102 protein-coding genes and 1 tRNA gene (2 of these 103 running past the window's edge) are annotated in these 111,905 nt (G+C 63.7%); 57 read left to right on the forward strand and 46 right to left on the reverse strand.

Going from position 1 to position 111,905, the window contains the following annotated elements; translation table 11 throughout:
• The 3 genes in view from Azoinq_RS09140 to Azoinq_RS09150 are tightly spaced (at most 38 nt apart) and all read right to left on the reverse strand, a layout consistent with a single transcriptional unit that may run on beyond the window.
• Positions 1-1,699, reverse strand: the 5' portion of a protein-coding gene (locus Azoinq_RS09140) for a bifunctional diguanylate cyclase/phosphodiesterase (protein ID WP_216129805.1). The gene continues 563 nt to the left of window position 1, outside the view; 1,699 of the gene's 2,262 nt are visible here — the first part of the coding sequence; it begins with the start codon at positions 1,697-1,699; its stop codon lies beyond the left edge, outside the window.
• A 7-nt stretch (positions 1,700-1,706) separates the two neighbouring features.
• Positions 1,707-2,807 carry a quinolinate synthase NadA gene (gene nadA, locus Azoinq_RS09145; RefSeq protein WP_216129804.1) on the reverse strand — a complete coding sequence of 367 codons (1,101 nt, stop codon included), beginning with the start codon at positions 2,805-2,807 and terminating at the stop codon, positions 1,707-1,709.
• A 38-nt stretch (positions 2,808-2,845) separates the two neighbouring features.
• Positions 2,846-3,298, reverse strand: coding sequence for a rhodanese-like domain-containing protein (locus tag Azoinq_RS09150; protein ID WP_216129803.1), 453 nt, complete (start codon positions 3,296-3,298; stop codon positions 2,846-2,848).
• 558 nt (positions 3,299-3,856) lie between these two features.
• Here Azoinq_RS09150 and glnA point away from each other — a divergent pair.
• From glnA to zapD, 10 genes are all read left to right on the forward strand, one after another.
• Positions 3,857-5,269, forward strand: a complete 1,413-nt coding sequence (glnA, locus tag Azoinq_RS09155) for a type I glutamate--ammonia ligase (RefSeq protein ID WP_216129802.1) — start codon at positions 3,857-3,859, stop codon at positions 5,267-5,269.
• Between the two features lie 150 nt (positions 5,270-5,419).
• Positions 5,420-5,890 (forward strand): DUF4124 domain-containing protein, encoded by a 471-nt coding sequence (locus Azoinq_RS09160; RefSeq protein ID WP_216129801.1) that lies wholly within the window; start codon positions 5,420-5,422, stop codon positions 5,888-5,890.
• Between the two features lie 28 nt (positions 5,891-5,918).
• On the forward strand, positions 5,919-6,983 hold the full coding sequence (gene glnL / locus Azoinq_RS09165) for a nitrogen regulation protein NR(II) (protein WP_216129800.1): 1,065 nt from the start codon (positions 5,919-5,921) through the stop codon (positions 6,981-6,983).
• Positions 6,984-7,111: 128 nt separating this feature from the next.
• Positions 7,112-8,560 (forward strand): nitrogen regulation protein NR(I), encoded by a 1,449-nt coding sequence (gene ntrC, locus Azoinq_RS09170; RefSeq protein ID WP_216129799.1) that lies wholly within the window; start codon positions 7,112-7,114, stop codon positions 8,558-8,560.
• A gap of 147 nt (positions 8,561-8,707) precedes the next feature.
• Positions 8,708-9,520 (forward strand): biotin--[acetyl-CoA-carboxylase] ligase, encoded by an 813-nt coding sequence (locus tag Azoinq_RS09175; RefSeq protein ID WP_216129798.1) that lies wholly within the window; start codon positions 8,708-8,710, stop codon positions 9,518-9,520.
• Positions 9,517-10,245 carry a type III pantothenate kinase gene (locus Azoinq_RS09180; RefSeq protein ID WP_216129796.1) on the forward strand — a complete coding sequence of 243 codons (729 nt, stop codon included), beginning with the start codon at positions 9,517-9,519 and terminating at the stop codon, positions 10,243-10,245. The genes Azoinq_RS09175 and Azoinq_RS09180 overlap by 4 nt, the downstream gene beginning before the upstream one ends.
• A 153-nt stretch (positions 10,246-10,398) precedes the next feature.
• Positions 10,399-11,763, forward strand: a complete 1,365-nt coding sequence (locus Azoinq_RS09185) for a TrpB-like pyridoxal phosphate-dependent enzyme (RefSeq protein WP_216129794.1) — start codon at positions 10,399-10,401, stop codon at positions 11,761-11,763.
• Positions 11,764-11,773: 10 nt separating this feature from the next.
• Entirely contained in the window at positions 11,774-12,667 is an 894-nt protein-coding gene (locus tag Azoinq_RS09190) for a hypothetical protein (RefSeq protein WP_216129792.1), read from the forward strand.
• Positions 12,664-13,284 carry a dephospho-CoA kinase gene (gene coaE / locus Azoinq_RS09195; protein WP_216132081.1) on the forward strand — a complete coding sequence of 207 codons (621 nt, stop codon included), beginning with the start codon at positions 12,664-12,666 and terminating at the stop codon, positions 13,282-13,284. The genes Azoinq_RS09190 and coaE overlap by 4 nt, the downstream gene beginning before the upstream one ends.
• A gap of 112 nt (positions 13,285-13,396) precedes the next feature.
• Entirely contained in the window at positions 13,397-14,152 is a 756-nt protein-coding gene (gene zapD, locus Azoinq_RS09200) for a cell division protein ZapD (RefSeq protein WP_216129790.1), read from the forward strand.
• A 78-nt stretch (positions 14,153-14,230) separates the two neighbouring features.
• Here zapD and xerD read toward each other — a convergent pair whose 3' ends face one another.
• From xerD to Azoinq_RS09220, 4 genes are all read right to left on the reverse strand, one after another.
• Positions 14,231-15,106 carry a site-specific tyrosine recombinase XerD gene (gene xerD, locus Azoinq_RS09205; RefSeq protein ID WP_232368610.1) on the reverse strand — a complete coding sequence of 292 codons (876 nt, stop codon included), beginning with the start codon at positions 15,104-15,106 and terminating at the stop codon, positions 14,231-14,233.
• Between the two features lie 46 nt (positions 15,107-15,152).
• On the reverse strand, positions 15,153-15,698 hold the full coding sequence (locus Azoinq_RS09210) for a methylated-DNA--[protein]-cysteine S-methyltransferase (protein ID WP_216129786.1): 546 nt from the start codon (positions 15,696-15,698) through the stop codon (positions 15,153-15,155).
• 52 nt (positions 15,699-15,750) lie between these two features.
• Positions 15,751-16,335 (reverse strand): chalcone isomerase family protein, encoded by a 585-nt coding sequence (locus tag Azoinq_RS09215; RefSeq protein WP_216129784.1) that lies wholly within the window; start codon positions 16,333-16,335, stop codon positions 15,751-15,753.
• A gap of 218 nt (positions 16,336-16,553) precedes the next feature.
• Positions 16,554-17,810 carry a glutamate-5-semialdehyde dehydrogenase gene (locus Azoinq_RS09220; protein WP_216129782.1) on the reverse strand — a complete coding sequence of 419 codons (1,257 nt, stop codon included), beginning with the start codon at positions 17,808-17,810 and terminating at the stop codon, positions 16,554-16,556.
• A 152-nt stretch (positions 17,811-17,962) separates the two neighbouring features.
• Between Azoinq_RS09220 and Azoinq_RS09225 the strand changes: the two genes are divergently transcribed.
• Positions 17,963-18,238 carry a hypothetical protein gene (locus tag Azoinq_RS09225; protein WP_216129780.1) on the forward strand — a complete coding sequence of 92 codons (276 nt, stop codon included), beginning with the start codon at positions 17,963-17,965 and terminating at the stop codon, positions 18,236-18,238.
• Positions 18,239-18,425: 187 nt separating this feature from the next.
• Here Azoinq_RS09225 and holA read toward each other — a convergent pair whose 3' ends face one another.
• The 4 genes from holA to Azoinq_RS09245 all read right to left on the reverse strand — a co-directional run bounded on the left by holA (position 18,426) and on the right by Azoinq_RS09245 (position 23,225).
• Positions 18,426-19,430 (reverse strand): DNA polymerase III subunit delta, encoded by a 1,005-nt coding sequence (holA, locus tag Azoinq_RS09230; protein WP_216129778.1) that lies wholly within the window; start codon positions 19,428-19,430, stop codon positions 18,426-18,428.
• Positions 19,430-19,954 carry an LPS-assembly lipoprotein LptE gene (locus Azoinq_RS09235; protein ID WP_216129776.1) on the reverse strand — a complete coding sequence of 175 codons (525 nt, stop codon included), beginning with the start codon at positions 19,952-19,954 and terminating at the stop codon, positions 19,430-19,432. Before Azoinq_RS09235 ends, holA begins: the two co-directional genes overlap by 1 nt.
• 18 nt (positions 19,955-19,972) lie before the next feature.
• The gene (leuS, locus tag Azoinq_RS09240) at positions 19,973-22,612 is read right to left on the reverse strand and encodes a leucine--tRNA ligase (RefSeq protein ID WP_216129774.1); all 2,640 of its coding nucleotides are present in this window, start codon (positions 22,610-22,612) and stop codon (positions 19,973-19,975) included.
• Between the two features lie 196 nt (positions 22,613-22,808).
• Positions 22,809-23,225: a hypothetical protein gene (locus Azoinq_RS09245; protein ID WP_216129772.1), complete on the reverse strand. Its 417-nt coding sequence runs from the start codon at positions 23,223-23,225 to the stop codon at positions 22,809-22,811.
• Positions 23,226-23,745: 520 nt separating this feature from the next.
• Here Azoinq_RS09245 and Azoinq_RS09250 point away from each other — a divergent pair.
• The gene (locus Azoinq_RS09250; RefSeq protein WP_216129770.1) at positions 23,746-26,019 is read left to right on the forward strand and encodes a UvrD-helicase domain-containing protein; all 2,274 of its coding nucleotides are present in this window, start codon (positions 23,746-23,748) and stop codon (positions 26,017-26,019) included.
• A 181-nt stretch (positions 26,020-26,200) separates the two neighbouring features.
• Here Azoinq_RS09250 and Azoinq_RS09255 read toward each other — a convergent pair whose 3' ends face one another.
• Positions 26,201-27,610, reverse strand: a complete 1,410-nt coding sequence (locus Azoinq_RS09255; protein ID WP_216129768.1) for an HD-GYP domain-containing protein — start codon at positions 27,608-27,610, stop codon at positions 26,201-26,203.
• Between the two features lie 281 nt (positions 27,611-27,891).
• On the opposite strand from Azoinq_RS09255, the gene Azoinq_RS09260 reads away from it, so the two are divergent.
• The 3 genes from Azoinq_RS09260 to Azoinq_RS09270 are packed head-to-tail and all read left to right on the forward strand — an operon-like array spanning position 27,892 to position 30,884.
• Positions 27,892-28,866 (forward strand): quinone oxidoreductase family protein, encoded by a 975-nt coding sequence (locus Azoinq_RS09260; protein ID WP_216129766.1) that lies wholly within the window; start codon positions 27,892-27,894, stop codon positions 28,864-28,866.
• A gap of 18 nt (positions 28,867-28,884) precedes the next feature.
• Complete coding sequence (locus Azoinq_RS09265; RefSeq protein ID WP_216129764.1) at positions 28,885-30,258, forward strand: TAXI family TRAP transporter solute-binding subunit; 1,374 nt, start codon at positions 28,885-28,887, stop codon at positions 30,256-30,258.
• Positions 30,255-30,884: a ParA family protein gene (locus Azoinq_RS09270; protein ID WP_216129763.1), complete on the forward strand. Its 630-nt coding sequence runs from the start codon at positions 30,255-30,257 to the stop codon at positions 30,882-30,884. The genes Azoinq_RS09265 and Azoinq_RS09270 overlap by 4 nt, the downstream gene beginning before the upstream one ends.
• Before the next feature lie 25 nt (positions 30,885-30,909).
• Here Azoinq_RS09270 and Azoinq_RS09275 read toward each other — a convergent pair whose 3' ends face one another.
• A complete protein-coding gene (locus tag Azoinq_RS09275) occupies positions 30,910-32,325 on the reverse strand; it encodes an MFS transporter (RefSeq protein WP_216129761.1) in 1,416 nt (471 codons plus the stop codon).
• Between the two features lie 492 nt (positions 32,326-32,817).
• Here Azoinq_RS09275 and kdpF point away from each other — a divergent pair, with 492 nt between their 5' ends.
• The 6 genes from kdpF to kdpE all read left to right on the forward strand — a co-directional run bounded on the left by kdpF (position 32,818) and on the right by kdpE (position 41,215).
• Positions 32,818-32,910 carry a K(+)-transporting ATPase subunit F gene (kdpF, locus tag Azoinq_RS09280; RefSeq protein ID WP_216129759.1) on the forward strand — a complete coding sequence of 31 codons (93 nt, stop codon included), beginning with the start codon at positions 32,818-32,820 and terminating at the stop codon, positions 32,908-32,910.
• Complete coding sequence (kdpA, locus tag Azoinq_RS09285; protein ID WP_216129757.1) at positions 32,907-34,715, forward strand: potassium-transporting ATPase subunit KdpA; 1,809 nt, start codon at positions 32,907-32,909, stop codon at positions 34,713-34,715. Before kdpF ends, kdpA begins: the two co-directional genes overlap by 4 nt.
• Positions 34,716-34,730: 15 nt before the next feature.
• Positions 34,731-36,809 carry a potassium-transporting ATPase subunit KdpB gene (gene kdpB, locus Azoinq_RS09290; protein ID WP_216129755.1) on the forward strand — a complete coding sequence of 693 codons (2,079 nt, stop codon included), beginning with the start codon at positions 34,731-34,733 and terminating at the stop codon, positions 36,807-36,809.
• Positions 36,810-36,826: 17 nt separating this feature from the next.
• A complete protein-coding gene (gene kdpC, locus Azoinq_RS09295; RefSeq protein ID WP_216129753.1) occupies positions 36,827-37,408 on the forward strand; it encodes a potassium-transporting ATPase subunit KdpC in 582 nt (193 codons plus the stop codon).
• 421 nt (positions 37,409-37,829) lie between these two features.
• On the forward strand, positions 37,830-40,526 hold the full coding sequence (gene kdpD / locus Azoinq_RS09300) for a two-component system sensor histidine kinase KdpD (RefSeq protein ID WP_216129751.1): 2,697 nt from the start codon (positions 37,830-37,832) through the stop codon (positions 40,524-40,526).
• Positions 40,523-41,215 carry a two-component system response regulator KdpE gene (gene kdpE, locus Azoinq_RS09305; RefSeq protein ID WP_216129749.1) on the forward strand — a complete coding sequence of 231 codons (693 nt, stop codon included), beginning with the start codon at positions 40,523-40,525 and terminating at the stop codon, positions 41,213-41,215. Before kdpD ends, kdpE begins: the two co-directional genes overlap by 4 nt.
• A 50-nt stretch (positions 41,216-41,265) precedes the next feature.
• Here kdpE and Azoinq_RS09310 read toward each other — a convergent pair whose 3' ends face one another.
• On the reverse strand, positions 41,266-42,177 hold the full coding sequence (locus tag Azoinq_RS09310) for a LysR family transcriptional regulator (protein ID WP_216129747.1): 912 nt from the start codon (positions 42,175-42,177) through the stop codon (positions 41,266-41,268).
• A gap of 137 nt (positions 42,178-42,314) precedes the next feature.
• Here Azoinq_RS09310 and Azoinq_RS09315 point away from each other — a divergent pair, with 137 nt between their 5' ends.
• The 3 genes from Azoinq_RS09315 to Azoinq_RS09325 all read left to right on the forward strand — a co-directional run bounded on the left by Azoinq_RS09315 (position 42,315) and on the right by Azoinq_RS09325 (position 44,947).
• Entirely contained in the window at positions 42,315-43,073 is a 759-nt protein-coding gene (locus Azoinq_RS09315; RefSeq protein ID WP_216129745.1) for a pirin family protein, read from the forward strand.
• 71 nt (positions 43,074-43,144) lie between these two features.
• Positions 43,145-43,711: a flavodoxin family protein gene (locus Azoinq_RS09320; RefSeq protein ID WP_216129743.1), complete on the forward strand. Its 567-nt coding sequence runs from the start codon at positions 43,145-43,147 to the stop codon at positions 43,709-43,711.
• Between the two features lie 435 nt (positions 43,712-44,146).
• The gene (locus tag Azoinq_RS09325; protein WP_216129741.1) at positions 44,147-44,947 is read left to right on the forward strand and encodes a response regulator; all 801 of its coding nucleotides are present in this window, start codon (positions 44,147-44,149) and stop codon (positions 44,945-44,947) included.
• Between the two features lie 9 nt (positions 44,948-44,956).
• Here Azoinq_RS09325 and Azoinq_RS09330 read toward each other — a convergent pair whose 3' ends face one another.
• The 19 genes from Azoinq_RS09330 to rpsU form a co-directional block, all read right to left on the reverse strand.
• Entirely contained in the window at positions 44,957-45,907 is a 951-nt protein-coding gene (locus Azoinq_RS09330; protein WP_216129739.1) for a lysylphosphatidylglycerol synthase transmembrane domain-containing protein, read from the reverse strand.
• 17 nt (positions 45,908-45,924) lie between these two features.
• Complete coding sequence (locus Azoinq_RS09335; protein ID WP_216129737.1) at positions 45,925-46,905, reverse strand: glycosyltransferase family 2 protein; 981 nt, start codon at positions 46,903-46,905, stop codon at positions 45,925-45,927.
• Complete coding sequence (locus tag Azoinq_RS09340; protein ID WP_216129735.1) at positions 46,895-47,569, reverse strand: hypothetical protein; 675 nt, start codon at positions 47,567-47,569, stop codon at positions 46,895-46,897. Before Azoinq_RS09340 ends, Azoinq_RS09335 begins: the two co-directional genes overlap by 11 nt.
• On the reverse strand, positions 47,566-48,819 hold the full coding sequence (locus tag Azoinq_RS09345) for a sialidase family protein (RefSeq protein WP_216129733.1): 1,254 nt from the start codon (positions 48,817-48,819) through the stop codon (positions 47,566-47,568). Before Azoinq_RS09345 ends, Azoinq_RS09340 begins: the two co-directional genes overlap by 4 nt.
• Entirely contained in the window at positions 48,816-50,501 is a 1,686-nt protein-coding gene (locus Azoinq_RS09350; RefSeq protein ID WP_216129731.1) for a glycosyltransferase family 39 protein, read from the reverse strand. Before Azoinq_RS09350 ends, Azoinq_RS09345 begins: the two co-directional genes overlap by 4 nt.
• 141 nt (positions 50,502-50,642) lie before the next feature.
• The gene (locus tag Azoinq_RS09355) at positions 50,643-50,996 is read right to left on the reverse strand and encodes a FlxA-like family protein (RefSeq protein WP_216129729.1); all 354 of its coding nucleotides are present in this window, start codon (positions 50,994-50,996) and stop codon (positions 50,643-50,645) included.
• A 154-nt stretch (positions 50,997-51,150) separates the two neighbouring features.
• Entirely contained in the window at positions 51,151-52,629 is a 1,479-nt protein-coding gene (locus Azoinq_RS09360) for a class I SAM-dependent DNA methyltransferase (RefSeq protein ID WP_216129727.1), read from the reverse strand.
• Positions 52,630-52,992: 363 nt separating this feature from the next.
• Positions 52,993-54,543: a restriction endonuclease subunit S gene (locus tag Azoinq_RS09365; RefSeq protein ID WP_216129725.1), complete on the reverse strand. Its 1,551-nt coding sequence runs from the start codon at positions 54,541-54,543 to the stop codon at positions 52,993-52,995.
• A complete protein-coding gene (locus Azoinq_RS09370; RefSeq protein ID WP_216129723.1) occupies positions 54,540-56,798 on the reverse strand; it encodes a type I restriction endonuclease subunit R in 2,259 nt (752 codons plus the stop codon). The genes Azoinq_RS09365 and Azoinq_RS09370 overlap by 4 nt, the downstream gene beginning before the upstream one ends.
• Positions 56,799-57,444: 646 nt before the next feature.
• Positions 57,445-57,521, reverse strand: a tRNA-Ile gene (locus Azoinq_RS09375).
• 54 nt (positions 57,522-57,575) lie between these two features.
• A complete protein-coding gene (locus Azoinq_RS09380; protein WP_216129721.1) occupies positions 57,576-58,622 on the reverse strand; it encodes a hypothetical protein in 1,047 nt (348 codons plus the stop codon).
• Positions 58,615-59,106, reverse strand: a complete 492-nt coding sequence (locus Azoinq_RS09385) for a periplasmic heavy metal sensor (protein ID WP_216129719.1) — start codon at positions 59,104-59,106, stop codon at positions 58,615-58,617. Before Azoinq_RS09385 ends, Azoinq_RS09380 begins: the two co-directional genes overlap by 8 nt.
• Entirely contained in the window at positions 59,103-59,525 is a 423-nt protein-coding gene (locus Azoinq_RS09390) for a hypothetical protein (protein ID WP_216129717.1), read from the reverse strand. Before Azoinq_RS09390 ends, Azoinq_RS09385 begins: the two co-directional genes overlap by 4 nt.
• A 31-nt stretch (positions 59,526-59,556) precedes the next feature.
• Positions 59,557-60,117, reverse strand: coding sequence for a sigma-70 family RNA polymerase sigma factor (locus tag Azoinq_RS09395; protein WP_216129715.1), 561 nt, complete (start codon positions 60,115-60,117; stop codon positions 59,557-59,559).
• Positions 60,118-60,136: 19 nt separating this feature from the next.
• The gene (locus Azoinq_RS09400; RefSeq protein ID WP_216129713.1) at positions 60,137-60,772 is read right to left on the reverse strand and encodes a hypothetical protein; all 636 of its coding nucleotides are present in this window, start codon (positions 60,770-60,772) and stop codon (positions 60,137-60,139) included.
• A 373-nt stretch (positions 60,773-61,145) separates the two neighbouring features.
• Positions 61,146-63,110: an RNA polymerase sigma factor RpoD gene (gene rpoD / locus Azoinq_RS09405; protein WP_216129712.1), complete on the reverse strand. Its 1,965-nt coding sequence runs from the start codon at positions 63,108-63,110 to the stop codon at positions 61,146-61,148.
• 78 nt (positions 63,111-63,188) lie between these two features.
• Complete coding sequence (gene dnaG / locus Azoinq_RS09410) at positions 63,189-64,934, reverse strand: DNA primase (protein WP_216129710.1); 1,746 nt, start codon at positions 64,932-64,934, stop codon at positions 63,189-63,191.
• Positions 64,935-64,991: 57 nt separating this feature from the next.
• Positions 64,992-65,438 (reverse strand): GatB/YqeY domain-containing protein, encoded by a 447-nt coding sequence (locus Azoinq_RS09415; protein WP_216129708.1) that lies wholly within the window; start codon positions 65,436-65,438, stop codon positions 64,992-64,994.
• Between the two features lie 82 nt (positions 65,439-65,520).
• The gene (rpsU, locus tag Azoinq_RS09420) at positions 65,521-65,733 is read right to left on the reverse strand and encodes a 30S ribosomal protein S21 (RefSeq protein WP_216129706.1); all 213 of its coding nucleotides are present in this window, start codon (positions 65,731-65,733) and stop codon (positions 65,521-65,523) included.
• A gap of 114 nt (positions 65,734-65,847) precedes the next feature.
• Between rpsU and tsaD the strand changes: the two genes are divergently transcribed.
• The gene (gene tsaD, locus Azoinq_RS09425; RefSeq protein WP_216132080.1) at positions 65,848-66,891 is read left to right on the forward strand and encodes a tRNA (adenosine(37)-N6)-threonylcarbamoyltransferase complex transferase subunit TsaD; all 1,044 of its coding nucleotides are present in this window, start codon (positions 65,848-65,850) and stop codon (positions 66,889-66,891) included.
• A gap of 48 nt (positions 66,892-66,939) precedes the next feature.
• Here tsaD and plsY read toward each other — a convergent pair whose 3' ends face one another.
• Positions 66,940-67,551 (reverse strand): glycerol-3-phosphate 1-O-acyltransferase PlsY, encoded by a 612-nt coding sequence (gene plsY / locus Azoinq_RS09430; protein WP_216132077.1) that lies wholly within the window; start codon positions 67,549-67,551, stop codon positions 66,940-66,942.
• Between the two features lie 240 nt (positions 67,552-67,791).
• Here plsY and Azoinq_RS09435 point away from each other — a divergent pair, with 240 nt between their 5' ends.
• A complete protein-coding gene (locus Azoinq_RS09435) occupies positions 67,792-68,142 on the forward strand; it encodes a dihydroneopterin aldolase (protein WP_216129704.1) in 351 nt (116 codons plus the stop codon).
• A 76-nt stretch (positions 68,143-68,218) separates the two neighbouring features.
• On the opposite strand, the gene ybaK is transcribed toward Azoinq_RS09435, so the two are convergent.
• Positions 68,219-68,716, reverse strand: coding sequence for a Cys-tRNA(Pro) deacylase (gene ybaK, locus Azoinq_RS09440; RefSeq protein WP_216129702.1), 498 nt, complete (start codon positions 68,714-68,716; stop codon positions 68,219-68,221).
• 151 nt (positions 68,717-68,867) lie between these two features.
• Here ybaK and Azoinq_RS09445 point away from each other — a divergent pair, with 151 nt between their 5' ends.
• A complete protein-coding gene (locus tag Azoinq_RS09445; protein ID WP_216129699.1) occupies positions 68,868-69,077 on the forward strand; it encodes a DNA gyrase inhibitor YacG in 210 nt (69 codons plus the stop codon).
• A gap of 143 nt (positions 69,078-69,220) precedes the next feature.
• Here the strand turns inward: Azoinq_RS09445 and Azoinq_RS09450 are convergent, their stop codons facing one another.
• A complete protein-coding gene (locus Azoinq_RS09450; RefSeq protein ID WP_216129697.1) occupies positions 69,221-70,156 on the reverse strand; it encodes a Nudix family hydrolase in 936 nt (311 codons plus the stop codon).
• Positions 70,156-71,046: an ATP-binding protein gene (locus Azoinq_RS09455; protein WP_216129695.1), complete on the reverse strand. Its 891-nt coding sequence runs from the start codon at positions 71,044-71,046 to the stop codon at positions 70,156-70,158. The genes Azoinq_RS09450 and Azoinq_RS09455 overlap by 1 nt, the downstream gene beginning before the upstream one ends.
• 46 nt (positions 71,047-71,092) lie before the next feature.
• Here Azoinq_RS09455 and mltA point away from each other — a divergent pair, with 46 nt between their 5' ends.
• The 7 genes from mltA (at position 71,093) to rfbC (ending at position 79,751) form a co-directional block, all read left to right on the forward strand.
• A complete protein-coding gene (gene mltA / locus Azoinq_RS09460; protein WP_216129693.1) occupies positions 71,093-72,304 on the forward strand; it encodes a murein transglycosylase A in 1,212 nt (403 codons plus the stop codon).
• Positions 72,305-72,486: 182 nt separating this feature from the next.
• Positions 72,487-73,689, forward strand: a complete 1,203-nt coding sequence (locus Azoinq_RS09465; protein ID WP_216129691.1) for an ammonium transporter — start codon at positions 72,487-72,489, stop codon at positions 73,687-73,689.
• A gap of 353 nt (positions 73,690-74,042) precedes the next feature.
• The gene (locus Azoinq_RS09470) at positions 74,043-76,166 is read left to right on the forward strand and encodes a methyl-accepting chemotaxis protein (RefSeq protein WP_232368450.1); all 2,124 of its coding nucleotides are present in this window, start codon (positions 74,043-74,045) and stop codon (positions 76,164-76,166) included.
• 131 nt (positions 76,167-76,297) lie between these two features.
• The gene (gene rfbB / locus Azoinq_RS09475) at positions 76,298-77,371 is read left to right on the forward strand and encodes a dTDP-glucose 4,6-dehydratase (protein WP_216129687.1); all 1,074 of its coding nucleotides are present in this window, start codon (positions 76,298-76,300) and stop codon (positions 77,369-77,371) included.
• Positions 77,368-78,261, forward strand: coding sequence for a dTDP-4-dehydrorhamnose reductase (gene rfbD, locus Azoinq_RS09480; protein WP_216129685.1), 894 nt, complete (start codon positions 77,368-77,370; stop codon positions 78,259-78,261). Before rfbB ends, rfbD begins: the two co-directional genes overlap by 4 nt.
• A gap of 27 nt (positions 78,262-78,288) precedes the next feature.
• Positions 78,289-79,170 carry a glucose-1-phosphate thymidylyltransferase RfbA gene (gene rfbA / locus Azoinq_RS09485; RefSeq protein WP_216129683.1) on the forward strand — a complete coding sequence of 294 codons (882 nt, stop codon included), beginning with the start codon at positions 78,289-78,291 and terminating at the stop codon, positions 79,168-79,170.
• The gene (gene rfbC, locus Azoinq_RS09490) at positions 79,170-79,751 is read left to right on the forward strand and encodes a dTDP-4-dehydrorhamnose 3,5-epimerase (protein ID WP_216129682.1); all 582 of its coding nucleotides are present in this window, start codon (positions 79,170-79,172) and stop codon (positions 79,749-79,751) included. Before rfbA ends, rfbC begins: the two co-directional genes overlap by 1 nt.
• 105 nt (positions 79,752-79,856) lie before the next feature.
• Here rfbC and Azoinq_RS09495 read toward each other — a convergent pair whose 3' ends face one another.
• Both Azoinq_RS09495 and Azoinq_RS09500 read right to left on the reverse strand, forming a co-directional pair.
• A complete protein-coding gene (locus Azoinq_RS09495) occupies positions 79,857-80,573 on the reverse strand; it encodes a DsbC family protein (protein WP_216129680.1) in 717 nt (238 codons plus the stop codon).
• Positions 80,574-80,585: 12 nt separating this feature from the next.
• On the reverse strand, positions 80,586-81,743 hold the full coding sequence (locus tag Azoinq_RS09500) for a UbiH/UbiF family hydroxylase (RefSeq protein WP_216129678.1): 1,158 nt from the start codon (positions 81,741-81,743) through the stop codon (positions 80,586-80,588).
• 96 nt (positions 81,744-81,839) lie between these two features.
• On the opposite strand from Azoinq_RS09500, the gene Azoinq_RS09505 reads away from it, so the two are divergent.
• The 3 genes from Azoinq_RS09505 (at position 81,840) to Azoinq_RS09515 (ending at position 84,860) form a co-directional block, all read left to right on the forward strand.
• Positions 81,840-82,193 (forward strand): hypothetical protein, encoded by a 354-nt coding sequence (locus Azoinq_RS09505; RefSeq protein WP_216129676.1) that lies wholly within the window; start codon positions 81,840-81,842, stop codon positions 82,191-82,193.
• Between the two features lie 158 nt (positions 82,194-82,351).
• Positions 82,352-84,568: a bifunctional acyl-ACP--phospholipid O-acyltransferase/long-chain-fatty-acid--ACP ligase gene (gene aas, locus Azoinq_RS09510; RefSeq protein WP_216129674.1), complete on the forward strand. Its 2,217-nt coding sequence runs from the start codon at positions 82,352-82,354 to the stop codon at positions 84,566-84,568.
• Positions 84,569-84,620: 52 nt separating this feature from the next.
• Positions 84,621-84,860: a hypothetical protein gene (locus Azoinq_RS09515; RefSeq protein ID WP_216129672.1), complete on the forward strand. Its 240-nt coding sequence runs from the start codon at positions 84,621-84,623 to the stop codon at positions 84,858-84,860.
• Here the strand turns inward: Azoinq_RS09515 and Azoinq_RS09520 are convergent.
• A complete protein-coding gene (locus Azoinq_RS09520) occupies positions 84,857-86,113 on the reverse strand; it encodes a threonine/serine exporter family protein (RefSeq protein WP_216129670.1) in 1,257 nt (418 codons plus the stop codon). The genes Azoinq_RS09515 and Azoinq_RS09520 overlap by 4 nt on opposite strands.
• Positions 86,114-86,375: 262 nt before the next feature.
• On the opposite strand from Azoinq_RS09520, the gene ubiA reads away from it, so the two are divergent.
• The 8 genes from ubiA to Azoinq_RS15110 all read left to right on the forward strand — a co-directional run bounded on the left by ubiA (position 86,376) and on the right by Azoinq_RS15110 (position 95,376).
• On the forward strand, positions 86,376-87,236 hold the full coding sequence (gene ubiA, locus Azoinq_RS09525; protein WP_232368611.1) for a 4-hydroxybenzoate octaprenyltransferase: 861 nt from the start codon (positions 86,376-86,378) through the stop codon (positions 87,234-87,236).
• A 50-nt stretch (positions 87,237-87,286) separates the two neighbouring features.
• A complete protein-coding gene (ubiD, locus tag Azoinq_RS09530; RefSeq protein WP_216129666.1) occupies positions 87,287-88,750 on the forward strand; it encodes a 4-hydroxy-3-polyprenylbenzoate decarboxylase in 1,464 nt (487 codons plus the stop codon).
• A 154-nt stretch (positions 88,751-88,904) separates the two neighbouring features.
• The gene (locus Azoinq_RS09535) at positions 88,905-89,594 is read left to right on the forward strand and encodes a sensor histidine kinase (RefSeq protein ID WP_216129664.1); all 690 of its coding nucleotides are present in this window, start codon (positions 88,905-88,907) and stop codon (positions 89,592-89,594) included.
• Between the two features lie 15 nt (positions 89,595-89,609).
• On the forward strand, positions 89,610-91,277 hold the full coding sequence (locus tag Azoinq_RS09540; protein WP_232368451.1) for a tetratricopeptide repeat-containing response regulator: 1,668 nt from the start codon (positions 89,610-89,612) through the stop codon (positions 91,275-91,277).
• Between the two features lie 25 nt (positions 91,278-91,302).
• The gene (locus Azoinq_RS09545) at positions 91,303-92,220 is read left to right on the forward strand and encodes a LysR family transcriptional regulator (protein WP_216129662.1); all 918 of its coding nucleotides are present in this window, start codon (positions 91,303-91,305) and stop codon (positions 92,218-92,220) included.
• 252 nt (positions 92,221-92,472) lie between these two features.
• A complete protein-coding gene (locus Azoinq_RS09550) occupies positions 92,473-93,339 on the forward strand; it encodes an AraC family transcriptional regulator (protein WP_216129660.1) in 867 nt (288 codons plus the stop codon).
• A gap of 210 nt (positions 93,340-93,549) precedes the next feature.
• Entirely contained in the window at positions 93,550-94,317 is a 768-nt protein-coding gene (locus Azoinq_RS09555) for an alpha/beta fold hydrolase (RefSeq protein ID WP_216129658.1), read from the forward strand.
• Between the two features lie 78 nt (positions 94,318-94,395).
• Complete coding sequence (locus Azoinq_RS15110) at positions 94,396-95,376, forward strand: isopenicillin N synthase family dioxygenase (RefSeq protein WP_216129656.1); 981 nt, start codon at positions 94,396-94,398, stop codon at positions 95,374-95,376.
• 407 nt (positions 95,377-95,783) lie between these two features.
• Here the strand turns inward: Azoinq_RS15110 and Azoinq_RS15270 are convergent, their stop codons facing one another.
• Together Azoinq_RS15270 and Azoinq_RS09565 are read right to left on the reverse strand one after the other, a co-directional pair.
• A complete protein-coding gene (locus Azoinq_RS15270) occupies positions 95,784-95,930 on the reverse strand; it encodes a tyrosine-type recombinase/integrase (RefSeq protein ID WP_456298640.1) in 147 nt (48 codons plus the stop codon).
• Positions 95,927-96,343 (reverse strand): phage integrase N-terminal SAM-like domain-containing protein, encoded by a 417-nt coding sequence (locus Azoinq_RS09565; protein ID WP_216129654.1) that lies wholly within the window; start codon positions 96,341-96,343, stop codon positions 95,927-95,929. The genes Azoinq_RS15270 and Azoinq_RS09565 overlap by 4 nt, the downstream gene beginning before the upstream one ends.
• Before the next feature lie 160 nt (positions 96,344-96,503).
• Between Azoinq_RS09565 and Azoinq_RS09570 the strand changes: the two genes are divergently transcribed.
• The 5 genes from Azoinq_RS09570 to sfsA all read left to right on the forward strand — a co-directional run bounded on the left by Azoinq_RS09570 (position 96,504) and on the right by sfsA (position 99,942).
• Complete coding sequence (locus Azoinq_RS09570; RefSeq protein ID WP_216129653.1) at positions 96,504-96,803, forward strand: hypothetical protein; 300 nt, start codon at positions 96,504-96,506, stop codon at positions 96,801-96,803.
• Between the two features lie 113 nt (positions 96,804-96,916).
• Positions 96,917-97,666 (forward strand): nucleoside 2-deoxyribosyltransferase, encoded by a 750-nt coding sequence (locus Azoinq_RS09575; protein ID WP_216129651.1) that lies wholly within the window; start codon positions 96,917-96,919, stop codon positions 97,664-97,666.
• Between the two features lie 73 nt (positions 97,667-97,739).
• Entirely contained in the window at positions 97,740-98,300 is a 561-nt protein-coding gene (locus tag Azoinq_RS09580; RefSeq protein WP_216129649.1) for a PIN domain-containing protein, read from the forward strand.
• A gap of 189 nt (positions 98,301-98,489) precedes the next feature.
• A complete protein-coding gene (locus Azoinq_RS09585) occupies positions 98,490-98,873 on the forward strand; it encodes a hypothetical protein (protein ID WP_216129647.1) in 384 nt (127 codons plus the stop codon).
• Positions 98,874-99,219: 346 nt separating this feature from the next.
• Entirely contained in the window at positions 99,220-99,942 is a 723-nt protein-coding gene (sfsA, locus tag Azoinq_RS09590; protein WP_216129645.1) for a DNA/RNA nuclease SfsA, read from the forward strand.
• 199 nt (positions 99,943-100,141) lie between these two features.
• Here sfsA and dacB read toward each other — a convergent pair whose 3' ends face one another.
• The gene (gene dacB / locus Azoinq_RS09595) at positions 100,142-101,608 is read right to left on the reverse strand and encodes a D-alanyl-D-alanine carboxypeptidase/D-alanyl-D-alanine endopeptidase (protein ID WP_216129643.1); all 1,467 of its coding nucleotides are present in this window, start codon (positions 101,606-101,608) and stop codon (positions 100,142-100,144) included.
• 198 nt (positions 101,609-101,806) lie between these two features.
• Between dacB and Azoinq_RS09600 the strand changes: the two genes are divergently transcribed.
• Complete coding sequence (locus Azoinq_RS09600; protein WP_216129641.1) at positions 101,807-102,382, forward strand: PilZ domain-containing protein; 576 nt, start codon at positions 101,807-101,809, stop codon at positions 102,380-102,382.
• Between the two features lie 37 nt (positions 102,383-102,419).
• Complete coding sequence (locus Azoinq_RS09605) at positions 102,420-103,793, forward strand: EAL and HDOD domain-containing protein (RefSeq protein ID WP_216129639.1); 1,374 nt, start codon at positions 102,420-102,422, stop codon at positions 103,791-103,793.
• Positions 103,794-103,884: 91 nt separating this feature from the next.
• Here the strand turns inward: Azoinq_RS09605 and Azoinq_RS09610 are convergent, their stop codons facing one another.
• Positions 103,885-104,532, reverse strand: a complete 648-nt coding sequence (locus Azoinq_RS09610; protein ID WP_216129637.1) for a hypothetical protein — start codon at positions 104,530-104,532, stop codon at positions 103,885-103,887.
• A gap of 88 nt (positions 104,533-104,620) precedes the next feature.
• Between Azoinq_RS09610 and Azoinq_RS09615 the strand changes: the two genes are divergently transcribed.
• From Azoinq_RS09615 to Azoinq_RS09630, 4 genes are all read left to right on the forward strand, one after another.
• Complete coding sequence (locus Azoinq_RS09615; RefSeq protein WP_216129635.1) at positions 104,621-104,803, forward strand: hypothetical protein; 183 nt, start codon at positions 104,621-104,623, stop codon at positions 104,801-104,803.
• Positions 104,804-104,966: 163 nt separating this feature from the next.
• Positions 104,967-105,650, forward strand: a complete 684-nt coding sequence (locus Azoinq_RS09620) for a response regulator transcription factor (protein WP_216129633.1) — start codon at positions 104,967-104,969, stop codon at positions 105,648-105,650.
• A 3-nt stretch (positions 105,651-105,653) separates the two neighbouring features.
• Positions 105,654-106,838, forward strand: a complete 1,185-nt coding sequence (locus Azoinq_RS09625) for a HAMP domain-containing sensor histidine kinase (RefSeq protein WP_216129631.1) — start codon at positions 105,654-105,656, stop codon at positions 106,836-106,838.
• Positions 106,839-107,178: 340 nt separating this feature from the next.
• The gene (locus Azoinq_RS09630) at positions 107,179-108,471 is read left to right on the forward strand and encodes an MFS transporter (protein WP_216129629.1); all 1,293 of its coding nucleotides are present in this window, start codon (positions 107,179-107,181) and stop codon (positions 108,469-108,471) included.
• Positions 108,472-108,793: 322 nt separating this feature from the next.
• Here the strand turns inward: Azoinq_RS09630 and Azoinq_RS09635 are convergent, their stop codons facing one another.
• Both Azoinq_RS09635 and Azoinq_RS09640 read right to left on the reverse strand, forming a co-directional pair.
• Positions 108,794-110,410, reverse strand: a complete 1,617-nt coding sequence (locus tag Azoinq_RS09635) for a cation acetate symporter (RefSeq protein WP_232368613.1) — start codon at positions 110,408-110,410, stop codon at positions 108,794-108,796.
• A gap of 41 nt (positions 110,411-110,451) precedes the next feature.
• Positions 110,452-110,769 carry a DUF485 domain-containing protein gene (locus Azoinq_RS09640; protein ID WP_216129625.1) on the reverse strand — a complete coding sequence of 106 codons (318 nt, stop codon included), beginning with the start codon at positions 110,767-110,769 and terminating at the stop codon, positions 110,452-110,454.
• Between the two features lie 174 nt (positions 110,770-110,943).
• Here Azoinq_RS09640 and Azoinq_RS09645 point away from each other — a divergent pair, with 174 nt between their 5' ends.
• Positions 110,944-111,905 carry the 5' portion of an MFS transporter gene (locus tag Azoinq_RS09645; protein WP_216129623.1) on the forward strand. The gene runs 268 nt beyond the window's last position, so only the first 962 of its 1,230 coding nucleotides appear in the window; the start codon lies at positions 110,944-110,946; its stop codon lies beyond the right edge, outside the window.

Here is a 111,905-nt window from a genome sequence, read left to right on the forward strand (position 1 = left end):
ATACCCAGGCCCCCAGGGGCACGATAAAGCCCGTGTCTTCCGCCAGGCCGATGAAGCGTACCGGGGACAGCAGCCCCAGTTCCGGGTGCTGCCAGCGGACCAGGGCTTCCGCTCCCACCACGGCGCCGGTGCTGAGGCACACCTGGGGCTGGTAGTGGAGGACGAATTCCCCCCGCTCCAGGGCCCGCCCCAGCTCGTTGCGCAGGCGCAGATTGGCGGTGGCATTGGCGTTCATGCTGGGGTCGAAGAAGGAATAGGTGTTCCGTCCCGCTTCCTTGGCGTGGTACATGGCCGTATCGGCCCGCTGGATGAGCTTGCCCACCTCCGTCCCATCCCCCGGATAGCAGGCCACGCCGATGGAGGCGGAGGTGACCAGTTCCTGGGTGCCCAGGGGGAAGGGCCGGGAAATTTCCCCGAGAATTTTTTCCAGCTGACGGCTCAGGTCGGCGGCAGATGCGGCGGCCAGGAGCATGAGGAATTCGTCTCCCCCCTGGCGGCTCACCAGCTCGTCTTCTCCCAGGCAGTGGGCTAGGCGCTTGGCCACGGCCCGCAGCAGGGCATCGCCCACTGCATGGCCCAGGGAGTCATTAATGGTCTTGAAATGGTCCAGATCCAGGCAGAGCAGGGCGAAGCCCCGGCCGCTGCGCTGGGCCTTGGCGATGGCCTCCCGGGCTTTTTCCTGGAGCAGGAGCCGGTTAGGCAGTTCGGTGAGCAGGTCGTGGTGGGCGAGGAAATCGATCTGGGCCTGGGCGTCCTTGCGTTCCGTGATGTCGGAAAAGACGGCCAGGTAATTGGTGGCCTGACCGGAGCTGTCCCGAACCACGGAAATACTGGACCACTGGGGATAAATTTCCCCATTCTTGCGCCGGTTCCACAGTTCCCCCTGCCAGTGCCCGTGGTGGATCAGGGCTTCCCACATCTGCTGGTAAAAGGCCCGGTCATGCTTGCCCGAAGAAAGGAGCTTGGGGGTCTGGCCCAGGACTTCCTCCTGGGAATAGCCCGTGGTCTGGGTGAAGGCCCGGTTGACCGAAAGAATGCACCGGGAGGCATCAGTCACCATGATGCCTTCGCTGCTGCTTTCAAAAGCCTTGTGCAGGAGGCGCAGGGATTCGTCCTGCCGGTTCCGGTCCAGAACGATGCCGATAATGGAGGCGCCGATTTCCAGAAGCTTTTTGTGGAAAGGGCTGGGGTTACGATGCTCGAAGCTGGAGAGGGCGAAGGTGCCCACGACGCGCCCGCCCTGGCTACGGATGGGCATGGACCAGCAGGCCATGATCTTGAAGTCGATGGCCAGCTGGCGCAGGTCCTTCCAGCGATCGTCGGTCAGGGTGTCCGGCACATAGACCGGTTCCTGGCGATAGATCACATTGCCGCAAGAACCGGCGCAGGGGCCCGGCACCAGGCCGTTGAGCCGGGCCCGGCTTTCCGGGGTGAGGCTGGGTGCGGCGTATACATTCAGTCTGCAACCGGTGGGGTCGAGCAGCATGACCGAGGCCGCCGCATTGGGGAGCAGCTGTTCTTCCAGGCCACAGACGCTGTTGATGGTTTCCAGGTGGTCCTGTCCCCGGGCCACGGATTCCAGAATGGACTGTTGCAGGTTAAGCAGGGTTTCCTGCTCAGCGGGAGACAGCTGGCAGTAATCCACCCCGGATTCGGAGGCGAAGGGGGTGGGCAGGGGCGGGGGGGACAGGGTGGCCATGGGCGGCTCAGGAAACCGCCAACATGCGGTCCAGAGCGATGCGAGCCAGTTTGGCCTCATGCTCCGGCACCCGGATGGCGTTTACCACATTGCCGTCCGCCAGATTTTCCAGGGTCCAGGCCAGATGCTGGGGATCAATGCGCTGCATGGTGGAGCACATGCATACCGTGGGGGCCATGAACTGGACGATTTTGCCCTGGGGCTTCACTTCTTCCGCCAGCCGGTTTACCAGATTCAGTTCTGTGCCCACCAGCCAGCGGCTGCCCGCCGGAGCTTCCTTGATGGTTTTGACGATGGCTTCCGTGGAGCCTACCTGATCGGCCAGTTTACAAACGTCGAAATTGCACTCCGGGTGGGCGATGACCCGCCCATCCGGATGTTCCTTGCGGAAGCGCTCGATATGGCTGGCCTGGAACATCTGGTGCACCGAGCAATGGCCCTTCCACAGGAGAATCTTGGCCTGACGGATTTGTTCCGGGGTAAGGCCGCCGTTTTCCTGATCCGGGTCCCAGACCGCCATGTCCCCCAGGGGAATGCCCAGGTTGTAGCCGGTCCAGCGGCCCAGATGCTGATCCGGGAAAAACAGCACCTTTTCCCGCTGGGCGAAGGCCCATTGGGCAATGGTGCCGGCGTTGGAGGAGGTGCAGACGATACCCCCGTGGTCGCCGCAGAAGGCTTTCAGGTCGGCGGCGGAATTGATGTAGGTGACCGGGGTGACCTGGGCATCCACATCTCCCAGCACTTCCCCCAGTTCCCGCCAGCACCGTTCCACCTTGGCCAGATTGGCCATGTCCGCCATGGAACAGCCCGCCGCCAGGTCAGGCAGGATGGCCGTCTGTCCGGCCTTGGACATGATGTCCGCCACTTCCGCCATAAAATGGACGCCGCAGAAAACGATGTATTCCGCATCGGTCTGGGAGGCCAGACGGGACAGTTTCAGGGAATCGCCGGTGAGGTCCGCGTGGCGATAAACATCAGCCCGCTGATAGTGGTGACAGAGGAGGACGGCCTTTTTCCCCAGACGGGCGCGGGCGGCGAGAATGCGTTCCTGGCAATCCTCGTCCTGCATTTCATTGAAGCGGTCGAAAGCGATGGTGGCTGTTTGCATGGGATTCTCGAATTCTCCGGGGGCCTGGGGCAAAAGCCTCAGCTTTGGGTCCAGGGCAGGCCGGCATGACGCCAGCCGCCGATGTGATTGCGTTGGCCTTTGGCATCCCGGTCCCCTTCAAAGCCTTCCAGGATGTTGTAGCTGCTGCCGTAACCGGCCGCCGCCGCTGCCGTGGCCGCCATATTGGAGCGGCCGCCGCTGCGGCACAGGAACATGACCAGGGATTCCGTATCCACCCGGGCCTTCAGCTGTTGCAGAAAATGGGGGTTGGGGGTGCCCCCCGGATAGATGTTCCACTCGATTTCCACCGCCTCGGGCACCCGGCCCACCCAGTCCTGCTCGGCCCGGGTACGTACATCCACCAGCTTGGCCCCGGGGGCGCTTTGCCACACCATCAGGGCCTCGGCGGGCGTGAGGGCGCCAGCGTAGGGAAGATTGAGTTCCTTGGCGCGGTTCTGGGCCAAAGCCAGGAGGTCGGCGAGTTTTCCCATGGTGTGGTCCATCAGGCAAAAGGGGTTGGGGAATTTCCCGGCCCAGGGGTGGCCTGGAGGGCCACCGGCCCGGGAGTGGAAAAATAAGGGCAGCGAGGGGGGATTATAAAACAATGCCTACCCGGGCGCATTGAGCCCGGGGCAGGGCGGCGAGTTGGGTGAAAAACCCCGTTTGGGGCGAAAAGGCTTCAAAAAGGCGGTCTCGGGGCAAAATGCACCCACTTTGAGCAGTAATCACCATGGCATGGGGGTGGCGGGCGTTGCAATTATCTCTTTTGACGTGGATGGCGGGGAAAAGTGCGGACGGGAGGACGTTTTTACCGTGCCGGCCTGGGTGGCACAGGAAACGCTGAAAATCAGATGCTTGCACTTTATTGGTGCGACTCTGGGGTAATTTGCGCACTATTGGTGCATTAAAAAAGTAAAAGTCCGTATCTTTTCTTATGGCACAATGGCCTATGGACTGTGTGGCTTTGGCACGGATTTCGCTCACTGGTTCCGCACGGATTTATTTGAATGTCACCGGATCCCCGGTATCTGCTTAGGAGACTTTGCGCTATGGCAACCCCTCAAGACGTCATGAAGTTGGTCAAGGAAAACGACGTCAAATTCGTTGATTTCCGCTTCACCGACACCCGCGGTAAGGAACAGCACGTGGGCGTGCCCATCTCCGCTTTTGACGAAGACAAGTTCGAAAGCGGTCATGCCTTTGACGGTTCCTCCATCGCCGGTTGGAAGGGGATTCAAGCCTCCGACATGCTGCTGATGCCGGATGCCGAAACCGCCTACATCGACCCCTTCTTCGACGAAACCACCCTGGTGCTGACCTGTGACGTGGTGGAACCTGCCGACGGCAAGGGCTACGACCGGGATCCCCGCTCCATCGCCAAGCGCGCCGAAGCTTACCTGAAGTCCTCCGGTATCGGTGACACCTGCTTCTTCGGCCCCGAACCCGAATTCTTCGTCTTCGATTCCGTGGAATGGAATGCGGACATGTCCGGCTCCTTCTGCAAGGTCTATTCCGAAGAAGCCGCCTGGGCTTCCGGCGAAAAGATCGAAGGCGGCAACATCGGTCACCGTCCCTCCGTCAAGGGCGGCTATTTCCCCGTTCCCCCCGTTGATTCCCTGAACGACGTGCGGGCCGCCATGTGTCTGGCCCTGGAACAATGCGGCGTGGAAGTGGAAGTGCACCACCACGAAGTGGCCACCGCCGGTCAGTGCGAAATCGGCACCAAGTTCAACTCCCTGGTGCGCCGCGCCGACTGGACCCAAGTGCTGAAGTACGTGGTTCACAATGTGGCCCACCAATACGGCAAGACCGCCACCTTCATGCCCAAGCCCATCGTTGGTGACAACGGTTCCGGCATGCACTGCCACCAATCCATCTGGAAGGACGGGCAAAACCTGTTCGCTGGCAACGGTTACGCCGGTCTGTCCGAATTCGCCCTGTACTACATTGGCGGCATCATCAAGCACGCTCGTGCCCTGAACGCCCTCACCAACCCGGGCACCAACTCCTACAAGCGTCTGGTCCCCGGCTTCGAAGCTCCGGTGAAACTGGCTTACTCCGCCAAGAACCGTTCCGCTTCCATCCGCGTGCCCTACGTGGCTTCCTCCAAGGCCCGCCGGATCGAAGTGCGCTTCCCCGATCCCATCGCCAATCCCTACCTGGCCTTCTCCGCCATGATGATGGCCGGTCTGGACGGCGTGCAAAACAAGCTGCACCCCGGGGATGCCGCCGACAAGAACCTGTACGATCTGCCGCCGGAAGAAGATGCCAAGATCCCGACCGTGTGCTCCAGCCTGGAACAGGCCCTGGATTACCTGGACAAGGATCGGGAATTCCTGACCCGTGGCGGTGTGTTCTCCAACGACTGGATCGATGCCTACATCGGCCTGAAGATGGAAGAAGTCACCAAGTTCCGCATGACCACCCACCCGGTGGAATTCGACATGTACTACAGCTGCTAATCGGCGGCTTTAGGTCGGAAAAGGACGGGGTTTCCCGTCCTTTTTTTTCGTCCCTCGCCTGGAGAAATTCGGCCGGACGGGGCTTCCCCCCGATTTGCCTAAGCCGTGGGCATCCCCTACACTTAGCCCCCGTTCTTGGATGGAGCGAAAATGAAAGCGCCTTTCCTGCTCGTGGTTTTGGGTTTGTTTGCCGTTTCGGCCCAGGCCGACATCTACAAATGTGTGGATGGGGCCGGGCATATCACCTTCTCCAATTTGCAACGGGGCGGTAGCGGCTGTAAGCGCCTCTATCTGGAACCGGCTGGTTCCTCCGGGGCGCCCCGCAGCAGTTCTTCTGCCTCCAGCTCCAGCCGCGCCGCGGCCCGGGCCAATCCTTCTCCTGCCGGTTTCCCCCGGGTGGAAGCGGATACCCAGAAGGCCCGGGATAATGACCGCCGGACCATCCTGGAACAGGAACTGGCGGGTGAGCAGAAGGGCCTGGATGATGCCCGTCATGAGCTTTCCGCCCAGGAAGGCCAGGGCGCCAAGAACCCGGAACGTTTGCAGTCCGCCCGGGACCGGGTGCAGCAGCATGAGCGCAATATCGAAGCGCTGCGCAAGGAACTCAGCAAACTCAAATAAGGGCCTCTGGCTCCTCCCTCTTCCCCCCATGCACCCCATTGTTCCCACGGCCTTTCGGGGCCTCGATTTATTGTCTTCTGCCACCATTGTCCTGGATGCGGATCAGGTCGTCTGCTACGTCAATCCGGCGGCGGAAAACCTGCTTTCCGCCAACGCCAAGGACCTGGTCTTTCACCCCCTGCAACAGCTCATCACCTATTCGGGGGGGCTGCAAAAAGCCCTGGATAACGCGGTTTCCAATGACTGGAGCTACACCGGTTACAACATTGAGGTGCGTCGCCCGGACCAGGAGGTGTTGCAGCTGAACTGCACCGTGACTCCCCTGGAGGTGCCTGGAGCCAAGCTGCTCCTGGAACTGCGCCCCATCGACCAGCAAATCCGGGCGACCCGGGAAGAGCAGCTGATTCAGCAACAGCAGGCCAGCCGGGAACTGATCCGCAATCTGGCCCATGAAATCAAAAATCCCCTGGGAGGCATTCGGGGCGCGGCCCAGCTCCTGGAACACGAACTCAACAACCCCAGCCTGCGGGAATACACCCAGGTGATCATTAAGGAGGCGGACCGGCTCCAGGATCTGATGCAGCGCCTCCTCTCTCCCCATCGCAGCATGCAGCCCGGCTCCGTCAATATCCACGAAATCCTGGAGCGGGTACGCAGCCTGCTGGTGGCCGAATTCCCCGGTCAGCTCAAGGTGCGGCGGGACTACGACACCAGCTTGCCCGAGCTGGTGGGGGACCGGGAACAACTCATCCAGGCGATTCTCAACATTGCCCGCAATGCGGCCCAGGCCATGGCGGGCAAGGGGGAAATCGTGCTGCGCACCCGGGCTATCCGTCAGGTCACCCTGGTGAAAAAGCGCTTCCGCCTGGCCCTGGAATTGAAGGTCATCGACAACGGTCCGGGTATCCCGGAGGAAATCCGGGAACGCATGTTCTACCCCCTGGTTTCCGGCCGGGAAGGGGGCTCGGGTCTGGGGCTCACCCTGGCCCAGAGTTTCATTCAGCAGCATCAGGGGACGGTGGAATGTGAAAGCCGTCCCGGTCGCACCTGTTTCATCATTCGCATGCCCCTGGACCACGGCCCGGCCAAGTAATTTGCAGGGTGTTTGGCGCAAAGGCATAGGGGGCGGGCTTTCCCGGGTCGGGGGCAGACTGACCGTCGGCTGACTCATGGCAGGTAAATTGCTTAAGTAAAGGCCAAAGCATCATGTCTGAGGAAAAGATGAAACCTGTATGGATTGTGGATGACGACCGCTCCATCCGCTGGGTCCTGGAAAAGGCCCTGGCCCGGGAGCAGATCCCCTTCAAAAGTTTTGCCTCCGCCACCGAGGCCCTAAGCTGCCTGGATGAGGCCGGAGAAGTGCCCCAGGTCCTGCTTTCCGATATCCGCATGCCCGGCCAGTCCGGCCTGGACTTGCTGCAACGCATCAAGGAAGCCCATCCGGCCCTGCCGGTCATTATCATGACCGCCTACTCGGACCTGGAAAGTGCCGTGGCGGCCTTTCAGGGCGGCGCCTTCGAATACCTGCCCAAGCCCTTTGACGTGGATCAGGCCCTGGAATTGATACGCCGGGCCCTGGATGAATCAATGCACCAGGATGGTGCGGTTGAGGAAGCGGGGATTACCCCCGAAATCCTGGGTCAGGCACCTGCCATGCAGGAGGTATTCCGGGCCATCGGCCGGCTGGCCATGAGCCACGCCACCGTGCTCATTACCGGGGAATCCGGTTCCGGCAAGGAACTGGTGGCCCGGGCCCTGCACCGGCATAGCCCCCGGTCGGATAAGCCCTTCATCGCCATCAACACGGCGGCCATCCCCAAAGACCTGCTGGAATCCGAACTCTTCGGTCATGAGCGGGGCGCCTTCACCGGGGCCGCCGCCCAGCGTCGCGGCCGTTTCGAGCAGGCGGAAGGGGGCACCCTGTTCCTGGACGAAATCGGTGACATGCCCTCCGAATTGCAGACCCGCCTTCTGCGGGTGCTGTCCGACGGCCATTACTACCGGGTGGGGGGCCATCAGCCCCTGAAGGCCAATGTGCGGGTGATTGCCGCCACCCACCAGAATCTGGAAACCCGGGTCAAGGAAGGCCTGTTTCGGGAGGATTTGTTCCACCGCCTCAACGTCATCCGTATCCGCCTGCCTGCCCTGCGGGAACGGCGGGAAGACATTCCCCTGCTGGCCCGCCACTTCCTCGCCAAGAGCGCCCAGGAACTGGGGGGCGAACCCAAGCGCCTCTCCGACGGGGCGGTGAAATTCCTCATGTCCCTGGATTTTCCGGGCAACGTGCGGCAATTGGAAAACCTTTGCCACTGGCTCACGGTCATGGCTCCCGGCCAGCAGGTGGAAGTGAGTGACCTGCCCCAGGAACTGCGGGAAAGCGTCAGCGAAGGGGAGGGGCCGGTGACCGGGGGCTGGGAACAGGCCCTGGCGGCGGAGGTGGATCGGCAACTGGCCCGGGGTGTCCCTGCGGTGCACGGCAAACTCTCCGACGATTTTGAGCGCATCCTCATTTCCCGAGCCCTGGCCCACACCGGCGGCCGCCGTATCGAGGCGGCCCAGGCCCTGGGCATTGGCCGCAATACCATCACCCGGAAAATTCAGGAGCTGGGTCTGGAAGGCGGTCGCCACGGGGAAGAGGGGGACACCCCGAACGAGGGCGGGGCGGCCTGATTCGGCCTGCCCGGGGCAGGCTTCCCTGGGGAAGCGGCCCGGTCCGGGACCTGAAATGGGGGCCCCTTCCTTTCCCCAAGGTGGCTGCGCCGGGCCCCGCCATGGCGCGGTGCTTTATGGCCGCCCCAGGCTTTGGGATAATGGGCCATGGCTCATCAACCTTCTGCCCTACTTGATCCGGCTCGCCTGGGAACGCTCCTGACCCGGGGCGCCGGGCGTTTTGACGTGGACGCCCTGGATTGCTGCGATTCCACCAGTTCTGAACTATCCCGCCGGGCCCAGGCCGGGGCTCCCGCTGGCACCGTGGTGGTGGCGGATGCCCAGACCGCGGGCCGGGGGCGCCGGGGTCGGGCCTGGCTGGCCGGGCCCGAGGAAGGGCTGACTTTCTCCCTGTTATGGCGTTTTCCCCGGGATTTCCGTCATTTCTCCGGCCTTTCCTTGGCCGTGGGGGTGGCGGTGGCCCGGGCCTGCGCCCGCCTGGGGGCGGACGGGGTGGGGCTCAAATGGCCCAATGACGTGCTGGCCGCCGTGGCCGGTGGCTGGGGCAAGCTGGCGGGCATTCTGGTGGAACTCCAGGCCCAGGGAGACGGCATGTTGGCGGTGATCGGTATTGGCCTCAATCTCCAGGCTCCCCGCCTGCCCCCCGGTGCGGGCCTGCCCGTGGCGTCCCTGGCTGAGCGCCTGGGGGCCGTGCCGGAGCGCCACGCCGTCATGGCCGCTCTCCTGGATGCCCTAGCCGAGGTGCTGGAGGTTTTCTGTCACCAAGGCTTTGCCGCCTGTCGGGAAGAATGGCAGGGCTACCACGTCTGGCAAGACCAGACCGTGGTGCTCATGCAGGACGGCCAGTTGCAGGGCCGGGGCCTGTGCCGGGGGGCGGATGAGGACGGGGCCCTGCTGCTGGAGCGGGATGGCCGGGTGGTGCGCTATCTGGCCGGTGACCTGTCCCTGAGGCCCGCATGATTTTTCTTCTGGATGCGGGCAATACCCGGATCAAATGGGCCCTGCGGGACGGGGACCAATGGCGGGACCGGGGCGCCCTGGCCCTGGCGGAAGTCGGGGAATTACGCCATGTGGCGGCCCAATGGCCGGGGGTGACGCGGGCCCTACTTGCCAATGTGGCCGGATCGGCCCTGGGGGCCGCCATTACGGAGGCCCTCTCCCTCTGGCAAGGCCGCTGCCACTGGTTCCAGTCTGCCCCTGCCTGCGCCGGTCTGCGCAATGATTACGAGGATTACCGGACCCTGGGTTGTGACCGCTGGGCGGCCATGATCGGCGCCTGGCACCGGGTGGGAGGAGCCTGTCTGGTGGTCAATGCGGGTACCGCCATGACCGGAGACTTAATCTTCCCGGAAGGGGCGGGGGCCGTGTTCCGGGGCGGCATTATCCTGCCCGGCTATGACCTGATGCGCCAATCCCTGTATCGCAATGCGGCCCAGCTGCCCTTGGCGGAAGGTCATTGGCAGGCCCAGCCCCGTAACACCCACGACGCTATTGTGAGCGGCTGCCTCCAGGCCATGGCCGGGGCGGTGGAGCGCCTGCACCGCCAGCTGCCCCCGGAGGCACCCTGCGTCCTTTCCGGCGGTACGGCGGATTTGCTGGCACCCCTGTTGGAAATGCCCGTGCTGCGCCTGGACAATCTGGTGCTGGAAGGCCTGGCCCGGGTGGCGGAGCAGGACGCCCCCTGAGTCCCTTTCCTCCCCCTGCCGGACGGGGCGCTCGGGCCCGGTCGGCGCTATACTTTCGCCCTTGGCCGGGCCCTGGTGTGCCCGGTTTGTTTTGAATGCCCTTTGGCCACGCTCCGCGCCCCGCCGAATGGCCCAGTCCGTATCGGGAGAACCATGGAAAACACGCGCATCCAACTAGAACAAAACGACATTCCCACCCACTGGTACAACGTGGCCGCCGACTTGACCAATCCTCCCGCCCCGCCCCTGGGGCCGGACGGCAAGCCGGTGACGCCGGAGGGCATGAGCGCCATTTTCCCCGGGGCCATTCTGGAACAGGAAATGTCCACCCAGCGCTGGATTCCCATTCCCGAAGAAGTGCGGGAAATCTACCGCCTCTGGCGGCCCGCCCCCCTGTGCCGGGCGGTGCGCCTGGAACAGGCCCTGGGCACCCCGGCGAAAATCTATTTCAAGTACGAAGGGGTTTCCCCCGCCGGTTCCCACAAGCCCAATTCCGCCGTGCCCCAGGCCTATTACAACAAGCAGGCCGGCATCAAGCGCCTCACCACGGAAACCGGCGCCGGCCAATGGGGTTCCTCCATTGCTCTGGCGGGCCAGATGTTCGGCCTGCCGGTGCGGGTGTACATGGTCAAGGTGAGCTACGAGCAAAAGCCCTACCGGCGCCTGATGATGCAGACCTGGGGCGCGGAGGTGTTCGCCAGCCCCACGGACATGACCAATGCGGGCCGTGCTGCCCTGGCCGCCGATCCCCATAACCAGGGCTCCCTGGGCCTGGCCATTTCCGAAGCGGTGGAAGAAGCCGCTTCCCGGCCTGATACCAATTACACCCTGGGTTCCGTGCTCAACCACGTGCTCCTGCACCAGACCGTGATCGGCCTGGAAGCCAAGAAACAGTTCGACAAAATCGGCGAATATCCGGACGTGGTGGTGGGGCCCTGTGGGGGCGGTTCTTCCTTCGGTGGCATTGCCTTCCCCTTCCTGGCGGACAAGGCGGCGGGGGACAAGCGGGCGGAAAAGCTGCGCTGCGTGGCGGTGGAACCCACCTCCTGCCCGACCCTGACCAAGGGGGCCTACGCCTACGATTACGGGGATGCCTCCGGCTATACCCCGATCATGAAAATGTACACCCTGGGCCACGACTTCATGCCCCCGGGCATCCACGCCGGCGGTTTGCGCTATCACGGCGCCAGCCCCCTGGTGTCCCAGCTTCACCACGAAGGTCTGGTGGAAGCGGTGGCCGTGCCCCAGCTGGCCACCTTTGATGCGGGGGTCCAGTTCGCCCGGGCGGAAGGTATCATCCCCGCCCCCGAATCCTGTCACGCCATCCGGGTGGCCATTGATGAAGCCCTCAAGGCCAAGGCCACCGGGGAACCCAAGGTCATTCTCTTCAACCTCACCGGCCACGGCCACTTCGACATGTCTTCCTACGAACGCTATTTCAGCGGCAAGCTGGAAGACTACGACTATCCGGAAGAAGCGGTGAGCGCTTCCCTGGAACACCTGCCCAAGGTGGGTTAAGGGAGGTCCCATGCGCGCCCTGGTCTTTATCCTGGTTCTAGCCAATCTCCTATTCCTGGCCTACGCCCAGGGCTTTTTCGGCATCGGCGACAATCCGGACCGGGACCGCATCCGGCAACAGCTGGCCCCGGAAAAGGTGCGCATTCTGGCCCGGGGCCAGGCCCCGGCGGATGAAGCTGCCACCCCGTCCGCCAGCACGGCAGATGGGGCCGCCGGGCCGGAAGCCCAGGCGGATGCCGGGGATAAATCCGGGGACGCCGCCAAAGAGGCCAAGGACGGGGGCAAGGATGGCAAGGCCTCGGACAAGGGCGACAAGAACGATAAGGGGGAAAAAGCCGATAAAGCCGCCCCCAAGGGCGCGGATAAAACCGCTGATAAAAACGACAAGTCCGCCGACAAGGGCAACGATAAAAAAGCCGCCGATCCCAAGGGGGACCGGTGCCTGGTGTGGAACGGCCTAGCCGGGGCCCAGGCGGATAAGCTGGCTGCCCTGGGCGGCAGCAAATACGCCGCCCTCAAGGCCGGGCGCAGCCTCCAGGGCGAGGCTTCCGCCTACTGGGTCTATATCCCCCCCCTGGCCAGCCGTCAGGAGGCGGAGCATAAGGCGGAGCAGTTGAAGGCCTTGCAGGTGCCTGAATACTTCATTGTCCAGGACGGGGCCAGCCGTAACGCCATTTCCCTGGGCATTTTCTCCAGCGAACAGGCAGCTAAGGATCGGCTGGAAGACCTGAAAAAGCGGGGCGTCCGCTCCGCCAAGACCGGCCCCAAGACCCAGAAGGGGGATACGGTGCGCCTGGAAATGCGGGGCCCGGCCGCCCAGCTGGAAGCTTTCCGGACCGCCGCCGCGGCCCAGGTGGGCGAGATCAAGGCGGTCAGCTGCGATCCTTCTCCCAAGGGGCACTGAGGGTGTTTCTGGTGGGCCTCACCGGGGGCATCGGCAGCGGTAAAAGCACCGTGGCCGCCCTCTTTGAGGCCCGGGGCGCGGTGCAGGTGGATACGGACGCCATTGCCCATGAACTGACCGTCCCCGGGGGCGCCGCCATGGTCCCCATCCGGGCGGCCTTCGGCGACGGGGTGGTGGCCCCGGATGGGGCCCTGGATCGGGCCGCCATGCGCCAGCGGGTCTTTTCTGACGGGGATGCCCGGCGGCGCCTGGAAGCCATTCTCCATCCCCTGATCCGAGCCGAAGCGGACCGGCGATGCGGCGCCGCCCAGGCTCCCTATGTGATCTTGGCCGTGCCTTTGCTGGTGGAATCGGGCCAGTACCGGGACCGGGCGGACCGCATTCTGGTGGTGGATTGTGACCCGGCCCGCCAGATTGCCCGGGTGGTGGCCCGCAATGGCCTGACGGAAGCTCAGGTACGGGCCATTCTGGCCGTCCAGGCGAGTCGGGAAGCCCGGCTGGCGGCGGCCGACGATGTGGTGCGTAACGATGATGGTCCGGATGCCTTAGAACCCCAGGTGGCCCGGCTTCACGAACACTATCTGTCCCTGGCTCGGCAAAAAGCCATAGAAAGTTGAGCTGTTTTGTGTGGTTTGGCTTGCAAAGGCCTACGCCGGTTGAGGTTTTTCGGTTTCTGGTTCAGAATCCTGGCATCTTAGGCGGCGAGTCTCCATTGGTACGGTCCCGGGCGTGATTACCTACGAATACCCTTTTAACGAACGCATCCGCACCCTGCTGCGGCTGGAGGATCTGTTCGACAAGACCGGCCATTTTTTGCAGGAGGACGGGGTCCTGGAACACCATGTGGCCCTTCTGACCCTGTTTGAAATTATGGAAGTGGCCTCCCGGGCGGATCTGAAAATGGATCTGATCCAGGAACTGGAACGCCAGCGTCAAGCCCTCCTGGCCTACCGGAACAATCCGGATATTTCCGAAGAAGCCCTCTCCGGCGCCCTTTACGAAATTGAGCAGGCCTCCGCCGCCCTCCTCGCCATGACCGGGAAAATCGGCCAATACCTGCGGGAAAACGACTGGCTCATGAGCATCAAGAGCCGTGCCGCCATTCCCGGGGGCGTCTGCGAATTCGATCTGCCGTCCTACCACTACTGGCGTCACCATCCCACGGAAACCCGGCGGGACGCCATTTCCGGCTGGCTGCGCCCCCTCCTGCCCCTGCGGGACGGGCTGGCCATCGTGCTGCGCCTGCTGCGGGCCAGCGGTCGGCCCAAGGCCTATGTGGCCAAGCATGGTTCCTATCAGCTCATGCTGGGGGGCAGTTCGGCCCAGATGGTGCGGGTCACGGTGAAAACCGAGGGGCCGGCCATTCCGGAAATCAGCGCCAATAAATACGCCTTCAATATCCGCTTCACCTGCCCGGATGGGGATCTTCGTCCCCGCACCGTGGATAAGGACGTGTCCTTCGACATGACCTTCTGCAATCTCTGAGCCCCGGGCTCCGCCTCTTTTTCCCTTTCTTTCTCTTCCGGTCGCCACCCTAGGCCGCCCGGGATGGTGCCGTGGACTTCAGCCCCGGGGGTGGTGAATGGCGTGGAGTTCCTTGAGCCGTTCCCGGGCCACGTGGGTGTAAATCTGGGTGGTGGAAATGTCCGAGTGGCCCAGGAGCAGTTGCACCACCCGCAGATCGGCGCCGTGGTTGAGCAGGTGGGTGGCGAAGGCGTGACGCAGCACGTGGGGGGAGAGCTTGGCCGGGTCGATGTGGGCCACCAGGGCATAGCGCTTGATCAGGGTCCAGAACATCTGGCGGGTCATGGGGCCGCCCCGGCCGGTGACAAACACCGCGTCGCTCTGGCGCCCGTCCAGCAGGGTGAGGCGGCCCTGCTTAATAAAGACACCCAGCCAGTCCAGGGCCACCTGGCCCAGGGGCACCAGCCGTTCCTTAGACCCTTTGCCGAAAACCCGCACCACTCCCATGTCGAAGCTCACCTCGTGGAGCTTCAGATTCACCAGTTCGGAGACCCGCAGGCCGGTGGCGTAGAGGGTTTCCAGCATGGCCCGGTCCCGCTGGCCCAGGGGGGTGGTGCAGTCCGGGGCGGCCAGCAGGTTTTCCACCTGGGCTTCGGAAAGCACCTTGGGCAGGCGGGAAGGCTTGACCGGCATGGAGAGGCGCAGGGTGGGATCGGCGCCGATGCGGCCCTGGGCCAGCTGCCAGCGGTAAAAACGGCGCAGGGTGGATAGGCAGCGGGCCTGGGAACTGGCCCGATGCGCCTGGGCGATGTGGGCCAGGTAGGCGCTCAGGGCGGCTTCATCCGCTCCGGCCAAGCCCGGGCAGCCCTGTTCCATGAGCCACAGGGTCAGGCCCAGAAGGTCGCTCCGATAGCTGTCCAGGGAGGCTTTGGCCAGGCCGTCTTCCAGCCACAGGGCGTCGCAGAAGGCGTCCATTTCCCCCTGGTCGGCCGGGTCCGGGCGGTGGGGTTTTTCCTCCCCGTCAGGGGCGGAGGGTGTAACGCTCCGGGATTTCATGGGCCAGTAGCCAGCGTTTGATGTTCAGATAAAAGCCGTTCCCCTGGCCTTCCTTTTCATGGGCGAAGCCGTTGAGGCGGCCGCTTTGGGCAATCACCCGGTGGCAGGGCACCACCAGGGGTAGGGGATTGGCCCCGCAGGCGCCCCCCACGGCTCGGGGGGAGGAGGTCAAGGCCCGGGCCAGCTCCCCGTAGCTTTGGGTCTGTCCCAGGGGAATGGCGGCAATGGCCAGCCAGACCCGGTGCTGAAACGGGGTCCCCCGGGGCGCCAAGGGCAGGTCAAAGGCAAAGCGGGCATCCTGGAGATAGGCCGCCAGTTGGCGGGCCGCCTCCCGGGCCAGGGGCGTGGTCCCAGCTCGGGCCGGGCCCGGGGGCAGGAAGTGGATGCCGGTTAAGCTTTCCCCTTCGCAGCGCAGCCCCAGGGCAAAGCCGGGAGCGGCCACTACGGCCTGAAAAGGCCCGGGGGAGGGGGAGATCTCCGGAGCAGAGGAAGGGGCAAGGGGCGTGGTCATGGTCGCGGCGAGGCCTGAGGGGCCCGGAGGCTGGGCCCCCGATGTGTATGGATCAGGAGGCCTTGCCCAGCAGGTTGTCCTTCAGGTCGCCCTGGGTGGGCTTGTCCCCTAGCCAGATGCGCAGCAGGGCCCGGTAAAAGTCTTCCCCGGGGATGGGATTGCCCTTGGCCTGGCCACCCACCACCAGCCGGGTACCCTTGCCCGGCACCCAGTCCAAAGCGATGGGGGTGCCTTTGCTGGCCTTGCCCAGGGCCAATAGGGTGTTGTCGAAGGTCTGGAGCCGGTCCTTGAGGGGGGCGATTTCCGTGTCGCTGAGATTTTTTTCAATGCCGCCGGAAAGGGCTTCCACAAACTGCTGGGCGCTCAGTTCCATGAGGGGCACGATGGTAATGCGCTTGGGGCCTTTGCTATTGAGCACTCCGGCCGCATCGGTCTTTTTTTCCGGCAGGTAAAGGCCCATGGCGTAGACCTTGATGAAAAACTTGGAGCGCAGACCCGCCCCGTTCAGCACCAGCTCCTGCTGTTCCAGGTGCTGCCGGTCGTCGAAGCGTACACCGGCCACTTCCGTAGCCCGGGCGTTGAGGCCGGCGACCAGTAGGGTGGCGGCCAGCAGGGTGGTGAGCAAGGGGTGCTTCATGGGGCTGTCTCCTGATTTTGGACGGACCGTCTGGATAAGGCGGGGCAGGGTCCGCTTGCTGCCCTTAAACTCAAGCTCCCCGGCTGAATGGGGCAGGACCGGGGGCAAGCATGACGGTTGGAAACCGGTAACATGGGGGAGTTCCCCCGGGCCCGCCCTCTGGGGCCCCATCCCCGCTCGGCACCGGGGCGGCATGGGCTGCCCGCCCCCCTGGGGCCTTAGCTACGCACCTGGCCGTTCCCCAGTACCACCCATTTCTGGCTGGTGAGGCCTTCCAGGCCCACCGGGCCCCGGGCGTGGATTTTGTCCGTGGAAATGCCGATTTCCGCCCCCAGGCCGTATTCAAAGCCGTCGGCAAAGCGGGTGGAGGCATTGACCATCACGGAACTGGAATCCACCTCCCGGAGGAAGCGCATGGCGTGGCTGTAATCCTCGGTGACAATGGCTTCCGTGTGGCCGGAGGAATAGCGGTTGATGTGCTCAATGGCTTCGTCCAGCCCGGCCACCACCTTTACGGCGATGATGGGGGCTAGGTATTCCTCGCCCCAGTCCGCTTCCGTGGCAGCCTTGGCCGTGGGCACTAGGGCCTGGGTTTCCGGGCAGCCCCGGATTTCCACCCCTTTAGCGGTCAGCATGGCGGCCAGGCCGGGGAGCTGGGCGGCGGCTTCGGAGCGGGCCACCAGCAGGGTTTCCGCCGTATTGCAGGTGCCGTAGCGCTGGGTCTTGGCGTTTTCCACGATTTTCAGGGCCTTGGCCGGATCGGCCCCCTCATCCACATAAACGTGGCAGTTGCCGTCCAGATGCTGAATCATGGGCACCCGGGATTCGGCCAGGAGCCGGGCGATGAGGCCCTTGCCCCCCCGGGGCACGATGACGTCCACGAATTCCCGCATGGTGATGAGTTCCCCCACGGCGGCCCGATCCGTGGTTTCCACCACCTGGACCGCCTCGGCGGGCAGACCGGCGGCTTCCAACCCTTCCTGGACCAGGGCCGCCAGGGCCCGGTTGCTGCGAATGGCTTCCGAGCCGCCCCGGAGGATAGAAGCGTTGCCGGACTTGATGCACAGCCCCGCCGCATCCACGGTCACATTGGGCCGGGCTTCGTAAATGATGCCGATGACTCCCAGGGGCACCCGCATGTGGCCCACCTGGATGCCCGAGGGGCGGAAACGCAGATCGGTCATTTCCCCAATGGGGTCGGGCAGGGCGGCGATCTGTTCCAGACCAGCGGCCATGGTGGCCACGGTTTTCGGGGTCAGGGTGAGCCGGTCCAGCATGGCGCTGGCCAGTCCGGCAGCCCGGGCGGCAGCCAGGTCTTCCCCGTTGGCGGCCAGGAGGGCGGCTTCTTCCCGCCGAATAGCGCTGGCGATAGCTTTCAGGGCCTGGTTTTTGGCGTTGGTGTCGGCCTTGGCCATGAGCCGGGAAGCGGCGCGGGCCTGGCGGCCCAGGGAGTGCATGTAGTCCTTGATATCCATGATGTTTCGGCGTCCAGGGGAAGGGCCCATTATAGCGGTCCCCGAGGCCCCAACCCCCCATGTCCTTACTGAAAGTGCGGATATAGACTAAACTTTCGCCCCAAGCTGCTGTCAGAGTCCCTCACAGAGACCGCACTTCGTAGGAGTTCCCGATGAGTCGCAAGTTAATTCTCCCCAATGAAATCCAGGTATGCGCCACATGCAGCTACTGGGACGGGGACCGGAAGGTGGATGCCGAGGTGGGCGTGGTGGTGGTGGACGACAACTGCAAAGGCGAGTGTCTGGTCCGGGAAACCCCCTTGCCCGCCCTGCGTCCCAAGGGCCATGATGTGGATTGCGCCTGGGAACACCTGGAGGGGGAAGAGGCCGATGGGGAGGCACCGGCAGCGGACGATGTTCCCCCTGCCGGTGGGGAAAAAGCCGCCTGAGTTGTCTTGATAACGGGAACGGTGGTGGCCGGGGGAGCCCGGCAAACAGGTGGGCGGCAACGGTTTCCGCCCCGGATGGCCGGCGGGAGCCCCAGGGTCTGACCCTTAGCATTCTCCCTGGCCCCAGCCAGAAGCTAAGAAAAAAGCCCGGTTGCCCGGGCTTTTGCCGTTTACCGAGCCCCTGGGCTTAGACGCTCAGGGATAGGCCCAGGCGCAGGAAGGCTTCCCACACATTGCCCGGCTCCAGACCCTTGATGCAGCGGTCGATACGGGCGGCCTGGGCCAGTCCCCGCACCAGCCGGTGCAGATCCAGGCGTTGCAGGGCCCGCTTCATGGCCGCCTGGCGGGGGCCCCAGACCCGCTGTTCCTTGCACAGCAAATCCAAAGGGCGCCCAGCCACTAGACCGGTCTTGATGGCGGCGAGGGCCCGCAGTTCCTCGGTGAGGGCCCACAGCACCAGGGGCGGGGCTTCCCCCTCCTGGCGCAGGCCGTCCAGGGTGCGGCACAGACGGCCCATGTCCCCGGCCAGGAGGGCGGCGCGTAAATCGTCGATGTCGTAGCGGGCCACGTTGAGCACCGCTTCTCGCACCTGTTCCAGGCTCAAGGGGCCGGGGGGATAGAGCAGGCCAATTTTCTGGATTTCCTGGTGGGCGGCCAGGAGATTGCCTTCCACCCGTTCGGCGATGAACTGGAGGGCGTCCCGGTCCCCGCTCTGGCCCTGGCGTTGCAGGCGCCCGGCGATCCAGGCGGGCAGCTCGGCCAGGGGCGGGGCATTGAGTTTGACCAGGGTGCCGGCCTGGGTCAGGGCGGTGAACCAGGCGGATTTTTCTTCCTGCCAGGAAAGCTCGGGCAGGGTAATGAGTACCAGGATGTCCGGGCTTAGGCGCTGGGCGAATTCCTGGAGGGCCTGGCCTCCTTCCCGCCCGGGCTTGCCCGTGGGAATGCGCAGGTCGATGAGTTTCCGTTCCCCGAACAGGGAAAGGTTGCCGCAGGCTTGGGCCAGCTGATTCCAGTTAAAGCCCGGGCCGGCTACCAGCACCTCCCGTTCGCTGAACCCCTGGTGCCGGGCAGCGGCCCGGATGGCGTCCCCGGCCTCGATGACCAGCAGGGGCTCGTCCCCGTACAGGGTGTAGAGGGGGGCCAGGCCCCGCTCCAGCTGGGCCGTCAGTTGCTCAGCCTTGAGCTGGGCCACTACTCGTCCTCGTCGTCCGGATTGAGGGGCTTGATGGCGGCCAGACGGCGCATGATCTGCTGGGCCGCATCCTGCTGCATGTCCTTCCAGAGCATGGTTTCTTCCTGCTCCTTGGAGAGAATTTCGCTATCCCCGTAGGTCATGTCCCGGTGCAGGGTGAGGTTCACCGGCGGGGTTAGGTCCCGACCCTTGGGGTCGGTGATGCGATAGGCGATGAGAATCCGCAGCTGGTATTCCTGAATCTTGCCGCCGCCGCTATAGGACAGCACATCCCGCTGTTGCAGGTAGCTGGTCTGGACGAAGATGGCTTCCGCGTCCTCCGCCTTATCTACCAGCTGGGTGGTGCTGCTGGTGCGGATGGCCCGGCGCAGGTAGATACCCACGTCCGAGTTTTCCGGCAGATCGATTTTCATGGTGTGGAAGGGCAGGGCCGGGGGCGCCTTGAGCTGGAAGCCGCAACCGGCGGCGAAGAGCATCAGGACGCCGGCCAGCAGGGCCAGACAGGGCAGGATCAGGCGGCGCACGGACGCTCTCCTCGGGGCTTAAACAACGATATTGACCAGACGGCCGGGCACCACCACCACCTTCTTGGGGGCCTTGCCTTCCATGTACTTCTGGGCGCTTTCCGAGGCCAGAGCAGCCGCTTCCACGGCCCCCTTGTCGGCGGTGGCGGCCACGGTAATGCGGCCCCGCAGCTTGCCGTTCACCTGCACCATCAGTTCCACCTCGTCCTGCACCAGGGCGGCGGGATCGGCTTTGGGGAAGGCCTGACGGCCCGCGTCGGCGCCGGGACGGAGTTCCCCGTAAAGGGCCTGGCCGATGTGGGGCACGATGGGGTAGAGCATGAGCACGGCGGCTTCCAGGGCTTCCTGTTTCACCGCCCGGGCGGCGTCCGAGTCGCTGTCCAGCTTGGCGTAGGCGTTGAGCAGTTCCATCACGGCGGCGATGGCGGTGTTGAACTGCTTGCGGCGGCCGAAGTCGTCCGTCACCTTGGCAATGGTTTGGTGCAGGTGGCGGCGGAAATCCTTCAATGGCGTGGCCAGGTCTTCCGCCGGCTGTTCCCCGTTCCAAGCTTCCACCGGGCCTTCCAGAGTGTGTTCATAGACCAGCTTCCAGAGCCGTTTGAGGAAGCGGTGGGCCCCTTCCACCCCGGCGTCGGACCATTCCAGGGACTGGTCGGGGGGGGCGGCGAACATGATGAACAGCCGGGCGGTGTCCGCCCCGAACTGGTCGATCAGGGCCTGGGGATCCACCCCGTTGTTCTTGGACTTGGACATCTTTTCCGTGCCGCCGATCACCACCGGCTGGCCGTCGGCCTTGAGGGTGGCGCCCACGGGGCGGCCCCGGTCGTCCGTGGTCACATCCACTTCCGTGGGGTTGAACCACTGTTTCTTGCCGCTGGCGTCTTCCCGGAAGAAGGAGGGGGCCACCACCATGCCCTGGGTGAGCAGGTTGGCGAAGGGCTCGTCCAGCTTCAGCTGGGTGTCGCCGAAGTCGAAGACCCCCACGTCCCGCATCAGCTTGGTGAAAAAGCGGGAGTAGAGCAGGTGCAGGATGGCGTGTTCAATGCCGCCGATGTACTGATCGATACCGCCCTTGCACCAGTAGGCCGCTTCCTTGCCCAGCATGGCCTGGTCGCTGTCCGGGCTGGCGTAGCGGAGGAAGTACCAGGAAGACTCCACGAAGGTGTCCATGGTGTCCGTTTCCCGCTTGGCCGGTTTGCCGCACTTGGGACAGGTGGTTTCATAGAATTCGGGCATTTTCGCCAGGGGGGAACCGGCCCCGGTGACCTGCACCTGTTCCGGCAGCACCACGGGCAGCTGGTCGTCGGGCACGGGCACGTCGCCGCAGCTGTCGCAATGGATCACCGGAATGGGGCAGCCCCAGTAGCGCTGCCGGGAAATACCCCAGTCCCGCAGGCGGAACTGAACCTTCTTTTCCCCCAGGCCCTTGGCGGCCAGATCGGCGGCAATGGCGTCCACGGCGGCTTCATAGGCTAGGCCATCGTATTTGCCGGAATTGACGCAGACGGCCCGGGTCTTGTCCCCGTACCATTCCTGCCAGCCGTCCAGACTGAAGCTTTCCCCTGCTGCGGCGATGACCTGCTTGATGGTCAGGCCGTATTTCTGGGCAAAGGCGAAATCCCGTTCATCGTGGGCCGGGACGGCCATGACGGCCCCTTCCCCGTAGCTCATGAGCACGTAGTTGCCCACCCACACTTCCACCTTTTCGCCGGTGAGGGGGTGCTGGACGAAGATGCCCGTGGGCATGCCCTTCTTTTCCATGGTGGCGATATCCGCCTCGGCCACGCCCCCTTTTTTGCATTCCTCAATGAAGGCGGCCAGTTCCGGATTGTTCTGGGCGGCCCGGGTGGCCAGGGGGTGTTCGGCGGCCACGGCCACGAAGGTGACCCCCATCAAGGTGTCGGCCCGGGTGGTGAAAACCCACAGCTTGTCGGCTTTACCGTCCAGCTCGTAGGGGAAGGCTAGGCGCACGCCGGTGCTCTTGCCGATCCAGTTTTTCTGCATCAGGCGTACCTGCTCGGGCCAGCCTTCCAGCTGATCCAGGTCTGCCAGCAGTTCTTCGGCGTAGGCGGTGATCTTCATGTAATACATGGGGATTTCCCGCTTTTCCACCAGGGCGCCGGAACGCCAGCCCCGGCCATCGATGACCTGTTCGTTGGCCAGCACGGTCTGGTCCACCGGGTCCCAGTTCACCGTGCCCAGGCGCTTGTAGATCAGGCCCTTTTCAAAGAGCCGAGTGAACAGCCATTGTTCCCAGCGGTAGTAGTCCGGCTTGCAGGTGGCGATTTCCCGTTCCCAGTCGATGGCGAAGCCCAGGCGTTGGAGCTGACTGCGCATGTAATCGATATTGGCGTAGGTCCATTGGGCGGGAGGCACCTGGTGCTGGATGGCGGCGTTTTCCGCCGGCATGCCGAAGGCGTCCCAGCCCATGGGCTGGAGCACGTTGAAGCCCTGCATCTGGTGAAAGCGGGAAAGCACGTCGCCGATGGTGTAGTTGCGCACGTGGCCCATGTGCAGCTTCCCGGAGGGATAGGGGAACATGGACAGGCAGTAGTACTTGGGCTGGGAGAGGTTTGCCACGGCCCGGGCGGCCTGGGTTTGAACCCAGTGCTGTTGGGCGGCGGTTTCCACGGCGGCGGCTTGATATTTTTCCTGCATGGGGTCGGGCCAGAATGAAGTGTTTCAAAGGACGAAATTATAACCGCTCGCCCCTCGGGCCTGGGACCGAATCACGGTGGGCCGGGCCGGGCGGGGCCGATGGCCATAAAAAAACGGCGTCAGGAGTGATCCCGACGCCGTCAAACAAGCTACAGACTACAGAGGAGGAGTTACTGCAATTCTTGCGGGGCGCCCTTTAGCTGCCGAAGCGCACATAGGGCTTGAACAGGCCGTTCCAGGTGTCCTGCCAGAACTTGGCCGCATTGACGGCGGCGGTCAGGCCGAACTGGGCCATGCGCCCCTGGTGACCCCAGATCCAGCTCATGTTGGGGGCGGCCTCCGCATAGGCGGCGGGCAGGGCCACACCGGTGAAGCAAGGGGGGCAGGGGGCTTGATCCGTGGTGCCCGTCTTCCCTTCCCGGGGAATGGCATCGTGGTCAATCTTGGCCAGGGTCAGGAGCCGTTCCAGGGCCTGACTGGCGAAATCGTTGCCGTCCCGCTGCTGGCAGAGGGTGGCGGCTTCTTCCTGGGCCCGTTGCCAGAGCGCGCGGGCTTCCGCTTCGCTCAGGCCCGCTTTGTGGGCGACCCAGGGCAGGATCATGGGTGTTTTCATGGTTTGCTTCCTTTCTGGTTATGTCCAGAACCGGCTCCCGGCCAGGCCGCGTTGGGAACGGTGAGTGGTCAGGAAGGGACGCCGGAGGAGGCGGGAAAGACGCTTATCTGCGCCCTCCGGTAGCCGTTTCTGTTGCATTGCAATACGTATTATAACCCACTGGATTTATAGGGTTACTGCGGATATTACGTAGGTAAGCCACGCCGTTTTGATCTTTGTTGCTGCGGCGCAACAAAAACTTCCCAGGGCCAAGTAGGGCGGGCCTGGGCGCCGGATGGACATTTTTCCCTCTGTCATGGAAACCGGGGAAGGCGGGGGAGCGGAGGGCGGTTACGGGGCAAAAAAGCCATGCCAGAGCTCATGGATGCTGTGGGGCGCGGGGAAAAACGGGGGAGGTTGGGGGGACTTCCTGGGGCCTCCCCGGAAAGTTCCGTCTTGCCGACCCCGTCGCTGACCACCGGCGACCGGGGGCAAGGCGCCTGGGGCGGCTATAATTCCCCGTCCTTCCGAAAGCCTTGCCATGTCCGACCTGCTTGCCCACCTCAATCCTCCCCAACTCCAAGCCGTAACCCTGCCGCCCCAGCACGCCCTGATTCTGGCGGGGGCCGGGTCGGGCAAGACCCGGGTGCTCACCACCCGCATCGCCTGGCTCATCTCCACCTCCCAGGTGAGTCCCCATGGCCTGCTGGCGGTGACTTTCACCAACAAGGCGGCCAAGGAAATGCAGGCCCGGCTGGCGGCCATGCTGCCCATCAACACCCGGGGCATGTGGATCGGCACCTTCCACGGTCTCTGCAACCGGCTGCTTCGGGCCCACCACAAGGAAGCCGGGTTGCCCGCCCTGTTCCAGATCCTGGACAGCGCGGATCAGCTGGCGGCTATCAAGCGCCTCCTGAAAAACCTCAATGTGGACGATGAAAAATTCCCCCCCCGGGAATTGATGAATTTCATCAACGCCCACAAGGAGCAGGGCATTCGTCCGGCCCAGGCCGAGGCTTGGGACGATTACACCCGGCGCCGGGTGGATTTGTGGAGCGAATACGAGGTCCAGTGCCAGCGGGAAGGGGTGGTGGATTTCGCCGAACTGCTGCTGCGCTGCTTTGAACTGCTGAGCCGCAACGAGCCCCTGCGCCGCCACTATCAGGAACGTTTCCGCCACATCCTGGTGGATGAATTCCAAGATACCAACCGGCTCCAGTACGCCTGGCTGAAGCTCCTGGCGGGCATGGAAGGGAGCGTCACCGGTGCCCCGGGGGCGGCGGTGTTCGCCGTGGGGGATGACGACCAGTCCATCTACGCCTTTCGCGGCGCGGAAGTGGGCAATATGCGGGACTTCGAGCGGGAATTCGCCGGGGACAACGTGATCCGCCTGGAACAGAACTACCGTTCCCACGGCAATATCCTGGATGCGGCCAACGCCCTCATCAAACACAACGAGGGGCGCCTGGGGAAAAACCTGTGGACCGACCAGGGGGCCGGGGAGCCTATCCGGGTCTATGAGGCCGTCTCCGACCTGGACGAAGCCCGCTGGATGGTGGAAGAGGTGCGGGAACTGGTGCGGGACGGGGTGCCCCGCAACCAGATCGCCCTGCTCTACCGCTCCAACGCCCAGTCCCGGGTGCTGGAACACGAACTCTTCACCCGGGCCGTGCCCTACAAGGTGTACGGGGGCCTGCGCTTTTTTGAACGCCAGGAAGTGAAACACGCCCTGGCCTATCTGCGCCTCATCGCCAATCCGGATGACGACACCGCTTTTCTGCGGGTGGTGAATTTCCCTGCCCGGGGCATCGGCGCCCGGACCCTGGAACATCTCCAGGAGGCCGCCCACCGGGGCAATTCCAGCCTCTACAACGCCGCCGCCGGACTGCCCGGCAAGCCCGGAGCCAGTGTGGGGGCCTTCATCCGCCTGGTGGAGGAACTGCGCCAGGAAACCCGCAGCCTGCCCCTGCCGGAAATGGTGGAACACGTGGTGGAACGGAGCAGTCTGGCCCCCCACTACCGCACGGAAAAAGACGGCCAGGAACGGCTGGAAAACTTGAACGAACTGATCAACGCCGCCGCCGCCTTCGTGGGGGACGACGCCAATCTGGTGGCCCTGGACCCGGTCTTTGTCCCCGGGGAAGCGGATCCCCTGGCCGTGGCGGAAGCGGGGGGCACGGAAGCGGCGCCCCTGGACCCGGCCTCGGAAACCATGCTGGGCCGTTTCCTCGCCCACGCTTCCCTGGAGGCGGGGGAACACCAAGCCGGGGAAGGCCAGGAGGCGGTCCAGCTCATGACCGTCCATGCGGCCAAGGGCCTGGAATTTGACGTGGTTTTCATCTCCGGCCTGGAACAGGGTCTCTTTCCCCACGAAAACGCCTTGCTGGACGCGGGGGGGCTGGAAGAAGAGCGGCGCCTCATGTACGTGGCCATTACCCGGGCCCGGGACCGGCTCTACCTCTCCCACGCCCAGACCCGCATGCTCCACGGCCAGACCCGCTATTGCCTGGTGTCCTCCTTCCTGGAGGAAATTCCCCCGGCCCTGCTGCTGCGCCTCAACCGGGCGGCGGAAACGGGCTATGGGGCAGGGGAATCCTCCCCCAGCTACGGAGGCTGGGACAGCGCCCCCACGGGCCCGGCCACGGTGCCGGGCAGCGGCCTGCGGGTGGGCCAGGGGGTGGCCCATGCCAAATTCGGTCAAGGGGTGATCGTGGCCTGTGAAGGCCGGGGGGCGGACGCCCGGGTCCAGGTCAATTTCGGCGGCGCCGGGATGAAGTGGCTGGCCCTGGAATACGCCAAGCTCACCCCTCTTTAAAGGCTGGCCCCAAAAACTGGCCGGGAATGGCCGTGGTTGGCTGATCTTCCTCGGCGGCCCCGGGAAAGGGGCGTCCGTATTGCTTGTACCCGGTGGGCGGGCCAGCAGGCTTGTCCATTAGCCTTTACCCCGGGGTGGCCCTTGTCACCCCCGTCTGCCAAGGCTTTCCGGGCGAGGGGCCCTAGCCCAGGCGCCCCGTCTGGTGTTCCGGCCGGTCCCCCACCTCCGCCGGGCGTAGGCCCAGGCGGTGCCGCGCATTGGCCACAAAGCTTTTGCGCGCCACCGGGTCCAGCAGGCCCCGGAAAAAGTAGTGGCGTATCCGCCCCGCCAGCAAATCCACCAGCCCGGCTTCGTCCAGGGCCTGAACCCGGGCGTAGAGCAGGGGGGCCTTGGCCAGAAAGGTTTGCAGAATGGCCGGGTCGAAATGGCTGCCCGATTCCCGGGCCATCATGTCCAGCACGATTTGCAGGCCCAGGGGATCTTTGTAGGGACGTCGGCTGGTGAGGGCGTCGAAGACGTCGGCCACGGCGAAAATACGGGCGTTGCGGGGAATGGCTTCCCCCTTCAGACCTTGCAGATAGCCGCTGCCGTCGTAACGCTCGTGGTGGAATTCCACCACCTCCCGGGCCGTCCCCAGCCACTCGGAGGGGGCCAGGATTTCCACCCCCAGGCGCACATGGCTGCGCATGATGGCGAATTCCTCCGGGGTGAGGGGGCCGGGCTTGAGCAGAATGGCGTCGCTGATGCCGATTTTGCCTACGTCGTGGAGAAAGGCGCCGATGATCAGGGAGCGCATGGCCTTGCCCTTCAGGCCCAGGGCTTCCCCCAGACAGCAGGCGTAATAGGTGACCCGGAAATTGTGGCTGTTGGTGTCCGAATCCCGCTTGGCGATGGCCGCCCCCAGCACCGTGGCCATTTCCAGGTTGCCCTGGAGCACTTCCCGGGAAGCCTTCACCATGTCCCGGTGCAGGGCCAGGATTACCGGATAGAGGGCCAGGGTAGTGATGAGCACCGCCCCCAGGGCAAAGAGAATGGTGCGCAGCAGATTGTCGTTGAAGCGGGCCACTTCCGCCGGGTCGGCCAGGAACACGGCCTCAAAATAGCCCGCCGCTTCCCCGTTGCGGCCGGGCAGGGGAATGAGGGCCTGGATCAGCAGGCGGCCGTCGGCGCTCAGCTTGGCGAAATGGCGGCGCCCGTCCCGGGGCAAATCCCGGCGCTGGGCGGCGATCTGGCGGCTCAGCTGGGCCTGATCCGGGTTGAAGGAGCGGGCCAGAACCCGGCCCTGGCGGTCACTGATGGCGGTGAACAGGCACTGGTGCCGGGCGAATTCCTCCGCCCGGCGGGTCAGCTCCGCCTGGCGGGCCGGAGCCAGGGTGGTCTGCTCCAGATCTTCCGGGAAGGCCGAGGCCCCGCTGGTTGCCCCTTCCCGGAGTTCCGGGCCGAAGGCCGCTGCCTCCCGGGTGGCCAGGGCGATGGCATAGTCGTCCAGGCGGGTGCTTTCCAGGTAAAACACCGCCCCCCCGGCCATGGCGGAAAGCAGCAGCCAGGCCAGCAACAGGCGGCGCAGAATGATCCAGTGCAGATTGGGCATGGCCCCATGGTACCCAGGCCCAGGCTCCCTGGCGATACCTATCGGGGATGGGCCGGCAAGGGGGATCGGCGGTATAGTTCTGCTCCGCCGGAGCGGCGGGGCCGGCCCCTTGGGCTTGGCCGCCCCGGGCCCCGGATTCCCCCGGCGAGCCGGGGTTTTACCCCGCTCCCCCGGGAACGGCGTTGCACCCGGATTGGCCCGCCGGCCTTTGTCCCTGGCCCGGGACCAGGGCGGCGATCCGTTTCCCCCTGTTTTGCCACCCCTTTCTTCCAGGAGTTGCCATGACCCATGCCATTCGTTTTCACCGCACCGGCGGACCGGAGGTCCTGCAATGGGAGACGGTTTCCGTGGGGGAACCGGGACCGGGGGAAGTGCGCCTGGGCCAGGTGGCCTGCGGCCTGAATTTCATCGACATCTACTACCGCACCGGCCTCTATCCCACGCCCCTGCCCGCCGGGCTGGGCCTGGAAGGGGCGGGCACGGTGGAAGCGGTGGGGCCGGGGGTGACCGGGCTAGCCCCGGGGGACCGGGTGGCCTATGCGGGGGGCCCCATCGGTGCCTATGCGGAAGCGCGGCTCCTGCCCGCCCACCGGCTGGTGAAGCTGCCCGATACCATTGATTTCCAGACCGGGGCGGCCATGATGCTGCAAGGCCTGACCGCCGCCTACCTGCTCCATCGCACCTATCCGGTCCAGGCCGGGGATACGGTGCTGATCCACGCCGCCGCCGGGGGCGTGGGCCTGATTGCCTGCCAGTGGGCGAAAGCCCTGGGGGCCCGGGTGATCGGCACCGTGTCCAGCGAGGCCAAGGCGGAACTGGCCCGGGCCCATGGCTGCGACCATCCCATTCTCTACACCCGGGAAAATTTCCCCGCCCGGGTGCGGGAAATCACCGACGGGGAAGGGGTGGCCGTGGTTTATGACTCCGTGGGCAAGGACACCTATGCCGGTTCCCTGGACAGCCTACGGCCCCTGGGCACCCTGGTGTGCTTCGGCAACGCCTCCGGTCCGGTGCCCCCCCTGGACCCCCTGGCCCTGTGCGGCAAGGGCTCCCTCTTTTTCACCCGCCCCAAGCTGGCGGATTACACCGCCAAGCGGGAAGACCTGGAGGCCCTGGCGGCCAAGCTCTTTGCCGTGGTCCAGTCCGGCCAGGTGAAAATCGAAGTGCGCCAGACCTTCCCCCTGAAGGAAGCCGCCGCCGCCCAGGAAGCCCTGGCCGCCCGGCTCACCACCGGCTCCACGGTGCTCCTGGTCTAAGGCGGAAAGGCAAAACCCATGGTGGAACAAGTCCGCGCCCGGCTCATTTCCCTCCGGGATCTTCTGGCTACCGCCTGGCCCATTGTGCTGGTGGTGACCCTAGGTTTTCTGGTGGCCCTCCATTTCGTCAAACCGGCGCCCCCGAGCCGGGTGGTGATGGCCGCCGGCCCGGAGGACGGGGCCTATTACGCCTTTGCTAAGCAATACGCCAAAATCCTGGCCAAGCAGGGCATCACCCTGGATATCCGCACCACGGCGGGCTCGGAGGAAAATCTCCAGCATCTCCTCAATGACGACGATCCCACGGAAGTGGCCCTGATCCAGGGGGGCGTCACCCCTCCGGCCGGGGTGGAGGACACGCCCCTGGAAACCCTGGGCAGCGTTTATTACGAGCCCCTCTGGGTCTTTTACCGGGGCCGCCGCCCCCTGACCCAGCTCCACGAGCTGGCGGGTAAGCGCATTGCCGTAGGGGGGGAAGGGAGCGGGGTGCGGCCCCTGGCCACCACCCTGCTCAAGGCCAATGAAGTGCCCCTGGATCGGCATATTTCCGCCCTGGGGGGCCTCAAGGCGGCGGAAGAATTGCAGCAGGGCCGTATTGACGCGGCCTTCATCATCGCCGCCACGGAAGCTCCCGTGGTCCAGGTGCTGCTCCGTTCCCCGGGCATCCGCCTCATGCACTTTTCCCAGGCCGAGGCCTACAGCCGCCAGTTTCCCTATTTAAGCCGTATCACCCTGCCGGAAGGGGGCGTGGATCTGGCTCGCAATTTCCCCAAGCGGGATACGGAAATGCTGGCCGCCACCGCCAATCTGGTGATCCACGAAGACCTCCACCCGGCGGTCCAGACCCTGTTGCTGGAAGCGGCCAAGCAGGTCCACGGAGGTCCGGGCTTTTTCCGCAAGCCCGGGGAATTCCCCGCCTACCGGGACCGCTCCTATCCCCTGGCGGACATGGCCAAGCGCTATTACCAGTCCGGCCCTTCCCTGTTGCAGCGCTATCTGCCCTTCTGGGCGGCGGTGCTGGTGGAGCGCCTGATCATTCTCCTGGTGCCCCTCTTCGCCCTCTTGCTGCCCCTCATGAAACTGGCTCCCAGCCTGTATTCCTGGCGGGTGCGCTCAAAAATTTTCCGCTGCTACGGGGATCTGAAATTCCTGGAAAACGAACTGAAGGAGCACTACGACCCGGGGAGCAAGCTGGAATACCTGGACCGGCTGGACCGCATCGAGGAAGAGGCTAACCGGCGCAACATTCCCCTGGCCTATTCGGACCTGCTCTATACCCTGCGGGAACACATTGAACTGGTGCGCCACACCCTGGACCGGCTGGACCATCCCCGGACCGAGGCGCTGGCCGCCTCCGCCCAGCCCACCGAGAAAGGGACAAGCCACCCATGAAAGCCGTGCTCATCGCCAATCCCAAGGGAGGCTCGGGCAAGAGCACCCTGGCCACCAATCTGGCGGGCTACTTCGCCCAGCAGGGCCACGGGGTCATGCTGGGGGATCTGGATCGCCAGCAGTCGGCCCGGGAATGGCTGGCCCTGCGCCCCGCCCACCTGCCCCCCATCCGGGGCTGGGACATCAAGGAAGGGGCCCCGGCCCGGCCCCCCAAGGGCACCACCCACGCGGTGCTGGATTCCCCCGCCGGGCTCCACGGCAAGGGCCTGGATAAGGCCATGAAGGCGGTGAGCCGCATTCTGGTGCCGGTTCAGCCCTCCTTTTTCGACATCCTGGCCACCCGCAGCTTCCTGGAAGAACTCCAGGCGGAAAAGGCGGTGCGCAAGGGTAATCTCCAGGTGGCGGTGGTGGGCATGCGGGTGGATCCCCGCACCCGTTCGGCGGCGGAACTGGAGCGCTTTTTTGCCGCCTACGAACTGCCCGTGCTGGGCTATCTGCGCAATACCCAGCTCTACGTCCAGACCATCGCCCAGGGGCTCACCCTGTTCGACCTCAATCCGGCCCGGATGGGCCGGGACCTGGAACAGTGGCAGCCGATTCTGGAGTGGGTGGAGCGGGAAGACTGAGGGGAAAAGTTCGGAGGTCCGGACCCTAGTCTGGTGCGTCCTGGTAGCCGGTCATGTCGGACCCCGCATTTTTGGGAATGCGGGCGCAGACCGGGGCGGCCAGGAGGGAAATGGCGGTGACCGTCAGAAAGGCCACGGAAAAATCCCCCACCAGGGCGTGCTGGCGCCCGGAAAGCACCACGGAAGCGTGGAGGGCGGCGGCGGAAAGGCAGATGCCCATGGACAGCATGAGCTGCTGGAAGGTGGTGTAAAAGCTGGTGGCGGCGCTCATCCGGGAGGGGGGCAGGTCCGCGTAGGCCACGCTGTTATAGGCGGTGAAAATCAGAGATTGGAAAAAGCCGCCGCAGAAGAGCAGGGCATAGAGGCTCCATTCGGGCCAGGAAGGCCGCAGGGTGGCGTAGAGGGCGATGCAAGCCGAAGACACCACGCTGTTCCAGATCAGGGTGTTGCGAAAGCCGAAGCGGCGCAGGATGGGGGTGGCGGAGGCCTTCATGGCCATGGCCCCGGCGGCTCCGGCAAAGGTGATGAGGCCGCTCTTGGCCGCCGACAGGCCAAAGCCCACCTGCATCAGCATGGGCAGCAGAAAGGGGGTGGCCCCGGCGGTAACCCGGGCCAGGGAGCCCCCCAGCACGGAGAGGCGGAAGGTGGGCACGGCCATCAGGCTGAAATCCAGGATGGGGGCCGGGGTGCGCCGGGCGTGGCGAAAATAGAGGGCAGCGCAGGTGAGGCCCAGGCCGAACACCATCACCATGGCGGTCAGGGACAACACCCCCCGGCTGGCCAGTTCCAGGCCGAACATGAGGCAGGCCAGGGCGATGCCGGAGAGGACAAAACCCACCCCGTCGAAGGGCCCGGGATTTTCCTCCCGCACTTCCCCGATGTAGCGGGTGGCCAGATAGAGGCCCAGGAGGCCGATGGGCACATTGATGTAAAAAATCCAGCGCCAGGACCAGTAGGTGACGATAAAGCCCCCCAGGGGCGGCCCCAGCACGGGCCCCACCAGGCCGGGCACCATGAGCCAGGCCATGGCGGAAACGAAGTCTTCCCGGGCCGTGGTGCGCAGCAGCACCAGCCGCCCCACGGGCATCATCATGGCGCCCCCCATGCCCTGGAGAAAGCGGGCACCCACCAGGAAGGGCAGGCTGTCCGCCCGGCCGCAAAGAATGGACCCCAGCACGAAGATCACGATGGCTACCCGGAACACATTGCGGGCCCCGAATCGGTCCGCCACCTTGCCGCTGGCGGGGATGAACACGGCCAGGCTGATCAGGTAGGCGGTGAGGGCCACGCTCATATGCAGGGGAGAAACGCCGAAGGTGGCGGCCATGGTGGGCAGGGCGGTGGCCAGCACGGTGGCGTCCATCTGCTCCATGAACAGGGCGGAGGCCACGATCAGGGCGGTAATGCGGTAATTGGCGCGGGGGGCGGAAACGGCGGACAAGGGCAACAACCTGAAACGGAGACAAAAGAGGGGGGAGTTTAAACCGCCGGGCGGGGGCGGCAAAACCGGCGGTGAGGGTAAGTCCCCGGGGCGGGGCAAAAGGTTCCCGGGGGAGGCGGCAAGGGGCGGCGCTTTTGGGCCTTTTTTTCTACCCCAGGAGTGGAGGGCGATCTGGCCGGAGAAAGCGGCGGAGGGGAAAGGTGGCCCAGGGGCTGAAGCGGGGGCTTTCCCACCGGAGGGGTGGAGACCAAGGTCAGGAGGAACGGGGCCGCTAGCCCAGGGGAGGGTCTTATTCCTGGTCTTTACAAAATCTTGATACCGGCGGGCTAAGTCTTTGGATTTTTTTAAGGCGGCATTTCCTAGTATTCGAACCAGGATAACCAGGAAGTGGAGATGGATCAGCATGGATCTTATCTACCTGGCCGCTATCGGCCTGTTATTGGGGATAGCCATGGCGATGGCTGTCGGATGTTTTCGTTTGAGGGGAAAAGAATGAGTGCGCTGACGGTTGTGGGCGGGCTCCTGGCCCTGGGGCTGCTGGCTTATCTGGTGGCCGCCCTGTTGTTTCCGGAGGATTTTTCATGACCAATCATGGCTGGCTCCTGTTAGGCGTGTATTTTGTCCTGCTGCTCCTGTTGGCGCGGCCATTGGGAATCTACATCGCCAATGTGATGGAAGGGCGGGGCGGCTGGGCAACCCGCCTGGGGGGCGGGATGGAAAGGCTGATCTATCGCCTTTGCGGCATCCAGCGTGACCAGGAAATGGGCTGGTTGAGCTATGCCTTGGCCCTGCTGTTGTTTAACGGCATGGGGGTGGTGGCGGTCTATGGCTTGCAGCGCTTACAGGTCTGGCTGCCTCTCAATCCTCAGCAGTTCCCCAATGTGGCCCCGGATTCCGCCTTTAATACGGCCATCAGCTTTGTCACCAATACCAACTGGCAGGGCTATAGCGGCGAATCCACCATGAGCTATCTGGTCCAGATGCTGGCGCTGACGGTCCAGAATTTTCTCTCCGCCGCCACCGGGATCGGGGTGGTGATTGCCCTGATCCGAGGCTTCTGCCGCCATTCCGCCAAGACGATTGGGAATGCCTGGGTCGATTTGACCCGCTCAACGCTCTACATCCTCCTGCCCTTGTCCGTGGTGCTGGCCCTAGCCCTGGTGAGTCAGGGCGTCATCCAGAATTTTGACGCTTACCAGACGGCCACTACCCTGGAAGTGACCCACTATGACGCCCCCAAACTGGACGGGGACGGGCAAGCCCTTAAGGACGCCCAGGGGAATGGGCTGACAGAACCAGCGGCCACCCGGCAACAAACACTGGCCATGGGCCCGGTGGCTTCCCAGGAAGCTATCAAAATGTTGGGGACCAACGGAGGTGGCTTTTTTAACGCCAACTCTGCCCATCCCTACGAAAACCCCACCCCCCTGAGCAATTTCCTGGAAATGCTGGCCATTTTCCTGATTCCCGGGGCTCTCTGCTTCACCTTTGGTCGCATGGTGGGGGATGGACGCCAGGGCTGGAGCCTCTATGTCGCCATGGCTGTGCTGTTTCTGGTGGCGGCGGTGGGGGCCATGAGCTTTGAGCAGCAGGGCAATCCCCGTTTGTCCGACCTGGGCATTGACCAGAGCGCCAGCGCCACCCAGGCCGGCGGCAACATGGAAGGCAAGGAAAGCCGCTTTGGCATCGGGGATTCCGGGCTTTTCGCCGCCATTACCACCGCCGCATCCTGTGGCGCGGTAAATGGGATGCACGATTCCTTTACTCCCCTGGGGGGGCTGGTGCCCCTGGTGCTGATGCAGCTCGGGGAAGTGGTCTTCGGCGGGGTGGGCAGCGGCCTCTACGGCATGTTGGTGTTTGCCATCCTGGGGGTGTTCATCGCGGGGCTGATGATCGGCCGGACACCGGAATACCTGGGCAAGAAAATCGAAGCCTACGAAATGAAGATGACCTCCATTGCCATCCTAATTACCCCGCTGACGGTCTTGGCTGGGGCTGGGGTGGCGGTGATGGTGGCGGCCGGGCAGGCCGGGGTAGCTAATCCCGGTGCCCACGGCTTTTCGGAAATTCTCTATGCCCTGACCTCCGCCGCCAATAACAACGGTAGTGCCTTTGCCGGTCTTTCAGCCAATACCCCCTTCTACAACCTGCTCTTGGGAATTGCCATGTGGGTGGGGCGCTTCGGCATGATCGTCCCTGTTCTGGCCATGGCTGGCTCCCTGGCCGGGAAAAAGCGGCTGTCTGTCACCGTAGGCACCATGCCTACCCACGGTCCCCTGTTCATCACCCTGTTGATTGGCACAGTCCTGCTGGTCGGTTTGCTCAATTACGTTCCGGCTTTGGCTCTGGGGCCGGTGGTAGAGCATCTGATGCTCTGGGCCGGTCGCTAGAGCAAGGAGAACACCATGTCTCGTAAAACCTTTTCTTTGTTTGATGCCAGCCTGATTCGGCCTGCCATTGGGGATGCTTTTAAGAAGCTCAGCCCCAGGGTGCAATGGCGCAATCCCGTGATGTTCGTGGTTTATGTGGGCAGCCTTCTAACCACCCTCTTGTGGCTGCAAGCCCTACGAGGGCAGGGCGAAGCATCGTCCGGATTCATCCTGGCGGTGGCCCTGTGGCTGTGGTTTACCGTGTTGTTTGCCAACTTTGCCGAAGCCTTGGCGGAAGGGCGGAGCAAGGCCCAGGCCGGAGCCTTACGCAATCTGAAAAAGGAAACCTGGGCGAAAAAAATGCACGAACCCCGCATGGGGGCAGCTTGGTACACCGTTCCCGCTTCTGATTTGCGCAAAGGGGATGTGATCCTGGCCCAAGCGGGGGATTTCATCCCGGCCGATGGGGAAGTGATCGAAGGGGTGGCCTCCGTGGATGAATCCGCCATCACCGGGGAATCCGCCCCGGTGATTCGGGAGTCCGGTGGGGATTTCTCTGCCGTTACCGGCGGCACCCGGGTGCTATCGGATTGGGTGTTGGTGCGGGTCACGGTCAATCCGGGGGAAACCTTCGTGGATCGGATGATCGCCATGGTGGAAAACGCCAAGCGGCAAAAAACCCCCAATGAAATCGCCCTGACCATTTTGCTGGTGGCCCTGACCATCGTTTTCCTCGGGGTCACCGTCACCTTGCTGCCCTACTCCATGTTCAGCGTTCAGGTGGCCGGTAGCGGCCATCCGGTCAGCATCACCGTTCTGGTGGCCCTCCTGGTCTGCCTGATTCCCACCACCATTGCCGGACTGCTTTCGGCCATCGGGGTAGCCGGCATGAGCCGGATGATGCAGGCCAACGTGATTGCCACCTCCGGGCGGGCCGTGGAAGCGGCCGGGGACGTGGATGTGTTGCTGATGGACAAAACCGGAACGATTACCCTGGGTAACCGCCAGGCTGCTGCGTTCATTCCTGCGGCGGGGGTTGCGGAAGGAGAATTGGCGGATGTGGCCCAATTGTCTTCCCTGGCGGACGAAACCCCAGAAGGCCGCAGTGTGGTGGTATTGGCCAAGCAGAAATTTAATTTGCGGGAACGGGATATTCACGCCCTGGGCGCCAGTTTCGTCCATTTTTCCGCCCAGACTCGGATGAGTGGGGTGGATTTCCCCGATCGGCAGATTCGCAAAGGGGCGGCGGAGGCCATCAAGCAATACGTGCTGGCCCTGGGGGGTGCCTTTCCTGCCGAGGTGAGCAGTGCGGTGGAAGAGGTGGCCCGGCGGGGCAGTACGCCCCTGGTGGTGGCGGAGCAGGCGGGGGGCAAGGCCCGGGTGCTGGGCGTCATCGAACTTAAAGACATCGTCAAAGGCGGGATCAAGGAGCGCTTTGCCGAGTTGCGCCGCATGGGCATCAAGACCGTCATGGTGACCGGGGACAACCGGTTGACCGCCGCCGCCATCGCCGCTGAGGCGGGGGTGGATGATTTCCTCTCCGATGCCACTCCCGAAACCAAGCTGGCCCTGATTCGCCAGCATCAGGGGGAAGGCCGTCTGGTGGCCATGACCGGGGATGGGACCAATGACGCTCCGGCCCTGGCGCAGGCCGATGTGGCCGTGGCCATGAATACCGGCACCCAGGCCGCCAAGGAGGCGGGCAACATGGTGGATCTGGATTCCAACCCCACCAAGCTGATTGAGATTGTGGAAACCGGGAAGCAAATGCTGATGACCCGGGGGGCCCTGACCACCTTTTCCATCGCCAACGATATCGCCAAGTACTTCGCCATCATCCCGGCGGCTTTTGTCACCACCTATCCCTCCCTGTCTGCCCTCAATGTCATGGGACTGGCCAGCCCCAGCTCGGCCATTCTCTCCGCTGTGATTTTTAACGCCCTGATCATCATTTTCCTGATCCCCCTGGCGTTAAAGGGCGTGGGTTACCGCCCCCTGGGGGCCGCCATGCTGCTGCGCCGCAATCTCCTTATTTACGGCCTGGGGGGCGTGGTGGTGCCGTTTGTCGGTATCAAGTTGATCGATCTGACCATTGCCGCCGCTGGCTTGGCCTGAACCCGAAGGAGATCACCATGAAAACCTTGTTGCGTCCTGCTTTGCTGTTGTTTGTCCTGCTTTCCCTGGTGACCGGTCTGGCTTATCCCTTATTGGTCACCGGGGTGGCTAAAGTGGCTTTTCCCCAACAGTCTGCCGGTAGCTTGGTGTATGAAAAAGGCCAGTTGCTGGGGTCCCGCCTGATTGGTCAAAATTTTACGGACCCGGCCCATTTCTGGGGCCGGCCTTCTGCCACGGCGCCCCAGCCTTATAACGGGGTTGCTTCCGGTGGCTCCAATTTGGGGCCGTTGAATCCGGCGTTGGTGGAGGGGGTTAAGGCGCGCAAGCAAGCCTTATTGGCGGCAGACCCGACCAATCCCCTAGCGATTCCCGTGGAACTGGTGACCGCGTCGGGAAGCGGATTAGACCCTCACCTGAGTGTGGCGGCGGCAACCTACCAGATTGACCGGGTCGCCCGCGCCCGCCATCTGTCTTCCGGGACGGTGGCCGCTTTGGTGAAAGACCATACGGAGGGGCGCCAGTGGGGATTCCTGGGGGAACCCAGGGTCAATGTATTGGCGCTAAACCTGGCCTTGGATCAGCTCACGGCTACTCCCTAAAGGGCTCGCCATGCTCCTTTGCCTGGCCTTTTTGGCCATCTTCCTGCCCCTGGGGCTGGTGTGGGCCATCCTCTCCTGGCAATCCCGGCGCCCCCCTTCCTGAGTTTTCCTTCTTTTCGTTTTTGCTGACTCCCAAGGCTCTCGACGAGCTTCTTATGGCTCCGCCCCGGAGGGGGCGGGCCACTTTTTCCTCTACGAGAGATGTGCCATGGTTGTTGGGGATTGGGGAGTGGTGCCCGATAGCACCCCGGGGCGGGGTTTATCCTGCCTGGGATGCGCCAAAGGGCTGCATATTTCCTATGATGGCGGGTGTCCCCTGGTGCCGGTCCCGGGTGAAATAGACGGGTGGGGGCATTGGCCCTGTTGGCAAGGTGGCCTGTTTCCGTATTCCTGGCTTACCAAGGACTAGATTGGATACTCCATGACAGAAGTTCGTCCCGACCCCGACCAGTTGCTGAGCCAGATTCAGCATGAAGCAGCCAAGGCCCAGCGGGGAAAACTGAAAATCTTTTTTGGCGCCAGCGCCGGGGTGGGTAAAACCTACGCCATGCTGGCGGCGGCCCGACAGCAGCAGTCCCAAGGTCTGGATGTGCTGATTGGGGTGGTGGAAACCCATGGCCGCAAGGACACGGAGGCCATGGCGGCGGGGCTGGAGCGCCTTCCCCTTCAGGAAATTCCCTATCGGGATCAGGTGTTGTACGAATTCAATCTGGATGAAGCCCTACGCCGAAAACCGGCCCTGATTCTCATGGACGAGCTGGCCCACTCCAACGTGAGCGGGGCCCGGCACCCCAAGCGCTGGCAGGATGTGGAGGAGTTGCTGGCGGCGGGGATCGACGTTTACGGCACCATTAACGTGCAGCATCTGGATTCCCTCAACGATGTGGTCAGCGGTATTACGGGCATTCGGGTGTGGGAAACGGTGCCGGATCGGTTTTTTGACAGCGCGGACGAGGTCATTCTGGTGGACCTCCCCCCGGATGAACTGTTGCAGCGCCTCAAGGAAGGCAAGGTCTATTTGCCCCAGCAGGCGGAACGGGCGATTCGCAACTTTTTCCGCAAAGGTAACCTGATTGCCTTGCGGGAACTGGCCCTACGCCGCACGGCGGACCGGGTGGATGAGGACATGCTGGCCTACCGGCGCAAACAGGCGGTACCCGCCCTCTGGCCCACCCGGGAATCCCTGCTGGTCTGCGTGGGGCCGGACGCCGGGGGAGAGCGGGTGGTGCGTAGCGGCGCCCGCCTAGCTAATCAGTGGAATATCCCCTGGCATGCCATTTATGTGGAAACCCCAGCCTTACAGCGCTTGCCCGGGGCGGCTCGGGAACGGATATTCAAGACCCTGAGCCTGGCGGAGGAATTGGGGGCAGAAACCGCGACCCTGGCAGGGAACGACGGGGCTGCCGTGGCGGTGAAATATCTACAAGACCATAATTTATCCAAAGTGGTGGTGGGCCGCGGCCGTCGCGTTCAATGGTCCTTCTGGCACGTGGGCTTTGTGTCCCGGTTGTGTCGCCTGGCACCGGACCTGGATGTCATTCTGATCGCCAGAAATGCCGCCGTGTCTCCAGCGGAGGAGGCCCGGGAAGTCCCTCGCTCCGGACGGGGGCCTGCCTGGCCTTCCTATCTGCTCAGTGCCCTGGTTTGTGCTGCCATGACCCTGTTGGCCACGCCGCTACATGCCTATTTTGATCTGGCCAATATCGTCATGTTGTTTTTGGTGGCGGTCGTGGTGGTGGCGTTGTGGCTGGGGCGAGGGCCTGCGGTGCTGGCCTCCTTGTTGAGTGTGGCGGCTTTCGACTTTTTCTTTGTGCCGCCTCGCCTGTCCTTTGCGGTCAGCGATGTGCAGTATTTGATGACCTTTTTCATCATGTTGCTGGTGGGCCTATTGGTCGGCCAGTTAACCGCCGGCTTGAAATACCAGGCCCGGGTGGCGACCCGGCGGGAGGATCGGGTGCGGGCCCTCTACGAATTTTCCCGGGACTTGTCCGGGGCCTTGCAGGTGGAGCAGATCAGCGATATTTGCACCCGTTTCCTGGAGGGGGAATTTCAGGCCCGGGGGACCCTGCTTTTATCCGATGCCCAGGATCATCTTCAGGCGCCAGCCAATACGGCCATTGATGTGGGCATTGCCCAATGGGCCTTCGATCACGAGGAAGGGGCTGGCCGGGGCACCAATACCCTGCCCGGCAGCCCCATTCTGTATCTGCCCCTGAAAGCGCCCATGCGGGTCCGGGGGGTACTGGCCATTGAATCGTCCCATCCGGGCCGGGCTCTGAGCCCGGAACAGCGCCGGTCTCTGGATACCATGGCCCGCTTGATATCCATTGCCCTGGAGCGGGTTCATTATGTGGAAGTAGCCCAGGTCACGACCGTGGAAATGGAGTCTGAGCGCATGAGAAATTCCCTGCTGTCGGCCATTTCCCATGATTTGCGTACGCCCTTAAGCGCCCTGGTCGGGCTGGCGGAATCCATGTCCATGACCAAGCCGCCCCTGAGCCCAGCCCAGCAGGAAGTGGCTGGGGCCATGCGGGAAGAGTCCTTGCGCATGAATGCCCTGGTGAATAATTTGCTCGACATGGCCCGCCTCCAGGCAGGCAAGATACAGCTCAATCGCCAGTGGCAGCCCCTGGAGGAAATTGTCGGTAGCGCTCTCCATGACATGGACGGAGTATTGGGACAACGTCCCGTGGTGATTGCCCTGGGCGATGATTTACCTCTGCTGCATCTGGATGGGGTGTTGCTGGGCCGGGTATTCTGCAATTTGCTGGAAAATGCGGTGAAATACACTCCCGCCCATACGCCCATTGAGATTGGGGCAACGGTCCTGTCGGATCAGGTGGAAGTGTGGGTGGCGGATGAGGGCCCGGGCCTGCCCCCGGGTAAGGAAGAGGCTATTTTCAACAAGTTTGAACGTGGTCAAAAGGAAGGGACGATGCCCGGAGTGGGGTTGGGGCTGGCGATTTGCCGGGCCATTGTGCAGGCCCATGGGGGAACGATCCGGGGCGAAAACCGGCACCCACGAGGTGCCCGCTTTGTCATGACCTTTCCCCGGGGGACGCCCCCCGAAGTGGGAGAGGAAATGGAATCCGAGGGGGAAGGAGAATCCCAGCCATGAGTACGTCCGTACCTAACATCGTGGTGGTGGAGGATGAACCCCAGATCCGCCGCTTCATCCGGCTGACCCTGGAGGAAGAAGGCTGTCACGTGTTTGAGGCCGACACCTGCCGGCGCGGTCTGATTGAAGTGGGCACCCGCAAAGCCGACATGGTGGTGTTGGATTTGGGCTTGCCGGATGGGGATGGGCTGGACTTTATCCGGGATATGCGAACCTGGAGCAACGCCCCCATTCTGGTGTTGTCGGCCAGAACCACGGAAGAAGACAAGGTGGGGGCCCTGGATGTGGGGGCCGACGATTATCTGACCAAACCCTTCGGAGCCGCCGAGTTATCCGCCCGGGTGCGGGCCCAGCTGCGTCGGCGTTCCCTGGGGAGCGGCGACGGTTCCCCCCTGGTGGTTTTTGGCAATCTCAAAGTGGATTTGGCGAAACGCCTGGTAGAAAAGGCCGGGGAGCCGCTCCATCTCACCCCCATTGAATTTCGGCTATTGGCTTATCTGTTGGCCAATCCGTCCTGCGTGCTGACTCATCGGCAGCTGCTCCACGCGGCCTGGGGCCCCAGCCACAGCGAGGACAGCCATTATGTGCGGGTCTATATGGGGGCCTTGCGCAAGAAAATCGAGGATCAGCCTTCCCGGCCCAAGCACCTGCTGACCGAGGCAGGGGTCGGCTATCGCTTTGTGCTTTAGGTTCAGCACTCCGGTGGTGGGCCGCACAACGGGATTTTTCCGGTGCTGGCTCAGGTCAATCTCTCCGTCAGGGCCGCCCGCACCTCCGGCTTTTCCAGTTCGGCCAGGAACCAGGCCAGGGCCTTGCCTTCCTGCCTGGTGCGCCAGGCGATATAGCAGGCCAGGGGCGGGGTGTCGTCCGCCAGCCGCTTGATGACCAGACGCCCGGCGGCCACGGCCGGAAGCACCTGCCAGGGGGGCAGATGACCCACCCCCAGGCCCGCTTCCTGGGCCGCCAGCTTGGCCGCCATGTCCGGCACCCGCAGGGTGTCCTGGCCTTCCAGAATGCCCGTGCTGCGGGCCAGCAATTCCTGGGAGGTGTCCGGCACCACCACGGCCCGGTGGCGAATCAGCTCCTCCCGGGAGAGGGGATCGGGCAGGGCGGCCAGGGGGTGATGGGGGGCCACGGCAAAGAGCAGTTGGATGGTTCCCAGGGAGCGGGAGGAAATGCCGCTCCGGCTCGGCAGGTCCCCGGGGGCGCCGATGACCAGATCGGCCCGGTCCGTGGCCAGGGCGTCCCAGGCCCCCCCCAGCACCTCATAGCTGAGGCGGATGCGGGTGCCCCGGCCCTGGGCGTAAAAGCGCTCCAGCAGGGGCCAGAGGCGCTGGGCCGGGATGAGCATGTCCACCCCGATGGTGAGCTCCGTTTCCCAGCCCGTGGCCACCCGCTTTACCCGGCATTCCAGCTCCGCCGCCGCCCGCAGCAGATGGCGTCCGTCCCCCAGCAGGGTGCGGCCCGCTGGGGTGAGGGTGGCCCGGCGGCCGGATTTTTCAAAGAGGGCCACCCCCAATTCCGACTCCAGCTTTTGCATGGCGTGGGTCAGGGCCGAAGGCACCCGGTGTAAATCCTGGGCCGCCGCCGCATAGGAACCCCGGGCGTCAATGGCGTCCAGAATTTGCAGGGCATCGAGGGAAAGTTTCATTGGTGAAAAATACTGAAAGGTTTGGTGAAAAGTATTCGCTGGTATTTAGGAACATTGTTTCCTAGCATAAGGTCTGAGCCAATGAAATCAACAATTTTTTTCAAGCGAACCCGCCAGATTCCTTTCCGAACCCTGCCATGATCCAGCTGCGCGCCGCCTCCGACCGGGGCCATGCCGATTACGGCTGGCTGGTCACCCACTACAGTTTTTCCTTCGGGGATTATTACGATCCGGGGGAAATGGGCTGGGGCGCCCTGCGGGTCATCAACGACGATTTCATCGCCCCCGGCTCGGGCTTCGGCCCCCATGGCCACAAGGACATGGAAATCCTCACCTACGTGCTCTCCGGCACCCTGGAACACCGGGACAGCCTGGGCCACGGCGGCCGCCTGGGGCCCGGAGAGGTGCAGCGCATGAGCGCGGGCCGGGGCATTCGCCACAGCGAGGTCAATCCTTCCCCGGATACCCCCCTGCGCCTGCTGCAAATCTGGATCGAACCCGGCCAGCCGGGTCGGGAACCGGGCTACGAACAGCGACCCGCCCCGGATGAAGCCAAGCGGGGCCGCCTGCTGCCCATCGCCTCCCCGGATGGCCGGGAGGGCAGTACCACCCTGGGCCAGGATGCCCTGGTCTATGCCAGCCTGCTGGCTCCCGGGGAAGGCCTGGATTACACCCTGGCCCCGGAACGGCTGGCCTACGTGCACCTGATCCGGGGGGAACTGGAAATCAACGGGGTGCCCCTGTCCCCCGGGGACGGGGCCAAGATCGCCCCGGAACCCCACCGGGACCACCTGGCCTTTCGCCTCCCCAGCCGTCCCGAAACGGTCATGTCCTCCGGGCAGACTGGAACGCCGGACCTTACCGAATTCCTGCTCTTCGACCTGCCGCCGCTATGAGTGGCGGGCGGGGGGCGTGGATTACCCCAACCCCAACAGGGAAACTTCTTACAACATCAGGAGAATCAACAATGGCAAAAATCGTCGTGGTTTATCACAGTGGCTACGGCCACACCGCCAAACAGGCCGAAGCCGTGGCCGCCGGGGCCAAGGAAGTGGCCGAGGTGCAGCTGGTGGCCCTGAGCGACATCGCCGCCGTGCCCTGGGCCGATCTGGCTGCCGCCGACGGCATCATTTTCGGCGCCCCCACCTACATGGGCGGCCCCTCCGCCAAGTTCAAGGAATTCGCCGACGCTTCCTCCAAGGCCTGGTTCAACCGGGACTGGCAGGACAAGGTGGCCGGGGGCTTCACCAACTCCGCCTCCTGGCTGGGCGACAAGTCCGGCACCATGAGCGCCCTCACCACCCTGGCCATGCAGCACGGCATGATCTGGGTGAGCCTGGGCCTGCTGCCCGCCAACAGCTCCAAGGCCCAGCGCAATGACGTGAACCGGGTGGGGGCCGCCTACGGCGCCATGGCCCAGTCCGACTCCGACCTGCCCGCCGATCAGGTGCCCCCCGCCGGTGACCTGGAAACCGCCCGGCTCTACGGCAAGCGGGTGGCGGAAGCCACCGTCCGCTTCGTCAAGGGCCGCTAAGGTTCGGCCTTCGGGCCCTTTGCCCAGGGCTCAAGGCCGGAAGGCTTTCGCGCCATCGGCCTTGAGCCCCGGCCTATCGGTCCCGAGGAACCGAGGAGCCAAGGAGCCAAGGAGCCAAGGAGCCAAGGAACCGAGGAACCGAGGAACCGAGGAACCAAGGGCCTCCCCGGCGCGGTACGCTGGGGAGGCCCGGTTTATAACGGCCTTCGGTGAGGCCTCGGGCTGCGGCTTGTTAATCGTCGCGCCCCAGCCCTTCCCCTGGCTTCCCCTTTTCCCCCATTACCCCGGGGGCTCCCGCTTCCCCGTGGCGGGCCCCCTCTCCCGCCCCGGCCTGGTCCGGGGCTTTTTTTTGCCCCTGACTCCGGACCAGGGGCGGCGGGCGGGGCCGGAACCATGGCTTTTTGCTATAGTCTCCCGGATTGAGGAGCCTATGCCATGAACCTATTTTCATCCATCGCCGATCCCTCCGTGGTGTTGGTGGAGCCGTCCACCACCCAGGCCCATCTGGTCCAGCATTTCCTGAAAAACTGCGGGGTGCATCGCATCCATACCGTGGGCACGGGCAACGACGCCCTGGCGGTCATGCTCCAGGAGCCGCCCACGGTGGCCATCAGCGCCATGTATCTGCCGGATATGACGGGCACGGAACTGGTCTACGCCATGCGGGCCGAGCCGGATCTGGAAGCCCTGCCCTTTGTCCTCATTTCCAGCGAAACCCGGCCCCAGGTGCTGGACCCCATTCGCCAGTCCGGGGCCTGCTCCATCCTGCCCAAGCCCTTTTCCGAGGCCCAGCTGCACCAAGCCCTGCGGGCCGTGCTGGACCTGCTCATCGACGGGGAACAGCTGGATACGGATCGGGAACTGGAAAGCCTCAAGGTGCTGCTGGTGGATGACAGCGCCACCTCCCGCAAATTTCTGCGTCACATCCTGGAACGCCTGGGCATCGAGCACTTTCTCGAAGCCAACAACGGCAAGGAGGCGGTGGCCATCCTGGCGGAAACCCTGGTGGATCTGGTGCTGACCGATTACCACATGCCGGAAATGGACGGCAAAGCCCTGGTGGAATACATCCGCACCCAGAGCTGGCAGACCACCGTGCCCATTCTCATGGTGACCAGCGACGACAATGAAAGCCGTCTGGCGGCGGTGGAAAAGGCCGGGGTGTCCGCTATCTGCGACAAGCCCTTCGACATCCAGACCGTGCGTCAGCTGGTGGAAAAGGCCCTGGCCCAGTAGGGGCGGGGCTCAGGGGCGGGCGGGGGCGGGGCTCCGTCCCCAGAGGCCCAGAAGGGCCTGGAGGGCGGCGTAGAGACCGTAGAGCACGGACATGGCCACGGCCCCTTCCGTCGGGGCGCCCACGGCGGCAAAGCAGATGGCGGCGGCGGTTTCCCGGGTGCCCCAGCCGCCGAAACTCACGGGCAGGGCGGCCATGACAAAAATGGGGGCAGCGGCCACGGCAAACACCCAGAGGGGATAGTGGAGCCCGGCGGCCAGGCCGCCGCAGGCCAGGGCGGTAATGGAAAAAACCTGGACCAGCCCGGAAAGCCAGAGCTGATTGGCAAAGAGGGGCCCGAAGCCGGGCCGGGCTAAAAGCCGTCCCCCTTCCTGGCGCCACCGTTCGGGCAGCAGGGGCAGAAGGCCGTGGCGGCCCCCCAGATAAAGCAGGGCGGGGGCCAGGAGCAGGGCCAGGGTGGCCACCAGCACCAGGGCGGCCGTGGGCCCGGCGGGGAGCTGGGGGCCGCGCCAGAAGGCGGGCCAGCCATCCAGGAGCATGAGTCCCCCCACCAGCCCGGAAAAACTGCAGAGTATCCAGAGGCCGCTGAACCGGTCCAGGGCCACGGACAGGCCCCCTTCCAGGAGGGGATTGCCCAGCTTCACCAGCCGGGCGGCCCGCAGCAGGTCACCGCTCATGGTGCCCCCCGGCAGCAGGGTGTTGGCGGCAATGCCCTGGAAATAGGCTTGGACCATGGGGGGCAAGGGGGCCTTCAGGCCCAGCCAGAGAGCCAGCCGCTGCCAGCGCAGGGCGGAAAAAAGATTGGATACCAGGGAGGCGAAAAAGCCCAGGCCCACCCAGAACAGGTTGAGGTGGCGGAAGGTGGCCACCAGCCGTTCCGGATGGACGGCCCACACCACGGCCCCCAGAAGCAGGGGGGCGGCGATGAGCTTGAGCCAGGTTTTGGGGCGCAGGGCGGCCATGAACGGGGCGAGAGGCCTCAGACTTCCTCATCCACCGGGGGCTGGCGCAGCCGGTATTGGGCCCGGCCTTCCGGTTCGTGGTAGACCCGGATGAGGATTTCCCCCAAGAGCCCCATACCGATGAGCTGCACCCCCATGAGGCAGAGCATGACCCCGGTGATGAGCAGGGGCCGCCCGCCGATGGATTCGCCGCACAGCTTGAGAATCAGCAGCCAGGCCAGGGACAGGGTGCCGGGCAGCAGCAGCCAGAGGCCCACCCCGCCGAAGGCGTGGAGGGGCCGGTGCAGGTAGCGCAGCATGAACTTCATCAGCAGCAGGTCCAGCACCACCCGGAAGGTCCGGTCGATGCCGTACTTGGAGACGCCCCGGGTGCGGGCGTGGTGGCGCACCGGCACTTCCGTGATGCGGGCTCCCGCTTCGGCGGCGAGAACCGGGATAAAGCGGTGCAGCTCCCCGTAGAGGCGGATGCGGTGGATGATTTCTCCCCGGTAAACCTTGAGGGCGCAGCCGTAGTCGTGGAGGCGCACCCCGGTGGCCCAGGAAATGAGCCGGTTGGCCAGCATGGAGGGGAGTTTGCGGGAGAGGGCCTTGTCCTGCCGGTCCTTACGCCAGCCCGAAATCATGTCCACGCTGTCGTCCATTTTCAGCTGATCCACCAGGGCCGGGATGTCCGCCGGATCGTTTTGCAAGTCCCCGTCCAGGGTCACTACAAAGCGCCCGGTGGCGGCGTCGAAACCGGCTTGCAGGGCGGCGGTCTGGCCGTAGTTGCGCATCAGGTAGCGGGGCTTGAGCCAGGGGGTCTGGCGGGCCAGATCCCGCATGATCAGGGCGGTGTCGTCCCGGGAGCCATCGTCCACGCAGATGAGTTCAAAGGTCCAGCCCGTGGGCAGCAGGGCTTCCCCCACTTTGGCCACCAGGTCGGGCAGATTTTCCGCCTCGTTATAAACCGGAATGACGATGGAAACTTCGGGGCTGGCTTCGGGAGTATCAGGGCGCATGGGGTGACTCGTGAGGGAGGGGGGCCGGGGCGGCGGGGCGGCGCCGGGCCGCCAGGGCCGGGCCCAGGGTGAAGAGGGCGTAGGTTACCAGCATCGGGTCCAGGAGGTAATCCCAGAGGTTATCCCCGTCCAGCAGACCGGCGCCGAAGGCAAACAGATCCAGGCCCAGGATCACCGCCAGCGCGGGGGCGCCCCGCAGGGCCAGGAGGCCTAGGAGCACCAGGGCGCCGAGGAAAATCGGGGCCTGGGCGGCAAAGCCCCAGCGATAGGCGTCCAGGGGCAGATTGGAGAGGGCCGTGGGGTAGAGCAGGGCGGCACCCAGGAGGGTGGTCACCAGGAGGCCGAGGCGCTGACGGGGCGGCCATTGCCAGCCCGCCAGGCTCAGGAGGCAGAGCTGGAGGGTGGTGGGGCTCACGTCGTTCCAAAAGCCGCGCAGATACTGGCAGAGGGACGTGCCCCCCAGGGGAATCAGGCTCAGAGCGCCGATCCCCAGGGCCAGGGCCCAGGACGCCCAGGGACGGGCGATCCAGGGGAGTGAAAATGGAGAATGAGGCGGGACGCCCTTCTCCTGGCATTTTTTTGACCAGCGGCGCACCAGCCAGACCCCCACCGTGCCCACCATCACCGCCTGGGAGATCAGGCCGAAAATCAAGGGAGCGTTCATGGGCGGGCTCCCGGGGCGCTGGGGGGCGTGGATGCGGTGGAAGTCTGGGACGGCGCAGCCAGGGGCAGGGCCGGGGCGGCGCCCCGGGGCAGCAGGGCGCCCTTGGGGGCCGGGCCCAGCCGGGCCGGGGTCAGGACCACCTGTTTAATAGTCTGGCGGCGCCAGGTGTAGAGCACGTGGATGCGGCCTTGCCGGTCCTGGAGCAGGGCCGGGTAGGAAAATTCGTCGTCCCCGTTGGGGCTGTTTTCCAGGCTCAGGGCCGGCTGCCAGGTGGCTCCCTGATCCGTGGAGAGCCACAGGGCCAGCTGATTCCGGTCCTGGGCCTGGGGATTGGCGGCCAGCAGCAGGCGCCCATCCTGGAGGCGGAGCAGGGCTACGGAGGCATTGGGATTGGGGATGGGCAGGGGCGCCAGGGCGTGCCAGTGGGCGCCCCCGTCCCCGGAGCGGGCGGCCAGCACCCGGCCCGGGCCCGGCCCCGCGTCCCGCAGCAGGGCCAGCAGGCCCTGGTCCGTGGGGGCCACGGCGGGTTGGAGGGCGGGCCGGTCCCGCCCCTCCGCCCCCCGGCCCGGCAGCCGGGCCAGATCGGTGAGGCGGCCATCCGGGCCGATCTCCAGCCATTCCCCGTGCTTTTTCAGAAATTCATGGTAGGCGGGCAGGGCAAAAGCCCCCTGTTCCCGGGCCAGGGGCGGGGTACGTACCAGGGTGCTGATATTGAGGAAGGGGCCGGAGACTAGACGCCGGGCCGGGCTCCAATGCTGGCCCCCATCCGTGGAGATCTGGTGATTCAGGCTGGCCCCGGCCCAGCCCCCGTAGGCCACGGACACAAACCACAGATGGAGCCGTCCGGCCCCATCCACCCCCAGCACCGGATTGCCCAGCTTGCGCACATAGCGGCCCGTGGCGGCCTGGACCCCGGCCCGGTCGGCGATGGGGTGGGGAGCGGTCCATTCCCCGCTCCGGCTATGGTAGCGGGACAGGTAGAGGGCCACGTCCGGCGCCCCTTCCTTGCTGCCGGCAAACCAGGCGGCGGCTAGGTCCCCGTCCGGCAATTCGGCCAGGGTGGCGGCGTGGGCCGTGGGGGCGGCCCGGGGCAACAGGGTGGCGGAAAGCCGGGGGGCCAGGGGCGTGGCCGGGGGCGTTACCGGGCGGAAAGCCGGGGTGGGGGGGGTGTGCAGCAGGCGCCCGGCGGCGGCCCCCAGGCCCAGAATCAGGGCCAGGGCGCCCAGGCGCCGGGTGCGGGAGGCGCTCACTGTTCCGTCCCCCGGGGGGCGGCGGGGCTCAGGGGCACCAGTTCAAAATAGCGCACGGTGGAATAGAGGGGGTCCAGGCTGTGCCGGGCCAGGGCTTCTTTCCATTCCCGGCTGCCAGCCCCTTCCCGGGCGAAGCGGATGCCCGAGCCCCGGGAAGACAGCACCCGGTATTGGCCCAGGGGCCGCAGGGCCTTGCCCAGGGGCGCCAGTTGGGCGGCGAGCCGGTCCACGTCTTCACTGCGGGCGAAGACCAGGAGCCCGGGGGGAGCGACCAGGGCCGGGTCTTCCAGCTTGCTGCTCTGGCTCAAGGAGCGGTGCAGGAGCATGGGCAGGAGGGCGGGCTGGGGACCGTCGAACATGAGCACCGGGCGCTGGGCGGTGAGGGCCAGCACTTCCGGCGGCACCCGGTTCACCCCCAGGGCGGGGAAGGTAACGGCAAACAGGGTGAGCCAGGTGAGCAGGGCGGCGCCCGCCAGCTGGGCCGGGCGGGGACGGAAACCAGCCCAGGCCAGCCAAGCCAGGGGGAGCACCAGCCACAGCCAGCCTGCCAGATGGAACCAGGCGGCAAAGGCGGCAAAGCCCCCGGCCAGCAATAGGGCGATGAGGGTGCCAGCCCGCAGTCCCCAGGCCCCCAGGGCCGGGCGGGAAGCCTCCGGGCGGCTCAAGGCATGGGCGCCTAACAGGGCCAGGGGTACCAGGGAGCCCACCAGATAGCGGTCAAAGGTTTTGATGAAAAAGAAGGGAACGAAGGTGAGCAGGAACCACAGCACCAGCATCCGGGCCGGGCCCGGCTCCCGGCGTACCCGCCAGGCGTAGCCCAGGAGGGCGAAGCTCCAGGGCAGGGCGATCTGGATCAGGCCCAGCAGGGATTCGGGGGAAAAGATGAAAAACTGCCGGGCTTCCAGTTCTTCCTGCAATTCGGCAGCGGAGGCTTCGGGAAAGCGCAGCCGCACCCAGACGAACCAGGGCAGGGCCAGGGCCAGAAACAGCAGGGCGGCCAGACTCAGGGGCGTGCGCTTGGCCCAGGCCTGGCGCCAGTCCCATTGCCGGGCCAGGAGCAGGGCCAGAATGCCGCCACCGCATACCAGGGCCACGATGGGGCCTTTGATGAGGAAACCGGCGGCCAGAAAGACCGCTCCCAGGATCAGATTGAGCCCACCCCGGCCCGCCTGCTGCCAGCGCAGGAAAAAGAGGAACGCCAGGGTGGAAAAGGCCGCCGTGGGAATATCCAGCATGAAGCGCCGGGATTCGCTGGCCAGTCCGAGCATGGAGAGCAGCAGGGCGGCGCTCCACAGCCCCGCTTTCGGAGTGCCCACCAGGCGCCGCCCTAGGGCGGCTCCCGCCGTCACCATAAGGGCGGCCAGGAGCACCACCACACCCCGTCCGGCGGGCAGGCTGGGGCCAAAGGTCTCATAGCTGGCCCGGCCCAGCCAGTACAGCATGGGGGGCTTTTTCAACCGGGGATGACCGTTTAGCACCGGCACCACCCAGGCATCCTTTTCCATCATTTCCAGGGGGGTGCGCAGGCTGAGGAAATACTCATCCTTGCCCGTAATGCCCGTGGGGGACTGGATACCCGGGGCCAGCACGGCCAGGGCCAGGAGAAAAATACCCACCAGGGTCAGCCGCCAGGAACGGGCGCTTTGCCCGAGGGCGGGGAGGGAAAGGGAGGAGGTAGTCATGAACGGACCAGGAGTTGGTCCGGGATTATAACAAGGGGCGGCCCGCCCCCGGGCTGGCGCGGTGCGGAGGCCTGGGTGGGGCGGGCAAACGGGATGGGGCAGGCGGGCGGCAAGGCCCGTGGAACGGGACGGCCGGGGAGTTTAGGCGAAGGTATCCAGCAGATTCTGCACGTCCCCACTGGAGGCCGTGGTGCTCGTGGTTCCCTCCGTCTTGGTGGGCGCTTGGGACTGGTCCTTCTTGTTCGCTTCCTTGGCCTGTTGGGCTTCCAGCTGGGCGATTTGGGTCTGGATCATCTGGATTTGCAACTGGATAGCCTTGGCCTGGGTCTCCGCAGCCTTGGAATCCTGAGAATCCACCGCCTCCTGGGCCAGTTTCACCAACTGCTTTTCCAGATTCCCCAACTGCTTCCGCAGGGCCGCCAGCTGAGCGGCAATACTGGTATCCCCCGAAGCGGCGGCGGTGCCCGTGCTGGCACTCGAAATAGCAATACTCATGATCGTCTCCCAAAAAAGAATCGCCCGGGAAGGGCGTGGCAGGTTTATGACGGTTATCGGCTGGGAAGCGGAAATCTTTAGGGAGAAACGGGGGCCCCATTCGTGCGAATGCCTGATTTTTGCTGCTGTTGTGAGGTATGACGCTGGCGCTTATTTAGCCTTTGACTTGAGCCGTTGAACAGGGCAAGGCGGCGCTTACCTCCCGGAATGCTGCCAACGCGGTCTCAAGGTGCTCAATGATCTTTTGTTGCAAAACGTCGGGAGGCGGTAAGTCGTCCAGGTTGTCGAGACTTTCGTCCTTCAGCCAAAAGATATCTAGACTCGCCTTGTCACGAACTATCAGTTCCTCGTAGCTAAAGAACTTAAAGCGCTCGGAGGCGATACGATCATGACGGTTCTCTGGGTGGTAGCAGGAGATGAACTCTTGTAAGTCGTCCAACTTGAGCTGACGCGTCTTCAAGGTGAAGTGTTTGTTGGTGCGCAGATCATAGAACCAGATACCCTTGGTGTGGATCTGACCATCCTTGGGCTTGGCATCAAAAAACACCACGTTGGCCTTTACCCCCTGGGCGTAGAAAATACCCGTGGGCAGTCGCAGGATAGTGTGTACATCACAGGTTTCCAGCAGCTTGCGGCGAATTTTCTCACCGGCGCCCCCTTCGAACAGCACGTTGTCCGGCAGCACTACGGCGGCCTTGCCGTCCACCTTCAGCATGCTGACGATGTGTTGCAGGAAGTTGAGCTGCTTGTTGGAGGTGGTTTCCCAGAAATCCTGCCGCTCGTAGGTCAACGCCTCCTTGTCTTCCTCTCCTTCTTCATTGGTGATGGTCATGCTGCTCTTCTTGCCGAAGGGCGGGTTGGCCAGCACGTAATCCACCCTGTGCTTGGGTTCAGAGATAAGGGCATCAGAACGCTCGACCGAAGGCTCCCCATCCAGTTCGCCGATGTTGTGCAGGAAAAGATTCATCAGGCACATGCGGCGGGTATTAGGCACGATCTCGTTGCCGTGGAAGGTGCTGTCGCGGAGAAACTCTTTTTGACGTTTGTCCAGATGGGTGCCCGGGCGGGTCAGCCAGTTGTACACCCCGAGGAAGAAGCCGCCTGTACCACAGGCCGGGTCGGCAATGGTCTTCAGGGGTTCGGGCCTTACGCAGGCCACCATCGCCTCAATCAGTGCTCGTGGCGTGAAGTACTGGCCGGCGCCGCTTTTAGTATCCTCTGCGTTTTTTTGCAGCAGTCCTTCGTACAAGTCACCTTTGGTATCGGCATCCAGGCTGATCCAGTCCTCTGTGTCAATCATCTGAACCAGGCGTGAAAGCTTGGCTGGGTCCTGGATCTTGTTCTGAGCCTTGAAGAAAATGGCGCCAAGCATGCCCGGCTCTTGCCCCAACTGGTGCAGCGTGGCCAAGTAATGGGTTTCCAGCGGCTCACCGGTCTTGGCCTTCAAGCTGCTCCAGTCATAGCCCTTGGGGATGCGGCTGTCCCGGTTGTAGGGTTCCTGGGCGTATTCGTGGGCCAGTTTGAGAAACAGCAGGTAAGTCAGCTGTTCCAAGTAGTCGCCGTAACTTACGCCGTCATCACGCAGGGTATGGCAAAAATTCCAGACTTTCTGGACCAGGGTGGAGGAGTTCATTGCATTCATTCCATTGCTGCCGCAATCAAGTACCCATCAAGTATCAGATGGATTGCAACCGATTGTTTTAAATAAAGTTTGTTTTTCTACTGCGACGGCAACTGCTGCTGCCATCAAATACCCATCAAGCAAATCATGCCCAGCTAGGCACATAACGCCGGAGCTTGGGTGGGGCATCCGGGTCGTGCAGGCGGACAGCGCCAGCGCTCAGTGCTTCCTTGATCAGACGAGAGGCGGTCGCGCTGCTTTTCCGGGGCAATACCAAACTCCTGGGGCTCGGCATTGTTGTGCTTGAACTCCAGCCAGCCCGCTTCCTGGAGCGACACCCGAAATTTATGGACACGGCTGGCCCAATACGGTTCGTCACGCATGGGAGGCTTCCTTTACCTTGCGTCCGCGAGGCTTCTTCGGCGCGACCTGCGCCGCCCGTTCGGCACGGATGCGCTCCAGCAGCACGCTGGCGGGTTCGTCCGCGGGGTCCTGGGGCACCAGTTGGCCGGAGAAGGCGACACGCAGGATGTTTTGGCGCTGGGCAGTGGATTGTTTGAAGGAGAGTTCGATTGCCTGTCCTTGTTCCTCAATCGCTGCAAACTGCACGGCTAGCGCTCTGACGATTTCGACCTGCTCGTCAGTCGATGGTAGAGCCACTGGTAGTCTCGAAAATTTCCCAGCACTCAGATGGTTGATGCCGACACCGCCTGACAATCTGCGAAACACTCCTAGCTTTTGCATGGCCAAGAAGGAGTAAAAAGCAAATTCGGAGCCGACTCCTTGGGGCTGAAAGCGCAGCACGGTGTTCTGAAAGCAATACAGCCCGTCAACATTTGGCCAAATCGCAGGGCGACCAACATGCTCAGCGCTGCCAGATGCCTCGGTCAATAGGACATCCCCTACATGCAATTCGAAGGTATTTCGCTCCTGTTCGGAGAAGTCCATTTTCAGTACATCGGAAAAATCGATTCCCGCCTCAGTAATGTTGGCCGCGCGTATGTATCTAGTCGGCGAAATTCCTTTGAGCTTGTCAGGGGACCGTTGACGACCCAACTGAACATCGCCTAGCTGTTCAACGCTTGCCCACACCCACCCCTCCGGTAGTTCCGGTAAATCGGTGGTGTCGGGTTGAACTGGCTCGGGGTATTTCTTCAGCCAGTCGCGGGGTGCAGGTTTGCCTTGTGCCTGGAACTTGGCGAGTTGCCTGGTTTCCCAGCGGGCGCGGCGTTCGGTGAGGATGCGTTGCAGCAGTTGGGCGCCGGTTTCGCCGGGTGGGTTTTGCTGACACCATTCGGCCGTCAGCGCCCCTTCCACGGCGGCCTTTAGCAGGGACTGGCGGTACTGGACCAGCTTCTGCTGCGCGGCCTTGAGCTCGGCCACCCCGGCATCGAGGTCGGAGAGCAGTTCTTCGAGTTTGGCGACGATGCGGGTTTGTTCGGCGGCGGGGGGCAATGGAAACCGTTGGGCAGCCAAATCACCCGTCTTTAGGTTATTGATGTTTGACCCCGCGGACAACTCTGATACTGATTTCCGATAAGACGGTGTTTGAAAGAAGTACTGAAAGTAGGTTGGCGACAAAAGGGCTGAGGGACGGATGCCCGTGCAAAAAGCACCGAATGAGCCTTTGAAACTACCGCCAAGAAACGAGCCTGCCTTCCCCACAATCTCTTTGCTTCCACTAGACGAAGCAACTACTACATCACCTTGGAGCAAGAGCTGTTCGGTGGAAATACTTCCGGACGGCACATAGACCAACTCGTCAAATGTAAGAGCTACACCAGAGATATTTGTAGCCCGAAGTACGGGCAGGAGCCCTTCCTTTGGCTCACTGGCTGATTGTTCGCGCTTATAGGTCACGCCACGAATAATCTGTGCGACCTCGCTCAGCTCTATATCTATCCAACTCTTTGGGACGCTACTCACGCCACCAGCTCCACATTCATTTCATCCATCAGCGTATCCAGTTCCTTGCCGAACAGGCCCCAGGCCTTCTGCAGTCCGCCTTTGCCCGCCAGTTCGGCGTAATCGAAATCCTCCCGACCGATGCAGCAGCTACTGGCGATGTGGTCTTTCATCAGGCGCAGCCAGTCGGTCTGCTCGGGGGTGAAGGCGGTTCCCCGTTGGGCGTTGTGGCGGAAGATCCAGGCCTGGAAGCGTTTGTCCACTTCGTCGGCAAAGGGTTTGAGTTCGCCCTCCAGCCCTAGGGCGAAACGCAGCAGGGAGACCAGGTCGGTGAGCTGGCGCTTGCGGTCGGTCCCTTTCACCTGGCCGGCCTGGACCCGGGCGTAAGCGCTCCACAGGCGCTCGGTGGTGAGCATCAGGGGCGGCTGGCTGAGGCGTTGGTGCAGGTCTTCGATCATGGCGAAGGTGAGGGCCCGGCGCTGGTAGGGTTGCTGGTAGAAAAAGCCGAGGGCGGCGATTTCATCCCGGTGCTGCCGCAGGTAATCGGCAAAGCCTTGAATGACTGCTTTGGCCTTAGCCTCGGCCTGCTCGCTGAAACCGGCAAATGTGAGTTCATCCACATTGATATGGTCGATGATCTGCTCCCGCTCGCGACGGGCGTTTTCAATCTCATCCCGCAGCGCCGGCTGGTCGAAGGGGGCGCAGGCGGCGGCTACCCGGGCGGCCCGGGCGGCGTCGATTTCCTCAGGCAGCAGGGTGTCTTCGCTGCGGGTGATGCCTTGGGCCTGAGCGGTGGCCAGGGCCGTTTGCACGATGGCATCCGGGTCCAGAGCGGCGATCAGCGCCTTGCCCAGCTCGGCCAAAGGGATGCCGCCGCTGGCTTTTTCGATGCGAGCCAGGGCCTTGGCGTCCAGCTGCTTGGCCAGGCGCACCAGACGGTTGGCGAGGGAGAGCACAGTATCGTCGTCCCGGCTGCCCAGGGCCACGCCTTGCAGCAGGTCCTTGAGGGGAACGCCGGGCTTCTTTTCCAGGGGGCGGCTTTCGGTCTTGAGGGATTTTTCCACCCCCACGGCATCGATCAGGACAAAGCGGGTCTTGGCCCCGTCGGCGCTTTTGCTGACGCGCTTGAGGCTGTCTCCATCCAGGCTGCGGACGCCGCGGCCCTTCATCTGTTCGTAGTAACCGCGGGAACGCACGTCGCGCATGAAGAGCAGCACTTCCAGTGGCTTCACGTCGGTGCCGGTGGCGATCATGTCCACAGTGACGGCGATGCGCGGGTTGTAGTCGTTGCGGAAGCTGCTGAGGATGCTGTCGGCGTCTTCTTCGGCCCGGTAGGTGACCTTCTTGCAGAAGGCGTTGCCTTGCCCATACACCTCCCGCACGATGTTGATGATGTCGTCGGCGTGGCTGTCGGTCTTGGCGAAGATGAGGGTCTTGGGCACTTCCTGGCGGGTGGGGAATATTTCCTGTTCCACGGCCCGCTTCATCTCGGTGATGACCTTGCGGATCTGGCTGACGTTAACCACCGACTTGTCCAGGTCCTTGCCGCTGTACACGGTGTCTTCTTCGGTTTCGCTCCAACGCTTTTTGCGGGTCTGGCGGTCCCGGTGGTCCACCCATTCCTTGGCCTTGATCTCAGCGCCTTTCCGGGTGATCTCCGTTTCGATCTCGTATACGTCGTAGCCGACGTTAACGCCGTCGGCCACCGATTGCTCGTAGGTGTATTCGGCAACGATGTTTTCGTTGAAAAAGCCGAAGGTGCGCTTGTCAGGCGTGGCGGTGAGGCCGATCAGGTAGGCGTCGAAGTAATCGAGCACCTGTTTCCACAGGTTGTAGATGCTGCGGTGGCATTCGTCGATGACGATGAAGTCGAAGGTTTCCACCGGCACGGCCGGGTTGTAGCGCACCAGCTTTTCCTGTTTGGCTGTTTGCTGCACCTCGTTGAGGGAAATATCCTCAGCCGATTCATCAATCGGCTCCCCGGAGAGGATGGAGTACATGCGCTGGATGGTGCTTATGCATACCTGCGAATGGGGATCGATGTTAGGTGAGGCCAGTCGCTGTACGTTGTAGAGCTCGGTGAACTTGCGGCCATCATCCGGTGGTGTGTAGGCCATGAATTCTTGATGGGCCTGTTTGCCGAGGTTTCGGGTATCGACCAGGAACAGGATGCGCTTGGCGCCGCCGAATTTGAGTAGGCGGTAGATCGAGGTGATAGCGGTGAAGGTTTTGCCCGCGCCCGTGGCCATGTGTACCAAAGCGCGTGGTTTGTTCATCGCCAGGGATTTTTCCAGCCCGGTAACGGCGCTGACTTGGCAGTCGCGCAGATTCTCCACTGGCAGCACAGGCATTTTTTCAGCTAGGCGACGGCGTAGGGTTTCTGGCTGCGCTCCCCAAACTGCCAGTGCTTCCGGCTTGAAAAAATGGAAGACTTCACGGGAGCGCGGTGCGGGATCGTCGTTATCGGTGAAGCGGATGATCTGGCCCGTGGCCTCGAATAGGAAGCGTAGCGGCGTGTTATTTGTGAGCCACTTGAGATGGGCTGTGGCGTAGCGCTCAGTTTGGCTTTCGACGGCGGTAATGTTTGCGCCTGCGCTATCTTTTTTTGCCTCTATGACACCCACAGCCCTGCGGTTGACGAACAGAACGTAGTCGGCTGGCCCCGTGTCGGTGGGATATTCGCGGACGGCGATACCCAGTCCTGCAGACAAATTCAGTTTTGTAAAATCTTGTAGGACCCAACCAGCGGCTTCTAACCGATTGTCGATCACTATCCGAGCTTGGGTTTCTGGGGACATATAGATGAATGGCGGATATAAGCACGCTCATTTTAGTTTGCTTCTGAGCTTTGGGCGTGGGTGCTTATTGCCAGCGGCTAAAGAAAAAACCCGACCGGGGAAACCGATCGGGTTTTTTACTCGTTGGTGGGCCCGCAGGGACTTGAACCCTGGACCAAAGGATTATGAGTCCTCTGCTCTAACCAACTGAGCTACAGGCCCGAAGGCGGCGATTCTATCGCGAAAGGGGGCTTGCGGGCCACTCATGCCGGGTGATTAGTTGGGGGCGGCGGGGGCGCGCTCCCGGCGTTCCCGCAGGCGGTCCAGCAGGGGGTGTTTGCCCCGGCCACCGTTTTCCGGGCCGGAGACGTCCATGGGGGCTGGGGTGGGGGTGTGGAATAGGGCGGCCCGCATGGCGATGCCGCAGTTGGCGCTGACGACGCCGGATTTGGGCTGGATGGCCAGACGGGCGAAGATGCCGTAGTAGCGTTTGTCCCCGCTGATCCAGGGGTAAAAGCCGAAGGCGCCGGCGGAGCTGAAGGCCCCGTCCCCCTGGGGATCGTCTTCCACCCAGTGGTTGAGGGAGTAGTGCCAGGCCCGGGGCACCGGGCTGTGGGCGGCCTTGCCCGGGCAGCTGGCGGCATCGGTGCAGACGGGCTGGTAGCCCAGATAGCGAGAGAGCTGGAGCTTGCCCGCCAGGAGGCGGCGGAGAAAGTCCCCGTAGGCGGCGGGGCTCATGGAGAGCCCGCCGGCGGGTTCGGGGGAGAGAAAGTGGATGTCGCTGCCCGAGTTGAGGGTGGCGTTCCAGGTTAGGGCCAGGGACTGGAGGTCCAGTTGCCCCAGGCCCAGGTCCATGGCCAGCTTGGCGTCGTGGCCCTCGTTGTAATTGAAGACGCCTACCTTGGCCGGGTCCTGGTGGCCGTTGGCGCGCCGTCCCAGGCATTCCTCGATGTTCTTGGCACCCCGGCAGAAAAAGGGATTGAAGCTGTCAAAGCCGCTGCCCATTTCCAGGGCTTGAATCTGGGCCGGGCTCAGGTGGCCCTTGGTGGTTTCCACCACGAAGGCCCCGAAAATCCATTTGGAGGCGGAGGCGATGGGCAGGGGATTCCGGGCTTGCACCCGGGTGCCCTTGCTGCCGCTGGCGATCACCCCCTTAGCATCGCCGATTTCCCAGTAGTAGTCCCCCAGATTTTGGCAGACCGGGGCGCTATCCAGTACCCGCTTGGCGGCCTGGATATCCGGGGCGGCTAGGGCAGGCAGGGTCGCGGCCAGGAGTAGGGCGGTGGCCCAGGCCCGGGGGGCGGAGGGGCGGAGCTTAATCATGGGTGGAATCTCCATTGAGAGTTTGGGCGCTCAGGCGCCGGGCCATGGCCTGGGCCAGCCGGGCCCGCTGGTCCGGGGGCAGTTGAGCCAGGGCGTGGAGCAGATGGGTCTGGAGAATGGCCTGGGCCTGGTTGGTTTGCTGGCGCAGACGGGTGAAATCTGCGGCCAGGGCCGCCTGATCCAGATGGGGGGCGGCGGCCCGGGCGGCGGCGTCCTGTCGGGTCTGGCCCAGGGCGCGGAGCACTGGGGCCATTTCCACCAGGGCCTGGCCCATTTCCCGGCGCAGCACCTGCCGTTCCGGGGCGGGGAGGTCGGCAGCCAGCCCCTGAAATTGCTGGGCCCAGGCCGGGCCGCCCCTGAGGTGCTGACCCCAGTGGCCCCCCAGGATGCCCAGGAGAAAGCCGTTGAGGACCAGGGAGAGGACCAGCAGGCCGGGCAGAAAACGGCGCCAGCCGCGCCGGAGGGGCAGGGCGGGGGCGTTCATAGGGTCAGCTCCCATACCCAGGGGCCGCTCCCCAGCAGGTCCGGGCCTTGGGGGAGGGGGGCGGTATGGCGGAAGCCGGTGACAAAGCCCAGTACCAGACTGAGGCCCAGGGCGGCTCCCAGCCACCAGCCAGAGCGGAGGGGGCGCCCGGAAGGTGCGCGGTGCCCGAGGTGTTCAAGGTGTCCGGGGCTCCCCGGGTGGCGCCGAGGCAGGGTCAAGGCGGCTGGCCGGGCCGGGGCTGCCTCTTCCAGTCGGTAGCCATCCAGCCATTGATCCAGATCCCGGGCCTGGGCCAGCAGCAGTTGTAACTCTGGCTGGCGGGAAAAGGCGGGGAAGAGGGGCCGATCCGCCTCGGGCCAGCGGGCCGGATCGGCCCCGTAGGCTTCCAGGCATTGGATGAAGCGTTGGCGTGGGTCCATGGGCACATTCTCCTTCATCTGGACGGGGGCGTCAGGGGGCGTTTTCCCGTAAGGGGGCCAGGCTTCGGCGCAGGGCGGTACGGGCCCGCACCAGCAGGGATTCCAGGGCGCTTTCGCTGACTTCCAGCAGGGCCGCTGCTTCCCCCTGGGACAGCTCCTGGTAATAGCAGAGCACCAGGGCGGCCCGCTGGCGGGGCGGCAGCTGGGCCAGGGCCTGTTGTACTAGGCGGGCCTGCTGGGCCTGGCTGGCCCTCGCTTCCCCGTCTGGTGCCGGGTCCGGCCAGTCTTCCGCCACTTCCCCCGCCCAGCGGGCATTGCGGCCCAGCTGATCCAGGCAGAGGCGGTAGGCGATCTGGTACAGCCAGGTGCTGAGGCGGGCCCGGGGTTCCCAGCCGGGGGCGGCTTCCCAGGCCTGGAGCCAGGTCTGCTGCACCGTTTCCTCTGCCGCCGCCCGGTTGCCCAGGAGCCGTTGGGTAAAGCCCAGGAGCCAGCCCTGGTGGCGCTGGCTGAGGCGGCCAAAGGCCTGCCGGTCCCCCAGGGCGGCGGCCGCCATATCGGCGGCGTCCGCTGCGGTGGTATCCGGTAGGGCCATGGCGGGGGGGCCGGGGTGCCTAGTTGGCGCCGCCCGGGGTCAGGGTGATGCCCCGGGTACGGCCCCCGGGGCCAGTGACCTGGTGGTTGAGGCTGTGGTCAGCGCTGTCGTAGCTGTTGCTGCCGCTGCGGGTATAGGTCTGGCCGTTGGCCCCGGTCATGGTGGTGTCGGCGCCGTGGTTTGCCTTGTCATAGCCGGTGGCGGTGGTCACCGTTTGGCCCTGGGGACCGGTGTAGCTGGTGTCCACCTGATGGGTGGCGCTGTTGTACTGGCTGGTGGCGGCCACGCTCTGGCCGTTGGCGCCCGTAATGGTGCGGGAATAGGTTTTGTCCGTGCTGTCGTAGCTGCCGCTACTGCTGCGGGTGTTGCCGCCGGGGCCCGTGACCGTGCGTTGCCCGGTACCCGTGGCCTTATCGTAGCTAGCGTTGCTACTGCGCTGCCACAGGCGCCCCTGGCTGCCGGTGACGCTGGTGTCCCGGCTCACCTGGTCCGGCGCCCGGTCGATCTGGCGGCTGTAGGCGCCGCTGCCGCCCCGCTGGCCGGTAAAAGTACCCTGGCTTAAACGTCCGGCCTGGGCTGGCAGGGCCAGACTCAGGCCCCAGAGCAGAAGGAGGGCCGGGGCGGCCAGGGAGCGGGGGCTAGGGCGGGATGACATGGGCGAACTCCTGAAAATTGGGGAGGGCGGTGGGGCGGCTTGGCGCCCCTGCCTGTCCATGAAACGGAGCGAGGACCAATTTCCTGCGGTCAATTTTGCAACGAATTGTATCTGGTGCTGGAGCCGGGCTAAGAATGCAATGGGTAGAGCGGGGAGCAAGGGAAACGCCGCAAGGGGCGAGGCGAGTGGGGTGTGAAGCGAGACAGGCGAATGGCGCGAAAAGGCGGGGAGCGATACAGGAGGGAATGCGGGGAGGTGGGGTAAGGCGGGGAAAGGTGCTCCCGCCGAGCGGGGGAAGCGGTGGTGCGGAAAGGCTGGGGGAAAACCGGGGAAAAACGCTCCGGCAGCCGGGAGGCCGCCGGAGCATGGGGACTTAGCTGTTGTTATTGTCCAGGAAGCTACGCAGCTTGTCGGAGCGGGAGGGATGGCGCAGTTTGCGCAAAGCCTTGGCTTCGATCTGGCGAATCCGTTCCCGGGTAACGTCGAACTGCTTGCCCACTTCTTCCAGGGTGTGGTCCGTGTTCATTTCGATACCGAAACGCATCCGCAGCACCTTGGCTTCCCTCGGGGTGAGGGTATCCAGGATTTCCTTGGTCACTTCCCGCAGGCCGGAGTAGAGGGCCGCATCCACCGGGGCGGTGGTGGCCGTATCCTCGATGAAGTCCCCCAGGTGGGAGTCGTCATCGTCCCCGATGGGGGTTTCCATGGAGATGGGCTCCTTGGAAATCTTCAGGATCTTGCGGATCTTTTCTTCCGGCATCTCCATCTTTTCGGCCAGGGTGGCGGGATCGGGCTCGGCCCCGGTTTCCTGGAGAATCTGCCGGGAGATCCGGTTCATCTTGTTAATGGTTTCGATCATGTGCACCGGAATCCGGATGGTCCGGGCCTGGTCGGCGATGGAACGGGTGATGGCCTGGCGAATCCACCAGGTGGCGTAGGTGGAGAACTTGTAGCCACGCCGGTATTCGAACTTATCCACGGCCTTCATCAGACCGATGTTGCCTTCCTGGATCAGATCCAGGAATTGCAGGCCCCGGTTGGTGTACTTCTTGGCGATGGAGATCACCAGCCGCAGGTTGGCCTCGGTCATTTCCCGCTTGGCCCGGCGGGCCTTGGCTTCGCCGGTGGACATCTGCTTGTTGATGTCCTTCAGGTCCTTCAGGGGAATGCCGATGTGTTCTTGCAGGGCCAGGAGCTTGCGCTGTTCTTCCTGGATATTGGGCGCGTTGCGGCCCAGTATCGTGGCGTAACCCTTGGCTCCGGCCGCCAGTTCCGCTTCCACCCAGGCCAGATTGGTTTCGTTACCGGGGAAGGCCTTGATGAAATGGGGCCGGGGCATGCCCGCCTTTCTTACGCACAGTTCCTGAATCTTGCGCTCGTGGGTGCGGATGCTTTCCACCATGTGGCGGACCGCGTCACAGAGCCGTTCGATGACCCGGGAGGTGAAGCGGATGTTCATCAGCTCGGCGGAAACCTGGGCCTGGAGCTTGAGATAGGTCTTGTCCTGGGAGCCCTTGGAGACCAGGGCCTTGTGCATCTTGGCGTAGAGGGCCTTGATGGTGGCGAAGCGTTCCAGGGCGTCGGCCTTGAGCTGAAGCATGGAGGCGGATACGGCGCCGCCGTCCCCGTCATCCCCGTCTTCCTCTTCGTCCAGGTCTGCGTCATCGGCCATGTCGGCGGCGGATTCTTCCCCTTCCGGTGCATTGGGGTCGATGAGGCCGTCCACCAGCTCGTCGATGCGCATTTCCTCCTTTTCCACCTTGTCCGCCATTTCCAGAATTTCGGTAATGGTGGAGGGGCAGGCGGAAATGGCCAGAATCATGTGGCGCAGACCGTCTTCGATGCGCTTGGCGATTTCAATTTCGCCTTCCCGGGTGAGCAGCTCTACGGAGCCCATTTCCCGCATGTACATACGCACCGGATCGGTGGTCCGGCCAAATTCGGAATCCACGGTGGAGAGGGCGGCTTCCGCTTCCTCTTCCACTTCCTCGTCGTCGGAGACGGCGGGGGCGTTGTCGGACATGAGCAGGTCTTCCGCCGCGGGGGCTTCGTCGAAGACCTGGATCCCCATGTCGTTGAAGGTGGAGATGATGGATTCAATCTGCTCCGCGTCCACCACATCGTCAGGCAGGTGGTCGTTGATTTCCGCGTAGGTGAGGAAGCCCCGTTCTTTACCTAGCTTGATCAGATTTTTGAGACGCATCCGGCGCGTCTCCGCATCCACCGGGGCTGCGGCTTCCTGTGCGCCAGCCGCTTCCAGCAGCGCCCGCTCCTTGGCCTTGGATGCTTTGGCCTTGAGAATTTCCTTGGCCGCTTCTTTTGCCTTTTCCTTTGCCATGACCTAGTCCCGATAATCCTGCAAAAACCGCATATTATACCATAGGTTAGCAACTTCCTTTTGTCGAAGGAAAGTCACTTACCGCCTCCGGCGAACCCTGCCCAGCCGGCCGATTTCCACGGCCAGCCGACCGAATTCCCGTTTTTCGTCATCCCCCAGACCGGTGGTCCGGAGTTTTTCCTTGAGCCGTTCCTGGGCTTCCACCAGCCGGTCCAGCTCCAATTGTTCCAGGGCCCCCTGCATGTCCGCTTCCGCTTCCTCGTCGGAGAGGGGCTTGAGTTCCAGTTCCCGTAAGGCGGCCAGTAACATTCCTTCGTCCGGCGAGCCCCGGAAGAGTTCCACGAAGCGGGCCACATTGCCCATGTGCTGACCGTTTTGCAGTTTTTCCACCAGATGGCGCAGGGTGGTGGTGGCCGGGTCCGAGCCTTCCAGGGCCATGAGGGGCAGCTGGCTGGCCAGGGCGGGGCACTGGAGCAGGGGGGGCAGAAGGCGCTTGGTGAGGGACAGGGCGCTGCGGGGCGCCCGGGCGGGGGCGGGGGGCGCAATGGTCTTTAATTCGCAAAGCCGTTCCACCTCGGCCTGGGAAAAGCCACTGGCCTCCGCCAGCCGCTTGACCAGTTGTAGGCGCAGGAAGGGGGTGGTGAGCCGGGTAATCAGGGGCTTGGCGTTATAGACCAGCTGGGCCTTGCCTTCCGCCGTGGTGAGGTCGCTGCGGGTGGCCAGTTCTTTGAGGAGAAAGTCGGAGAGGGGCAGGGCCTGGGCCACTTTGGTCTGGAACGCCTCCTTGCCCTGTTCCCGGACGAAGGTGTCCGGATCGTGTTCCGGAGGCAGGAAAACAAAACCGATCTGCTTGTTGTCCGCCAGGGCTTCCAAGCTGTTTTCCAGGCCTCGCCAGGCCGCCTTGCGTCCTGCTGCGTCCCCGTCGAAGCAATAGACGATGCGGTCCACCTGGCGTAGCAGCTTCTGCACGTGGCTGGCAGTGGTGGCCGTGCCCAGGGTGGCCACCACATTGCCGATGCCGTGCTGGGACAGGGCGACCACGTCCATATAGCCTTCCACCACAATGGCCGTGTCCGTTTCCCGCAGGGCCTGGCGGGCCTGGGGCAGGCCGAAGAGTTCGTGGCCTTTTTCAAACAGGGGGGTTTCCGGGGAATTCAGGTACTTGGGTTCCCCTTGGTCCAGAATGCGGCCACCGAAGGCGATGACTTCCCCTTTCTGGTTAATGATGGGGAACATCACCCGGTCTCGGAAGCGGTCGTAGAGCCGCCCCTGGTCGTTGCGAATGACTAGGCCGGCGCTCTGCATTTCCGGGCTGTGGTAGTGGTCGCCGAAAACCGCTTCCAGATTCTGCCAGCCGTCCGGGGCGTAGCCGATGCGGAAACGCTGCACCACCTCCCCGCTTAAGCCCCGCTTTTTCAGGTAAGCCTTGGCCCGTTCCGAGCCCTTCATCTGCTCGTAGTAGTAGCGGGCCGCCCGGTCCATGAGGTCCGTCAGCTGGGCGATGCGGGGCTGGCGGCCACGCTGGCCCCGGTTTTCCTCGGGCACCTGGAGGCTCACCCGGGCCGCCAAGTCCTTGACCGTTTCCACAAAGCCCAGGCCGGAATATTCCATGAGAAAGCCGATGGCCGTGCCATGGGCCCCGCAGCCGAAGCAGTGGTAGAACTGTTTGCTGGGACTGACGGTGAAGGAGGGGGTTTTTTCGCTGTGGAAAGGACAGCAGGCGGCGTAGTTGGCCCCGGCCTTTTTCAACGGCACGTAGCCGTCGATCAGCTCCACAATGTCGATGCGCTGCAGGAGTTCCTGGATAAAGGATTCGGGAATCAAGCGGGCAACCGGGGCAGAAGAAAAAAAGAAAAGGGCCGGCGGACCGGCCCCGGGGCGTCAGGCAGAAAGCTTGGCCTTGACCAGCTTGGAGACCTGGCTCATGTCGGCCCGACCGGCCAGCAGGGGCTTGAGCAGGCCCATGACCTTGCCCATATCCGCCGGGCCGGCGGCACCGCTATCGCTCACCGCCTTGGCGATGGCAGCAGCAATTTCCTCTTCCGAAAGGGCGGCGGGCATGTAGGCGGAAAGCACGGTCATTTCAAACTTTTCCGCATCCGCCAGATCGGCCCGATTGGCGGCTTCGTACTGGGCCACCGAATCCCGGCGCTGTTTCAGCATCTTGTCGATGATGGCCACCACGGCGTCGTCGTCCAGGGTGACCCGTTCGTCCACTTCCTTTTGCTTCATGGCGGCCAGCAGCAGGCGGATGGCGCCCAGCTTGGCCGTCTCTTTGGCACGCATGGCGGACTTCATGTCCTCATTGATGCGTTCCTTGAGTGTCATGGTTGTTTCCTTCTAAGGTCCAGAAGCGCAAAAAGCCGTCCATCGAAGATGGACGGCCGGTGTGGCGTCAAGTCGCGCAGGCTTAGAACATCTTGGGCGGCAGGGTTTGGCTGCGGATGCGCTTGTGGTGACGCTTCACGGCAGCAGCCAGCTTGCGCTTGCGTTCGGCCGTGGGCTTTTCGTAGAACTCGCGGGCGCGGAGTTCGGTCAGCAGGCCGGTTTTTTCGACAGTGCGCTTGAAACGGCGCATGGCCACTTCAAACGGTTCGTTTTCCTTGACGCGGATATTAGGCATTGAAATCAGTCCCCAGACAGCAATGAGAGAAAACCTTGGATTCTATCGAAACGTCAACCGTTTACCAAGGGGGTAAGCACAAAAAAAGTGCGGGCCGGTGCTAAAATGCGCCCCATGTTGATCCTGGGCATCGAATCTTCCTGCGACGAAACCGGCGTCGCCCTTTATGAACTTCCCGATGGGGCGGGGGCTGGCGGCCGTCTGCTGGGCCACGCCCTCCATTCCCAGATCGTGCTCCACGCCCAGTATGGCGGCGTGGTGCCCGAGCTGGCCTCCCGGGACCATATTCGCCGGGCGGTGCCCCTGCTGCGCCAGGTGCTGGCCCAGACCGGGCGCAGTCTGACGGATATTGATGCGGTGGCTTACACCCAGGGGCCGGGACTGGCCGGGGCCCTGCTGGTGGGGGCCTCCTTCGCCGAAAGCCTGGCCTTCGCCCTGGACGTGCCCGTGCTGCCAGTGCATCACCTGGAAGGCCATCTGCTGTCTCCCCTGTTGTCCGCCGATCCTCCCTCCTTTCCCTTTGTCGCCCTCCTGGTGTCCGGCGGTCATACCCAGTTGATGCGGGTGACCGGGGTCGGGGCCTACGAACTGCTGGGGGAAACCCTGGATGACGCGGCGGGGGAAGCCTTCGATAAGACCGCCAAGCTCCTGGGCCTGCCCTATCCGGGCGGTCCGGTGCTGGCCAAGCTGGCGGAGCAGGGCGTACCGGAGGCGGTCCATTTCCCCCGGCCCATGCTCCATTCCGGGGATCTGAATTTCTCCTTTTCCGGCCTCAAAACCGCCGTTCTGACCCAGGTGCGAGGCCGGGAACTGGTGGAACAGGAGCGGGCCGATGTGGCCCGGGGCTTTCAGGATGCCCTGGTGGAGGTGCTGGTGCGCAAGGCCGTGGGCGCCTTGCGCCAGACCGGTTTGAACTCCCTGGTGGTGGCCGGGGGCGTGGGGGCGAACCGGGAGCTGCGCCGCAGCCTCAACGCCCAGGCCGCCCGGCGCAAATTTCGGGTCTATTACCCGGAACTGGAATATTGTACGGACAACGGGGCCATGATCGCCCTGGCCGGTGCCCTGCGCTTGCAGGCCGGTGCCCAGCCCAAGGCGGCGGGGAGCTTTTCCGTGCGGCCCCGCTGGCCTCTGGCCGATCTCAATATTGTTGAAGCCTAGGGGCGCCCCAGGGGGTGCCGCCGATCGGGCGGTGGCGGGAAAGGCGGCTTAAGCCGCCTTTTTTTTGCTGCCGATGCGGCTCTCCGTACCCGCCAGCAGGCGCTGGATATTGGCCCGGTGCTTGATGATGAGGGCCAGGGCCAGGAGGCTCACCATGAGCAGTTGGCCGTTCATACCCCCCATCCAGGCGCTCAAGGCCGGGGCGCTGAGGGCCGCCAGCAGGGCGGCCAGGGAGGAATAACGGGTAACCACGGCCACCACCAGCCAGACGCCGATGACCGCCAGTCCCAGCCAGGGGCTCAAAGCCAGCAGTACTCCGGCGGCCGTGGCCACGCCCTTGCCCCCCTTGAATTTGAGGAAGACGGGGAAGAGGTGGCCGAGGAAGGCGGCTAGTCCGGCGCTGGCAATGGCGATTTCCGCCAGGCCCAGGTGGGGCGCCAGTCGCCCCACCAGAAACACCGCCAGCCAGCCCTTGGCGGCGTCCCCCAGGAGGGTGGTGAGGGCGGCCAATTTATTGCCGCTGCGCAGCACATTGGTGGCCCCCGGATTGCCGGAGCCGTAGGAGCGGGGGTCGGCCAGGCCGAAGAGCTTGCTGGAGACCACGGCAAAGGGAATGGAGCCCAGCAGATAGGCGCTGATCAGGGTGAGAAAAAGGGCCATGGACAGGGGGGCGGTGGGCAAGGGATCGATAGGTAAGGGGGTCATGGGCCGGGGCGCCGACGGGCGCGGGGAGTGGGATGCCTTGAGGTACAATGCGGGCGCACATTGTACCAGCTTGCTCCGGACCGCCCCCAGGGGCGGCCCTCCGAGTCCCTAGAAGGCCCGTAGGACTTGCTGCTTCGCTTATTCCCCTAATTTTTGCCCGGCCCGCCCTGAGGGCGCGCCAGCCCGTTTGCTCCCATGGATATTATTTTTATCGAGGATTTCCGCCTCCAGGCCAATATCGGCATCTATGCCCGGGAGGGCGTGATGGCCCAGACTATCGAACTGTCCCTGCAGATCGGGTTGTCCACGGCCAGCGCGGGGGCCAGCGACGACATCCGGGATACCATCGACTACGCCAAGGTGGTGGAGCGGCTGCGGGGAGAATTGGAGAGCCGCCGCTTCGGCTTGCTGGAAAAGCTGGCGGAATTTGTGGCCACCCTGGTGCTGGAAGAATTCCAGGCTTCCTGGATTCGGGTCTCCGTGGCCAAGCTGGGGATGATCCGGGGCGTGAAAAAAGTCGGGGTCATTATCGAGCGCAACACCTGAGCCCCCCGCCGGCCCTTGGGGGCCGGCATTAGGGCCCACCTGCTGGCGAGGCAGGCGGCCGTAAGGCGCTCAGCCCCTAATGTTCCAGGCCCACGCTGACCAGGGTGGGCTGGATGGCGGCCAGTAGGTCGTGGGGGCGGAGGCCCACCAGATAGCCCCGCTTGCCCCCGTTGATGTAGATCAGGGGCAGATCCAGGATGGTTTTTTCCATATAGACGGGCATGGCCCGCTTGGTGCCGAAAGGGCTGGTGCCGCCCACCATGTAGCCGCTGTGGCGCTGGGCCACCTCGGGTTTGCAGGGGGCCACTTTTTTTACTCCGATCTGCCGGGCCAGTTCCTTGGTGGAAACCTCCCGGTCCCCGTGCATGAGGATGATCAGGGGTTTGGCGTGTTCATCTTCCATAATCAGGGTTTTGACCACCCCGTGTTCCGCCACATTCAACTCCCGGGCGGAGACCTTGGTGCCGCCGTGGTCCTCGTAGGCGTAGAGATGGCTGGAATAGGGCACCTTGTGGCTTTTGAGAAAGCGGGTGGCCGGGGTTTCGGGAAAGTGGTCTTTGTCGAGGTGACTCATGGCAAATGCTCCCGCCGTGCACGAAAAACCCCATTATGGCCAAGAAGACTGGTTCCCGGCTTGATCTTGCGCAGAGCGGGGCTTGTGGGGAGGGGGCCGGGGGCGGGGTAAAATCCCGTTTTTTCGTAATCAGGCAGACAAGGTTGTGATCATGGCCGGTGCCAAAAAAATCCGTTGTCCCCAATGTGGGGGTGAATCCGAGTGGAGTCCCGCCAATCCCTGGCGGCCCTTCTGTAGCGAACGTTGCAAGCTCATCGACCTGGGGGCCTGGGCCAGCGAAAGCTACCGGGTGCCGGTGGCGGAAGCGGACGGGGGCCAGGAGGATGGGGAATTCGGGGGCACGCCCCCCACCTTGAACTAGGTGGGCAGGGGCGGGTCTTTCCGGACCCAGGGCCTTAAGGGGCGGGGATCGCCATGGGGCTTCCCCGTTTCCCTACCATTCATGGATGGGGCTTTTCCCCCCCCTCCCGGCTCCCGGGCTTGCCCGCCGTCTGGATCGTTTGCTTACCAGCCCCGCATCAACCCTACCCCCTGGGCGCCCCGTTCCTTGGCGGGGATCGCCATGTCCGGGCGCATGCCCCCCAGGGCATAGACGGGCAGGGGAGAATCCTGGACCAGGGCGGCGAAGCGCTCCCAGCCTAAGCCTTCCGCCTGGGGATGGGAGGGGGTGGGGAGTACCGGCCCCAGCACGGCAAAATCCAGATCTAGTTCGGCAGCCCGGGCCAGCTCGGCTTCGCTATGGCAGGAGGCGGCGACCCAGGGGAAATCCGGCCGGGCGGACAAGCCCGCCAGGGTGGTGCTGGTGCAATGGAGGCCATCCGCCCCCACCAGCCTGGCTAAGGCCTCGTCGTCGTTGATCAGCACCTTGGCCCCCTGGGCGTGGGCCAGATCCACCACCTTCTGGGCGAAACTGGCCCGCACTTCCGGGGGCAGCCCCTTGTCCCGCACCTGAATGAGCCGCAAGGTGCCCTGGCAGGCCCGTTCCAGGCGGGCCAGTTCGGCTTCCACCCCCCGTTCTTCCGCCAGGGTCAGGGCGTAGTGATCCGGCAAAGCCAGACCCTTGAGGATGGGCCCATTGGCGGGCAGCAGGGGGGCGACGCCCGGTTCCTCGCCCGCGGCCACCCACTGGAAGGCGGCGTGTTCCAGGGGGCGAATGTCCCCTTCCCAGGCGGTGATGCGGAAAAATTTCAGATGCACGTCCGCGTGGGGGTAGGTGTAGCGCTTGGTAATCCAGGGCCAGGCCCGGGTGACGTGGATGCCCAGTTCTTCTTCCAGTTCCCGGACCAGGGCCTGGCGGGCCGTTTCCCCAGGCTCCAGCTTGCCCCCGGGAAATTCCCAGAAGCCAGCGCAGACCTTGCCTTCCGGCCGCTGGGCCAGGAGAAATTCCCGGCCGCCCCGGCGCAGCAGGACGGCGGCGGCCACTTCCACGATCTTGCCCATCAGCGCTTGCCCTCTTTTCCCAGGGCCAGGGCACCGGCGTAATCCCGGGCGAACTGCCAGGCCACCCGGCCACTGCGGGAGCCCCGGGAAAGGGCCCAGTTGAGGGCTTCCCGCTCCGCGTCAGCGATGGTGGCGGCGTCGCAGCCAAAGCTCTTCAGCCAGTGGTTGGCTACCCGCAGGTAGTCGTCCTGGCTGAAGGGGTAGAAGGAGAGCCAGAGGCCGAAGCGTTCCGAGAGGGAGACCTTTTCTTCCACCGCTTCCCCCGGGTGAATTTCTTCGCCCACCTTGGCCCCTTCCAGATTTTCCGCGTAATACTCGGGCAGCAGGTGGCGCCGGTTGGAGGTGGCGTAAATGATCACATTGTCCGGCACGCTGGTGACCGAGCCGTCCAGCACCGATTTGAGGGCCTTGTAGGCGGCTTCATTGGCCTCGAAGGACAGGTCATCGCAAAAGACGATGTAGTGTTCCGGGCGGGCCGCCACCAGATCCACGATGTCCGCCAGATCCACTAGGTCGCTCTTGTCCACCTCGATGAGGCGCAGGCCCTTCTTGGCGTATTCGTTGAGCAGGGCTTTCACCAGAGAAGATTTGCCGCAGCCCCGGGCCCCGGTGAGCAGTACGTTGTTGGCGGGCTGGCCGGCGAGAAACTGGCGGGTGTTGGCTTCCACCCGGCGCTTTTGCTCGTCGATGTCCTTCAGGTCCCGCAGGCGGATGGGATGGGGCTTGGGCACGGCCTGGAGATAGCCCCGGCCGTTACGCTTGCGCCAGCGGTAAGCCGGTGCCTTCCAGTTGATTTCGGAAGGGGGTGGGGGCAGCAGGGGTTCCAGTTGGGAAAGAAGTTTTTCGGCATGGGCCAGAAATTGGTCGAGCCGTTGTAAAGGGTCGCTCATGGGGTTGCCGGTATACTGAAAGAAAGCATCGAACCTTAGCCCAATCATGAAAAAACGCCAATTAACCTTTGCTGCCCTGATGTCTTTGTCCCTAGCCGCCTTGCTGGCGGGCTGCGCCGGTACGGGGCCCAAGGAAGTTCCCGCCGGTTGTCCCGTGTGCCCCGCCCCTACCGGGGAAAAGGAGGTCACCGCTCCTCCCGCCAAGCCGCTCCAGGCGGCCCGTTGGGAAGATATTCCGGGCTGGGGCCAGGATGATCTGTCCGCGGCCCTGCCCGCCTTTTTGTCCAGCTGCCGGGGTCTGGCTGGGCGCAAGGAATGGCCGTTATGGCGGCCTGCCTGTGACGAGGCCCGTAGCCTGAATCCCCAGGACGGGGCGGCCCTGCGGCGCTTTTTTGAAAGCCGCTTTACCCCTTATCAGGTGGTCAATCCGGACGGTAGTCGGGAGGGCCTGATTACGGGCTATTACGAGCCCCTGCTCCACGGCAGCCGCAAGGCGGAAGGGGCTTACCGCTATCCCCTGCTCAGGGTGCCCAAGGATCTGATTACCGTGGATTTGAGCGCCGTTTACCCGGAACTCAAGCATCTGCGCCTGCGGGGTCGACTCCAGGGCAACCGGGTGGTGCCCTACTGGTCCCGGGAAGAAATGGCCCGGCGCATGGACCAGTATCAGGCCCTGCTCTGGGTGGATGACCCCATTGAACTCTTTTTCCTGCAAATCCAGGGTTCGGGCCGGGTCCAGCTGCCTGACGGTAGCCTGGTGCGGGTTGGCTACGGGGACCAGAACGGACGCCCCTTCCAGCCCATTGGCCGGGTGCTGGTGGAACGGGGAGAACTGAAGCCGGATCAGGTCAGCATGCAATCCATCCAGGCCTGGACCCGGGCTAATCAGGGCCAGCCGGGTAAGGTGGCCTCGGTGTTGAATCAGGACCCCAGCTACGTATTTTTCAAGGAACTGAATCTGCCCCCTGGGGACGGCCCGGTGGGCGCCCTGGGGGTTCCCCTCACGGCAGAACGCAGTCTGGCCGTGGATCCCCGCACCGTGCCCCTGGGGGCCCCGGTGTTCCTTTCCGCCACCTATCCCAATTCCCCCCGGCCCCTGCAACGGCTAATGCTGGCCCAGGACACGGGGGGCGCCATCCGGGGACCGGTGCGGGGAGATTTTTTCTGGGGCTTCGGCAGTGGGGCGGGTAATCAGGCCGGCAAAATGAAACAGCGGGGCCAGCTCTGGGTCTTTTTGCCCCCCGGCCTGGGAGGGTGATGGCGCTTTTGGTGCGTAGGCACAACATTGAGGCAAATTGCACGACTATGGTGCGTATTTGAAGATTAAGGCCTGTTTTGGTGCGTTGATAGGAACGGCGTTTCCCTAACTCTATGATTTATCGCATATAGAGGCCGGGAACGCTGTTTGCTTAAGTGGTGCGATCTTTTTCGGGAGGCACCATGGAAGTTCTTAAGTCCGCATCGGACACCCTTTTTGTGCTGCTGGGCGCCATCATGGTGCTTGCCATGCATGCTGGCTTTGCCTTTTTGGAACTGGGCACGGTCCGGAAGAAAAACCAGGTGAATGCCCTGGTGAAAATCATGACCGACTTTGCCGTTTCCACCCTGGCCTATTTTTTCATTGGCTACGGGGTGGCCTACGGGGTGCATTTTTTCACCGCCGCCGACATTCTGGCCCAGCACAACGGCTTTGAACTGACCAAGTTCTTTTTCCTCTTAACCTTTGCCGCCGCCATCCCCGCCATCATTTCCGGGGGCATTGCGGAGCGGGCCAAATTCCATCCCCAACTGGCGGCCACCTTCGCCCTGGTGGGGGGGGTCTATCCCCTCTTTGAAGGCATTGCCTGGAATCACGCTTTTGGTATCCAGGCCTGGCTGCAAGCCACTTTCGGCGCCGAATTCCACGATTTCGCCGGTTCCGTGGTGGTCCATGCCATGGGGGGCTGGATCGCCCTGCCCGCCGTGCTCATCCTGGGCGCCCGCCGGGGCCGCTATTCCAAGGATGGGCGTATCGCCTCCCATCCCCCTTCATCCATTCCTTTCCTGGCCCTGGGCGCCTGGATTCTGGCGGTGGGCTGGTTCGGCTTCAACGTAATGAGCGCCCAGACCCTGGACAAAATTTCCGGCCTGGTGGCTTTGAACTCCCTCATGGCCATGGTGGGGGGCATCGTTACTGCCACCCTGGTGGGTAAGAATGACCCGGGCTTTGTCCATAACGGCCCTCTGGCCGGGCTGGTGGCGGTCTGCGCGGGTTCTGACCTGATGCATCCCCTAGGCGCCCTGGTGACCGGCGGGGTCGCCGGTGCACTGTTTGTGGTTATGTTCACCCTGACCCAGAACCGCTGGAAAATTGACGACGTGCTGGGGGTGTGGCCCCTCCACGGCCTGTGTGGGGCCTGGGGTGGTCTGGCTGCGGGGATTTTCGGCGCCAAGGCCCTGGGTGGCCTGGGGGGCGTGGCCTTCGGCTCCCAGCTGGTGGCTACGGGCCTGGCCATTCTCATTGCCCTGGCCGGGGGCTCCCTGGTTTACGGGGCTCTGAAGCTGGCCGTGGGTATCCGTCTCGATCCGGAGGATGAATATAACGGCGCGGACCTGGCGATCCATAAGATCAGTGCCACCCCGGAGCGGGAAAGCCTGAGCTAGTCCAAGGGGCTGCCCTACAAGCCTTGTAGGGCCCTCCATCAGCAAAGCCCGGCAGATGCCGGGCTTTGTGTTTGTAGCCGTCGGTCAGCGCCTTGGCTTTCCGCTTAAGTGGCGGGATTGCTTTTCCCTCATGTCGGCCCATGGGCTCCAGGAAAAAGCTGAAGGTTCCCCGGCTATTTCTTCAGAGGTGGCCTCGATGGCGCACTGTTATGGTGCTTATCCCTAGCCATAGGGACGGCTTATACCGCCTCCGGCATAATAAATATAAAGAAATCAATGGCTGGCACTGTAAGTGCTATAGCTAGCTCATAAATAAAGCAAATACGGAGAGCACGATGTTGAAAAGTCCGAGGATGAATTTGTCTGCCTCTGAGACGCGGTGGCTGCCCTGGCTGGGCAGAACAGGCAAGCTGGCCATGGGCTGGGCAACCTTCCTGAACCGGGACCGTTATGGGGATCTGGAAGGTACGTTCGAAGGGTTTGGCGCCACCCGGGTGCGCATTCTTCAGTCCTGGGCGGAAATGCGCTGGAGCCAGCTGGCCAGTCTGGCCGGGGAACTGGCGGAAAGCTTTCCTACCGTGCCCCATCAGCGCCTGGTGGAAAAAATGGCCGCAGCCCGGGATTTCTCCGAAATTTTTCTAGTGTCTCCCGCCGGCGAAGTGCTGGACTCCACCCAGCCAGGGCGCTCCGGCGCCCACGTGACGGAAAGCCGGGCCCTGGCGGCGGGCCTGCAAAAGCCCTTTCTCCATGGCCCCTATGTGGATGGGGTGACTGCCTCCCTGCCGCCGTCCACCTCCCGTTTCCACGATGCCGTGACCCTGATGTTCTATCAGCCTCTGGTGCGCAACGGCCAGGTGCTGGGGGCGGTCTGCGGCCGGGTGCCCAACGATGTGCTGGGGGATCTGATCCAACGGGAAGCGGGGCACATTTTCCATGAATCGGGGGACAACTACCTGTTCATGGTGAAGTCCAACTTCGATCCCAATGTGCAGCCGGGCACCGCCCTGTCCCGCTCCCGCTTCGAAGACGACACCTTTTCCCTGGGAGACAACCTGAAGCAGGGGGTGCGCACCGCCTGGGGCACTGTGCGGGTGCAGCAGCACACGGAATTCGAGCTGATTTTCAACGACCCGGCCACCGGCCAGCTTCACCCCGGGGTGCGGGAAACCATCCGCAAGGGGGAAAACCTTTTCGTCACCTACCCGGGCTATTCGGATTATCGCCATGTGCCGGTGATTGGCCGGGGGGTGACCTTCAGCTTGCCCGGCTCCCCCGACGTGTGGGGCATGATGTGCGAAGCGGATTTGGAAGAGGTCTATCGCTTCCGGGGCATCGGCTATGGCCTGCAACGCCTGTACTGGATGGTGGTGGTGCTGGCCTGGGGCCTGGGGGTAGGAATTCAGGAGGCGTTGGGCCTCACCGGCCTGCCCGCCCGCTTTTGCGAATTGCTTCTGGTGGGATGCGGCGCCTTCGCCTTCAACCGCTTTGGTATCCGTCCCCTGTCCCGCCGCCTGCGGGCGACCGCCGGGGTACTCCGCTCCATCGCCGAGGGCAATGGCAATCTGAGTCAGCGCCTGCCCAAGGGGAGCGGCAGTAGCGACGAGACCACGGTGATCTCCCAATGGACCAACAGCTTTATCGACAATCTGGAACAGATCATCGGCCGGGTCATCCAGACCTCCCGGGAAATCGGCGCCACTAATGCGGCCTTACAAGAAAAGACCCGGATGACCGGCCAGGCCACGGCCAATATGGCTGAAGAAATGCAGGCCACCCAGGAATCCCTCAAGGCCCAGATGGCGGAAATCGACGCCGCCAACGAAAAGGTGGAAGCCATGCGGGAAGCGGTCCATGTGGTGACGGCGGATACTCGTAAGCAGTTCGCGCTGGTCCAGTCCCGCAGTTCCGGCATTCTCGCCTCCGTGGGCACCGCCACCCAGACCATCAGGGAGCTGGAAAGCAGCACGGCGGAAATCGGTCGCATTGTGACGGTGATCGACGAAATCGCCAGCCAGACCAATCTCCTGGCCCTGAACGCCGCCATTGAGGCGGCCCGGGCCGGGGAGGCGGGGCGGGGCTTTGCCGTGGTGGCGGACGAAGTGCGCAAGCTGGCCGAGCGCACCGCCAATTCCACCAAAGAAATCGCCGACATGATCGGCGCCGTGCAAAGTCGGGCGGAAGAGGCGGTGACCAGCATGGATACGGGTATGTCCAACCTAGAAGAAGGCCTGAAACTGACCACGGAAGCGGCCACGGACAAGCGGGAAATTCAGGACATTCTGGAACGTCTCTTTGCCACCATCGACCAGCTGGAAGCGGCCACCCACGCCACCGGCACCCGGGTGGAAGAAATCGCCGGGGCCGCCCAGGCGGTGAAGCAATCGGTGGACGAAACCGGCCGCAGCACGGACATGACCGCCAGCGCCGCCAAGAGCCTGAATCAGCTGGTCAGCCAATTTACTGTGTCGGTGGCGTAACACCGGGCTGGAAACGGGGTGTCATCGGGCGGCTCCTGGGGGAGCCGCCTTTTTTCTGCCCATGGAGAGAGAATCGGCTTGGGAGCCGTCAGGCCCTATAATTCCCCCATTATTTTTCGGTGATTTATCCCATGACCATTCTGGTGACCGGCGGTGCCGGCTTTATCGGCAGCAATTTTGTCCTGGACTGGCTGGCCGCAGGCGATGAGCCGGTGGTCAATCTGGATAAGCTGACCTACGCGGGCAATCTGGAAAACCTCGCCTCCCTGGAAGGGGATGCCCGGCACACCTTTGTGCAGGGAGACATCGGGGACCAGGCCTTGGTGGAACGTCTGTTGGCCCAGCACCAGCCCCGGGCGGTGGTCCATTTCGCCGCCGAGTCCCACGTGGATCGTTCCATCCACGGGCCCGGGGAATTTATGCGTACCAATGTGACGGGGACCTTCACCCTGCTGGAGGCGGCCCGCCAGTATTGGTCTGGCCTGACGGGAGCCGCCCGGGAGCAATTCCGCTTCCACCATGTATCCACGGATGAGGTCTATGGCAGCCTGACGCCGGAGGCGCCGCCTTTCCGGGAGCAGGATGCTTACGCCCCTAACAGCCCCTATTCGGCCAGCAAGGCGGCTTCCGACCATCTGGTGCGGGCCTGGCACCATACCTATGGCCTGCCCGTGACCACCAGCAACTGTTCCAACAACTACGGCCCTTATCACTTTCCGGAAAAGCTCATTCCCCTGGTCATCACCCGGGCCCTGGCCGGCCAGCCCCTGCCCATCTACGGGGATGGCCAGCAGGTGCGGGATTGGCTCTACGTGGGGGACCATTGCCGGGCCATCCGCTGCATTCTGGAAAAGGGGCAGCCCGGGGAGGTGTACAACGTGGGGGGCTGGAACGAAATGGCCAATCTGACCATTGTGCAGACCCTCTGTCAGCTGCTGGACGAGCTGGCTCCCAGTAATGCCGGTCCCTATGCCCGGCTGATCCAGTTCGTGACGGACCGGCCTGGCCATGACCGGCGCTATGCCATTGATGCCCGTAAAATCGAACGGGAACTGGGCTGGCGGCCGGAGGAAACCTTCGCCACCGGCATTCGCAAGACGGTGACCTGGTATCTGGCCCATCAGGACTGGGTGAGCCATGTGCAGACTGGGGCCTATCGGGAATGGTTGTCCCGGAACTACGCTGGGCGGGAGAGCCGGGCGTGAAAATCCTGCTCCTGGGCAAAAACGGCCAGGTGGGCTGGGAACTGCAACGTTCCCTGGCGTCCCTGGGGGAGGTAGTGGCCCTGGATCGGCACAGCCGGGACTGGTGTGGCGATCTGGAAAATCTGGACGGACTGGCGGACACGGTGCGGGGTCTGGCGCCCCGGGTGATCGTGAATGCGGCGGCTTATACGGCGGTGGATCGGGCGGAGCTGGACGGGGGGGAACTGGCCCAACGCCTCAACGCCCAGGCCCCCGCCGTGCTGGCCCGGGAAGCCAAGGCCCTGGGGGCCTGGCTCATTCATTACTCCACCGACTATGTGTTCGATGGCCAGGGGGGGGCTCCCTGGCGTGAGGAGGCGTTGCCCGCGCCTCTCAATACTTATGGGGTCACCAAGCTGGCCGGGGACCGGGCTATCCAGGAAAGCGGTGCGGCCCATTTAATCTTCCGTGCCAGCTGGGTCTACGGGGCGCGGGGGGATAATTTCATTACCACCATGCTGCGTCTGGCTCGGGAGCGGGAGCGGCTGACCGTCATCGACGATCAGGTGGGGGCGCCCACAGGCGCCGAACTCCTGGCGGATGTGACCGCCCAGGCCTTGGCCCAGGCCCTGGTTCGGCCCGAGCTGGCCGGGCTCTATCATCTGGCCGCCGCCGGGGAGACCTCCTGGTACGGCTATGCCTGCCGAATCATTGATTGGGCCCGGGCCTGGGGGGAACCCCTGGAGGTTAGGGAGGTGGAGCCCATTCCCTCTTCCGCCTATCCCCTGCCGGCCCGACGGCCTGCCAATTCCCGCTTGGCGACGGAAAAATTGCGCCGCAGTTTCGGCTTGACCCTGCCCCCCTGGGAAGTGGGAGTGGAGCGGACCCTGCGGGAAATGTTAGGACATTAGGGGCGCGGCCCCTGGACAAGGAAAACCATGACGCAACGACGGGGCATCATTCTCGCGGGAGGTTCGGGTACCCGGCTTTATCCGGCCACCCTGGCGGTTTCCAAACAGCTTCTGCCCATCTACGACAAGCCCATGATCTATTACCCCCTGAGCACCCTGATGCTGGCGGGGATACGGGATATTCTGGTGATTTCCACCCCCCAGGACACCCCCCGTTTTACCCAGCTCCTGGGGGATGGGAGTCGTTGGGGCCTCAACCTTCAATACGCGGTTCAGCCCAGTCCGGATGGCCTGGCCCAGGCCTTTGTCCTCGGGGCGGATTTCATCGGCCAGGGGCCCAGTGCCCTGGTCCTGGGAGACAATATTTTCCACGGCAACGATCTGGCGTCGATGGTCCAGGGGGCGGCGGACCAGCCCAGGGGCGCCACCGTTTTTGCCTATCCGGTGACGGATCCGGAGCGTTACGGGGTAGTGGAATTCGACGCCAACTTTCACGCCCTATCCATTGAGGAAAAACCGGCCCACCCCAAGTCCCGTTACGCGGTAACCGGCCTTTACTTCTACGATGACCAGGTGGTGGATATTGCCCGCCGCATCCGTCCTTCCGCCCGGGGGGAGTTGGAAATTACGGACGTGAATCGGGCCTACCTGGAGCGGGGCCAGCTCAATGTGCAGATCATGGGCCGGGGCTACGCCTGGTTGGATACGGGGACCCATGATTCCCTATTGGAAGCAGGCCAGTTCATCGCCACCCTGGAACGGCGCCAGGGCCTGAAAGTGGCTTGTTTGGAAGAAATTGCCTGGCGCCAGGGCTGGGTGGATGATGCCCATCTGGCGGCCTTGGCCGAGCCTTTGGCGAAGAATGCCTATGGCCTGTATTTACAAGCCTTGTTGCAGGAGAAAGCCTAATGGAAGCGAGGCCTTTGCGTATTCCGGAGGTGTTGCTGCTGGAACCCCGGGTTTTTGGGGATGAGCGGGGATTCTTTTTCGAAAGCTACAACCAACGGGAGTTTGCCGCCCTTCTCGGCGAAACCGTGGCGTTTGTGCAGGACAACCATTCCCGGAGCAGCAAGGGGGTCTTGCGGGGCTTGCATTACCAAATCCAGCATCCCCAAGGGAAGCTGGTGCGGGTGGTCCAGGGGGAAGTCTTCGATGTGGCGGTGGATATTCGCCCGAGTTCCCCCACTTTCGGGCAATGGGCGGGGGCGACCCTGACCGCGGAAAACAAACAGCAGCTCTGGATTCCCCCCGGTTTTGCCCATGGCTTTTCCGTTCTCAGCGAGAGCGCGGAATTTCTCTACAAGACCACCGATTACTGGTTCCCCCAGTTTGAGCGCTGCATCGCCTGGAACGATCCGGATCTGGCCGTGGAATGGCCTTTGGGCTCGGTGGCCCCAATCATCTCCGCCAAAGACGCCCAGGGGATGTCTTTCCGTGATGCCTGTCGGGAATTGGTAGCCCTGGGAGCGAACGAGCCGGGGGTGGCCTAAAGACAGGGGCCCAAATGCCTTGCGAGCTAACAAAAAAGCCGGAGCTTGTGACTCCGGCTTTTTCTTGTCCCCTAACTGGGTTTGGGGACTGGGGTTTGTGGTCGCTCAGTGGCCCTGCTGGGCCAGTTTTTCTTCGATTTTTGCTAGGGGCACGGCACCCGGGATGCGTTCCCCGTTACTGAAGAACAGGGTGGGGGTGCCGGTCACATTGAGGCGACGGCCCAGGGCCAGGGATTTTTGTACGGCGCTGGTGTCGCAGTCGCTGCGGCCGCCGGGCACCCGGCCTTCCGCCATGACCGTGTTCCAGGCCTTGGCCCGGTCCGGGGCGCACCACACCTGTTTGGCTTTTTCCATGGAATCGGCGGCCAGGATGGGGAAGAGGAAGGTGTAGATGGTGACGTTGTCCAGATGCACCATGTCCTTGGCCAGCCGCTTGCAGTAGCCGCAGTTGGGGTCTTCAAAGGTGACCAGGGTGCGCTTGCCGTTGCCGTGCACCTGCTTCACCGCCAGCTCCAGGGGCAGTTCGGAGAACTTGATGGCGGAAAGCTTGGACATGCGGTTGCTGGTGACGTTCTGCATGGTCTTGGCGTCGATCAGGGGGCCCAGGAGCAGCACGCTGACCTTGGCGTCCGTATAGAGAATCTGGCCTTCCGCATAGACCTCGTAGAGGCCCAGGTAGGGGGTTTTAGTAACGCTATCCACCTTGGCGCCGATTTTGCCTTCCACGGTCTTGCGGATGGTGGCGGCTTCGTCGGCCAGGGCGGGCAGGGCCAGGATGGTCAGGCCGAGGAGGGCCGGCAGCCACTTTTTCAACTTCAGCATGGATTACTCCGATCAGGATTCGAGGGCGTAGCGTATCAGGCTACTCTTTACCGGGGTGAGCCGGTTGACCCAGCCCAGTCCCAGGTTACGTAGGGTTTTCAAGCCGGGCACGTCTTCCCGGAAGAGGCGGCGCAGGCCGTCGGTGGCGCTTTGCAACAGGGTCACTTCTTCCTTCCTGGCGCGCCGGTAGCGGGCCAGGAAGCGCTCCTCGCCAATGTCCTGCCAGGCCGGGGCGGCGGCTAGCAGGGCAGCCAGGGTCTGGGCATCCCGGTAGCCCAGGTTGATGCCGTGGCCGGACAGGGGATGGATGCCGTGGGCCGCATCCCCGATCAGAGCCAGACGGGGGGCCACCGGCTGGGGCACCCGCATGAGCTTGAGAGCGAAGGTGGCGGGAGGAGTGAGAAGTTCCAGGGCTCCCAGGGTACCATTGCCGGCGGCGGCCACCCGGTGGCAGAAGTCTTCCGGGGGCAGGGCCAGCAATTCCTTGGCCTGGGCGTCCGGGGTGGACCAGACGATGGACATCCGATTTCCGGGCAGGGGCAGGTAGGCCAGCACCCCGTCCCGGCGGAACCACTGGGAGGCCGTATCCCGGTGGGGCTGGGCGGTGGTGAAATTGGCCACCACCCCCATTTCCCCGTAGGGGCTGTAATGGGCCGCCAGACCGGCCCGGTTGCGCACCCAGGATTCCCGACCATCGGCCCCCACCAGGAGCCTAGCTTCCAGACGGCGACCGTCCGTCAGTTCCAGATGGGCGGCGTCCGGGGTGAAATCCAGGGCGGCGGGGCTGGCCGGGCAAAAGAGTTCCACATTGCCCTGGCGCTTGACGTTTTCCCACAGCTCCAGGGCCATGAGGGAAGATTCCATGATCCAGGCCAGTTCTTCTACCCCGGTGTCGTAGGCGGAAAGGTCCAGACGGCCGCCCTCGTCCCCATAAACTTCCATGGCCCGGACCGGGGCATAGCGGGCCGGGTCCAGATGCTTCCATACCCCGATGTCGGCGAGAAAGCGGGCATTGGCCGGGCTGATGGCGTAGACACGGGCATCCCAGCCCGCCGGACGATGGGGCGCTTTGGCTTCCACCAGGGCGATTTTCAGGGGGGTGTCCCGCAGGGCGCAGGCGAGGGATAGGCCGGCGAGGCCGCCGCCCACGATCACTACATCGAAATTCATGGCTAGGCTCCAGTTCGGGGGCGATTGTGCCTGCCCGGGGGAGGGAGTACAAGCCGGGCCGTTGTCATTTTGCCCCGGCCCGTGTAAGAAAGGCCCATGCCTGACGCCCTGCGCTACTTTCCCGCCGTTTGCCGTTCCCTGCACCATTCCCCCGTGGATGCCCTGGTGGCCCTGGGGGTGCCCCGGGACGAGTGCCTGGATCTGGTGACCAGCAGCTGGGGCGGCTCGGAAGACCGGGCCCTGCTGGCCTGGATCGACGGGGGCCGGCCTGTGGCCGCCCTGGCCCGGCCCGGTGGCCTGTGGGCGGCCTGCAACGCCTATCTGGAATACGCCAGCCCGGACCCGGGAGAAGCGGCCCGGCGCCTGGCCAAGGTGTTAAAGCGGGGGCGGCGGGGTTGGGTCGGCCGGATCGGGGCGTCCCAGCTGGCGCCGGAGGGGGAAGGGGCTTAAGCCGCCGAAGGCGGGCCATGCTGCCGTCCTCACCCCAGTGGGCGGTCCCCGGCCCCCTGGCGGAGAATGAAGCGGGGCGGGCCTTGCCCGGCAGTTGAAAATTCCCGGTAAACGCGGGTTTTGGGGCCTTTTGGCAGGAATGCTATAGTCCCGCCCCTATGGCGATCCACTCCTTCCGTTCCTTCCTGCGGCGTTTCGCCCGGCCCTTTCTCCGCCCCATTTTCCGGGTGCTGTTCCGCGTCCGGGTGGAGGGGGAAATTCCCCCGGTCTGGCCCGAGCGCCTGCTGGTGGTGGCCAACCACGAATCCTTTCTGGACGGCCCCCTGCTCGGCCTTTTCCTGCCCCTGGACCCGGTCTATGTGATCCACACGGACATCGCCCGCTCCTGGTATTTCCGCATTCTGCTGTCCGTGGTGGATTACCTGGTGGTGGATCCGGCCAATCCCATGGCCATGAAACAGGTGATCCATCTGATCCGCAGCGGCCGCCCGGTGGTGATTTTCCCGGAAGGGCGCATTACCCTTACCGGCAGCCTGATGAAGGTCTATGACGGCCCCGCCCTGGTGGCGGCCAAGACCGGGGCGGCGATTCTGCCGGTGCGCCTGGACGGCACCGCCCGCAGCTATTTCGCCCGCCTGTCCGGACGCAATCCCAAGCGGGTCTTCCCCCGCATTACCCTCACCCTTCTGCCCCTTACCTCCCTGCCCCAGCCCCACGGGGACAGCTCCCGTCAGCGCCGCTTCCACGAGGGGGAGGCCCTGCGCCGCCTGATGCAGGAAATGCTCTTCGCCTCCCGGCCCCGGCTCACCCTGTTCGGCGCCTTCTGCCGCACCATGGATATCCACGGGCGGCGGCGCAAGGTGGTGGAAGATCAGCAGGGGGCCAATCTCTCCTACCAGGGCTTGCTGAAAATGAGCCTGATGCTGGGCCGTCTCCTGGCCCGGCGCACCGCCCCCGGGGAACGGGTGGGGGTGCTGCTGCCCAATGTGGCGCCCACCCTGGGGCTATTCCTCGGGCTCCCCGCCATGGGCCGGGTGCCCGCCATGCTCAATTACAGCGCCGGCCGGGAAGGGCTCCAGGTGGCCTGCCAGGCCGCCGCCATCCGCCTCATCGTTACCTCCCGCCGTTTCCTCGCCGCCGCCCACTTGGAGGAAACCGCTGCCGCTCTCACCGGGGTGACTTTCCTCTATCTGGAAGACCTGCGCCAGGAACTGCGCTGGTACGACCTGCCCTGGCTCTACGGCTTCGCCCTGTGGTGGCCCCGCTGTGCCGTCAATCGGGCCCGGGGGGAAGACCCGGCGGTGGTGCTGTTCACCTCCGGTTCCGAGGGCCGCCCCAAGGGGGTGGAACTGTCCCACGGGGCCCTGCTGGCCAATATCGCCCAGATCCGCTCCGTCTATGACGTGTCGGTGGACGACCATTTCCTTAACGCTCTGCCCCTCTTCCATGCCCTGGGGCTCACCGCCGGTGGACTGCTGCCCCTTCTGGCCGGTTGCCGGGTGTTCCTCTACCCCTCCCCCCTCCATTACCGGGTGATCCCGGAACTGGCCTATGACCGGGGCTGCACCGTGCTGCTGGGCACCAGCACCTTCCTTGGCCACTACGCCAAATTTGCCCATCCCTACGATTTTTACCGGCTGCGTTACGTGGTGGCCGGGGGGGAAAGGCTCACCGAGCCGGTGCGCCAGGTGTGGATGGACAAATTCGGCCTGCGCATCATGGAAGGCTACGGCACCACGGAAACCGCGCCGGTGATTGCGGTCAATGCCCCCATGGCTTACCGCCGGGGCAGCGTGGGCCAGCCCCTGCCGGGCATCAAGCTCCGTCTTCTACCCGTGCCCGGTATCGACCAGGGGGGGCGGCTCCAGGTGAGCGGCCCCAATGTGATGAGCGGCTATCTGCGGGCAGAAGCCCCCGGCGTGCTGGAACCTCCCGTTTCCCCGGCGGGGCCGGGCTGGTACGACACTGGGGATATTGCCGAACTGGACGAGGACGGTTTTGTCTTCATCCGGGGCCGGGTCAAGCGCTTTGCCAAGGTGGCGGGGGAAATGGTGTCCCTGGACCGGGCCGAGGCCCTAGCCGCCGCCGCCGCGCCCCAGGCCCTCCACGCCGTGCTGGCCGAAGAGGTGCCCGGCCGGGGCGAAGCCCTGGTGCTCTACACCACGGACCCGGACCTGAGCCGGGAGCGGCTTGCCGCTTCAGCCCGGGCCGGGGGCTTCCCGGAAATCGCCATTCCCCGCCGGGTGGTGTGGCGGGAAAGCCTGCCCCTCATGGCCACGGGCAAGGTGGATTACGTGACCCTGGCCCGCCAGGCGGGCGCCACTGCGCCTGTGCCTTCTGCCCCCGATACGGTCTCCGAGCCCGTCGCCGTTTGATTTTTCCCCGGAGGCATTGATTGCCTCCATGACCTATTTTACTGGAGTTCCCATGAAACTGCCGAATCTGGGCAAGCTGCTTCTCATCGTCCTGGGCGTTTTTCTCATGGTGGCCGGTGCCGCCAGTCTGGTGCTGGGCTTTTCCGCCATGAGCGGAACCAAGGTCGCCCAGGGCTTTCAGGTGCTGGTCCTGTCCCTGGGGCTGTTCGCCATGGGGGCCTTCCTCATCTGGGAATGCCTGCGCACCAAGCCCCTGGATCGGCCGGATCAGGAGCCCGGAGAACCGGTCTAACCCCGACCCGTGTAGCCCCGTTCCCGGCGGCTGGCCTTTTCGCTGAGAAAGCGGGAAACGGCCAGACCCATGCCCATGGTGACCACCACAAAGGCGGCCTGGACCCCGGTGCCCAGGGCGGCCAGTACCGATCCCTCGTTAAAGCGCACCAGGGTTTCGAAGGTATAAACCCCGGGCACCATCATGATTACGGCGGGCACGGTGAGGGTGATGCGGGGTTCCGCCAGGCGGCGCAGGAGCAGGGAAACCAAGAGGCCCACCACCAGGGCGCCGAGAAAGGTGGCCAGGGGCAGGCTCACGCCCCCGTCCCGCAGCCACAGGCGCAGGCCGTTGCCGATGATGGCCAGCAGGCCCACAAAGAGCGCATCCAGGAAGGATTCGTTGAAGAGCAGGGCAAAGCCGCAGGCCCCCACAAAACTGGCCAGGACCCGGGCCCCGGTCAGGGCCCCCAGGGAGAGTTGGGGCGGCGGCGCCGTATCCAGGGTGATACCGGCCAGAGCAATGACCGCCGCCAGGCCCAGGGCTGCCATGAACAAGAGCATGAGCACATGGACCAGACGGGCCAGGGCGATGTTGGTCTCCTGGCGCAGTAGGTCCAGGGCGGCGGAGACCATGGGAAAGCCGGGCACCAGGAAGAGCACGGCGGAAACGAAGCCGGCGCTGTGCCGGGTCTGGCTATCCACCCCCAGTAGCACCAACAGCTGGGCCAGCACCACATAGAGTCCGGAGGCGGCCAGGCCGCACAGGGTATAGATGGCGTAGGGGCTCAGATGGCGGCGGTGGAGCAGGCTGCGCAGGCCCTGGCCCACGGCGGCGGCCAGGGCGGCGGCGGAAATTTCCGTGGCGCCGCCCCCGTTGAGAAAGGCGAAGGCGCCGCAGGCGGCCCCGGTGGTCAGGCTGATGAGCAGGGGGCCGTGGAGGCGCCGGGCACTACTGACCCGGTCGAGAAAACCATGGACCGTGGCCGCATCCAGATGGGGCGGGGTGTGCAGGACAAAATGCTGGAGCTTTTTCAATTCCCGGCTATCCACCCCGGGGGCGCCGATTTCCCGCACCAGGGTGACCCGCTCCTCCCCCCGGCGGGCGGTGGCCACCAGACAGCGCAGGTCCATCTTCATATGCAAGCTGTCGATGCCCAGGGCCGGGGCCAGGTGCAGCATGGCCTCCCGGGTGCGATAGGCGGTACTGCCCGCTTGGAGAAATTGTTCGCCGAAGCGGAGCAGGGCGTGGATACTTTCGTGGAGGGCATCCATGGAGAGGAGATCCTTAAGCAGAGGGGATGGGGGCCAGTCCCCGGGGGGCGCCGGTCAAGGCTTTCGGCGTGCCGGGGACTGTGGCCCGATCCCAGTTTTTTGGCAAGTCGGCGCCCCCTGTCCGGTGGCCGGGGGTGGGCCGACTTGTCACCGGCGGCCCGGAGGCTTTCTAATAGCGGCCTTTCCTTCATATTTCGGGAGCGTGAACGGCGTGAGTACGACGGCAACCTGGCGAGAGCGGATTGATGCCTACGAAAAGCTGATGCGGCTGGATAAGCCCATCGGCACCCTGCTGCTGCTGTGGCCCACCCTCTGGGCCCTGTGGTTTTCTTCCCTGGGCCAGCCGGACTGGCGGGTGGTGTGGATTTTCGTCCTGGGCACCTTTCTCATGCGCTCCGCCGGCTGTGTTATCAATGACTACGCCGACCGGCATTTCGACCGGCACGTCCATCGCACCAAAGACCGGCCCCTGACGGCGGGCCGGGTGACGGAAAAGGAAGCCCTGACCCTGTTCGTCTTCCTCTGTCTGGTGTCCCTGGTCCTGATCCTGCCCCTGAAAAATATTCTGGTGCTGGAACTGTCCCTGGTGGGGGCCTTCCTGGCCGCCTCCTATCCCTTCACCAAGCGCTTTTTCGCCATTCCCCAGGCCTATCTGGGCATCGCCTTCGGCTTTGGCATTCCCATGGCCTACGCCGCCCAGATGGATGCTCTGCCCCGGGACGCCTGGCTCCTGCTCCTGGCCAATATTTTCTGGTCCGTGGCCTACGACACCGAATACGCCATCGTGGACCGGCCCTACGACCTGAAAATCGGCATCAAAACCTCCGCCATCACCTTTGGCCGCTACGATGTGGCGGCCATCATGGCTTGCTACGTGGCGACCCTGGGCCTGATCGGCTGGGTGGGTTACGGGCTGCTGCGGGGCCCCTGGTTTTTCGCCGGGCTGGCGGTGGCTGCCGGTATGGCGGTCTACCATTACTTCCTGATCCGCAAACGGGATCTGGACAAGTGCTTCCAGGCCTTCATGCACAATAACTGGCTGGGGGGCGCCATTTTTGTGGGCATTGTCCTGGATTTCCTCTTTCGCCCCTTTGGCCCCAGCCTGGGCCTGCCCCTGCACTGAGTCTCCTGCTCCCGGCCCGGGAGTCCGCCTTTTCCCGAAAGTAGCCCACCATGAAATACCACGACCTGCGCGACTTCATTGCCCAACTGGAAAGCCTGGGGGAATTGAAGCGGGTGGGGGTGCCCGTCAGCCCCCATCTGGAAATGACCGAAATCTGTGACCGGGTGCTGCGCCGGTCTGGTCCTGCCGTGCTCTTTGAACATCCCACGGGCTACGACATCCCCGTGCTCGCCAATTTGTTCGGCACCCCCCGCCGGGTGGCCCTGGGCATGGGGGAGGAATCGGTGACAGCCCTGCGGGAGGTGGGCAAACTCCTGGCCTACCTGAAGGAACCGGAGCCGCCCAAGGGCCTTAAAGACGCCTGGGAAAAGCTGCCGGTGTTGAAGCAGGTGCTCAACATGGCTCCCAAGAAGGTTTCCTCCGCCCCCTGCCAGGAAGTGGTGTGGGAGGGGAAGGATGTGGATCTGTCCCGTCTGCCCATCCAGCACTGCTGGCCCGGGGACGTGGCGCCCCTGATTACCTGGGGCCTGGTGGTGACCCGGGGGCCGAACAAAAATCGGCAGAATCTGGGTATCTACCGCCAGCAGCTCCTGGGGCCCAACAAGCTCATCATGCGCTGGCTGGCCCACCGGGGCGGGGCCCTGGATTTCCGCGACCATTGTCAGGCCCATCCGGGGGAACCCTTCCCCGTGGCGGTGGCCCTGGGGGCCGATCCGGCCACCATTCTGGGGGCCGTCACCCCGGTGCCGGACAGCCTGTCCGAATACCAATTTGCCGGGCTTTTGCGGGGCGCCAAGACCGAGCTGACCCAATGCCTGGGCAGCGACCTTCAGGTGCCCGCCCGGGCCGAGATTGTGCTGGAAGGGGTGATTCATCCGGAAGAAACGGCGGTGGAAGGCCCCTACGGCGACCACACCGGCTATTACAACGAACAGGCCTCCTTCCCCGTGTTTACGGTGGAACGCATCACCATGCGGCAGAACCCCATCTACCACAGCACCTACACGGGCAAACCCCCGGATGAGCCAGCGGCGCTGGGGGTGGCCCTGAACGAAGTGTTCGTGCCCCTGCTGCAAAAGCAGTTCACCGAAATCAGCGATTTCTACCTGCCCCCCGAGGGCTGTTCCTACCGGTTGGCGGTGGTGAGCATCAAAAAACAGTATCCGGGCCACGCCAAGCGGGTGATGTTCGGCATCTGGAGCTTCCTGCGCCAATTCATGTACACCAAGTTCATTATCGTGGTGGATGACGATGTGAATATCCGGGAATGGAAGGAAGTGATCTGGGCCCTGACCACCCGGGTGGATGCCACCCGGGACACCACCCTGGTGGACAACACCCCCATCGACTATCTGGATTTCGCCAGCCCGGTGGTAGGCCTGGGGTCCAAGATGGGCATCGACGCCACCAACAAATGGCCCGGGGAAACGGCCCGGGAATGGGGGCGGCCCATCGTCATGGACCCGGCGGTGAAGGCCCGGGTGGACGACCTGTGGCAGGATCTCGGTCTGTGAGCCTTTATCCACGCGCCTAAGCGTGGAGTCCCCCAGCCCGGCCCCGGCCTGTAAGGCGGACGGGCCCGGAGGGGGCTATGACTTTTGTTGTAAGGGGCGGTCCATGCCACAATGGGCCCCTTATCGCTAAACATGGTGACTGGGAGCCCCCTGAATGGATAGCAAGGAACCCACCCCGGATTTGTCGGCCTTTCTGGTCTCGGCGGTCCATGACATGAAAAATTCCATCAGCGTCCTGGTGGACCGGATGGAAAAGCTCCTCGACGAGGCGGACCCGGATCGCCCGGAATACGCCGATCTCACCCACATGATGTACGAGACCAAGCGGATCAACGGCAACCTGATCCAGCTCCTGGCCCTCTACAAGCTGGGCAACCACCTTTATCCCTTTGCCCCGGAAGACTGGGTGGTGGGGGAATTCCTGGAGGAGGTGCTGTCCCAGCACCATCCCCTGTTCCGTTTTAAGCACATCAGTGTGACCCAGGAGGTGCCGGAGGAGCTGGTCTGGCCCTTTGACGGGGATCTGGTGGGGGGCATTCTGAGCCACGCCTTAAACAACGCTAGCCACTACACCCGCAGCCGGGTACGCCTCACGGCCCAAAGCGGCCCGGAAGGGCTGGAACTGCGGGTGGAGGACGATGGCCAGGGCTATCCCCAGCGCATGTTGGACGAAGGGGTGGCCGCCATGCAGGGAGTGGATTTCCAGGGGGGCAGCACGGGCCTGGGCCTTTATTTCGCCGCCATGGCCGCCCGCCTGCATCGCAACAAGGGGCGGCACGGCACCATTCGTCTGGAAAACGGCGGCGCCTGGGGGGGCGGCTGTTTCGTCCTGACCCTGCCTTGAGGGAGAGCCTGGATCGTGAGTAACGCTGCGGAAAACAGCTTCGAGAACAAGAGTTTCCTGGTGGTGGATGACTTCCAGGGCATGCGTACCGTGCTGCGGGACATTCTCCGCTCCATGGGCGTCAATCCCCGTTCCATTTACACCGCCGCCAATGGCCAGGAGGCTATCAATTTCCTTGCCCAGACCCATTTCGACGGGGTGCTCTGCGACTACAACCTGGGCACGGGTAAAAACGGCCAGCAGGTGCTGGAAGAAGCCAAGGTGCGGGATCTGGTGGGGCCGGGCTGCGCCTGGATCCTCATTTCGGCGGAAAAGACCGCCGACATCGTCATGGGGGCGGTGGAATTCCAGCCTGACGCCTATCTCATCAAGCCCATCACGGAAGGGGCCTTGCGCCTGCGCCTGGAAAAAATCTGGGCGCGTAAATCCGCCTTCGGGGAAATCGACCGGGCCGTGGCCGCCCACGATTACCTGCGGGCGGCCCGGCTCTGCGACGAGCGCCTGGCGGTGGATCGGGTGAATCGGAACGAACTGCGCCGCATCAAGTGCCAGCTCCTGCTCCAGGCCGAGGACTATGCCCAGGTGCGCAGCCTCTGTGACGAGGTGCTGGCGGAACGGGATCTGCCCTGGGCCCAGCTGGGTCTGGCCCGCTGCCTTTTTGCCGCCGGTGATCTGGACGGCGCCCGGCGCGGTCTGGAAGCCCTGGTGGCGGAAAACCGGGCCTATCTGGAAGCCTACGACTGGCTGGCCAAGGTGCTCTCCGAACAGGGGGATCTGGCCGGGGCCGCCGGGGTGCTGGAAAACGCGGCCCGCCTGTCCCCCAACTCGGTGCTGCGCCAGAAAACCCTGGGGGAAGTGGCTTTGCAGATGGGGGAACCGGACAAGGCGGAAAAGGCCTTCCGCAAAAGCGTCTCCCTGGGGGAAAACTCCGTCTTCAAGACCGCCGACGCCTACCTGGGCCTGGCCAAGTCCTGTAGCGCCCAGGACCGGCCCCAAGAGGCCCTCCAGGTGCTGGGCACGGTGACTAAGCAATTCGATGACCCCACGGTAAAAATGAAAACCCTGGCCACGGAAGGCATGGTGCACCACAAGGCCGGGGACCCCATTGCCGCCCGCAAAGCCGCCCAGGCCCTGAGCGCCGCCATCCAGGAAAGCGGCGGCCAGGTGGGTAGCGGGGATGCGGTGGAAATGGCCGAACTTATGCTGGTCACCGGGGAAAAGGACCAGGCCGTGGCCCTGCTGCAAAACGAGGTGCGCAACAACCCGGAAGACAGCCGCCTCCTTTCCCGGGTGCAGCAGGTGTTCGAGGCCGGGGCCATGGGGGAAGAGGGCAGCGCCCTGGTGGAAGCCTCCCGCAAGGAAGCCCTGGAACTGATGAACCAGGGCGTGCTCCTGGCCAAGGACGGCAAGCTGGAAGAAGCCCTGGGGGCCATGCGGGCTGCCTGCGAACGTCTGCCGGGCAACGTCCGGGTACTCTTCAATTTCTCCCACCTGGCCCTGGCCTACGCTCGGAAAAACACCGCCGATCCGGCCCTGCTGGAAGAAATCCGCCAGCGTCTGGAAACGGCCCACCGCCTGTCCCCGGGGGAAAAGCGCTACGGCACCCTGGTGACCCAGTTGCAGGCATTGACCCACAGCGGCGGAAGTGGGGACGCCACCCCGGTTGCGGCGCCCCCAAGATAGGGGGAGCCCGGCATAGAATGGCGCCATGCGCCTCCATGCCAAAACCCTCCATTACTTCGACAGCATCCGCCGCTGCGGCTCCATCCGGGAAGCGGCCCGCCAGCTCCATGTGGCTTCCTCGGCGGTGAATCGCCAGTTGCTGGAACTGGAAGACCAGCTGGGCACCCCCCTGTTTGACCGTCTGCCCGGGGGGCTGCGCCTCACCGCCGCCGGGGAAATCGTCGCCCGCCACGTCATTTCCGTGCTCCAGGACGCCCGCCGGGTGGAAGGGGAGCTGGAAGCCCTGCGGGGCATTCGCCGGGGGGAAGTGACCGTGGCGGCGGTGGAAGGGGTGACTTCGGACCTGCTCCCCGCTGTGTTGCTCCAGATGCACCAGCGTTACCCCGGGGTGCGGGTGGAAACCCGCTCCATGGGCTCCGTGGCCATGACGGCGGCGGTGGCCCGGGGGGAGGCGGACGTGGCCCTGGGCTACTCCCTGCCCCCCGATCCCCAACTCCAGTGTTTGGCCTCCGGCCGCTTCGGCATTGGCGCCGTGCTGCGCCCCGACCATCCCCTGGCCGGCAGCGCTCCCCTGGCCTTTAAGGACTGCCTGCCCTATCCCCTCATCCTGGCCGACCCGGAACTCTCCCTCCACAGCCTCATGGCTCCCCTGTTCCAGCGCTACCAGGGCCAGATGGAGGTGCTCACCACCACCAATTCCATCGAACTCATGAAGCGTCTGGCGGAACGGGGCCTGGGCATTGCCTTCCAGACCTGCATCGGCCTGGAACGGGAATTGGCAGAAGGCCGCCTCTGCCACCGCCTGCTCAGCGACCGCCAACTGGCCTCCAGCGACCTGGGCGCCTACGTCCGCACCGGCCGCAGCCTTCCCCCCGCCTTGGATGCCTTTATCCGGACGGTGGGGGAAGAGTTGGGGAAGCGGGGAAATCCCCCTGGAGCGTGACGGGGGCTGCATCGGCATTGGGAAACATCGACGGATGCGGCGGCCCCGCTGTCTTCTGCTGCGGGGAAGGTAATAGGCCGAAGCCCGGCGCTATGGGTGGCAAGGCCTGTTTGTTTTTCCGGGCATGAATCGGGCGGTATTGGGGGCGGGAAAGCGGGTGCTCCTGGCCTTTCCCCGCCCAATAGAGCAATTTCGGTCAGGCTAGGCAGGTGCGGGCGGCCCATAGTGGGGACCGTGCAAACCGGAGTGAGGATGAACGTGGAGAAGGCCGAGAATTATGCCAAGCGCTTTAATCGGGTGCTTGATTACATTGAACAGCATGTGGCCGAGCCCCTGAGTCTGGAGCAGCTCTGTCAGGTGGCCCATTTCTCCAAGTTTCATTTTCACCGCCAGTTTGCCGATTACCTGGGCATCCCGGTCGCCCGCTACATTTTGCTGTTGCGCTTGAAACAGGCCTCCTACCGGCTGGTGTTCGAGCCCCGCAGCAAAGTGATCGACGTCGCCCTGGATGCGGGTTTTGAAAATCCGGAATCCTTCGCCCGTGCCTTTCGCCATGTGTTTGGAACCTCCCCCTCGGGGTTCCGTAAAAAACCGGATTGGGAGGCCTGGCACGGCGCGTTTCGCTTCCGCTTACCGAAAAGGAATCAGCCTGTGTCTGTGGAAATTGTGGATTTTCCTGCTACCCGGATTGGGGTGAAGGAGCATTGGGGCCCGGTGGCCCAACTGAATTACGCGGTGGGCCAGTTCATTGAATGGCGCAAAACCTCCGGCCTGTCTCCCAAGGAGAGCTGCCGGACCTTCGGCATTGCCTATGAAAACCCGGAGACGGTGGAACCGGCCCGCTTCCATTTCGAGGTGGGGGGCGAAGTCCATGGGGCCATTCCCCCCAATCCCCAGGGGGTGGTCGGCAAGCTCATTCCCGGCGGGCGCTGCGCCAAGGTGCGCCATTTCGGCTCCCATGACCGGATCGGCGACAGCATCTATCCCCTGTATCGGGACTGGTTGCCCGGGAGCGGGGCGGAGCTGCGGGACTTCCCCCTCTTTTTCCACTACCTCAACCTGATCCCGGAAACCCCGGAAGGAGAGCTGATCACGGACATTTATCTGCCCCTGGTCTAGGCGCTTTGCCCGTTTCCAGAAGGGCGGGCGGTGATCCGAAAGCCCCGGCGCCATGCTTGGCCCCGGGGCTTTTTGTTATCCGAAGGTCTGGGGCCGCCCCGGCGAGCGCTGCGATTTTTAGATCACCCCGCTCATTTTTCTCTGCTATTCGGCATCAGGTGAGGCGGGGTAGAGTGGTGCCATTCCTTCTTTACCGAGCCCTTGCCCGCCATGACTGCCCTCCCTGTCCGCCCCCCTCTCTTGCTCATCCACGGTGCCTGGCAAGGTTCCTGGGTGTGGGAGGCGTTCCAGCCCCTGCTGGCCGATCTGGGCTGGGACAGCCACGCCGTGGATTTGCCCGGTAACGGCTGCGATGACACGCCCCCGGAGGCGGTGAATCTGGCGGCCTATGTGGATCACTGCGCCGCCTGGGTGGATCAGCAGCCCGGACCGGTGGTGGTGGTGGGCCACAGCGGCGGCGCCGTTGTCGCCTCCCAGCTGGCGGAAGCCCGGCCCCACAAGGTGGCGGCCCTGGTCTATCTGGCGGGCATTATGCTGCCCAGCGACGTGCCCTTCGGCCAGCTGGTCCAGGAAGTCCTGCCCCAGCATCCGGAAGCCGTGGGCATCAACGCCTATCTGGAGTGGTCGGCGGATCGGCGCCTGAGCTGGGTGCCCCCGGCCGCCGCCCGGGAAATTTTTCTCCATGACTGCCCTCCGGTGGTGGCGGAGCGGGCTTCCACCCGCTTCGTGCCCCAGCCCACGGACGGCCTGATTATTACCCCCCACCTGACCGATCAGGGCTGGGGGGCCATTCCTCGGCTTTATGTGGAAGCCCTCCACGACCGTTCCGTGATCCTGCCCCTGCAACGGCGGATGCAGGCCCTCTGCCCGGGTACCCGGCGCCTTTCCCTGCCCACGGGTCACGCGCCCCAGGTGGCGGCCCCCACCCAACTGGCCAATCTGCTCGGGGAGGCCCTGCCCGGGCTCCTCAAGCCCTAACCCTTTTCGCTGTACCGCCCCATCTCGGGAGGGATGGGACGGATTTGACCTCCACTATGGACAACAAGGAAAACTCTCATGGTGCTCTACACAACCCCCAAGAAACCGGACCGGATTCCCGTGATTGATCTGGCCCAAAGCTTTAGCGACAATCTGACCGACCGCCAGGCGGTGGCCGCTGAGCTGCGCACCGCCGCCCTGGACACGGGCTTTTTCTACGTGGCCAACCACGGGGTGCCCCAGGACCTGATTCAGAACCAGTTCCTCTGGTCCAAGCGTTTTTTTGACCAGCCCCTGGCGGACAAAAACGCCATCGACCTCTACAAATCCCATTCCCGGGCCGGTTACGAGCCCATGGCGGGCCAATCCCTGGACGCGGATTCCCCTCCCGACCTGAAGGAAAGCTTTTACTGCGGCGAGGAATTGCCCGACGACCATCCCCTGGCCCGGGCCGGGGTGCGGGGCTTTGGCCACAACCAATGGCCGGCGGCCCTGCCCGGTTTCCGGGAACAGATGCTGGCCTACCAGGAGGCGGTGAAATCCCTGGGCCACCATCTCATGGGCCTGCTGGCCTTGTCCCTGGAGCTGCCGGAGGACTACTTCGCCCCCTTCTTCACCGAGCCCATGAGCAATCTGCGCCTCATCAAATACCCGCCCCACCCGGACAACGCCGCCTTTAACCAGATCGGCGCCGGGGCCCATACGGACTGGGGTGGCCTGACCCTGTTGATGCAGGATAGCGCCGGCGGCCTGGAAGTGGAAGACGTGAACGGCAACTGGCTCTCCGCCCCCCCCATTCCCGGCACCTACGTGATCAACCTGGGGGATTTGATCCAAAAATGGACCAACGACCACTACCGCTCCAACTTCCACCGGGTGCGTAACGGGGTGTCCGGCGGCGACCGCTACTCCATCCCCTTCTTCTACAGCCCCAACCCGGTCGCCGTGATCGAGTGCATCCCCACCTGCACCGACGCCGCCCACCCGGCCAAGCACGTTCCCTGCACCTGCAAGGAACACATGGACGCCCGCTGGAAGGAAACCTACGGGAAGATGTAAGGCGTAAAAGCCATAGAAAAAAGCCGGACGACGTGGGTCGTCCGGCTTTTGTTTTTTGGTGAGGGAAAGCGCATGTCTTGGCGGGAAGCCCCAGAGGCGGGCAGTTTCCGTTTCCCCGAAGCCAAAACTTGATGGTCCTGGGCGCGATGATGGTGAGGAACATTACCCACAGTCGACCAATTGCGGACATTGGCCTGGGGCTTGGAGCAGTCTGCATTTCGGCCTCAGCGGTCATTGGCATTTCCTACAGGAAATAGCCGCTGTGCTTCACTTACCGGTCATTGAGGTACCTAGATGATGGTCACTACGAAGCCATGCCTAAAGCGGGGCAGCCCCACCCCGATGCGGAAGAAGGGACACAGGAAGAACGGAAGGGCAGGGCGCTTGTTGGTTAGGCAGGTAAGGCATCAGCTATTTGGATCGGGCAATGAGTCCATGGGGCTGCGGACGCCATTTCCGGCAATCTTAAGAACGTGGGTGTAAATCATCGTTGTGGCGACGTCGCTGTGGCCCAACAATTCCTGCACGCTGCGGATGTCGTAACCAGCCTTCAAGACCTGGGTGGCAAACGAGTGTCGAAGGGTGTGGGGTGTATGCGCGCCACCTCCTCCGGCGACAAGACCACCGGTAGGCGCCGTGTCGTTCTCGGCCGGCCGATTTCCGCCATCCAAGGGAGATCGATGCCGAGTACCTTGCCGTAGAAGAAGAGCAGCGCGGACAACGCCTGTTTATGGGTGGAGGCTGCCACGTTCTTGGTGGAGGTCAGCCAGGAGAGAAATGCCTCCACCTCAGGGACGCCCATCGACGCGGGGTGGCGCAACCGATGAAAGCGGATAAACAACCTTACCCAATAGACATACACCTCTTCGGTCCGTATGCTGTAGTGGGAATAGCGAATGCGCTCACGCAACTGATCGAGCACTTTTGTGGACTGCAAAGGAGGTAAAGGGGATGTGCCGCTTTTCATGGCTGTTTAATACTGTATTAAAATACAGAATAGTCACTGGGTTTCCCCTTTTCAAGGCGTTCGTCACCTGGCCCGGCCAAATAAGTTAGGGCGCAAAACTGCTCCCTAAATCAAAGTTAGCGCGCTTACGCAACAACTTAATTCTTTGGAGAGAAAGAAGATGTTCAAGGTAACTGGCTCGGCGTATATCGAGGTGGATATCCATGGCAACGCAGAGAAGCAGCAGATAAGCGGATCGGAGTTTGTCTTAGAAGCAGACAACTGGCGTAATCTTGGTGATGGCGACCGTCAATATGAAGTGCTGTTTATTTACCACGGCGAAGAATTTGAAATTTCATTCCAGGCAACATACCTTCAAGGCACCGTCAACTGTTATGAATTGAGCGCGGAAGGAAATGTAACGATCGTAGAAGACGATATCGATGTTGAATATATTGGTAGTGATGAAGAGGACGACTGATAGCTATCAGTCGTCGCGCGCTAACAACTCGTCCAAGCGGACGTGCAAAAAGTGCACGCCGCTTAACTCAAGCGTTAGCCCTAAAGGTCATGACAATGGATAAGTGTTTTGTAATGCAACCCTTCGATGGCGGCGTCTTCGACAAGAGATACGAGGATGTCTTCACCCACGCAATAAAGGATGCCGGCCTAGACCCATATCGCGTCGACCAGGATCCGAAGGTGAGCATACCGATCCGGGATATTGAATCTGGGATTCGTGACTCACGAATCTGCTTTGCCGAGATAACTCTCGACAACCCCAACGTTTGGTTTGAATTGGGCTATGCCATTGCCGCCGGAAAGGAAGTTGTGATGGTCTGCTCGTCCGAGCGAACGACCAAATTCCCTTTCGATGTTCAGCACCGATCCATCATTCGTTACTCAACTGACTCTGTACGCGACTTTGAATTGCTTCGAAAGCAAATTGCCACAAAGATCAAAGCGATCCTCCATCGAGAGGAGCAATTGCCGAAAGTTACCGAGCTTGCGAAGCTCAACAAGATCGAGGGGCTAGATCAACACGAAATCGTTTGCCTTGCGGCCCTTGCGGAGAACCTCGATCACCCCGACGACCATGCGTCCGCGTTCCAGATCAAGCGCGACATGGAGCGAAGTGGATTTACAAAGATTGCAACCACTGTTGCCGTAAAGAGCCTCATACAAAAGGAACTGATCTCGTACTCCCGCTACGACAACTTCGATGGGGATTCCTACATTGGTTACACCCCTACCGAGAAGGGCTGGGCGTGGGTTTTGCAAAACCAAAACCGTTTCATGTTGCGGCAGCCGGAAAAGAAAGAAGACAATGACATTCCATTTTAGTGCTAACCCATCATTCAGTTGGACCTGCGCGAAAAGCCTCGCAGGCCGGTGAGTTCAGACGTTATATTTCAAAATGACATCGGCTGAGCGAATTCAATCAGTAATCCTCGATACGAACATCCTCTTTCGTGATTTTAAGCTAAGCGGATACAACCTTCGCAAGCTCATAAAAACAAAATATCTTTACTCATTTGATCTGTGCATCCCCGAAGTTGTGCATGATGAATGCATTGGAAATTACATTGCCGAGAGCAAGCTTCGCTCAGAGAGACTAGTTAAAACCATTAATGAGTTAAATGAACTCCTACCCTATCGCGATCGTATTAGAAATGAAATTTTCAATCGTAAGACAAATGACTGCGTAAAAAAACAAAAATCTAGGCTAAGGAGGTTTATAAAAGACAACAAGATAAACTTGCTAAGTTATCCCGAAGTCTCCCACAAAGACATTGTGGAAAAAATGTATGAAAAGAATCAGCCATTCAATAACGGCAGCAACAATAGCTCAGAAAAGGGATATAAAGATTATTTAATAGCAGAGTCCGTAAGAGATTACATCAAGAATAACAATATTAAAGAACGGACGATTTTAGTAACCAACAATATCAAAGATTTTATCGAGCCAGGTAGCTAAATAGAAAAAGATAAAGCGGTTCCGCTGGCTAAAAACTTCGGTCTTAATTCTGTTTATGTCACTACATCACTAACAGTTCTCTTTGACGAACTTAAGCAAAATCTCAAAGGAAAGAACGCGCACTCAATTTCGGCAAGCACTCATAGCCTAACGCAAGGTTTTGAAAAAGCAATAGCCAGTGAATATTGGATGCTTGAATTTGAAATATTTGGAATCAACGCTTTCGATGTTCGCGCCGAAAAGATAACTTGCGAGATAGCTGACCATGCAATTGAAACATATGAAGAGGCTGACATTCTTGAGATCTCTGGAATAATAAAGATATCTATTGCCTGTTCATTTAAAATTGACGACTACGACGCCTATCACCTTGACGAAAAATTTCCGTTCTCAGACCAAGTACAAGAACGAGTTAGGTCAAAAAAACTATCGCCAAAAGATGACTGGACTGAGAGTTTCAAAAACCTTGAGTACAAAGGCGATTTTATCTTCAACTATATTGATTTTGACTACAGCAAAAACAACTTTCCCGAGATAATTGGCCCTACGTTTCTTACTGTCTCAAAAATATAACATGGCGCTCAACCCCGCTCGTTTCTGTCGCTGGACGCTGCGCGATAAAGCCGCGCCGCTCACCTCCTCGTTACTGAACGTCCGCTTGTCGCTGCTTTGCTGACCAATTAGCCGGCTTCGCTGATGACGGCTATGGCCGAATTGCTGGCCTACATCAGACTCTGAAAGGCCATCTGCTTTGGGTGGTTTCCGGCCAGTGATCCGATTACGGTGCTTCGGATCGGGTAGTCATGAGTGAAGGAGACCCGACTTACTATCCGCCCTTCCCTCAGCCCCGGTGTAGACTGGCGTCCTTCCTCATTCTTCCCCTTCCGGGCCGCCTTCCCCCCGGCCCGCCGCTCCTGCCATGCTTTTCCCCCACCCCCTAGTCGAAGGCCGCCTGTTGCGGCGTTATCAGCGTTTTCTGGCGGATGTGCGCCTGGGGGACGGGCAGGTGGTGACGGCCCACTGTCCCAATACGGGCTCCATGCTGGGCTGCAAAACGCCGGAAAGCCGGGTCTGGCTGTCTCCGGCGGATAACCCCAAGCGCAAGCTGGCCTGGACCTGGGAGATTGTGGAGGCGGATGGGGTGTTGGTGGGGCTCCACACCGGGCGCAGCAACGGTCTGGTGGCGGAGGCTATTACCGCCCAGGTGGTGCCGGAACTGGCCGGTTACGCCAGCCTGCGGGGGGAAGTGCCCTACGGGGGCGACAACGGCAAGGGGGGCTTTCGGAGCCGTATTGACCTGTTGCTGGAAGACCCGGCCCGGCCCCCCTGCTACGTGGAGGTGAAAAACGTCACCGCCGCCGTTGAGGGCGGGGAGGGCTTTTTCCCCGATGCGGTGACGGCCCGGGGCGCCAAGCACCTGCGGGAAATGATGGAGGAGGTGGCCCGGGGCCATCGGGCGGTGATGTTTTTCTGCGTCCAGCGGGGGGATGTGGCCCGGGTGCGCCCCGCCGACCACATTGACCCGGAATATGGCCGCACCCTGCGTCAGGCCTTGGCCGCCGGGGTGGAAGCCCTGGCCTGGGGGGCGGAGGTCAGCCCCACGGGGATTCGTCTGGTGCGGCCTTTGCCCGTGGTGGTGTAGGGACGGGGGCCGTTGGATGAAGAGACCGGCTAAGGGCCGAGGGGCTCGGGACAGGGTGGGGCGGTGGATAACCCCCAGGGGAAAACGTTGAGTCCCCGCCGCTTTAACTTAGCAATCAGTCAGGGGGCTGGCACCCTCCCGGTCAGGCGGTGCGGGGCGGTTTCCTCCGTCCTGTGGTCAGGAACACCTGCCCCGCCCCCTAGGGACGGTCGCCCTGGGCTAGGGTCCAGTCTAGCAGGGCCTGGGCCGCGTTCCAGCCGGCACCGGCCTTGGGGTCGTTGATGAGCATGACCACCGCCCAGTTCCGACCCCGCCGGTCCGTCAGATAGCCGGCCCAGGCCCGGGCGTTGGACAGGGAGCCGGTCTTCAGGTGGGCCCGCCCGGCGAAATCCCGATCCTTGAAACGGCGCCGCAGGGTGCCGTCCTGCCCGGCCAAGGGCAGGGAGGCGGTGAATTCGGGCTGCACCGGGCTGTGCCAGGCCTGCACCAGCAGGCGCAGCAGGCTGCCGGTGCCGATGCGTTCGTCCCGAGAGAGGCCGGAACCGTTATCCAGCACCAGCTCGGGCATGGCCAGACCGTTGTCTCTGAGCCAGGCGCCGATGCGCTGGCGCGCCCCTTCCGGGGTGGCCGGGGTCTGGCCGCTGGCGTCGTCCCCCCGGCCCAGGGTGAGAAAAATCTGCCGGGCCATGACGTTATTGCTGAATTTGTTGATTTCCCGGATCACCTCGGCCAGGCTGGGGGAGGTGGTGGTGGTGAGGGGCAGGGCCTGGGGCGGGGTGGTGCCGCTCCGAACCCGGCCCAGGAAGCGTCCCCCCAGTTCCTGCCACAGGGCGCGGAACATGGCTTCCACATAGGCATTGCTGTCCAAGGGCGAAAGAAAGAGGGGCTTGGGGCCGCAGGCCAGGGGGAAGGCGCCCCCCACGTCCAGGGTGGCGCTGGCGGGGCGGTAGTCGATGACCAGCTTTTCCCGCCAGTCGCCGCATTCGCCAAAATCCGGGGCCACGTGGAGGCGCACGGAGAGGCCAGCCAGGGGCGTTTCCAGGGTCTGGATCAGGCGGCCATGGGCCGGGTCCGGTTCCAGGCTGATGCGCAGGGACTGGAGATTGAGGAGCAGGGCGTCCGGGCCCACGTTATAGGGGCGCAGGGGCTCGTGGTCGAAGGCGGCGGGATCATGGGGGGGCAGGCGGTAGGCACTCCGATCCAGTACCAGATCCCCTTGCAGGGTTTCCACGCCCCGGGCCCGCAGTTGCCGCAGCAGCAGCCAGAAGCGCTCCTGGGTCAGGGCCGGATCGCCGCTGCCCCGCAGATAAAGATTGCCCGCCAGGGTGCCGTTGGCCGGGGGAGTGTCCGCCAGCAGGGCGGTTTCCCAGGTGTAGGCAGGGCCTAAGAGGCGCAGGGCGCTGTAGGTGGTGACCAGCTTCATCACCGAGGCCGGGTTAAAGGGCTGGGCCGTATTCCAGGCCAGGGATGGCCGGGGCCCATCCACCGCCTGGACCGCCAGCCCCACATGGGCGGTGGGAATGCCCGCCTGGCGCAGGGCGGCGGCCACCGGGGGCGGCAGGGTGTCGGCCGGGGCGGTCAGGGGCAGGAGGGCAAAGGCCAGCAGCAGGCCGATTCGGCCAAGCAGGCGGCGGGGGCGGGGAGAGGCAGACGGAGTGGAAACCATGGGCGGCGACGGGGAGTGGGGCACCGCCCCGTCCCGCGCCGAGGGCGTCCCAGGGGGCGCCGCCGGGACGATACGGGGCGGTACGGCGTATCTGTTTGGAATAAAAGGCTTTTGCCCGGATGGCCGGCGTGACGGCAGCTGCACCGGAGTCTCCGGAGGCAGGCATAATAACGCGAAAAACAGGGAGCCTCCGCCACCATGCAAGAACAGCGTCGTCATCCACGTATCCGCTTTTTCCAGCCCCTGCCGGCCTCCGTGGGCCGCAGCGGCAAAATCCTGCGGGCGGAACTCCATAATCTTTCCCTGGGCGGGGTGCTGCTGCGCACCGACCTGCCCCTGGGCGCTGGGGACCGGTTCGGCCTGGAATTTGCCCTCCAGGGCCTGGGCCTGGATCTGGCCCCGGTGGCGGTGAACCGGCTAGGGGAACTGATCGGCGCCCGCTTCGAGACCGGGCCCGTATCCCAGCATCTGCTGGAAGTAGCCATGGCCGACGCCTTAAACAAAGGGGTGGCTTCCGTCCTCTCCCTCCACACCCTGGAGGGCCGCAAGGTGATGCGCATTGCCGGGGCCCTCAATCTCTCCCTACGCAACGATTTCATGTTCAGCCTGGAAAAGATGGGGGTGGCGGAAATCGACCTGTCCGAGGTGAGCCTGGTGGACCCGGACGGGCTGGCCCTGTGCGTGGTGGCGGCGGAAAAATACCATGTTCAGGTATCCCGCCTGTCCCCCGTGGTGGCGGCCCGCTGGCCCGGTACGGGGGAGGTTCGTCCGTGAGGTGGGATCGGGACGCCAGGAGAAAAAGGAGCGGGCTATGAGCGGATTTCTTTCCCGTTGGTGGGGGAAGGGGGAGGCCGATGGGGCGGCGGACCGGGGTCCGGTGACCCAGCCCGGCACCCCGGAAGCAGAGGCGCCGAAATCAGCGGCTCCCGCTGCCTCCGCCTCTGCCCGGTCCCCCCGCTCCAGCGCCGCTTTTGTGCGCCGGGAGGCGGTGATTAGCCGCAATCAGCGCATTGCGGGCTTTGAATTCAGCCTGGGCCAGGTGGCCAAGGAGGCTCCGGCTCTGCCGGACGATGCCCTGCTGGAAGAGCTGGCCCTGGCCGCCGGGGAAGACGGGGCCCTGGGGGCCCGTCTGGCCTTTGTCCCCGTGGCCCTGCCTGCCCTGTCCTCGCCCCACCTGTCCCGCCTGCCCCCGGAAAACGTGGTGCTCATGCTGGGCCTGCCCCGCAATCTCCAGCATCTGCCCGATTTCGTCCCCGCTGCCCTGGCCCGCTTGCGGGATCAGGGCTTTCGCCTGGGTATGTACGTGCCTCCGGCAAAGGAGGTGATGGCGGCCTGCCGACCCTGTCTGGATTTTATTGCCATCGATGTCACCGCCTTCGACGGGGAGCGGCTGCGCAATATGGCCTACGGTCTGAAGACGGTGGATGACCATCCCTTGGAGATCATTGCCTGGGGCCTGGGCACGGTGGAGGAATTCAGCCTCTGCTTCCAGCGGGGTTTTGATTATTTCCAGGGCCCCGCCGTGTCCCTGCGGGAGTCCTGGAAACCGGGCAAGGGGGCCGCTTCCCGGATGCGGGTGGTGCAGCTCCTCAACCAGGTGCGCAATAACGCGGAAATCATGGAACTGGCGGAAACCCTGAAGCAGGACCCCCTGCTTTCCTTCCGCATCCTGCGCTACATCAATTCTCCGGGCATCGGCCTCAGTACCCCGGTGGCTTCCATCAAACACGCCCTGGTGGTGCTGGGCCGGGACCGGTTCTATCGCTGGCTGTCCCTCCTGCTTTTCACCCCCCAGGAAGACAATTTCGGGGAATGGCTGATGGTGGAAAGCGCCCTGACCCGGGGGCGTCTCATGGAACTCCTGGGCCAGTCCCGCTTTCCCGAGGAGCAGCGGGATCACCTCTTCCTGGCCGGTTCCTTTTCCCTCCTGGATAAGCTCTTGCAGCTGCCCATGGACAAGGTGGTGGCCCAGCTCACCCTGCCTCCCACCGTGGCCGCCCTGTTGCTGCGCCGGGAAGGGCCCTTGGCCCCCTGGCTGGCCCTGGTGGAAGCCTGCGAGGGCCGGGACGGGGAAGCCATGGAACAGGCCGCCCGGGCCGTGGGCTGCGATCCGGGCAAGACCAACCGGGCCCTGCTGGCCGCCATGGCCTGGGCCCACCAAGTGGGGGACGTGGGGGCGGAGTAGGGGCGGCTATTTTCTCCGGGATCGGCGCGGTCCTGGGGCGGCAATAAAAAAGGGGGCGATTGCCCCCTTTTTTATTGCCCAAAAATCGGCTTTAGACCTTGGTGCTCACCACATTTCCCGACAGGGAGCCGCCACCGGGCATCTGGCTGCTGAGGGCAGAAAGGAAATCGCTGAGGGAGCCGCCACCGCTGATCCCCAGGGCGCTTTCCAGGGAAGAAAAGCTGGATTCCAGGGAGGACAGGGTGCTGTCCGTGCTGGTGCTGGAGGAGGTGGAAGAACTGTCAGAACTGGAAGCGCTCAGTTGGGAGAGCAGGCTTTGCAGGTCGGAAGCCATGTCCGGATGGTGATGGTGGCCGGTACCGCTGACGCTGTTGTCCTGATCCCCGTCGCTATCTGTGCTGGAGGAATTGCTGGCGCTGCTCTGGGCATGGAGGGCGGCCATCAGGTTTTGCATGAAGCTAGACAGGGCCTGGGACACATCCGTGGTACCCGAGGTGCTGTCGCTGGAAGAAGCGCTGGCGCTGCTGGTGGAGCTATCCGTGGTGTCGGAGGAAGAGCTGCTGCTGGCGATCTGCTGTAGTGCCTTCATGATGGCGTCCACCAGGCCGCCTCCGGGAGGGGGCGGGGGTTGATCCACGCTGCCCGTGCTGGAGGTGCTGGACGTACCGCTGACGCTGCTGAGCTTGCTGATCTGGACCCACCAGTTGCTGCTGGAAGTAACGGAGCTAATGCTGCTCATGTTGGCTCTCCTTGATTCAGGTTGAAAGTGTTCCCCCGGGGGATGACCGTTCTTTGCCGGTGTCCGTCCTGGTGAGAGGAAACCGGGCTTGGTGGAGACTAATAGGCAATATTTCGGCCTGAATCGGGAGGAAATTTGGCCTGTTTTGGTTAAGCCGGTTAAAAAATTGTTAACAAAATTCCCATGTGTGGCCAGCGAGCGGGAAAAATCGCAGGGAAAAGGTACGGATTTTGTGAAAAACTGGTGTTTGCCCCTGATTTTTGCGATGTAAATGGAAAAAATGGCCGCTTTCGGCAAATATTGCCGCTTTGCCTGCCTGGGGCGGGGGCAAGTGTAAAAACTTCTAAAGATTGGCTTTACCGCCTGATGCGGTCAGGGAGCTTGGCTATCATTCCCCCAGACAAGATTGAGCCAAGAGGGGAAGCGGGCAAGCCATGAGCAAGGTTTTACTGGTGGACGACGACGTGGAATTGGTGGATATGCTCAAGGAGTATCTGAGCATCGAGGGCTTTGCCGTGGACACGGCCTATAGCGGGGAAGTGGGGCTGGCCCGGGCGATCAGCGGGGAATATTCCCTGGTGGTGCTGGATGTGATGATGCCCCGTATGAGCGGTATTGAGGTGCTCAAACACCTGCGCCAGCGCAGCTCCCTGCCCGTGCTCATGCTAACCGCCAAGGGGGATGATGCCAGCCGCATCACGGGCCTGGAGCTGGGGGCGGACGACTACGTGCCCAAGCCCTGCACGGCCCGGGAACTGACCGCCCGCATCCGGGCCATTCTGCGCCGCACGGAACCGGCGGAGGGGGAAAACCCGGCGGTGATCCAGGCCGGGGATCTGCTCCTCTGGCCGGAACAGCGCAAAGCCCAGTGGCGGGGCGCCCCCCTCAATCTCACTAGCACGGAGTTCAATTTGCTGGAGGTACTGGCCCGGGAGGCGGGGCGCATTGTGAGCAAAAAAAGCCTCTCGGAAGTAGGGCTGGGGCGGCCCCTGAATAAATTTGATCGAAGCATCGAAGTGCACCTGAGCCGCATCCGGGAAAAGCTGGGGCCCCTGGCCGATGGCCGCTCCTGCATCCAGACCGTGTTTCGCCAGGGTTACCAGCTAATCCGGGAGTGAGCCGTGGGGCGCCTGTTCTGGAAATTTTTTGCCGCGATCCTGGTGACCCAAATGCTCACCGTGGGGGCCGTGGGCTTTCTCTTCTGGCTCCACGAACCGGGGCGCCACATGCTCCGCCAGATGCCGCCCCCGGGGGGGGAACCCATGCCCCTGCCCGGTCGGCGCCCCTTTCTTTTTGAAGAATCCCACCCGCCACCCCTGCCCCCCTACCCTGGGGAGCGGCCTCCCCGGCATCGGGACTTCCCCCTGCTGCCCCTGGGAGTGGGGGTGGTGTTCGGCCTGATTTTCGCCTTTCTCCTGGCCCGCAATATGGCCAAGCCCATCGAGGGCCTGCGTCGGGCCCTGGGGGCGGTGGCCAAGGGCCGCTTCGACGTGCGCCTGGGCCCCGCATTACAGGGGCGGCGAGACGAGCTGGCCCAACTCAGCCGGGATTTTGACCGCACGGCGGAGCAGCTGGATGTGCTGCTCAACAGCCAGCGCCGCCTGCTCCACGACGTGTCCCACGAAATCCGCTCGCCCCTGGCCCGCATCCAGCTGGCCATTGACCTGGCCCAACAGCAGCCGGACAAGGAAGGGGCCAGCCTGGTACGTATCCAGCGGGAGTCGGAGCGCATCGAGCGGCTAGTGGATGAACTCCTCACCCTTTCCCGCCTGGAAGTGGGGGCCTATCCCCTCCATCTGGAGCCGGTGGATGTGGGGGACCTGCTCCGGGATGTGGCGGCGGATGCGGCCTTTGAAGCAGAGCGGCGCCACTGCCGGGTGAGCCTGGAAGTGGCCGGGGACATGACCGTTTCCGGTTGCCCCGAACTGCTGCTGCGGGCCTTTGAAAACGTAATCCGCAACGCCATCCGCTACACCTTCGACGGTACGGAGGTAGGGGTCCAGGCTCGCCGGGAGGGGGACCGGCTGGTGGTGGAGGTGGCGGACGACGGCCCGGGCATACCGGAGGCCGCCCTCAAATCCATATTCGATCCCTTCGTCCGTTTCCGGGAAGACCGGGGGCGGCGGGATGGGGACGAACAGTCGGGCTACGGCCTGGGCCTGGCCATCACCCAGCAGGTGATTCAGGCCCATGGGGGCACCATCCAGGGGGGCAACCGGCGCAGCGGCGGTCTGGTGATCCGCATCGAATTACCCGTCCGGGAATCGGGAGCGGCAGACCGGGACGAGGTGGGGCAAAGGGCCTGATCCCGGGCAGAAACAGTGGAACTTGGGGCGGAAGCCCGACCGTTTAGCCTGCTGCCGACCGCAACCGCAACTGCAACTGCAACTGCAACTGCAACTGCAACTGCAACCGCAACCGCAACCGCAACCGCAACCGCAACCGCAACCCGCAACCCGCAACCCGCAACCCGCAACCCGCAACCCGCAACCCGCAACCCGCAACCCGCAACCCCAGCCCCCACCGAAAGGGCCGGGGAGAGACGGAAAGCCCGCCTTTCCGTTAAGCTTGCTCCGGCCAGACTTAGGAACGGAATTTTTTACCCCCGTCCGGGTCTTCCCTTCACCATCCCGCGCCGGAATACCCATGCCCCGTTTCCCCGTTCCCCGCCCCCATGGGGCCGCCCCTGCTTCCTTCCATTACGCCTGGGTGGTGGTGGCCGTCACCTTTCTGGTGATGTTGGTAACTGCCGGCACCCGGGCCACCCCCAGTGTGCTCATGGTGCCCCTGGAGCAGGCCTTCGGCTGGAGCCGGAGCACCATTTCCCTGGCCCTTTCCGTGAATCTGGCCCTGTTTGGGCTGGTGGGGCCCTTTGCTGCGGCGGCCATGATCCGTTTCGGCCTGCGCCGCACCGTGCTCCTGGCCCTGGGCCTGCTGGCCGTTGCCGTGGCCGCATCCGGCTGGATGGCGGAGCGCTGGCAGCTGGGCCTGTCCTGGGGCCTGTTGGTGGGCAGCGCCACCGGGGTGACGGCCATGACCCTGGGGGCCTCCGTGGTCAATCGCTGGTTCGTTACCCGGCGGGGGCTGGCCATGGGCCTGCTGACCGCCAGCTCGGCGGCGGGCCAGCTGGTCTTTTTGCCCGCCCTGGCCTGGGTGGTGGAGCGCTATGGCTGGCAGACCGTGGTTTGGACCGTGGCCCTGGCGGTGGCCGTCGTGTTGCCTTTGGTGTACGCCCTGTTGCCGGAATCACCGGCGGCGGTGGGCCTGGCCCCCTATGGGGCGGACCCGGGGGCGGAGGAGGGGGCCCCGGCCAGCCGCCAGCATCCCGTGGCCCTGGCTTTTTCTGCTTTGGCCCGGGCGGTGCGGGTGCCCGATTTCTGGCTGCTGTTTTTCAGCTTTTTTATCTGCGGCGCCACTACCAATGGCTATATCGGCACCCATTTCATTGCCATGTGCTCGGACAACGGCCTGAGCCAGATCAAGGGGGCGGGCATGCTGGCGGCCATGGGGGTATTGGATCTGCTGGGCACCACCCTGTCCGGCTGGCTGTCGGATCGTTGGAATAACCGCTATCTGCTGTGCTGGTACTACGGCCTGCGGGGCCTGGCCCTCATCTATCTGCCCCTGGCCTTCGGCATCACCTACTTCGGCCTGCCCCTGTTTGCCCTGTTCTACGGCCTGGACTGGGTGGCCACCGTGCCCCCCACGGTGCGCCTGACCCATCAGGTCTTCGGTGCCAAGGACGCCCCGGTGGTGTTCGGCTGGATTGTGGCCGGTCACCAGCTGGGAGCCGCTTTTGCCGCCCTCCTGGGAGGCCTGCTGCGCAGTTCCCTGGGCAATTACACCCTGGCCACCATGATGGCGGGCGGGCTGGGACTGGTGGCAGCGGTGCTGGTGCTGCGCATCGGCCACCAGCACCGGGTCCCTGCCCAGGCCTGATGCCAGGGCAGGGGCTGTAGGGGACAGGTGGGACTGGCGGGAGACGGCGGCCAGTTTCTGAGGGGAACGGGGGGGGAATGACGCCCCAACCCTCGCTTCCCGCCCCTCCGCCCCTCCGCCTCCCGCCTCCCAGTCCCCCCTACCAGCCAGGGGTGTTCGTAGCGCAGTCTGGGGGTAGGGGCACCCGTCCCCCCTTCTTGTCCCACGGAAAATCCCCGGAACATCCCCACCCCTCTCCGGAAAGCAGGCAAAAAAAACCCGGGCACGGGGCCCGGGCGGGAGGACCGAAATTGCTTTCGGTTTGGGGTCGGAATCTTTTGCCTTAGTGGCTGCTCGCCGCGGCGGCGCCAATGCCCGTTTCGGAGCGGATTTCCTGGTCTTCGTAGCTTTCCCGTTCTTTCCGGGCCTGGGCGCTTTGGTCCAGGATGGAAAACAGCCAGATGCCGATGAAGCCCGCTGCCATGGAGAACAGGGCCGGGGAGGTGTAGGGGAAGATTTCCTTGGCGTTCCCCAGCACATCCACCCAGATGGACTTGGACAGCACCGTCAGCACCACGGCGGTGATCAGGCCCAGGAAGCCACCGTAGAAGGCGCCCTTGGTGGTGCAGTTCTTCCACAGTACGGACATGAAGAGCACCGGGAAGTTGGCGGAGGCGGCGATGGCGAAGGCCAGGGACACCATGAAGGCCACGTTCTGCTTCTCGAAGACGATGCCCAGCACCACCGCCACAATGCCCAGGGCAATGGTGGTGATCTTGGACACCCGCATTTCCGCAGCACCGTCCGCCTTGCCCTGGCAGAACACGGAGGCGTACAGGTCGTGGGACACCGCCGTGGCACCGGACAGGGTCAGACCGGCGACCACCGCCAGGATGGTGGCGAAGGCGACGGCGGAGATGAAGCCCAGGAACACGTTGCCGCCCACCGCATTGGCCAGGTGGATAGCCGCCATGTTGCCGCCGCCGATGAGACCGCCCTTGTCATCCAGGAACTGGGGATTGGTACCCACCAGCACGATGGCGCCGAAGCCGATGATGAAGGTCAGGATGTAGAAGTAGCCAATCCAGGTGGTGGCCCAGAACACGGACTTCCGGGCTTCCTTGGCATCCGGCACGGTGAAGAAGCGCATCAGGATGTGGGGCAGACCGGCGGTACCGAACATCAGGGCCATGCCGAAGGAGATGGCAGAGATGGGGTCCTTGATGAAGGTGCCCGGGCCCATGATGGCGTCGTGCTTTTTATGGACTTCCACGGCCTTGGCAAAGAGGGCTTCCGGGCTCATGTGGAAGGCGGCCAGGACCATGAAGGCCATGAAGGAGGCGCCAGCCAGGAGCAGGCAGGCCTTGATGATCTGCACCCAGGTGGTGGCGGTCATGCCACCGAAGAGCACGTAGATCATCATCAGGGCGCCCACGATCACTACCGCGTAGGTGTAGTCCAGGCCGAAGAGCAGCTTGATCAGCTGGCCCGCACCCACCATCTGGGCGATCAGGTAGAAAGCCACCACCACCAGGGTGCCGGAGGCCGCCAGGGCCCGGATGGGCTTGGCCTGGAAGCGGTAGGCCGCCACGTCGGCAAAGGTGAATTTGCCCAGGTTACGCAGCCGTTCCGCCATGAGGAACATGATCACGGGCCAGCCCACCAGGAAGCCGATGGAGTAGATCAGGCCGTCGTAGCCGTTGGAGAACACGGCGGCGGAAATCCCCAGGAAGGAAGCGGCGGACATGTAGTCCCCGGCGATGGCCAGACCGTTCTGGAAGCCGGTGATGCCCCCTCCGGCGGTGTAGAAGTCCGCCGCCGTCTTGGTCCGGCCCGCCGCCCACTTGGTAATGAACAGGGTGAGGAGAACGAAGGCGCCGAACATGATAATGGCCGTCCAGTTGGTGGCCTGCTTCACGGTCTGGCCTTCAATGGCCGAGGCCCAGACCGGGGAGCTCATAAGCCCCAGCAGGGCCAGAGAGAGACTGGTGGTCAGTTTTTTCATTTATTCATCTCCTCCTGGACGATTTGTTCGGTCAGGGCGTCAAACTCGCTGTTGGCGCGGCGCACGTACAAACCGGTAATGAGAATGGTGAAAACGATGATGCCCACGCCCACCGGAATGCCCAGGGTCATGACCCCGGTATCCGAGAGTTTCTGGGCCAGGATGCCCTTGTCGAAGGCGATGGTCAGGATGTAGCCGTAATAGACGACCAGGGTAATCACCGTCAGTAGCCAGCCGAAGCTGTTGCGCTTGTTTTTCAGCTCGTGGAACTTCGGGTTGGCCCGAATGCGCCGTGAAAGCTCTTCTTGGTTCATTTGTCTCCTCCTAATAATCCGGAAAAAACCGGCGGGAATCCGGCTTTACGGAATGCACTATGGGGCTGGATACTTACAACCGGCTTACTGAAAAACGGCGGAGAAACAGGGGCCTGGCGCCGTTACATTTGGCCCCTTGTCGCCATGGGGCGGCCACGCTACCCTTGCCCTCCCATGGCCTTTCCCAACTTCCTCCGCGCTCTGCGCAGCTATAACTACCGGTGCTATTTCCTGGGCCAGCTGGTGTCCATGGCGGGCACCTGGATGCAGCAGATCGCCATGAGTTGGCTGGCCTACCGGCTCACCGGTTCCGCCGCCCTGCTGGGCACCATCGGCTTTGCCAGCCAGTTGCCCATCCTCCTGTTCGGCGCCCTGGGGGGGGTCTGGTCTGACCGCTTTGACCGGCGCCGGGTGCTGTTGTGGACCCAGTCTCTCTCCATGATCCAGGCCCTGGCCCTCGCCCTGCTGACTTGGAAAGGCTGGATCAACGCTCCCCTGCTGGTGCTGCTGGCCTTCGGCCTGGGCTGTATCAATGCCCTGGATATGCCCGCCCGCCAGTCCATTGCGGTGAAGCTGGTGGATGACAAGGACGATCTGCCCAACGCTATCGCCCTCAATTCTTTCATGATGAATTCCACCCGCTTCGTCGGCCCGGCCCTGGCGGGATTTCTCATCGCCCTCACCGGGGAAGTGGTCTGCTTTCTGCTCAACGCCCTGTCCTATCTGGCGGTGATCCTGGCCCTCCTGGCCATGCACTGGCGCCCCCTACCGGTCCAGGGGGAGCGGCAGGAAACCTGGGCGGCCCTGCGCCAGGGCGTGGACTATTGCCGGGGCCACCGGCCCATTCGCAGCCTGCTTCTGATCGTGGCGGCGGTAAGTTTCTTCATTACCCCCTACGGGGTGCTCATGCCCCTGGTGACCCGGGAAATTTTTGGTGGCGATGCCCGTATCTTCGGCCTGCTGGTGGGTTTTGGCGGGGTCGGTGCCCTGGGGGCCAGTCTCTATCTGGCCAGCCGGGCTGGGGTGGATGAATTACCCCGTACCCTGGCCTTCTCCGTGCCTCTGGCCGGGGTGGCCCTGACCGCCTTTATTCTTTCCCCCTCCCTGTTTCTGGCCTATCCGGCGGTGATGCTCCT

The organism is Azospira inquinata (assembly GCF_018905915.1).
Lineage (GTDB): Bacteria > Pseudomonadota > Gammaproteobacteria > Burkholderiales > Rhodocyclaceae > Azospira > Azospira inquinata.

Excerpts from the sequence above, each read along its gene's own strand:
- Azoinq_RS09180 (WP_216129796.1), top strand. The coding sequence starts at position 9,517 with ATGATTTTTCTTCTGGATGCGGGCAATACCCGGATCAAATGGGCCCTG.
- Azoinq_RS09350 (WP_216129731.1), bottom strand. The coding sequence starts at position 50,501 with ATGACTACCTCCTCCCTTTCCCTCCCCGCCCTCGGGCAAAGCGCCCGT.
- Azoinq_RS09320 (WP_216129743.1), top strand. The coding sequence starts at position 43,145 with ATGGCAAAAATCGTCGTGGTTTATCACAGTGGCTACGGCCACACCGCC.
- rfbB (WP_216129687.1), top strand. The coding sequence starts at position 76,298 with ATGACCATTCTGGTGACCGGCGGTGCCGGCTTTATCGGCAGCAATTTT.
- ntrC (WP_216129799.1), top strand. The coding sequence starts at position 7,112 with ATGAAACCTGTATGGATTGTGGATGACGACCGCTCCATCCGCTGGGTC.
- Azoinq_RS09580 (WP_216129649.1), top strand. The coding sequence starts at position 97,740 with ATGACATCGGCTGAGCGAATTCAATCAGTAATCCTCGATACGAACATC.
- Azoinq_RS09635 (WP_232368613.1), bottom strand. The coding sequence starts at position 110,410 with ATGAGCTCCCCGGTCTGGGCCTCGGCCATTGAAGGCCAGACCGTGAAG.
- Azoinq_RS09585 (WP_216129647.1), top strand. The coding sequence starts at position 98,490 with ATGCTTGAATTTGAAATATTTGGAATCAACGCTTTCGATGTTCGCGCC.
- Azoinq_RS09175 (WP_216129798.1), top strand. The coding sequence starts at position 8,708 with ATGGCTCATCAACCTTCTGCCCTACTTGATCCGGCTCGCCTGGGAACG.
- xerD (WP_232368610.1), bottom strand. The coding sequence starts at position 15,106 with ATGGACGCCTTCTGCGACGCCCTGTGGCTGGAAGACGGCCTGGCCAAA.
- Azoinq_RS09495 (WP_216129680.1), bottom strand. The coding sequence starts at position 80,573 with ATGCTGAAGTTGAAAAAGTGGCTGCCGGCCCTCCTCGGCCTGACCATC.
- Azoinq_RS09325 (WP_216129741.1), top strand. The coding sequence starts at position 44,147 with ATGAACCTATTTTCATCCATCGCCGATCCCTCCGTGGTGTTGGTGGAG.
- Azoinq_RS09555 (WP_216129658.1), top strand. The coding sequence starts at position 93,550 with ATGACTGCCCTCCCTGTCCGCCCCCCTCTCTTGCTCATCCACGGTGCC.
- Azoinq_RS15110 (WP_216129656.1), top strand. The coding sequence starts at position 94,396 with ATGGTGCTCTACACAACCCCCAAGAAACCGGACCGGATTCCCGTGATT.
- tsaD (WP_216132080.1), top strand. The coding sequence starts at position 65,848 with ATGTTGATCCTGGGCATCGAATCTTCCTGCGACGAAACCGGCGTCGCC.
- Azoinq_RS09565 (WP_216129654.1), bottom strand. The coding sequence starts at position 96,343 with ATGAAAAGCGGCACATCCCCTTTACCTCCTTTGCAGTCCACAAAAGTG.
- nadA (WP_216129804.1), bottom strand. The coding sequence starts at position 2,807 with ATGCAAACAGCCACCATCGCTTTCGACCGCTTCAATGAAATGCAGGAC.
- Azoinq_RS09385 (WP_216129719.1), bottom strand. The coding sequence starts at position 59,106 with ATGAACGCCCCCGCCCTGCCCCTCCGGCGCGGCTGGCGCCGTTTTCTG.
- Azoinq_RS09215 (WP_216129784.1), bottom strand. The coding sequence starts at position 16,335 with ATGAAGCACCCCTTGCTCACCACCCTGCTGGCCGCCACCCTACTGGTC.
- Azoinq_RS09160 (WP_216129801.1), top strand. The coding sequence starts at position 5,420 with ATGAAAGCGCCTTTCCTGCTCGTGGTTTTGGGTTTGTTTGCCGTTTCG.
- Azoinq_RS09395 (WP_216129715.1), bottom strand. The coding sequence starts at position 60,117 with ATGGCCCTACCGGATACCACCGCAGCGGACGCCGCCGATATGGCGGCC.
- Azoinq_RS09600 (WP_216129641.1), top strand. The coding sequence starts at position 101,807 with ATGCAAGAACAGCGTCGTCATCCACGTATCCGCTTTTTCCAGCCCCTG.
- plsY (WP_216132077.1), bottom strand. The coding sequence starts at position 67,551 with ATGGCCCTTTTTCTCACCCTGATCAGCGCCTATCTGCTGGGCTCCATT.
- Azoinq_RS09315 (WP_216129745.1), top strand. The coding sequence starts at position 42,315 with ATGATCCAGCTGCGCGCCGCCTCCGACCGGGGCCATGCCGATTACGGC.
- rpsU (WP_216129706.1), bottom strand. The coding sequence starts at position 65,733 with ATGCCTAATATCCGCGTCAAGGAAAACGAACCGTTTGAAGTGGCCATG.
- Azoinq_RS09265 (WP_216129764.1), top strand. The coding sequence starts at position 28,885 with ATGGTGGAACAAGTCCGCGCCCGGCTCATTTCCCTCCGGGATCTTCTG.
- Azoinq_RS09255 (WP_216129768.1), bottom strand. The coding sequence starts at position 27,610 with ATGCCCAATCTGCACTGGATCATTCTGCGCCGCCTGTTGCTGGCCTGG.
- Azoinq_RS09330 (WP_216129739.1), bottom strand. The coding sequence starts at position 45,907 with ATGGCCGCCCTGCGCCCCAAAACCTGGCTCAAGCTCATCGCCGCCCCC.
- Azoinq_RS09310 (WP_216129747.1), bottom strand. The coding sequence starts at position 42,177 with ATGAAACTTTCCCTCGATGCCCTGCAAATTCTGGACGCCATTGACGCC.
- dacB (WP_216129643.1), bottom strand. The coding sequence starts at position 101,608 with ATGGTTTCCACTCCGTCTGCCTCTCCCCGCCCCCGCCGCCTGCTTGGC.
- Azoinq_RS09520 (WP_216129670.1), bottom strand. The coding sequence starts at position 86,113 with ATGGATGCCCTCCACGAAAGTATCCACGCCCTGCTCCGCTTCGGCGAA.
- Azoinq_RS09570 (WP_216129653.1), top strand. The coding sequence starts at position 96,504 with ATGTTCAAGGTAACTGGCTCGGCGTATATCGAGGTGGATATCCATGGC.
- Azoinq_RS09605 (WP_216129639.1), top strand. The coding sequence starts at position 102,420 with ATGAGCGGATTTCTTTCCCGTTGGTGGGGGAAGGGGGAGGCCGATGGG.
- kdpF (WP_216129759.1), top strand. The coding sequence starts at position 32,818 with ATGAGTGCGCTGACGGTTGTGGGCGGGCTCCTGGCCCTGGGGCTGCTG.
- ubiA (WP_232368611.1), top strand. The coding sequence starts at position 86,376 with ATGCGGCTGGATAAGCCCATCGGCACCCTGCTGCTGCTGTGGCCCACC.
- sfsA (WP_216129645.1), top strand. The coding sequence starts at position 99,220 with ATGCTTTTCCCCCACCCCCTAGTCGAAGGCCGCCTGTTGCGGCGTTAT.
- Azoinq_RS09340 (WP_216129735.1), bottom strand. The coding sequence starts at position 47,569 with ATGAACGCTCCCTTGATTTTCGGCCTGATCTCCCAGGCGGTGATGGTG.
- Azoinq_RS09380 (WP_216129721.1), bottom strand. The coding sequence starts at position 58,622 with ATGATTAAGCTCCGCCCCTCCGCCCCCCGGGCCTGGGCCACCGCCCTA.
- Azoinq_RS09190 (WP_216129792.1), top strand. The coding sequence starts at position 11,774 with ATGCGCGCCCTGGTCTTTATCCTGGTTCTAGCCAATCTCCTATTCCTG.
- Azoinq_RS09355 (WP_216129729.1), bottom strand. The coding sequence starts at position 50,996 with ATGAGTATTGCTATTTCGAGTGCCAGCACGGGCACCGCCGCCGCTTCG.
- Azoinq_RS09435 (WP_216129704.1), top strand. The coding sequence starts at position 67,792 with ATGGATATTATTTTTATCGAGGATTTCCGCCTCCAGGCCAATATCGGC.
- Azoinq_RS09260 (WP_216129766.1), top strand. The coding sequence starts at position 27,892 with ATGACCCATGCCATTCGTTTTCACCGCACCGGCGGACCGGAGGTCCTG.
- Azoinq_RS09535 (WP_216129664.1), top strand. The coding sequence starts at position 88,905 with ATGGATAGCAAGGAACCCACCCCGGATTTGTCGGCCTTTCTGGTCTCG.
- Azoinq_RS09445 (WP_216129699.1), top strand. The coding sequence starts at position 68,868 with ATGGCCGGTGCCAAAAAAATCCGTTGTCCCCAATGTGGGGGTGAATCC.
- ubiD (WP_216129666.1), top strand. The coding sequence starts at position 87,287 with ATGAAATACCACGACCTGCGCGACTTCATTGCCCAACTGGAAAGCCTG.
- Azoinq_RS09630 (WP_216129629.1), top strand. The coding sequence starts at position 107,179 with ATGCCCCGTTTCCCCGTTCCCCGCCCCCATGGGGCCGCCCCTGCTTCC.
- rpoD (WP_216129712.1), bottom strand. The coding sequence starts at position 63,110 with ATGGCAAAGGAAAAGGCAAAAGAAGCGGCCAAGGAAATTCTCAAGGCC.
- Azoinq_RS09225 (WP_216129780.1), top strand. The coding sequence starts at position 17,963 with ATGAGTCGCAAGTTAATTCTCCCCAATGAAATCCAGGTATGCGCCACA.
- Azoinq_RS09245 (WP_216129772.1), bottom strand. The coding sequence starts at position 23,225 with ATGAAAACACCCATGATCCTGCCCTGGGTCGCCCACAAAGCGGGCCTG.
- Azoinq_RS09185 (WP_216129794.1), top strand. The coding sequence starts at position 10,399 with ATGGAAAACACGCGCATCCAACTAGAACAAAACGACATTCCCACCCAC.
- Azoinq_RS09470 (WP_232368450.1), top strand. The coding sequence starts at position 74,043 with ATGAATTTGTCTGCCTCTGAGACGCGGTGGCTGCCCTGGCTGGGCAGA.
- Azoinq_RS09415 (WP_216129708.1), bottom strand. The coding sequence starts at position 65,438 with ATGACACTCAAGGAACGCATCAATGAGGACATGAAGTCCGCCATGCGT.
- Azoinq_RS09640 (WP_216129625.1), bottom strand. The coding sequence starts at position 110,769 with ATGAACCAAGAAGAGCTTTCACGGCGCATTCGGGCCAACCCGAAGTTC.
- Azoinq_RS09515 (WP_216129672.1), top strand. The coding sequence starts at position 84,621 with ATGAAACTGCCGAATCTGGGCAAGCTGCTTCTCATCGTCCTGGGCGTT.
- kdpE (WP_216129749.1), top strand. The coding sequence starts at position 40,523 with ATGAGTACGTCCGTACCTAACATCGTGGTGGTGGAGGATGAACCCCAG.
- rfbC (WP_216129682.1), top strand. The coding sequence starts at position 79,170 with ATGGAAGCGAGGCCTTTGCGTATTCCGGAGGTGTTGCTGCTGGAACCC.
- Azoinq_RS09220 (WP_216129782.1), bottom strand. The coding sequence starts at position 17,810 with ATGGATATCAAGGACTACATGCACTCCCTGGGCCGCCAGGCCCGCGCC.
- Azoinq_RS09505 (WP_216129676.1), top strand. The coding sequence starts at position 81,840 with ATGCCTGACGCCCTGCGCTACTTTCCCGCCGTTTGCCGTTCCCTGCAC.
- Azoinq_RS09400 (WP_216129713.1), bottom strand. The coding sequence starts at position 60,772 with ATGTCATCCCGCCCTAGCCCCCGCTCCCTGGCCGCCCCGGCCCTCCTT.
- aas (WP_216129674.1), top strand. The coding sequence starts at position 82,352 with ATGGCGATCCACTCCTTCCGTTCCTTCCTGCGGCGTTTCGCCCGGCCC.
- Azoinq_RS09575 (WP_216129651.1), top strand. The coding sequence starts at position 96,917 with ATGCAACCCTTCGATGGCGGCGTCTTCGACAAGAGATACGAGGATGTC.
- Azoinq_RS09620 (WP_216129633.1), top strand. The coding sequence starts at position 104,967 with ATGAGCAAGGTTTTACTGGTGGACGACGACGTGGAATTGGTGGATATG.
- Azoinq_RS09270 (WP_216129763.1), top strand. The coding sequence starts at position 30,255 with ATGAAAGCCGTGCTCATCGCCAATCCCAAGGGAGGCTCGGGCAAGAGC.
- kdpD (WP_216129751.1), top strand. The coding sequence starts at position 37,830 with ATGACAGAAGTTCGTCCCGACCCCGACCAGTTGCTGAGCCAGATTCAG.
- Azoinq_RS09370 (WP_216129723.1), bottom strand. The coding sequence starts at position 56,798 with ATGAACAAACCACGCGCTTTGGTACACATGGCCACGGGCGCGGGCAAA.
- kdpA (WP_216129757.1), top strand. The coding sequence starts at position 32,907 with ATGACCAATCATGGCTGGCTCCTGTTAGGCGTGTATTTTGTCCTGCTG.
- Azoinq_RS09250 (WP_216129770.1), top strand. The coding sequence starts at position 23,746 with ATGTCCGACCTGCTTGCCCACCTCAATCCTCCCCAACTCCAAGCCGTA.
- kdpC (WP_216129753.1), top strand. The coding sequence starts at position 36,827 with ATGAAAACCTTGTTGCGTCCTGCTTTGCTGTTGTTTGTCCTGCTTTCC.
- Azoinq_RS09465 (WP_216129691.1), top strand. The coding sequence starts at position 72,487 with ATGGAAGTTCTTAAGTCCGCATCGGACACCCTTTTTGTGCTGCTGGGC.
- Azoinq_RS09390 (WP_216129717.1), bottom strand. The coding sequence starts at position 59,525 with ATGGACCCACGCCAACGCTTCATCCAATGCCTGGAAGCCTACGGGGCC.
- glnL (WP_216129800.1), top strand. The coding sequence starts at position 5,919 with ATGCACCCCATTGTTCCCACGGCCTTTCGGGGCCTCGATTTATTGTCT.
- Azoinq_RS09610 (WP_216129637.1), bottom strand. The coding sequence starts at position 104,532 with ATGAGCAGCATTAGCTCCGTTACTTCCAGCAGCAACTGGTGGGTCCAG.
- glnA (WP_216129802.1), top strand. The coding sequence starts at position 3,857 with ATGGCAACCCCTCAAGACGTCATGAAGTTGGTCAAGGAAAACGACGTC.
- Azoinq_RS09450 (WP_216129697.1), bottom strand. The coding sequence starts at position 70,156 with ATGGGCAAGATCGTGGAAGTGGCCGCCGCCGTCCTGCTGCGCCGGGGC.
- Azoinq_RS09455 (WP_216129695.1), bottom strand. The coding sequence starts at position 71,046 with ATGAGCGACCCTTTACAACGGCTCGACCAATTTCTGGCCCATGCCGAA.
- Azoinq_RS09545 (WP_216129662.1), top strand. The coding sequence starts at position 91,303 with ATGCGCCTCCATGCCAAAACCCTCCATTACTTCGACAGCATCCGCCGC.
- Azoinq_RS09210 (WP_216129786.1), bottom strand. The coding sequence starts at position 15,698 with ATGACCACGCCCCTTGCCCCTTCCTCTGCTCCGGAGATCTCCCCCTCC.
- Azoinq_RS09550 (WP_216129660.1), top strand. The coding sequence starts at position 92,473 with ATGAACGTGGAGAAGGCCGAGAATTATGCCAAGCGCTTTAATCGGGTG.
- mltA (WP_216129693.1), top strand. The coding sequence starts at position 71,093 with ATGAAAAAACGCCAATTAACCTTTGCTGCCCTGATGTCTTTGTCCCTA.
- ybaK (WP_216129702.1), bottom strand. The coding sequence starts at position 68,716 with ATGAGTCACCTCGACAAAGACCACTTTCCCGAAACCCCGGCCACCCGC.
- Azoinq_RS09500 (WP_216129678.1), bottom strand. The coding sequence starts at position 81,743 with ATGAATTTCGATGTAGTGATCGTGGGCGGCGGCCTCGCCGGCCTATCC.
- leuS (WP_216129774.1), bottom strand. The coding sequence starts at position 22,612 with ATGCAGGAAAAATATCAAGCCGCCGCCGTGGAAACCGCCGCCCAACAG.
- Azoinq_RS09335 (WP_216129737.1), bottom strand. The coding sequence starts at position 46,905 with ATGCGCCCTGATACTCCCGAAGCCAGCCCCGAAGTTTCCATCGTCATT.
- Azoinq_RS09360 (WP_216129727.1), bottom strand. The coding sequence starts at position 52,629 with ATGAACTCCTCCACCCTGGTCCAGAAAGTCTGGAATTTTTGCCATACC.
- kdpB (WP_216129755.1), top strand. The coding sequence starts at position 34,731 with ATGTCTCGTAAAACCTTTTCTTTGTTTGATGCCAGCCTGATTCGGCCT.
- Azoinq_RS09150 (WP_216129803.1), bottom strand. The coding sequence starts at position 3,298 with ATGGGAAAACTCGCCGACCTCCTGGCTTTGGCCCAGAACCGCGCCAAG.
- rfbA (WP_216129683.1), top strand. The coding sequence starts at position 78,289 with ATGACGCAACGACGGGGCATCATTCTCGCGGGAGGTTCGGGTACCCGG.